We start from the raw sequence: 112984 nt of genomic DNA on the forward strand, positions 1-112984 counted from the left end.
TCGCCGCCGGCCTGTTCGCCAAGATCCCGGCGGCCGGCCGGGTCGGCGCGCTGGTGCGCGGTATGGGCGACCGAATGGTGAGCTGGGTCGGCCAGTGGCTGACCGACAAGGTCAACGGTGGTGACACCGGCGGCATCGGCAACCGGCCGATCCTCGGCGGCTGGCAGGGCATGCAGCGGCTCATCGCGGGCCGCTTCCCCAACCTCGGCCTGATCTCCGGATTCCGGCCGGGCTCGCGCACCCTGTACGGCGACCTGGACATGCACTCCCAGGGCCGGGCCGTCGACTACCCGCCGAACCGCGCACTGGCACAGTGGATCAAGGCGAACTACGGCGCCCGCACCCGCGAGCTGATCACCCCGTGGAACGACCTCAACCTGTGGAACGGCAAGCCGTACCACTACACCGGCGACATCTTCGCCCAGCACGCCGGCACCGGCCGGTTCGCTGGCAACGCCCACGTGCACTGGGCCGCGGCGCTCGGCGGACTCATCGGCCGCAAGTCCGGCCTGCCGTTCGGCTCGTACGACGCTGGCGGCTACCTGCCGACCGGGCTGTCCATCGCCCACAACGGCACCGGACGGCCCGAGCCGGTGGGCCATGACCTGGCCGGCGCCAGGACATACAACATCACCGTCAACGTGGCGCCCGGCGCGCACCCGGCCGAGGTCGGCCGCCAGATCGTGGAGTCGATCAAGGCGTACGAGTCGGCGTCCGGATCGAGGTGGAGGAAGCCGTGAGGGTGCTCGTCGACGTCGGGCTCCAGCACGGCGCCGAGATCGACCCGACCTACCTGCTGATCGGCCACCCGGTCTACGGCCGCATCGGCGTCGGCCGGATCGGCACGGTCGACGTGCTCGCGGACTACTCCGGCCGCGTCATGTCGCTATCGGTCGAGCGGACCTCGACACGGCGGATCGGGCCGATCGTGGAGTACAACGCGGGCACGTGCACGCTCACGCTCCTCAACGACGATGGGGCGCTGGATCCGTACGCGATCGAGCAGGCCGGCCTGACCGCGCCGGGCGTCGTGCTGCGGGTCCGGCTGGAGCACGACGGCGTCACCTACCCGGTCTGGCGCGGCTTCGTCGACAGCTGGATCCCGTCTCACGATGCGCCCGACCACGCCACCGTCACGGTCACCGGCACCGACGGCCTCGGCCGGCTCGCAGGAGTCCCGCGCTTGGCCGCCGCGGCGCCGGTCGGCGAGGGAGAGCTCAGCGGCGCGCGCATCCACCGGATCCTCGACACCGCGGGCTGGCCGGCCGAGGCACGCAAGATCGCGGCGGGGGATACCGCGCTGCAGGCCACCGAGCTGTCGGGTAACCCGCTCGACGAGGCCCAGGACGTGGCCACCGCCGAGATCGGCGAGCTGTACGTCGATGCCCAGGGCGACATCGTCTTCCGCAACCGCCACGCGATCATGACCGACCCGCGCTCGGCGACCAGCTGGGCGACGTTCGGGTCCGACAGCACGGCCGGCGAGATCCCCTACGTCGGCCGGCCCGGCGTCAGCTACGACCGCATGCAGATGGTCAACCGTGTCACCGTCACCCGCGACGGCGAGGACACCGCACTGCCGGCCGTCGAGGACGCCGCCTCGATCAGCCGCCACGGCCTGCACGCCATCGGGGAGACCCTGCCGGTCACGACCGACGAGGCTGCGCTTGGCTGGGCGCGCTGGATCCTCTGGCAGGAATCCGAGCCCGAGTTCCGCTTCACCTCGATCGCACTGGACGCCCGGCTCGATGTCGACCTCGTGCTGCCGCACGCGGCGGGCCGCGAGATCGGCGACCGGATCACCGTCGTTCGCCGCCCGCCCGGCGGCATCGTCGACAGCCGCGAGTGCTTCATCCGCAGCATCTCCCACACCTGGTCTTCGCCGGATCGCTGGCAGACCACCTGGGGCCTCCAAGGCGCCGACCGCTACCGGTTCTTCGTCATCGGCCACCCGAGCCAAGGCGTCATCGGCGCCAACGTCATCGCGTACTGAGCAGGGGACTCATCGTGCCGTTCAAAACCTTCAGCAACGGGTCGGTACTGGATGAGACCGACCTCAACACATACCTGATGCAGCAGTCGATCATCCGCTGCACCTCGGGCACACGGCCAGCGTTACCGGTCGTCGGCATGACCATCTACGAGACCGACACCGACCTCTACCGCCGGTGGGACGGTGCCGCCACCTGGGACTTCGTCGCGGTCGGCCGGCCGACCCTCGCCGCCGGCCAGATCACCGCGAACTCGCCGACGTCCAACAGCACCACCCCCGTCGGCGTGTACCGCTTCGATGACATCCCGGTCCGTGCCGGCCGTCTCATCCACATCGTGATGACCGGCGTCAGGTTCGGCGCCTCGGGCGACAACAACGACGCGCAACTGCGCTGGCATTACACCGAGGACGGATCGACGCCGACGGGCGCGTCCCCCGTCGCCGACGGGCTGACCCACCGCATCGTCTCCTCGGCCGCGATCGCGAGCCCGAAGATCTCCTGGACCGCGCGCTACCGGGCGCCGGCCACCGCCGTCACCCTCTCGCTGCTGCTGTCGGTCGCGCGCGCCGGCGGCTCGAACACCGTCCTGATCTCCCCCGACACGCTGCCCGTCGAGATCCTCATCGAGGACAAGGGCCCGGCACCGTCGTTCACCGGCACCACCCTCTGACCAGGAGGAGCCACCACCATGCCCTATCCCGACACCGGCTACCAGGCCACCTCTGCCAGGTACACCGTGCAGATCAGCGATCTACCGGGCGGCAACTCCGCCGGCGCGGTCATCACCTCCACCTCCGGCAGCGACACGGCCTGGGAGGACCAGATCGAGATCGCGGTCGGTGCTTTCCGCGCCGCCCTACTGGGTCTCGGTGCCCAGGTCACGATCTACCGCGCCCTGGAGGGCATCAAGGAGGACGTGATCTGATGGCGCGCAATCCTGATCCGGCGCGGATCACCGACGAGATCTGGGCGCTGTGGGAGCGATTCGACCGCCTGGAGCCCAGCGTGCTCCTCGGCGGCATCTACGCGGCCAAGCCCGGCTACCACAACTACCGGGACGCCCTCTGGACCGGCGACTACTCCCGCGCCGAGGTCGCCGCCGACCGGCAGGGCCCAGGCGACAAGGCCGCGGCCATCGACCTCACGATGTCCGACGCCGCGATGCGGACGTACACGACCCGGCTCGACGTAGCCGCCCGCGCCCGGGACCCGCGGCTCTATATCGCCGGCATGCCGATCATCCGCGAGTTCATCGGCACCAAGGACAACCAGACCGTCTACTGCTACGTCCTCACCGGCGGCCGGCCACTCGGCGTCGGCGCCGACGCCGGCCCCGACCCGGGCCGCGACAACACGCACCTGTGGCACCTGCACATCTCGTTCATCCGCCGCTTCGTCGCCAACCAGGACGCGATGGACCGGCTCTACTCCGTGCTCGCCGGCGAATCCCTCGCCACCTGGCGGGCCACCGACCCGAAGGAGATCGACATGGCCGATGTCGAGAACATCTGGCGCCTGCTGTTCAACGGCGGCTACCCGCCGGGGGTCGCACCGACCCACAGCGGCGGCACCGACCGCGCCGAGCTCTACCGTCGGCTCCAGGCCATCCAGCGCGACCTGTCGCTGCTGCTCGCCACCCGCGACGACCTCGACGAGGAGCAGATCATCACCGGCGTGGTCGCCGGCCTGACCCCGGAACGCCTCGCCGCCGCGATCACCACTGCGGGCCTCACCCCTGCTGGGCTCGCCGCCGCGATCCCGGACGACCTCGCCGGAGACGTCGTCGACGAACTCGTCGCGCGAATCTCCGCCCGCGCCATCGAGCCGGCCGACGCCGCGGCGGAGGCGTGATGGGCGGCCGGCCGCTGACCGTGGCGACCGGCCGCGCTCCGTTCGAGGTCTGCACACTGCTCGCCGCGCTCGCCGTCGGCACCGCGCTGCACCTGGGCGCGGTCGTACCCCGGTCCGTGTCGACCGCGATGCCGCCCACCATCCAGGCGGTCTGGGCGACCGGGCTGATCGTCGCCGGCCTCGTCGGGCTCGCCGGCGTGGCGGTGCCGCGCCGGCGGCTGCTCGTCGGGCTCGGACTGGAGCTGGCCGGGATCGGGGTGCTCGGCACCACCGCGACGATGTACGCGATCTCGCTCTACGCCGTCTCGGCCGCGCAGGCGCTCGTCGCCGGCGGGTTCGTCACCGCGCTGGCCGTGGCGTCCTGGTGGCGGTGGGGGCAGATCGTCTACGACCTGCGCCGTCTCGGCCGCGCCGCGCAGGCCGGCACCACCGTGGAGGTGCCGCTGCTGGTGGACGGTGACCGATGAGCGGCGGCATCATCGGCCAGATCCTGACAGCGATCGCCGCGCTCGGCGGCCTGCTCGGCGCGGCCGGCGGCATCGCGGTGCTGGCCCAGCGGCGCAAGCTGCGCGCGGACGCGGCCGACGTCATCACCGACACCGCGCTCACGCTCGTCCAGCCCCTACGCGAGCGCGTCGCCGAGCTGGAGGAACGCGCCCGCGCGGCCACCCGCCAGGTCGACGAGCTGTCCGCGTCGGTGGCCACCCTCACCGGCACGCTACGCGGCTGGCGGCTGGCGATCCTCAGCCCGCACGTCAGCCGAGAGGAACTGCGCGCGATGGTCACCCTGCCCGTCGAGGCGCCGAACGGGCACGTGGACGTCAGCGGCTGATCGGCCGCCATCGTGACCGCGGCCCCGGCGCCCACCCGATCAGGTAATCCACCCCTCGGCGCGCACGCTCCTCGGGCAGCCCGCGCCACTGCACCCGCGCCTCGCGCGGCTGGCCCCAACGCGTTACACCGACCACGGCCCAGGTGCCGTCCGGGTCACGCTCCAACAGCACGTCCCGGCGAGCCATGCCCCATTGGCCGTTGAACCAGTGCTCCACCCGCTCCGCGTCCCCGTGCACCAGCGCAGAGTACGCCCCTTAGCACACACGTACGACAATCTTGGAGTGATCATGAAGATCTTCGGCCGCGAGCCCGCGCTGGTCATCGGCGCGATCGGCTCGCTCCTTACCGTCCTCGCCGCCCTCGGCACGCCCGGCATCGACGCCGGCGCGGCCGCGGCCATCACCTCGCTGGCTGCGGCGGTCATCATGGCGATCACCACCCGCCCGGTCGCCCCAGCGCTGTTCACCGGCGCGGTGGCCGCCGGCGCCGCACTGCTCGCGGAGTATGGCTTCGCCGTCTCGGAGGGCACGGTGGGCGCAATCTCCGGCGCGGTGATCGCCGCGTTTGCCCTCTTCGGCGTACGGCCTCAGGTCGAGCCGGCGGGCGAGGGAGTTTCCGTCAGCGCCAACTGAGAACTCGAGAGTCAAACGGCCCGCCCCCGGGGGCGGGCCGTTTTCTGCGTCTATCGCCGGAACAGAAAGTAACCCTCCGGTCGCCCCTTCGGGTCCTGAGCAAAGCTCATCTCACCGAGCCGCCAGCCGAGGTCCTCGACCGCTTCGATCTGCTCAGCGAAGCCCGGAAGGCTTCCGGAAAGCTGGTGGTGCGTCATCGGCGTGTTGATCCTCAGGACGAACACGCGCCGCCCCTCCTCGATAGCCCTCGCCGCCTCCTTCGCGACGTTTTCCGCCTTCGCATCCTTGATCCATCCCATGCGCGGACGGTAGCAGCGTGCTTACGGAGTCCACATCGGCCAAACGTCCGGGCACCGCGGGCGGCAGCGGCGACTCGCAACCATCCGCGCCCAGCCAGCCCAGCGCGCTCACCGCCGCTCCTACCCGGCTGTCCGGCCCGCAGCACGACCCAACATAGTCGATTATGTGGTCGATGGGAAGCGCGCAGGCGGCCCCGGGACCCGAACGAATCCCAGGGCCGCCCTGTCCGTCGCGGGTGCCACGAGTCGACGCGATGGTCGGTCGCCGGGGCGGCCCTGTGCCGCCTCGGGCCCGGACGGACGCCTCCGCCGCGGCCCGCACCCCAACCGGGGTGCGGGCCGCTCTTTCCGTGTCGCGGCCCCGGCCACCATCAACCCGGGACCGCTTCTCAACCCGCCTTGCCGCGCCTGGGATGCGGATTGGCCCAAGGCGGGAGAGTTTCGCGCGGCCCGGGCCCTGGTCAGCGAGGGCCCGGGCCGCTCCCTCGGGGCCGGCTGGCGGGGCCGGCGCCGAGGGTGAGGGGTGCGGTCTGGAGCTATCGGCGGAAGATGTAGTAGCGGTCGAATTCGCCGCTCTTCGCGCCCTCGACGAAGGCCTCCATCTCGCCCACGGTCAGCACCAAGGCCGGTCCGGTCGGCTCGCGGCTGTTGCGCAGCGCGATGGTGTCGCCGAGATCGGCGACCTCCAGGCACTGCCCGTGGGAGGCGCTGCGGCTGCTCTTGTGCCACTCCACGGCGATCGTGCTGGCGTCGGGGATGTGCGTGATCATGTCGGCTCCTCTCATCCGGCCGCCACCATGGCGACCTGGTTCCGATCCGCGGCAAGGACGACTCGCGCCCATGCCAGCAGCCCGCATCCGCTGTCCTCGCACCGCGCGCACCGGCCGGTAGCGCGCGCGTCGTTGGGCGGCTCCTCGTGCTGGCGTACGGTCTGTTCCGCCGCCCACAGCACGGCGGCGGGTGACACGCCCGTCATCGCGACTCCCCGAGACGGCTGTTCACACGCCCGGCCAGTTTCTGCCACTCGCTGAGCTTGATCCAGGCCGTCGCGTGCACGCCCGGCCTGCTGATCGCCGACACCGCCACCAGCACCTCGCCATTCGGCAGGCGCAGCAGCCGGACACCGACCTGCCCAGCGTCGGCCGGCTCGCCGAAAGGATCGACCGGGCGGCGGCCCTCCAGCATCTGCCGGCCGATCCACTCCCCGACCGGCACCCGAGGACCCGCGTCCCGACCTCGGCGCGCGGTCATCGCCCCGAGGCCGCGAGCACGACGCCCAGCACGGTGGCGCCGAAGACGAGTAGGGCCCAGACAGCCGCGTATCCGCGCCGACGGTATCGGTCAGCGCTACCAGCAGACGAGCTTTCGACTGGCACCGTGTCGCCGTCGCCGAGACGGCCGACGCCCCAGTACATCCGATTGGTTGACATCCCGCGCACCTCCGTATCGAGGGCGCGGCGGGCAATCCTTTCCGGGGGACAGTCCGGCGAGGAAGGAGCCCGCCGCGCCGGCCTATTCGACGGTCCCGCTACGCAGATAGGCGAGGACCCGGTCAGCCGTCTCCTGCGCCTGCTCTACGAGCGTCCGGAGCGGGGAGTACGCGACACGGGTCGTCCGCTGCCGGGCGCTGTCCGCCTGGTCAAGCCCGGCCAGGAAAGTCTGCGCCCCGGCTAGCGCTTGGCAGACGCGCTCCATCTCTTGCGCCATCTCCTCCGGCGTCTCGCGACCAAACATCAGACCCCCAGGTGATCGAGGCGGCGCTTTCAGTAACGTTGGATTGGTACCAACCATTACAGTGGCCTGGACCACAGTCAAGCACCCGGCCTAAATTGGGTGGTACCAAAAGGAGGAGAGCTGCTCGTGCCACCGAAATATCGCCAGATCGCGGCCGAACTGCGCGACCGGATCATCAGTGGCCACTTCGCCACAGGCGACCGCCTGCCGACCGAGCAGCGCCTCATGGACGACTACGGCGTCTCGCGGAACACGGTCAGACTGGCCACCGCGCTGCTGGTCAACGAAGGCCTGATCGAGCGCGTGCCCGGTCGGTTGGGCGGCATGCTGGTCCGCGCGCAACTGATGCTGACCTACCACGCGTCGCGCGCCGAGATGCCGCACGGCCTGTGGCCAGAGAGCGATGCGTGGTTCGGCGAGGTCCAGGCGCAGGGCTACCAGCCGAGCCAGCGCTTTGAGATGCGCATCGCCGAGTTGCCGGCCGAACTCGCGGAGCGCCTCGGCGTCGAGGCGGACTCTCCCGCCGGGCTGCGACGCTGCATCCGCATGGTCAACGGGCAGCCGAGCTCGCTCCAAGACACCTGGTACCCGATGGACCTGTGCGAGCAGGTGCCCGAACTTCTCTCGCCGCGGGACATCCCGCAGGGTACGACCCGGCTCCTCGCCGAGCGCGGATTTCCACAACCGGCGGTTGAGGACGACCTGGTTGCGATGATGCCTGCACCAGAGCACGTGCAGCTACTCAACCTCGCGGCCGGCACGCCGGTGCTGGCGTTCACCCGAACCGGCTTCGCGCCCAGCCGCCCAGTGCGGGTTTCCGTGACCATCTTCGCCGGCCACCTCAACCGCGTGGTCTACACGCTCGGCGATGCCGACGTGATCGCCCGGCATCGGGACGGCCAATGATCATTGCTCGTGCCGGGCTCTCCGACATCGACACGATCATGTCGTGGCGCCGGGAGCGCACCGCGTGGCTCGCCGCACGGGGCGAGGACCAATGGTCGGTGCCGCTACCCCGCCGGGCGGTGGCCGCCACCGTGTCCGCGGGTCAAACCTGGATGGTGTGGGACGGCCACACGCCCGCAGCCACCATCACGCTCGCGGCGGCCACCGACGCCGAAGGCCTCTGGAAGCCGGCGCACGACGCGCCCGACCCGCTGTGGTACCCGGAAGACGACCCGGCCGACGCGCTGTACGCCGCGAAGATGATGGTGCCGCGCGACCGGTCTGGTTCAGGCCTTGGCCAAGAACTGCTTGACTGGGCCGGAGGTCGGGCGTTTGCGGCCGGCCTCACCTGGCTCCGCCTCGACGCTTGGACCTCCAACACCCGCCTGCACGACTACTACCGGCGCCAGGGTTTCCAGCATGTCCGAACCGTGGAGTCACGGCTCAGCGGTGCCTGCTTCCAGCGCGCAGCTCAGCCGTACGACGGCCTTCTCAAGACGGAAGGCGGCTAACCACAGGACGTCGAAGGGCCGTACCCCGTGGCAGGGTACAGCCCTTCGACGTGTTAGGCAGTTAGAAGACGGCGAGGGTCGCGGCGCCGTTGCGTGTCAGGGATACGAGCAGGTGAGAGCTGTGCCGAACGGTCAGGGCGTCCGGGGTTGCTGGGATCATCGAATCGATGTGGACCATCTGGATCAGGCCGTGGGTCAGCAGCATCGCGTATGGTTCCATCTCGCGCCGGCCGAGTCCGATTGCGGCCTGGGCCCGGCGCAGTGGCCGCCAGCGAGTCTCGGTGGCGCCGGCGGCGGTGATGGACCGGAGGGCCTGGTTGTATGGGTTCTCGGCCAGCCAGCGATCGCCTTTGGCGGTCGGCTGTGCCGTCCAGTGTTCGAGGTCGTAGCCGCGCGCGCTCTGGATCTGGGCGATGGCCAGCTCGACCGGGATCGCCTTGCCGTCGGCGTGGCATTCCACCATCTCGGAGTTCACGAGCGCGCCGAGCGTCTGGCGGCACATCGCGCCGACGCCGAGGGGCTGGTGCCGGGCGATGCAGTTGAGGATGGACCACTCGGCCGTGCGCTTCGGCCAGCGGGTCAGATGCAGGACCATGATCTACTCTCCGTAGCTTTCCCACGGTTCGCACGGTCCGGACGGATCGCACGATCGGCCGTATGCACGGCCCTTTACTAGGACCCGGCCGCGCCCGAGCGCACCGTGCGCACCGTGTGCACGGCCGGGGTGGTGATCACTGTTGGTTACGCCCGCTGCGGGACGAGGATGCGGTAGTGGCCGCGGTCGCGGGCCGGGGCGAGCAGTGCGTCGGGTCCGTCGCTCATCTCGCGGAGTGCCTTGTAGAGCCAACTGCCGGACATGCCGGTCGCGGCGAGGACCGGCGACATCTGCTCCGGCTTCACCGTGGTCATCCCGCGTTCGGCGGCCAGCAGGATCGCCCGGCGCAGCTCGTCGCGTGCGTCGGCCGGCGACATCTGCTGGGCCGGCGCGAAGTCGAACCGTGGCCGGTTCCGGTCGATCTTGATGGGTTCGGCCGGGTCGACGTCGTCCGGCGGGTCGTCGCGAGTGAGGGCGTCCAGCTCGGCCCGTTCGTCGTTCGGCTCGTCGCTGGCCGGCGCCGGGGGCACCGGCGTGGTCGCGGCGGGCTGGGTGGTGTGCCCGCGGTAGCTGTCCACCGCGTGCTCGCGTTCCTCCTCGCTGGCCGCGAAGCCTCGCGCGGGCATCGCCGCGCGCTCCGGCTCGATGCCGGGCCCGGACGCGTAGCAGTAGCCCGGTTTCAGGGCCTTCCACTTCCACGGGGCGGCGCCGGCGTCGGCCTGCTCGTCGGTGAGCGCGGCCTCTGCGTCGGCCTCGTCCTTGACGCCGAGGCAGATCCAGGCCGGGATGTTCGACCGGGCGCTGGTCGGCAGCCGGTCGTGGGTGGCGCGCTGGAGTTCCAGCACGATGGTCATGCCGACCGAGCGCACGGCCTCGGACAGGTCGACCAGGTCGCCGTTGCCGGCCACGACCGCGGCGGCCTCGAAGATGAGCACGGTGACGTGCGGGATGCCGCAGCCTTCCTGCCACTGCTTGATCCCGCGCTCGCCGAGCTGCTTCGCCCGGCGCGGGATCTCGTCGCGCAGAGCCTCGATGACGTCCTCAGCGGCGTTACGGCCGGTCGTCACCTGGGCGGCGTGCCGGTGCAGCCAGGACGGCAACTGGTCGCCCTTGCGGGCGTCGATGATCCGCAGCTCCTCGTCGTGGCGGGTGAGCACCTCGGCGCAGAAGGTCAGCAGCAGCTCGGTCTTGCCGCTGCCGGACATTCCGACCACACCGAGGATGCCGATCGCGTTGCGCTGCACGGCGTGGTCGCCGACCAGGTGCAGTTGCAGCGGCTCGCCGTCCTCGCTCTTGCCGAGGACGACCGGCAGCGCGATCGAGCCGCCGGGCGCGGACGGGCCCGGCCACGGCACCGGGTCGCGCAACTGGTCGACCGGCACCACGTCGAGCCGGCCGCGGCGCTCGGAGTCCGGATCGGGGTGGGTCCGCACCGCCGTGCCGCCGACATCCAGGGCCGAGGCGATCTGGGAGCGGGCGCCCTGCACCTCGGCGAAGGTCTGCCCGGGTGGCAGGACCACCTGAGCGCTCACCTTCGCTCCGGCGACCTGCGGACGGCCGATGGCCGCGTCCTTGAGCTGCTTCACCGCGGCGCCCAGCTCGCCCATCTCGCCGCGGATCGCGCTGCGGTCGCCATCGGCGTCGCCGCGGGCCTGCCGCATGATCCGGTAGACGGCCACGATGATCGACATCAGCAGGCCGCCGACGAACCAGACGCCGAGCATCCCCTTCGAGATCGGGCCGGACAGTACCGCGGGGATGACCCACGCCGCGCTCAGCACGGTGACGCCGGTGGCCATCACCTGCATCACGACGCCCCGCGGCCGCGAGGACCACGCGACGAACGCGATCAGCACGCCGGCGCAGATCGTGAGCAGCACGCCGGTCCACCCGGCGGTGTCCGCGTCGGTGCCGTAGAGGATGTGCGCACCCCAGGTCAGCGGCAGCGCGGCGAACGCGCATAGCGGTGTGATCAGGTACGGCCACAGGGGCAGCCGCACGGTGTGGACGGAGCCGATCCCGTCGTTGGCCGGTCGGAGTTTCGTCTTCATGATCAGGCCTTGAACGTGAACTCGTCGGCACGCGGCTTGTAGCCGGCCTGCTCCAGCTCCGGCATGAACACCGCCTCGAACCGGTTCGTGGCGGTGATGATGTACCGGCTCGCCACGGTCAGCGCCTCCGCCGCCTGGGCGACCGGCTTGGAGATCTGCCGCGCCCGGTAACGCGCGTCCAGGCCGGCCACAAGCAGGTGCGGGTTGACCTTGCGCAGCTTGGCGTCCAACTCGGCCGCGGTGATACCCAACTCCAGCGAGCCCATATGCAGAAGCTTTCGGCTCTGCTCGGCCCACTCCAGCAGGGCGACGTTATCGGTCAGCGGCGCGTTCGGGGTGAGGAACCCGTGCCTGTGCCGCGTCTGATCCGCCACGTTGATCTCTCCTTACTTCTTGCCGCCGTAGCGGGTGCTGGTCTTGCCACGCACGCCCCAGGCCGCGAAGCCCGCGAGCGCGCCGAGCGCGAACCCGAGAACCGGGTCGGCCCCGGTCCGCGAACAGATGACGCCACCGATCAGGCCCACGACCAGCGCGGCTCCGATGGCCTCGATGAGGCGCACGGCCTCTCCCTTCTCGACCCGCCGTCTGGCGGCCGCCGCGCACGCCCGGGTGATGAGCCGGGCACCACGGGAGCCGTCAGATGTGCCAGGTCACGAGGCCGACCGCTACCGCAACGGCCGGTGAGGCGATCAGCAGGTCGATGGCGAGGCGCACCCTCGTGTGTTTGCGGACGGCGACGCGGGAGAGCCAACGGACGGTGCGGGCCTCGGTGTCACGGATCGGGTCCGCAGCGTCGAGATCGCCGCGGATCTCGACGTGCGTCATCCGCGCCCAGCGGACGACACCGTGGTCACCGGCGAGGTTCGGCCGTAGCACCAGCAGGAGCAGGCCGACGGCCACGAGCCACATCGCGACCAGCGCCCAGCCGCCGGCGCGCACCGGCGCGGGCAGCGCGGCCAGCGACAGCACGGCGGCGAGGATGGTCAGCATCGTGCCCGCGAACCCCGCGACGGCCTGTGCTTTTGCGTCGGCTCGTGCGATCTGCGCCTCGCCCTGCTGCACAGGCTCCGATGTGTTCATCGAGCCGCCTCCGCCAGCTCCGGCGCCGACCAATACGTGCGTACCGTGCGCACGCCGAGGCCGAGCGCGTCAGCGACCGCCTGCTGCGTCGCGTCCGGGTGGTCCACGCGATATGCCGCGACCCGGGCCGCGGTCTCCTCCGCGCTGGTCCGCCGCGCCGGCCGGGTCCGAGCCTCAACCAGCTCCGCGGTGAGCTGGTCGACCTGCGCGCCCCGGGCCGCAGCCTCACGGCGCGCGTCCTCCAGCAGCCGCCGCATCTCGGCTACCTGCCGCTCGGCCTGCCGCCCCGCCTCGGCTACTGCCTCGCGCCGGTCGGCGGCTGCCGCGTCGGCTGCCTGCCGCAGCTCGGCAACGAGCCGCTGTGCCGCCGCCGCGTCCTGCCGACGTGCCGCCTCGGCCGCCTCTACCGCGCGCCGTTGCTCGGCCGCTGCCGCCGCCGCGTCCTGCCGCTGCTGCTCGATCTGCCGCTGCAGGGCGGCAACCTCCGCGGCGGCTTGCCGGGCGTCCGCCTGCCGCTGCCGCTGCGCCTCCTCGGCAGCGGCAACCGCAGCTGCGATCGCCTGCTGCTGCCGCTCGATGGCGGCGAGCGCTTCGCGGTGCTGCCGGTCCGTGTCGCGTGCCGCAGCGGCTGCGGCGGCTGCGGACTGCTCGGCGACGGCGAGCTGGTCGACCTGCTCCGCGGTCAGCGGCCGGGTGCGCGCCTCGGCGACGAGGGTCCGCTGTACGCGCGCGGTGACCTCGGCGAGCATCGCGTCGTCCGCATCGAGGGTGAGCCGGTGCCAGCGTGCGGTGAGACGCGTGACCAGCGTGGTGTTGCCGTCGCGCTCGGCCTTCCAGAGCCGGAATCGCAGGCGGGTCAGCCGGTCGATGAGCTGCGCGCGGTCGATGGTCTCCAGGTCGGCCTTGCCCGGCTTGGCCAGCCTGAGCGCGATCACGCGCTGCCGCAGCCAGGGGCCGATCATCCACGTCAGCGCGTTCTCGTCGCGCTCGATCACCTCGTTCTCGCCCAGCTCCTGGAGCCCGAGCTTCCACACCCAGACCGCGAGCAGCGGCAGGACGAAGCGCAGCGGGATCTCGACCGGCGTATCCGCCGAGCAGGCCACGATCGCGCCGAGGATCGTGGCGATCGTCCAGACCGCGCGCAGGTGTTTGCGCTGCTTGATGCTGCCGAGACGGCTCTTCTCGGCCGTGATCATCTCGCCGATGATCGCGACGTCCCCGATCGCGAAGAAGATCAGCGCCAGCCCGCGGCCGAGCGTCAAATCCTCGGTGGCGACCTCCCACATGCCCTCGGCGGAGAAGCCCAGGATGGCCAGACCCAACCAACGGCGCAGCACCCGATCGGGCCGGCCGGTCTTACGGTCCGCGCGCTTCATCGCGACCAGCGCACACAGCACCAACACGACGCCGGCCGCGACCATCACCGCGTCCTCGTGCGCTCGGGCGAACCGCCAGGCGGCCGCGAGCCCACCGAGCAAGGTCTCTATGTCCATAGTCGCTAGTGTGTCGCGAAAGTCGCGACTAGCGCAAGGGGCGTGTTAGTCGCGAGAATGAGGGCATGTCGCTGGAATGCACGTCAGTCGTGGGAAAATCCTCGCCAGATGCCGAGGCTGAGGAGGCCTGCATGGGCGAGTGGATCAGCGTCGCCGAGGCCGCCAGACTGCTGGAAATTACGCCTCGCACGATCCAGCGTTCACTCGCCGACGAAGAGCGCCGGCTTCGAGAGTGGGGCGAGGAGGGCGCGGGCTGGCGATTCAAGCCGGTGACCGAGCGCCCGATTTATCAGCTACGTCGGTCCGTCGTGGAGCGAAAGGCCGGCCCGGCGCCCGGCCCCGAAGCTCCCGACGACTAGCTGTCACGCGCTGACGCGCCGCTGAGAATTCCCTCAGCGGCGCGTCGACTTCTGGCGTGCCCCCTTCAGCGGGCGGAGTGCAGCCAACGGATCGCCGCGGTCTCCTCCGCCGACCGCGATCGCGTCCGGCGAGAGATGCCGTCCACATACCCCTTGCTGTAGTACACCCGGCGCCCATGAGCCAGCCCGACCACCGCCCCGGCTGCCGCCGCGGTGGTGGCGATAAAGCCGGCCAGAACGAGCGTCTGGGAGTGCACCTGGATCACGATCTACCTCCTTGACTGACCGGCGTCTGTCCCACCACCAGCCAAGTGATCACTAGGGCACCGACAGTAGCCGCCCCTTGATCGGGTAACACTCGGTCGAACGGCTACAGGAATCCCACTGTTGGTGCTTCCATTCGTACAAACGTTCGACAGCTTGAGTCGGGCCCAGACAGGTCCCCTTCGGCTCAGCAGGGGCACGAAGGTGATCTCCCCTATATGTCCCCTAAAAACGATCAGGGCCGGTCCGAAGACCGGCCCTGATCTGCTGATACATCGACCAGCATGTGGGGTGACTGAGGGGATTTGAACCCCCGACACCCGGGACCACAACCCGGTGCTCTGCCAACTGAGCTACAGCCACCATGCCTTTCCCACCCGGACTTCAGGCCCGCGCGGGGTGCGGAACAATGATAGCCACACCCCAAGGGCGGCCGTCGAGCGGGTTGCCCTACAGCTGCGCGGCGATGGCCTTGGCGGTCTCGACGTCGGGGCCGGGCGGCGGGACGAAGATGGCGCGGCGGTAGTACTCCAGCTCGCGGATGCTCTCCCTGATGTCGGCGAGCGCGCGGTGGGAGAGGCCCTTGGCGGGCTGCCCGAAGTACGTACGGGGGAACCAGCGGCGGGCCAGTTCCTTGATCGAGGAGACGTCGATCATGCGGTAGTGCAGGTGGGCGTCGAGGCGGCGCATGTCGCGGGCGAGGAAGCCGCGGTCGGTCGCGATCGAGTTGCCGCACAGCGGTGCGCTGCGCGGGTCCGGCACGAACTGCGTGACGTAATCCATGATCAGGTCCTCGGCCTCGGCCAGCGTGACCGTCGAGGCGCGGACCTCCTCGGTGAGGCCTGACTTCGCGTGCATGTCGCGGACCACGTCCGGCATGTTCGCCAGCGCGGCGTCATCGGCGTGGATCACCACGTCCACGCCCTCGCCGAGCACCTGAAGGTTGGGGTCGGTCACCAGGGCCGCCACCTCGATCAGGGCATCCTTGCCCAGATCCAGCCCGGTCATCTCGCAGTCCACCCACACCAGAAGATCAGCCACGCCGACAGCCTACGCGCTGCGCCGACGGGTCGGCGGAGCGTGAGGGAGAGATTCCGGCGCCCCGCTCGGCATGCGCGTTGGAGCAGATCACCGCCAAGATGGACAGATCTGGTCGGATACCGCCTAAATCCCTAAAATGGTCGTTAAGGCCTCAAGGCCCTCACCATCCCCCGGTGAAGCGGCCCTCCACCCCCGTGGAGGGCCGCTCAACGCGCCGTTCTCACCGCCCCGCGCCGCGCACCTCACCATCGGCCGCCCTCCGCCGGCGACCGGCCCGCGGCACCGGCGCCGCAGCACCCTCCACCGGTACGACCGTCGCCTCTGCGGGGCCGCCCGGCGCCGTCCTCGCCTCCCCACGGGCCTCCGCACCCTCCCGGGCGGCCGGCGTCCCGCCACTCCCGGGCCGCCCCGCGGTCCCGGCCGCCTCCGCGCCCGGCACCAGCTCCACATCCGGCCGCATCGCGGCTTCCGGCGTCTCCGGCTGCGCCTTCCGTCGTGGCTGACGCTTGCCCGGCACCACACCCCCCGGCGCCGCGTGCTTCCCCGCCCCGGCACCGGTGTCCGCTCCCGCGGCCCGCTTCACCGGCGCCTTCGCGACCCCCTCGGCCTGCGCCTTCACCCGCCTCCGCGGCACGGCCCGCGGCTCGGGCGATCCCGCCTCGGCGGAGCCCGGCTCCGCCATCCCGGCGACGGCCACGCCGGTGACCTCGGTGGAGCCGGTCCCCGCGACGCCGGTCTCGGCCTCGCCGTCGACAGCGGCGGCGCCCGGGGACCGGGCGGCGCCCGAGGCTACGGGTGCGCCGGTGACGTCCGCGGGAATGGGCGGTTTGGTGTCCTCGGCGGGGTCGCGGGTCAGCGGCGGCCAGGTGAGCTGCGGCGCGACCGGCGGCATCGGTGCGGACCAGCCTCTCGGCCGCGCCGCCGGATCGCCGCCGGCCGGCCGCTCCCGTCGCGCGGCATCTCCCGTGGCGTCGCCCTCGCCCGGTTCCGGCGGCGCCGCATCGGCCAGCGTCGCGGGTCGCGCGGCGGCAGCCGCGGCCTTGGCCACACCGTCCGCGCTCACCTCGCCCGCCTCGGCCTCCGGCGACGTGTTCGCGGCCCCCGCCGGCGTCGCGGCGACCAGCTCGTCCGCGGCCACGACCTGATCGCCGGCCATTCCGGACCCCACGGCACCGGCGGAAGCGGCAGACACAGCCGGTTCTGCGGGATCGGCGGGACCAGCCGGACGTGCCGGAGGGACAGGCACGTCCCGGCCCGCGGAATCGCCCGGCGCCGCCCGGTCGACCGGCACCACGTCCCCGGCGACCTCGGCGGCCGGCGCCGGCTCCGCCTCCACCGCTGCCGCGCCCGACGGGGCGGGCCTGGACCACAGGTCGGCGGTCTTGCCGGGGTTTCGGCGGTGGCCGACGGGGGTGATGACCATGCCGTTCTCGCCGGGGTGGATCACGGAGGCGCGGGAACCGAGGCTGGCCGCCACGTCGGGCAACTGGGTGGAGTCGACCACGTAGACCAGTTCGCGCGGCCGGCTGGGCCGGGCGAGCACGGCCATGCCAGCGATGATCAGCAGGAGGCCGCCGCCGAGGCCGCCCCAGGTGGTGGCCGTCAGCCAGGTCGGCCGCAGTTCCGCGGTCACGGACATCGTGCCGGCCGGGCGGCCGTCCGGGGTCATGATGACCAGGGCCAGGTCGCGGTCGCGGATCTCGTCGGCCGTCCAGGCGAGGGTGCCGTCGCCGGAGCGGGTCCAGAAGTCCTGGCGGGCGGGTTCCTCGGCGGGTGTGCGGGCGCCGGCGACCGTGCTGACCCGTACCGGCAGCGGGCCCGTCGTCAAGGCGAGCTGCTCGAAACGGGTGTGGCGGGCGGGCCGGAGGTAGGCGGCGGCCTCGCCGGCGGGCGCCAGTCCGACGAAGGCGGGTCCCGCGTCGGTGCCGGCGGTGATCCGGAACTCGGTACGCCCGGCGCGGGCGAACGCGGCGTCGCGGGCGAGCAGGCCGTCCAGGTCCTCGACGATCAGCGCCTGGCCGGGTACGTCCAGTTCCTCCAGGTGCGCCCGGAACGCACCTCCGGGATCGCGGTGCTGGCCCACGGTCCACAGCGCGCCCGCGGCGAGCAGGACCGGCAGGCCGACGGTGAGCAACAGCATTCCGACGATCAAGCGGATAATGCGCATCGGTTTCCCCCTTTGCCCGTTATCGGACCATACCGAGCGAAACGTCCGCCTACCGCACATCGACACGGCCTGAACGACGGCGATGGACACGGAAACGGCCCGGCCCCACGCGGGAGCCGGGCCGTTGCGTACCGTCCGATCAGGCGTCCGCGGAAGGAGCGGCGGCGGCCGGGGCCGGCCGCGCACCGGTCCGGGTGAACGCCAGGCCGCCCAGGACCAGCCCGATCAGGCCGGCGACCAGCGCCGCGATCGCGATGCCCAGCGCCGGCCCGGAGCTGGAACCGGTGGACTCGGTGGCCGCGACCGGCGCGGCCGACGGGGCCTCCTCCGCGGCGGCGGCCGTCAGCGTGAGCACGGGCGCCGGGCTCTCCGGCTCCTCACCGCCCGCGACCGGCTCGTCGATCCAGCGCACGACCTCGCCGTCCGAGTACGTCTGCAGCGCCTTGAAGACCAGTTGGTCGGCCTCCGGCAGCGGCCCGAGCGAGACCCCGAACTCCTGGAACGTGCCGGGCGTGATCTCCGAGCCCTTCGCGGCGGTCCAGGTGATCTTCTTGACCACCTCGGTGATCTCGGCGCCGTGCGCGGTGACCGGCGTGGCCGGCGCGCCCTTCTCCAGCGCGACGGTCCAGCCGGGAACCGGCTGGGTGGAGACGGAGGCGATCGGCGCGTTCTCCGGGAGGAAGACCTCCAGCTTGGTGGTGGAGGCGGTGTCGCTCTCGTTCGGCACCCGGAAGTCCACCTTGGCGTACCCGCCCTGGGTGGCCTCCCTGGGGTTGACCGTGACGTGCGCGGAGGCCGGGCCGGCGAAGGTGAGCACGCCGACCACGGTGGCGCCGAGGCTGAGCAGTGCCGCGCGGGCTGCGGTACGGGGAGACATGGTTGACCCTTCAGTCAGGAGGCGACGTCCACCGTGACGGTGACGGTGGCTTGATCGATCTCGGTGGTGCGCAGTGTGAACTTGAACTCCCAGGTCCCGGCCGCCGGCAGCTGGAACTCGCTGATCGCGTGGTTGTCGGCGACGCGGAGCATGGGTACGTCGATCGGCTCGATCCCGGCGGCCGGGAGCGCGGCCGTGGTGGTCCACTCCTCCGTGGTGAGCAGGTTCGTGGTCCCCGGCTCGTACGCGTACAGGTGCAGCGAGTTGCCCCCGACCTTCGCCGGGTCCAGCTCGACCTGGAGCGTGTAGAGCGGGCTGTCCACCAGCACGGAGAAGTAGCCCTGGTCGGCGAGCACCGCGTTCTCCGCCTCGGTGCGGGCCGGCGTCTGCTGGACCAGCACGGACGTCACGCCGAGCACCACCACGGTGATGGCCAGTTCGGCCCGGACCGCGGTCCGGATCCGGCCCGGGCGCTCGGCCGTGACGCGCTTGCGGACCAGCGACCGCGAGTACGCCGCGATGCCCACCACGGCCGCGAACAGCGCGGTCTTGACCAGGATGAACCGGCCGTAGGTGGTGCCGGTGAGCGCGTCCAGCGTGCCGATCTCGATGAGCGCGTTCACCACCCCGGCCAGCAGCAGCGCGCCGACCGCGAGCGCGGCCCAGCGGGACCAGATCGGCAGGATCGCGCCGAGTTCCCGCTCGCTGGCCTGCCGCAGCAGGAAGCCGATCAGCATGACCAGGCCGCCGAGCCAGACCGCCATGCTGACCAGGTGGACCGCGTCGGCCACCACGGAGACGGCCGCGACCGGCGAGGCGGACGGGTGGCCGGTGAGCGGCCAGGTGAAGATCGCGGCGGCGCCGAGCGCGGCCAGCACGATCAGGTCGATCGGGCCCTCGCCGGTGCGGCCGCCGTCGCCGCGGACCGCGAGGATCGGGCGGAGCATGATGGCGATCGCGACCAGCAGGCCGAGCCGGACCAGCAGCGCGGTGCCGAACGCGCTGGCCACCACGTCGCCGAGGCCACCGGCGTCCAGGATCGTGCCGCCGCTGGTGTACGGCGCCTGCAGGTAGAGCGCGGCGAGCGTGCTGGCCGCGACGAGTCCGAGGCCGGTGCGCACCAGCCGGGCGGGGCCGCGGCGGCTGAGCCGGGACGGCCACAGGAACAGCAGCACCAGGACCGGGCCGACCACCAGCACCAGGCCCGCGTACCCGAGGAACTTCGCGACCGGGATGACGCCCGCCACCACCGGGTCGGTCTCGTCGCCGTCCTCGGTGAGCGCGGGCACCGCGGACGTGGCGCCGACCGAGAACGTGAACGCGCCGCTGACCGGGTGGCTGTCCGCCGAGATCACCCGGTAGCTGACCAGGTAGGTGCCGCGCTGGTCCGCGCGGACCGGGATGATCAGCGTGGAGCCCTCGGCGCGCGGGTCACCGCCGACCCGGTCACCGTTCGGCGCGATCACCTGGATCTTGCCGGCGACCGGGTTCACCCCCTCGCTGAACGTGAGCTTCACGTCGGCCGGCGCGGCCTGGACCACGGACTGGGTGGCGGGCGTGGTGCGCTGGAGGACGGCGTGCGCGCTGGCCGGGCTCGCCGGTCCGACGAACACCGTGAGCGCGCCCAGGACGAGGGCGGCGAGCACGGCCCAGCGGCGTCTCTTCTCGGCAGTCATGCCGGACATGCTCTCCCACGGATGTGGCGGTGATCGCCCGTGGTCGGCGTGGCGTGTTCCGCACCTACCGATCCGACCCCAAATATGGGACCAAATCGGACTAATCGCGAGGTACGTGGGGGCATGCCGGGTTGGTCGGCCGGGTGGCCCGGAAAGTTCCCGGCGATCGCGGGACCTTCGTCCGTACCCGCCGGGGCCGGCTCCGGACACCGTGGGGACGGAACCGGGCGACGGTCCCGGACGACCAATGGAGGTGGACTTCTCAGTGTGGGATCGCGCCGGACCGTGGGGCGGGCTGGCCGCCCGGCTCGGGCTCGCCGCCGTCTGGCTCTACGCCGGCGGCGCCAAGGTCGGTGATCTGGCCGGCTCGGTGCGCGCGGTCAACGCCTACCGGGTGATGCCCTTCGACGTGGCCCAGGTGATCGGCGCGATGCTGCCGTTCGTCGAGGTCGCGGTCGGGTTGCTGCTGCTCGCCGGGCTCGCGACCCGGGTCAGCGCCGGGTTCTCCGCGCTGCTGCTGGCGGTGTTCATCGCCGGCATCGCCAGCGCGTGGGCGCGCGGCCTGCGGATCGACTGCGGCTGCTTCGGCAGCGGCGGGCAGCTCGCCGCCGGGGAGAGCCCGGCCTACGGCTGGGAGATCGCCCGGGACATCGGGTTCCTGATCCTGGCCGGCTACCTGATCGTCCGCCCTCAGTCCCGTTTCTCCGTCGACCGCTACCTGACGAGGTACAACGCATGAGTTCGCGCAAGGATCAAAAACAGGCAAACCGCATGGTACGCGAGCAACTCGCCAAGGAGCGGCGGCGCAAGGCCACGGTGTGGACGTCCGTGGTCGCCGCCGCCGTGCTGCTCGTGGCCGGCATCGCCGGGTACGGCATCTTCTCCGCCCAGCGCTCCGGCGAGGTGTTCACGCCGGCCTCCGCGGTCGCGGACGGCAGCGGGTTCGCGGTCGGCACCGGCTCGGTCACCGTCGACGTCTACGAGGACTTCATGTGCCCGGCCTGCGGCCAGTTCGAGAGCGCGGCCGGCGCCACGCTCGCGCAACTGGTCAGCGAGAACAAGATCACGGTGGTCTACCACCCGATCTCGATCCTGGACCGCTACTCGCAGGGCACGAACTACTCGACGCGCGCGTCCGGCGCCGCCGCCTGCGCCGCCGACGGGGGCAAGTTCGCCGAGTACCACCAGACGCTCTTCGACAACCGGCCCGAGGAGAACACGCCCGGCCTCGACGACGCCACGTTGATCTCGCTCGGCACGGCGCTCGGTCTGGGGGACTCCTTCACCCAGTGCGTCGAGGACGGAAGATACAAGACGTGGAGCGCACAGATCACGGACCAGGCGAGCGAGCGCGGGGTCACCGGCACCCCGACCATCTACGTCGCCGGGACAGTGCTCGACGACCGTTCCCCGGCCGGCCTGACCAGCGCGGTGGACGCGGCCGTCAAGTAGCCCGGCTGGCCGCCGCGGCCGTGGCCGGTGTGCTCCTCGCACCGGCCCCGGCCGCGCCCGCGCTGGCCCACGGCGGCGACGCGCCGGCCGGCACGAACTACCGGGCCACGCTCACCGGCGTCAGCCCCGCCGTGCCGGGCGTCCGGCTGCGGGTGATCGAGGCGGGCGCGCGGCTGGAGCTGACCAACGGCTCGGACCGGGAGATCGAGGTGCTCGGCTACGAGCGGGAGCCGTACCTGCGGATCGGGCCGGACGGCGTGTGGGAGAACGTGAACTCCGCGGCCACGTACCTCAACGCGACCATCGCCAGGTCCACGACCGTGCCGGCCACCGCCGGCCCGACCGTGCCGCCGTCGTGGCGCCGGATCTCCGACCGTCCGACCGCCCGCTGGCACGACCACCGTACGTACTGGATGAGCGAGGACCTGCCGCCCGCCGTGGCCGCCGACCCCGACCGCGTCCAGCGGGTACGGGACTGGACCGTCGACCTGCGCGACGGCGTCACGCCGATCACCGCGACCGGCACGCTCGACTGGGTGCCGCCGCCCTACGCCGGCGGCTGGTGGGCCGCGGTGCTGCTGGTCGCGGTCGCGGTGGCGGCGCTCGGGTTCCTCCGCGGCCGGGCCGCGCTCCGGCCGCTGGCCGCCGTCTCCGCGCTCGCCGGCGCCGCCGCGCTCGCCTCCTCCATCGGGCGGGAGATCGACGCGGGCAACGACACCGTGGGTACGGCGCTGTCCGCGCTGGTCGCCACGCAGCTGTGGCCGGCGCTCACCGGCGTCGGCGCGCTCGCCGCCGCGGTCGTCGCGGTCACCCGCCGCCCGTCCGCCGACTTCGCGCTCGCGCTGGCGGGCGTCTGCACCGGCGTGTTCGTCGGCGTGGCCAACGCGGGCGCGCTGGTCAACTCCGTGGTGCCGGCGCCGTGGCCACCGGTCGCGGCCCGGGTCGTGACCGTGCTCGCGCTCTCGCTCGGGTTCGGCCTCACCGCGGCGGCGGTCCTGCGCATGCGCGCGGCCGCGCTGGCGGCCCCCGCCATCCCCGACGGCTCCCCACCGTCCGGCGGCTCCCAGGAGTCCGGCGGTTCCCGAGAGTCCGGCGGTTCCCGAGAGTCCGGCGGCTCCCCGGAGTCCGGTGACGGGCGGAGTGCGGAGCAGGACCCGGCCGCCGCGCGACCGCGCCGCCGGGCACCGCTGACGCTTCGGGCCGCGCTCGACGACCAGCCCGAGAGGGAGTGAGCCGGTCCGCGCCCGCGCCGCCGCCCGTCGCGCACCGCGTTTCCACCCACGGCACCGGCAGGGAGGCCGGCCACGGCCGACCGGTGCCCGCGGGAGCATGCGGACCGCGCCCCGCCGGAAGCGGGAATATCAAGATCTTGATCTAGATCGCGGGTACCGAGAAGCCGTAGGGCAGTTCGAGGCGGTGGGCGGCGAGGAGCTCGGGGTCGGCGAGCAGCGTGCGCGTGGGGCCGTCCGCGGTGATCCGGCCGGCGTCGAGGATGACCGCGCGGTCGCAGAGTTCCAGCGCGTACGGCAGGTCGTGCGTCACCATCAGGACCGTGACCGGCAGGCCGCGGAGGATGTCCGCGAGCTCGCGGCGGGAGGCCGGGTCGAGGTTGGAGCTGGGCTCGTCGAGCACCAGGATCTCCGGGCGCATGGCCAGGACGGTGGCGACCGCGACGCGGCGGCGCTGGCCGAAGCTGAGGTGGTGCGGGATGCGGTCGCGGTGCTCGCGCATGCCGACCGCGTCCAGCGCCTCGTCGACGCGCGCGTCCAGTTCGGCGCCGCGCAGGCCGAGGTTGGCCGGGCCGAACGCGACGTCCTCCGCGACCGTCGGCAGGAACAGCTGGTCGTCCGGGTCCTGGAAGACGACGCCGACGCGGCGGCGGATCTCGGTGAGCGTGGCGCGATCGCGGCTGACCGTGAGTCCGGCGACCGTGACCGTGCCGGTGCCGCCGCCGAGGATGCCGTTGAGGTGCAGCACCAGCGTGGTCTTGCCGGCGCCGTTCGGGCCGAGCAGCGCGACGCGCTCGCCGCGTGCGACGGTCAGCGTGACCCCGTCGAGCGCGCGGTGGCCGTCCGGGTAGGCGTAGGTGACGTCGCGGACGTCGAGGCTCGGGGCGTCGCTCATGTGACGATGGTGGCGGTGACCGCGATCGCGGCCGTCACCAGGGGTACGGTCGCCACCGTCGCCCACTGCGCGACGCCCGCGCCGGCGTCCGGCCGGTGCGGCAGCGCGCCGGTGTACCCGCGGGACAGCATGGCCAGGTAGACCCGCTCGCCGCGCTCGAACGCGCGCAGGAACAGCGCGCCGACACCGGTCGCGAAGCCGCGCAGCTGCCAGAGGAACCGCGGGTCGTCGCCGCGGGCCAGCCGGGCGATCCGCATGCGCCGGGCCTCGTCGATCAGCACGTCCAGGTAGCGCAGCATGAACGTGGCGATCTGGGTGAGCACGGCCGGGCAGCGCAGCCGGTCCAGGCCGGCGATGATGTCGCGGGTGCTCGTGGTCCCGGCCAGGATCAGCGCGACCAGCACGCCGAGCGTGCCCTTGACCAGCAGGTTGAAGCCGCCGTAGAGACCGTCGACGGACAGGTGCAGGCCCCACCACTCGATCCGCTCGCCCGCGCCGGCGAACGGCAGCAGCACCGCCAGCAGCACGAACGGCACCTCCACCAGGCTGCGCCGGGCCAGCCAGCCGGCCGGGATCCGCGCGATCCCGGCGAGCACCGCGACGATCAGCGCGTAGACGCCGAACGCCCAGAACGCCTCGCGCGGCGTCGCCACGATCGCGATCGTGACCGCCACGGTGGCGGCGATCTTCACCTCGGGCGCGAGGCGGTGGACCGGGGAGTCGTGGTCGAGGTTCACGCCCGGGTCTTCCGCCGCATGAGCCAGAAGACGCCGCCGGAGACCGCGAAGACCAGCAGCACGCCGGCGACGCCGGAGAGGCCGGTCGAGAGGTACGCGTTGTCGATGCCGCGGATGCCGTAGTCGGCGAGCGGGCTGTCCGCCAGCTCGTGCTCCTCGGCACCCTGCGCCATGCAGGTGCCGCCGGTGATCTCGCCGTCCGCGTTCAGCGTGCAGCCCTTGGTCGACGCGGAGTCGAGGCCGTCCGGCGCCGACGACGCGACGTTGCTCACCACGCCGGCCAGCAGCAGCGCCGCCAGCAGGCCGGCCAGGATGAACTTCCTCATGCCGGCACTCCCGTCCTCGTCCGCAGTCCGCGCAGCGCGTAGACCAGGTCCGGGCGGACCCGGGCGACCGTCGCCACGGTCGCGGCGCTGATCAGGCCCTCACCGATGCCGATCAGCAGATGCGTGCCGGCCATCGTCGCCGCCACGCCGGCCAGCCCGGCGCCGGGCAGCTCGGTCGCGCCGCCCAGCGCGTACTGCAGCACGAAGCTCTGCGACGCCGCGACCACGCTCACCACGGAGGCGGCGAAGACCGAGATCGAGAGCCCGGCCGGGGTACGCGGAAGCACGCGCAGCAGCACCACCGTGACGCCGAACGCGACCGCGGTGGACACCAGCCCCATGTTCGTGATGTTCGGCCCCAGCGCCGTGATGCCGCCGTCCGCGAAGAACAGCGCCTGTGCCGTGATCACGATCGTCACGCACAGCGCGCCGACCCACGGCCCGACCAGGATGGCGGCGAGCGCGCCGCCGAGCAGGTGCCCGCTCACGCCCGGCAGCACCGGGAAGTTGAGCATCTGCACCGCGAAGATGAACGCCGCGACCAGCCCGGCCATCGGGACCAGCCGGTCCTCCAGGTCCCGGCGGCCGTTGACGAGACAGACCGCGATCGCCACGGCGGCGAGGACGGCGTAGGCGATGGAGACGGGTCCGTTGAGGACCCCGTTGGATATGTGCAGTGCCTGGAAGTCCATCGGCGCCGCTCCTCAGCTCAGGTACGGCTCAGCCTATTGACTCACCCCCCTTGTTGCCAAGATCTTGCAATTGGCGGATTCCGGCGGGCGGTAATCTGACACCCATGACCGAGCCGATCCGCCTCACCGCCGGCGACCCCGCGCCGCCGTTCACGCTGCCGACCGACGCCGGCGACCAGCTGTCCCTGTCGGACCTGCGCGGACGCAAGGTCATCCTGTACGTCTACCCCAGCGCCATGACCCCCGGCTGTACCAAGCAGGCCTGTGACTTCCGCGACTCGCTGGCCTCGCTGACCGCCGCCGGCTACCAGGTGGTCGGCATCTCCCCCGACGCCCCCGCCAAGCTGGCGAAGTTCCGTGAGCGCGACGCGCTCACCTTCCCGCTCGTCTCCGACCAGGAGAAGTCGGTGCTGGAGTCGTACGGCGCCTTCGGCGAGAAGAAGCTCTACGGCAAGACCGTCGTCGGCGTGATCCGCTCCACGTTCGTCATCGACGAGGACGGCCGCATCGAGCGCGCCCTCTACAACGTCAAGGCCACCGGCCACGTCGCCAAACTCCGCAAGGACCTGGGCCTCGACTGATCCCGGACACCCCTTTCCCGCGCGGAACCCGTAGACTCGCTGCAGCCAGCGGGAGTGGCGGAATCGGCAGACGCGCGGGATTTAGGTTCCCGTGCCTTCGGGCGTAGGGGTTCAAGTCCCCTCTTCCGCACCATGCATCATCCGCGGGGTTTCCGCGCACCCTCTCCTTCGGATTCATGAATCCGCACAGCGACGTTGATGTCGCGGCGCGACATCAGTGGTACCGTGATGTCTCGGCGCGACATCACGGTCGCGTGCGTGACGTGGATTCCGCTCAGGGAGGCTTCCCATGGCTCGAGTCACGATCGTCCGGCCCGGCGAAGGCGAGCTCATCGCCAACAACGGGCCGTCGCAGATCCGAATCCTGGAGGACGGCGGCAACACCGGCCATCGGCTGGGGGTCGGTGAGATCACGCTGCGGCCGCACACGCCCGGGCCGATCCAGCACCGGCACGCCCAGCACGACGAGGGCTTCTACGTGCTCTCCGGCGAGGTGCGGTTCACGGTGGGGCAGGACGACTACGACGCCGGGCCCGGGACCTGGGTCATCGTGCCGCCAGGGGCGCCGCACACCTTCGCCAACGTCGGCGACGACACGGCGGTCATGCTCTCCACCTTCACGCCGGACCTGTACGTGCAGTACTTCCGCGACCTCAAGACGATGGTCGAGTCCGGCCAGCCGATGACGGCCGAGACCATGACCCCGCTGTGGGCGCGGTACGCCACCGAGATCTCCTCCGAATACCGATCCTGATCACGGGAGCCGCGCGGCCCCGGGCACGATCGCGGCCAGGAGGGACAGCACCGCCTCGGTCCCGGCCATCAGGTCGGCGTCGCCGCCGTCGTTCAGCCACCGCCGGTACGCCGTGCGGAAGACCTGGATCCCCACGCTCGCGGCCAGCTCGGCGACGTCGGGGGCGACGCCGCGCCGCCGGAGCGCGTCGCCGAACCCGTCGGCCGCCCGCTGCTGTTTGATCAGCTCCCGTTCCAGCAACCCGGGGTTCGCCGCGATCATCGCGTCCCGCCGACGCTGGGTCTCGCGCGATCCGAGCTTCTCCCAGTCGAACCCGGCCAGCGTCCCGACCACCGCCCGGAGCGGCTCCGAGACGTCGGCCGTATCGCGGATTTCCCGGACGAGCTCCCGGTAGAGCGCGTCCGCGTCGGCGAAGAGCACCTCCTCCTTGTCGGGGAAGTACCGGAAGAAGGTCCGGGAGGTGACCCCGGCGCGCTGCGCGATCTGGACCGCGCTGGTGGCGTCGAACCCCTGCTCCGCGAACAGCTCCATGGCGGCCTGCTTCAGCCGCTCCGCACTGCCGTGCTCCCACCGAGGCATGGCGCCAAGTTAATCAGCCGCCCCTAGAAGAACCGGCCGCGGTACGGATGGGGACGGCCCCACTTCTCCTCCCAGCGCACCAGCCCGGCCTGCCACTCCGGCAGGTCGGGCCGGTATTGGCGGGTCACATTGCGCTCGGGCTGCTCGACCAGGAATCGCCAGTAGTCCTCGACCACCGAGCGCACCACGTCGATCGGATAGCTCTGCGACCTGCCGGGGATCCAGTTGTTCGAGACCGCGAACGTGGAGGAGGTGAAAGTGACCTCGTAATTGTCGCTGCTCCACTCCTCGAACGGTGCGCGCCCATGGGTGACGTCGTCGATCATCGCGAGTGCGTCCAGGCAGGCGAGGAAATAGCGGGAGATGTCCATCATCGCCCACTGACCGAGCAACTCGTATCGCTCGTCCGTCGCGTGATAGATCGGCGCGTTGTACTGGTCCATCGAGAAGGTGACGGGGCCCACGATGTGCCTCTCGATCAGGGGAGCAGCAGCGGCCAGCCGTGCGTGAAACCGCCGCTGCCATTGTAGAAACCTTCGATCGTCATTCCCTTGTACGTGCCACGCCAGGTGTCGGCGTCCACCCTGGTCGCGTTCTTGAAGGCGCCCGCCACGGCGTTGTCCACCTGAGCCGGAGTCCAATGGTCGGGGAAGAACGAACTGACGCCACCGTTACCGGCTTTCGGCTTCCAGCGCCCGTGCGGCGGATCGAGCGTCGAGTCGAAGAACTCCGGCTCAGCCTGATATACGCCGCTCGGGTGGTCGACCCTGGTACCGGGAATGAGCCGGCGCCCCTCGTAGTCCCGCCCGCCCGGCCGGTAGTGGTAGCCGGAGCCCTTGGGCTTGCCGGGGCGTACGTGGCCTCCGCCGATGGTGTGCTCGGTGAAGTGCGGGTTCATGCGATGTGGACTGTCGCGCCGCCTCGTCTTCCGGAGGAAGCGAAGAGCGGCGCGCATGAGCCGGCCGCTCGATGCGGCTCGCCCGCCGGCCATCCGGCATCACCATCCACCAGGTTGCCCGACCCCGGGAACAACGCACCTTAGCAAAGAAAAACGTCGATGCGATGTCCCGGCTGCCGGTCCGGACCGCGCCCGGTCCTGGCCGAAGGGCGCAGACGGCGGGATTCCACCGCCGAAGCCGCGGCGCGAGATCCGCCGCCGGCCACGGCGGGGCCCGGCGTGGTGTGGTCCTGGCCACGCCGGGACCGGCTCCGCCGCGGCGTCCGGAGCGGAGCGCCAGCGGAGTCGGAGGCCGCCGCGCGGTGTGCCCGCGGGAGCATGCGGAACCCGGGCACGCCGGAAGCGGGACTATCGGGTTCCGGGTTTTGAGAACGCCGGCGGAGCATGCGGGCTCGGCAGCGCCAGGGGGCGGGATGGCGAAGGAGCTAGGCCAGGACGCGGTCGATGTCCGGGGTGAGGATCGGGGTGTCCGGGCGGGGTGGGAGGACGAGCTTGTAGCCGACCTGACGGACCGTGCCGATCATGGACTCGTATTCGGAGCCGAGCTTGGCGCGGAGGCGGCGGACGTGGACGTCGACCGTGCGGTGGCCGCCGAAGTAGTCGTAGCCCCACACCTCGCGCAGCAGCTGGTCGCGGGTGAAGACCCGGCCGGGGTGCTGGGCGAGGAACTTGAGCAGCTCGAACTCCTTGTACGTGAGGTCGAGCGGCGCGCCCTTGAGCTTGGCGGCGTAGGTGGTGGGGTCGATGGCCAGCTCGCCCGCGGTGATCATGCCGTTGGTGCCGGCGGCCTGCGCGTCGCGGCGGGCGGTGACCAGTCGCAGGCGGGCCTCGATCTCGGCGGGGCCGGCGGAGACGAGCATCACGTCGTCGAGTGCCCATTCGGCGGAGACGGCGGCGAGGCCGGCCTCGTCGACGATCGCGACCAGCGGTGTGGAGAGGCCGGTGGCGCGCAGCAGGCGGCAGGTGTCGCGGGCCTCGGCGAGGCCGGAGCGGCTGCCGAAGCCGTGCGCGCCGTCGACCAGGACTACGTCCGGGTTGGGGCCGGTGATCAGCGCGGACACGTCGCGCGGCGCGATGCGCAGCGTGTGCGGGAGCAGGTCGAGCGCGGGGAGGACGCGGCGGGCGCGCTCGCCGGCGATGGCGGTCATGAGAAGGATCTCCACGGTGCCCCTAACCCCCGAAGGTGTGCTCGGAAAGGCCAGAGTCCAGCAGTTTTGTTTCCATTCAGTGATCGTCGGATTCCGGGTGTCGAACACCACGTTTACCAGCGGAGATCATGTCCGAGCTGGGAAGAAGTCGTAACCGAACCGATCAAGATCAACATATTCGGCATGGCCGCGACCTGCGGTACGGTCCGAGAGTGAGAGTCGAATGCCACTGGTGGAACGGGAACCGCACCCCGAAGGGTCGTCGCGACGTCTACATCCGGACGGATGGTTCCCGTTGGGAGGTCGAGGCGCAGATCGGCGGCGCTTCCGGCAAATCCAAGGTCCAGGAGTGCCCCAGCCACGCATCGGCCGTGATCCTCGCCAACGCCTGGCGGGGCTCCAACCCGAACTGGTTGGAGGTGCCTCAGCCGCGCACCCCCGCGCACAGCTGAGACACCGGCGCCGTGGCAGCGGCGCCCGCAAGATCCCACAACCCCTCAACCGGCGATGAGGATTATTCAGCGCGGTGGAGACCATCGCGGTGACCCCGCTATAGCGAGTCGGTCCGGTTCGGCGCTGAATAATCCTCACTAATCGGACGTCATCGACCGCGCCGCCGCGGCGCGGTCGATGGCCTCCTCCACGGCCGCCACCCGGTCGGCCAGCAGCCCGACCGCGCCGACCGCCCGGCTCATCGGGTCGTCCCCGGCCCCGCCCAGCGCGGCCTGCCGGAGGAACGCGGCCTTGACCTCGTCCCACCGGGCGCGCTGCGCCGGGGTGAGCCGGCCGCGCAGCTCCGCGAGCTTCAGCAGGTTCGCCTCCGCGCCGCCGGTGAGCGTCTGCGCCTCGCCGAGATAGTGGTCGTCGAGCACGGTCTCCAACTCGGCGTCGTTCATCACCGGCACGATGCGCTCCGCGAGCTTGTTCATGTTGCGGTACGAGCCCTGCAGCTTGAACGGCGGCTCCGTGCGCGACTCCTCCGCCTGTGCCGCGGACGCGATGTACGCGCGGTTCACGGTGAGCACGACCTCCTGGACCCGCAGCAGCTTGCGCAGCACCGCGAGGATGCCGTCCAGCTCGACCGCGGAGTACGGATGCGCCAGCCGGTCCGCGCGCGCGGTCCCGTCGCCGCGGGCCAGCCGGACCAGCAGCTCGATGTCGCCGCGCTCCCGGGTGGAGAGCGGCGCCAGCACCGGGTTCGAGGTGAGCGCGTTCTCGATGTAGGAGAGCGCGAACAGGTCCTCCCGGCCGGAGAGCACGTCGCCGAGGTTCCACACGTCGGCCCGGTTGGCGAGCATGTCCGGGATGCGGAAGCGCTGGCCGCTCTCGGTGTACGGGTTGCCGGCCATGCACACCGCGAACCGCTTGCCGCGCAGGTCGTACGTGCGGGTGGCGCCGTCCCAGACGCCTTCCATCCGCCGCTGCGCGTCACACAGCGAGATGAACTTCTGCAGCAGCTCCGGGTTGGTGTGCTGGATGTCGTCCAGGTAGAGCAGCACGTTGTTGCCCAGCTCCAGGGCGAACGAGATCTTCTCCACCTCCTGCCGCGCGGTCGCGTTCGGCGCCTCGGCCGGGTCGAGCGAGGTCACGCCGTGCCCGAGCGCCGGGCCGTTGACCTTGACGAACACCAGGCCGAGCCGACTGGCCACGTACTCCATGAGCGTGGTCTTGCCGTAGCCGGGCGGCGAGATGAGCAGCAGCAGGCCCATCTGGTCGGTGCGCTTGGCGTCGCCGGCCGCGCCGAGCTGGCGGGCCAGGTTGTCGCCGATCAGCGGCAGGTAGATCTCGTCGAGCAGCCGGTTGCGGACGAACGCGCTCATCACCCGCGGCGTGTACTCGTCCAGCCGCAGCCGGGCGCGTTCCGCGCTGGCGAGCGCGGTCCGCTGCCGCTGGTAGTCGCGGTACGCGGGCATCCGCTGCTCGCGGAACCGGCGGGTGCGCGGCAGGAACTCGTCAAGCCGCACGGTGAGCGCGCGGTCGGCGATCCGCGGGTGCGCGCCGAGCAGGCCGGTGACCCGCTCGCTGAGCGCGGCGGACGAGTCGTGCCGGGCCAGGTCCGGCGCGAGCAGCAGCGCGACCGCCTCGGGGAGTTCGGCCGGGGCGTCCGCGCCGGTGGAGGCGAGGTAGGCGCCGAGCCACGCGCCGGCCAGCTGGTGCCGGGCGGCGAGGTCGCCGTCGAGCGCGCGCAGGTCCTCGTCGAAGTCGCGTCCGGAGGGCGCCACGGTGCCGCCCAGCGCACGCCGGAAACGATCGAGGAGGGTACGGGCGTCCGCGCTGGTCACGAACCCGAACGGCTGCCCGGCCAGCTCCTCGACCAGGTACTCCCCCACCTGGTCCGGCTCGTCGACCGGCAGCCCGGCCTCACCCAGGAACACGGCGGCGTCCGCGCCCAGCTCCGCGGCGAGGGCGGCGAGCGCGGGCCCGGCCGTGCCGAAGACCGCCCGCGCGCGGATCAGCGAGGAGGCGCGGCGCGTCCAGACCGCGCGGTCCTCCTCGGCGACGCCGTACGCCCAGAAGAGCTGCGCCGCCGCGCGCACCGCCGGCGGGTAGCGCAGCAGTCCCGCGCCCGCGTGCAGGCGCAGCAGCGCGTCCAGGATCAGCGCAGCGTCGACGTCGTGGACGCCGCGCTCGTACCCCTCGTCGTACCGGGTCTCGGCCTCGCGGCGGACGATGTCGCGCAGGTCCGGGCCGATGGGCAGGTCGCGCGAGGTGGCGAGCACGGTGGCGGCCAGGTGTTCGGCCCGGTAGACCTCCGGCGACTCGGAGACGAGTAGCTGCTCCCAGAACGGCCGGGTGGCCGCGAACGCCGGGTCGCGGACCGGGGCCCGGAAGTCGGTGGCGGTGATCGCGAACGTCATCCCGCCGTCGTGCGGCACCATGGTCAGGTCCACGGCCTGCGTGTTCACCGCGAACCGGTGCTTGCCGAGCCGGATCGTGCCGCCGCCGTCCGCGAACAGGTCGAGGCGGTCGCGCAGGGACCGGCCGGCCTCCTGGCGCGCGGCCTTCACGCGACCGGCCAGTTCCTCCGCGCGCACGCTGTCGCCGAGCGCGCGCAGCTCGTCCGCGACCGAGTGCAGCTTCGCGACCATCGGGTCGGTGGCGAAGTAGGTGTTGACCTCGTCGAGCGTGCCGAGCGATGCGACCCGGCGGGCGACGCTGCCGAGGATCCGCTCCGCGGAGTCGACCAGCCGGTCCGCGCGCCGCGAGCGGTCGTCCAGCAGCGCCTGCTTCCGGGAGGAGAACGCCTCGTAGACGTCGGTGCGCTTGGTGGACAGCTGCGCCAGGAAGTCGTCGAATTCGGCGAACCGGGACTCCAGGTTCTCCAACTGCAGCATCAGCCGGCCGAGCTGCTCGTCGCACCGCTCGGGCGTGTCCGCGGCCGCGAGCGCGCCGGTGATCGCCTGCCCGAGCAGGGCGAACTCGGCGGCGAACTCGGCCCGCCCCTCCCGGTCGAGCAACTGCCGGCGGCGGCCGTCCAGGACGGCGCGGGCCCGGTTGAGGCCGCCGAGCACCTCGCCGACCCGCTCCAGGATGCCGACCCGGACCGTGGCGTCCGCGATGTCCAGCGAGCCGACCACCTCGGTGACCGTCTGCAGGCCGGTGGCCTGGGCGTCGAGCCGCTCCGCCACCTCGGCCGAGGACGCCACCGTCTCGATCGCGCCCGCCGTGGTCTCCAGGTCGGCGACGACCGCGTGGTACCCGTCGAAGGCGTCGGCGCCGCTCAGATACGTCACCGCGCGCTGGGCGAACGCGGACGTCTCGGCCTCGAGCTCGGCCAGCAGCGTGTCCAGCGCACCGAGGTCGAGATAGCGCAGCTCGCGCAGCGAGACCAGCCGGCCCTGCGCGGCACGCAGCACGGCCAGCCGGGTGATCCAGTCCTCCGTGGACGTCGGCGTCTCACCGCGGGACCGCCGGATCATGGCGGTGACCTCGGAGGACGCGGTGCCGAGCGCGGTCGCGGCCTGGGCGGTGAGTGCCTGCACCTTCTCGAACTCGTCCAGCACCTGGCCGGCCGTGGTCCGTACCTCGGTCAGCGGCGCCGCCAGGTCTCCCAGCTCCGGGTCGCCGAGCCAGTGGTAGTGGTCGAACGCGCGCGTGCACGCCGCGATCAGGCCCTCGTAGACCGCCTGGGACGGGCTCATCTCGCCGACCATGCGCGCGATCGAGACCGCCTCGGAGATGCCCCGGACCAGCTCCGCGTTGCCGATCCGGGCCAGCGTGCCCGCGCCGGCCGGCTGCGTGGCCGCGTACGTGTCGGACAGGAACGGCGTCTGCCACACCTGCACCGGGTGCACGCGGGTCGGCTCGTCCGTGGCGGACCGGAACACGATCAGCGTGCCGTCGTCGAAGAGCGAGTACCCGTGGCAGGTGAACGGGTTCGCGACCTCCTTGCGGATCAGGTTGTACGGCAGCAGCAGGTAGCGGCCGTCGGTGCGGGCGTGGAAGACGTAGAGCACGTCCTCGCCGTTCGGCGACCGGATGGCCTTCTCGAACTCCAGCCCCTGCACGTCCGTGTCGAACGTCTTGGTGACGCCGGTGTCGAGGTAGTAGCCGCCCGGGAAGATGATTCCCTGGTCCTCGGGCAGCCGCTGGCAGGCCTGGCCGATGCCGTCGAGCCGGGCGACCGTACGCGTGCGGGTGTTGAAGACCAGGTACCGGTGCACGGTCTCCTTGTACGGCAGCACCTTGAGCAGGATCAGCGTGCCGACCCGGGCGTAGCCGACCTCCGCGTCGGCCAGGCTCTGCAGCGGCTCGTCGACCGGCTCGCCGTAGATGCCCTCGCCGTCCTCGGTGTTGTTCTCCACCTTGATGGTGAGCGTGCCGCCGACCGTCTCGACGAAGACCTCGTCCTCGATCGAGATGTGCGGGTGCCGGCCGAGGACGTGCTGGTCGCGGGTGGTCTCGGTCCACTCGAAGTCGTGCGCGGGCGGGAACACGTGCTCGCGCTCGCCCCGGTTGTCGAGGTAGGACACCGTACCGTCGGGTGCGGTCCGCCAGCGCAGCACGCGCAGGTCGTCGCCGCGCGCGCCGGTCTGGAAGACGGCCAGCAGCCGCCCCTCCATCCGGCGCAGCTGCAGCAGCCGCGTCTGCCGGTAGTACCGGTACAGCTCCGCGAAGTCGCGCTGGAAGCGCTCGTCGTCGAGCAGCCCCGGCACCGGCCCGGGCTCGCTGAATGCAAAACCGTCGCCGCCGGTACGCCCGAAGCCGTGCAGCGAGAACACGTCCGCGACCGACGTCTCCGACTTGAGCCCGATGAAGACGTTGTAGCCGAACAGCATCCGCCCGCCCACGGACACGATGTCGCGCGGCACGCAGTTGTTCTCGGTCCGGATTCGCTCCGTGCCGAGCAGGCGCAGTTCGGCGCCGCCGAACGTCTCCGCGCGCTGGGCGTTCAGCCGTTCGGCGCGCCGGGCGAGCTCCGCGGCCTGCTCGGCGAGCCGGCCGCGGAGCACCTCGTAGGTGCCGGCGTCCACGTCGGTCACTTGGCGGCCGGGGCCAGCTCGGCGACGGTCTTGTCGGCCACGCCGTGCCGGCGCGCGGTCTCCAGCAGGTCACGCAGCCGCGCCTCGTCCTGCCCGGAGGCGGCCTTCATCTGCTGGATCAGGAACGCGGAGAGCGTCAGGTGGGACACGTCGGACGTGGAGACCGAGCCGAGCAGCTTCGCCAGATCGGCCGGGAGGTTACCGTTGCCGTTCACGTACGGCGCGACCAGCGACCGCGCCACGTCCGAGTTGGCCAGGAACCCGTCCACGCTCTTGCCGAGCGTGATCGAGCCGAGCAGCTTGTCGAAGAAGACGCTGTCGCCGCCGACGATGTCGATGTTGGCCTTCTCCAGGCCGGCCGCGACCACCATCGCCTGCGACTCCGCGACCTGCCGGTGCACGTCGATGCCGGCCAGCCGGATCTCCTTCTCCGCCTCCAGGCGCAGCCGGTACTCCTCGTGCTCGCGGGACGCGTCGGACAGCGCGGCCATCGCGGCCGCCTTCTCGGTGAGACCCTCGGCCTCGCCCTTCAGCTTCTCGCGCAGCGCGTCCGCACCGGCCAGGGCCTTCTCCCGCTCGACGATCGCCTCGGCGCGGCCGACCTTCTCGATCGCCTCCGCGTTGCGCTCCTGCACCTGGACCTCGGCCAGACCCTCGGCGGCCGCGGTGGCCTGCTTGGCCTCGGCCAGCCGGATCTGCGCGCGGGTTTCCAGCTCGGCTGCCTGCTGGCGCGCCTCGGCGAGGGTGAGCTGCTCGCGGGCCTTGAACTTCGCGGCCTGCTCCGCGGCCTCGGCGGCCTTGATGTTCTTGACCAGGACCTCCTGGGCCTCGGCCTCGGCGTTGATGATCACGGCCTGGCGGGTGCGCTCGGCCTCCTCGACCACGCGCAGGCGCTTGATGTTCTCCTCCTGCTCGGCCACGGTCTTCTCGACCGCGATCCGCTCCCGGACCACCTCGGCGATGGAGCGCTTCTCGGCCTCCACCTCCTTGTCCTTGGAGATGGTGGAGAGCTCGGTCTCCCGCTGGCGGGCGATGACCTCCAGCATGCGGTCCTTCTCGATCCGCTCGGTCTCGATCGCGATCACGCGCTCCCGGTTCTTCGCCGCGACCGCGATCTCCCGGGCCTGGTTCTCGGCCTGGATGCCCAGTTGCTCATCGGTGCGCAGGTCGGCCGTGCGGGAACGAAGGCGCTCCTCCGCGTACACCTTGGAGGTCTCGGCCTCCTCGCGGGCGCGCATGGTCTCGATCTCGCGCTTCTGCCGGATCTCCGCCTCGGCCTGGCGGCGCTGCAGCTCGAGGATCGCCTCGCGGGCGTCCACGTTCTGCCGGGTGATCTCCTTCTCCTCGGAGCGCTGGAACTCGTTGGTGCGCACGTTCTCGGCCGCGGTCAGCTCGGTGATCTTCCGGATGCCCTGCGCGTCCAGGATGTTCTTCGGGTCCAGCCGGCCGACCGGCGTCTGCTCCAGGAAGTCGATCGCCGCGTCCTCCAGGCTGTAGCCGTTGAGGTCGGTGCCGATCACCGCGATGATCTGGTCGCGGAACTCGTCGCGCTTGGTGTAGAGGTCGACGAAGTCGAGCTGCTTGCCGACCGTCTTCAGCGCCTCGGAGAACTTCGCGTTGAACAGCTCCTGCAGCGTGTCCTGGTCACTGGCGCGCGCGGTGCCGATCGCCTGCGCCACCTTGATGACGTCCTCGATCGTCTTGTTCACCCGCACGAAGAACGTGATCCGGATGTCCGCGCGGATGTTGTCGCGGCAGATCAACCCCTCGTTGCCGGTACGTTCGATCTCGATGGTCTTCACCGAGATGTCCATCACCTCGGCCTTGTGCAGCACCGGCATCACCACGGCACCGGTGAACGTGACGTCCACCTTCTTCACCTTGGAGATGATCAGTGCCTTGCCCTGCTCCACCTTCTTGAAGAGCCGGCTGACCAGGAAGGCCAGGCCGAGCAGAACGAGCAGGACGACGGCGAGCAGCACGCCGAGACCCGTGGTCAGCACATCCATCGAGAATCCCTTTTCTGGGAGGGGTGGGGGTGAGAAGAGGGCGCGAGCCGATTACGCGGAACGGTCGGAGAGCCCGGCGCTCTCGGCCGGCATGACCCAGAAGAACTCGCCGTCGGCGTCGAAGTCGTAAATGATCGCCTTGCTGCCGGCGCGGAGCTTCTCGTCGCCCGGCTGGCGAACCTGAATGATCGAGGAGGAGCCGTCCACCGCGTGCACCTCGGCCTGGCCGAACGTGGCGGTCACCGAGCCGGTGCGGATCACGCAGGTGGCGCCCATGAAGTCGCCGCGCGACGGCTGCGGGCCGACCGGCATGATCCGCGACAGCAGCCCGGCCAGCACGCGCGTGATGCCGAACGCCAGGATCAGCGCGACCACGACCACCAGCAGCGACAGCACGACCATCAGGCCACCGTTCAGATCCGTGGTGCCGAGCGCCACGGTCCCGGCCAGGCTCGCGAACCAGGCGAACGCCACCAGCAGCGAGACGATGACCGTGACGGGCACGCCACCGAACCCGAGCCAGGCGAAGAACCCGCCGAGCCCGCCGGCCTCACCCGCGTCGCCCGCGTCCCCGTCCAGCCCGTCAGCATCGACCCCACCACCGAGCAGATCCAGGTCGGCTCCGCCGACGAGCACCAGCCCCCAGTACCCGACCACGACGACGAGCAGGAAGCTGAACAACACCGCCGGAAACCCCAGCGCGGCATCGATGAACCCGCCCATCCCGGCAGCAGCCTCCCCCGTGACCTGCGCTTTCAACAGTCACGATGATCGCACAGCGGGTCAAGGCCGAAGATCGGCTCTTCAGCCGAGATGATCGAGACAGGGATGCTGGCGCCCGAACTCCGCACTCCACGCCTCGATTTGCGCTGCCCGGTCCTCCGCCGCGGGCGTCAGCCACTTCCAGTACTCGATGATCACCGAGTGCGCCTCGTCAAAGGTGTAGTCCTCGCCCGACTCCACGAACATGTTCTGCACCCGCACGTCGGACGGGGTGACGAACGCCTGATACGCGTTTCCCTCGATCACCTCGGCGTCCCGCACGCCCACGCGGACGTCCTCCAGGATCGCGAGGAACTCCAGGCACTCCGGCGCGTACGACTGGATGTCGCTGGTCATCCACGAGCCGAGATCCTTGAAGAAGCCCGTGTCGGACCGGAACGTCATGAAGCCGTCCGCCGTGCGGTAGAACGAGATCGAATCGCGCATCTGCACACCACTCACGTAATGACCGGGAACGCCGTCTTCCAGCGGTCCGAGCCTGGGTCAACAAAACCGGAGATCGTCATGCCGTTGGGGCCGGGGCCGTACCAGCGCTGAGAGTTGTTGGGGTCCATCGTGCGATTCCGGAACGCATGCGAGATCGCGTCATCGACCTGTTGTGGCGTCCACCGGTCCGGGAAGAACGTGGACTGCGCGTTCTTCGGAATCCAGGTCCCGTTCGGCGCCTGCACGTCGACCCTCGCGCGATAGACGCCGTCCGGCCCATGCTGAGTGATCATCTCATTGCCGTTGGCATCCCGGCGCACCCGTGCACCCGGCGGGTTCTGGCCCTGATAGCGGTGATGGAATCCGGACGCGCCGGGCGTGTTGTTCGGCGGGTAGAACTTGACTTGCCCCTGGAAGACGTGTTGGTAGCGGTGCTGCTTCATCCGGCTTCGCAGCCACGCCTCAACCTTCTTGAACAGGCCCGACTCACGCTTGGCGGACCGGCGGCTCTGGCCCGGGCGGCGCCGTGCGTTGCTAGCCATTGAGCACCGCGTCGATCGCGAGGCCGAGGAGTTGGTCCAGGACCAGCTTGGTCAGCATGCGGAAGATCGGGATCTCCAGCAGCGACGCGCCGAACGTGACGACCGCGGTGGCGATGGCCTGTGCGATCTGGATCGCCAGGATCGTTACCTGGATGATCACGTTGATCTTCAGGGCCAGCACCAGGCCCGCGACCACGAACAGGCCCGCGCCGACCATGGTCGCGGCCGTCGCGGCGTCGCCGAGGTTCGCGGTGGGGCTCTCCGCACCGGTCCACGCGGTCTTGAACGCGTCCACGCTCATCCCGGAGCCCTGGGTCCACACCTCCGCGGCGGTGGCATCGGCCTGCCCGACGCCACCGGAGAGCGTCTGGCCGAAGCCGATCCAGGCGTTGCCCATCTCGAACAGCTTGGTCTCGTCGGCCTCCGGCCATGAGAAGCCGAGCGCGCCCAGCACGCTGACCAGTTCTCCCGGCAGTTGCAGTCCCATGCTCTAGCTGTGCTGTCCCGGGACGTTGGTGACGGGTACGGGATCTTGAACGGGTGAGGACCTTCCGGATAGGTGTGGAGCTACCAGACAGCCGCACCTACTCCAGGAAGGTCCTCATGACGCACGCTAATGCATCCCTGACACCGACCGGGCGGCTGCGCCTGGCCCGCTGCGTCGTCGATGACGGATGGCCGTTACGGGCCGCCGCGGCACGGTTCCAGGTCTCGCCGACCACCGCACAGCGGTGGGCCCGCCGCTACCGCGAACAAGGACCAGCCGGGATGACCGACCGTTCCAGCCGACCGCACCACAGCCCCGCACGCACCCCCGCCCCGGTCGAGGCACACGTCCTCGCGATGCGCCGTGCGCACCGCATCGGCCCTGCCCGGTTGGCCACCCGCGCTGGTATCGCACCGTCGACCGCGCACCGCATCCTCGTCCGGCACGGCGAACCAGTCCTGGCCTGCCTGGACCGGGCCACCGGCGAACCCGTACGCCGCTACGAACGCGACCAGCCCGGTGAACTCGTCCACATCGACGTCAAGAAACTCGCCCGTATCCCCGACGGCGGCGGACACAAAACCCTCGGCCGGCCCGCCGGCCGCGCCAACCGCAACGGCGCGGGCTACGCCTACATCCACACCGCCCTCGACGACCACAGCCGCCTGGCCTACTCCGAAATCCTTCCCGACGAAACCGCCGCCACCTGCGCCGGATTCCTACGCCGCGCCACCGCATGGTTCACCGCACACGGCGTGCGCGTCCACCGCGTCCTGACCGACAACGCCTGGGCCTACACCAAAAACACCTGGCACACCACCTGCGCAGACCTCGGCATCCAACCCCGCCACACCCGGCCCTGGCGACCCCAGACCAACGGCAAAGTCGAACGCTTCCACCGCACCCTCACCGAAGAATGGGCCTACCACCAGCCCTACACCACCGACACCGCCCGCAACAACGCCTACCCACACTGGCTCGACTGGTACAACTACCACCGACCCCACACCGCCCTCGGCGGCCACCCACCCGCCCACCGCGTCACCAACCTCCCGGAACAGCACATCTAGCCCAACTCCTGCTGGATGCCCTGGAAGCCGGCCGCGTTCCCGTCCTCGGCGGCGGCGAAGTTGTCGGCCATCACCGTGACGTTGCCGCCGTACAGGTGCATGTCCTCGAGGTTGGCGTCCAGGCACTCGAACGCGATGTCCCGGATCGCGGTGTAGACCAGACCGATCATGCTGCCGAGATCGTCCGCGCCCCACGGCTCGCCGTAGCCGGCCAGCTCGTTCTCGAACGCGGTCAGCGCGTCGTCGATCTCCCCGACGGAACGCTGGATGCCCTCGCCGGAGCTGCGCATCCCGTCCGGATCAACGTGGAACGTCTGCATGAGTCTCCCCTACGGCTCACCGATGCGGTTCATGATCGAGCGCAGCGCCGTCGAATAGGCGGTCATCTGCGCCAGGCTGGCCTCGCGCAGCTCCTCCATCCGGCGGGACAGGCCGGCCAGGTCCGCGGCGGGCGCGCCGATCTCCGGCGCCGGCGACGGCTCGCTCAGCGCCGCGTTCACCGCGCGCACCACGTGCGCGGCCACCTCGTGCGACTGCGCGCGGGCCAGCTCCGGGCCCAGCTCCAGCCGGACCTCGCCGCCGAACGCGATGACCGCGGCCACCGGGCCGTCGACGGCGCGGCGCTGCGGCTCGGACCGGTCGCGGGTGGCGGCGCCGGCCTCGCGCAGGCCCTGAGCGGTCGCGCTGAGCAGGTTGTCCAGGCCGGTCGCGCGCGGGTCGCCGGCCATGCCGGTGCGCGGGCCGAGGTCCGCGATCACGGCGCCGAGTGCCTGCTCGATGCGGGCCATCGCGCGGGCGCCCTCGGCCTGCACGCCCTGCAGCATGTCGCCGAGCGCGGCCAGGTCCGGCGGCGCCCCGGCCAGCAGGCCGGCGTCGCGCTGCCCGCGCAGCGCCGCGGTGACCGCGGCCGCGCAGAACCCGCCCAGTTCGTCCAGGTCACGACGCATCAGCACGGCTTCGATCTCCAGCCGGTCGAGGCGGCCCGCGCGCGCCACGGCGCGCACCTGGCCGTCCGCGGCCTCGCCGGTCGTCGCCTCGGGCGTCTCGCCGGGCACGTCCTCCGGCCGGACGCGGCCGGCGCGGAGGTCGTCCAGCGCGTTCCGCAGCTGTCGCTTGCGCTCCTCGGCCGGTTCGTCGTCGCTGAATGCACGCGTCACGCCGGCCACGCTAGGACGCGCGCGCAAACGGAGACGCGGGTCGCAGTTCGGCGTCGCGCGCGGGCCGGGAGCGCGGGACGCGGCGAGAATGGTGGGATGAGCGTGGTCTGGCGGGTGGATCCGGAGCTGACCGAACGGCTGCGGGAGGAGATCGTCGACCTGTGGCACGCGGCGTCCGAGGCCGGGGGTGCGGTGGGGTTCGTGCCGCCGGTGGAGCGGGATGCGGTGGCGGCGGTGGCGCGGGCGACGTTCGAGAGTGTGGCGGACGGGGAGGATCGGCTGCTGGTCGGGCATGACGACGGGCGGCTGGTCGGCTTGCTGTTCTTCACCGGGAACCGGTCGGGGCTGCGGATGCACTGGCGCACCCTGAAGCGGGTGATGATCCACCCCGAGCGGCAGGGCCGGGGGTACGGGCGGGCGTTGCTGGCCGAGGCCGAGCGGGTGGCGCGTGAGTCGGGGCTGGAGGCGCTGCACCTGACGGTCCGGGCCGGGAACGACACCGAGCGCTTCTACCAGCGCGCCGGCTACAAGGAGGTCGGCCGGATGCCGGGCGCGATCCGGGTCGGGCCCGGCGACGACCGGGACGAGATCCATATGTGGCTCCCGCTCCGCTGACCGGGCCCGATCGCGGTCAGCCGCAGGCGGTCTTCTGGACCTGCAGCGTGGCGGCGGCCAGCGGCCGCACGTCGATCTCGTCGCCGGCCGTGGCGGACGGGGACGCGGAGGCCGACGGGGACGCCGACGCGGACGCGGAGGGCGACGGAGGCGTGGGCTTCGGTGCGGCCTTGGCCGGGGCCGGCGCGGTCGCCGGGCCGGGGTCGCCGCCGGAGGCCGAGCCGGTGTTCGCACCGGCGCCGTACATCTTCACGCCGCTGGCCTGCGTGCTGCCCGGCGACAGCGTGACGCCGTCCACGGTCGCGGTGTTGCCCCGCACGTCGGTGGCCTTGATCGTGAACGGGCCGGGGCCGAGCCCGCTGTCCGCCTGCCAGTAGTTGTAGTCGTACTTCTTCAGCGTGACGAACCCGCCGCCGGCGGACTTCGCCTGTACGGACCGCAGCGCGTTGCCGGTGTTGTCGATCCGGACCGAGAACCAGTACTGCGAGGCCCCCTCCTTGATCCGGAAGGTGAGCGGGCCGGGCAGCGGTGGGTTGACGGCCGTGCGGTACGTGACCGGGATGATGCCGTCGACCGGGTTACCGATTCTGGCGAACGCCTCCGTGCTGAGGTCGATATGGCCCTGCGCGCACTCCGGGCACTGGTCCACCACCTTGACCCGGACCGTGCCCTTCGGGCCGGTGACGTCGAGGTATCCGCCGCAGGCGGCCGCGTCCGCGTATTCGCCGGGGCCCATCGCCACGTGCAGCGAGTCCGCGGGCGGGCCGTCGTAGGAGCAGTTGCCCCCGCCGCCGGCGATGTCGTAGAACGTGGCCTTGCCGCTCAGCGCGGCCGCGCACGCCGCGGACGAGCCGGACTGCAGCATCAGCGCCAGCCCGACCACGCCGGCGAGCCCGGCGACCCCGGCGGCGGCCAGCCAGGTGACCATGGACTTCGGCCGGCGGCGCTTGCCGGGGAGCGTGGACAGCACAGTCGTCTCGTCATGCACGCCGGGGATGCTTCCGCACGTCGCGTGGCGGGGGCCAGGTTTCTAATCAGAACCTAAGAGAACGTCACCCGGTCGTTGCCCGCTGAATGACTTCATGCATACGATCTTTTCGTGAATCAAAAAGGCGCAGAACGCGTGCTGGCGCTCTTCGCCGACGTCCGCCTCACGCCCACCCAGCGGCGGATCGCGCACACGCTGGTCCAGCACGCCGGCGCGGCCGCGTGGCTGTCCGCCGCCGAGGTGGCGGACCTGGCCGGCGTCAGCCAGCCGTCGGTGACCCGGTTCGCGATGGCGCTCGGCCACGACGGCTACCCGGCGCTGCGGCAGCGGCTGCGCGAGGCCGCCACCGGTGGTCCGGCCGAGGCCCCGGGCCGGCAGTCCACCGAGGTGCAGCACGCGGTGCGGCAGGAGATGGCGAACCTGGAGCGGCTCGCCGACGACCTGGACGACGCGGACCGGCTGACCGCCGTGGGCGCGCTGCTCGCCGGGTCGCGCCCGCTGCCGGTGGTCGGACTGCGGGCCGCCGCGCCGCTCGCGGCGTACTTCGGGTTCTTCGCCGCGAAGGTGCTGCCCGACGTGCGGGTGCTGGACTCCGGTGGCACGCTGCTGACCGATCGGCTGGAGCAGGCCCGCGCGGCCGGCGCGACCGCCATGCTGGCGATCGTGCTGCCCCGATATCCGCGCGAGGCGCTGGACGCGCTGGCCGAGGCGCGCGCGCTCGGCCTGCGCACCGTCGTGATCACGGATTCGCCGGTCAGCCCGGCCGCGGAGCCGGCCGAGGTCGCGCTCACCGCGCGGGTCGGGGCCGGACTGGTCTTCGACCTGCACACCGCGCCGATGACGCTGGCCATGGTGCTGCTGCAGGCGATCTGCGACGCGGTGCCGGACCAGGCACAGCGGCGCCTGGAGGAGTTCGAGTCGTCGGCCGCGCGCCGCCAGGTCTTCGTTCCCTGACTGAGGAGTCGAGCATGCCGGAGCCGATCAGGGCGCCCCGCGGCGCCACCCGTACCGCGAAGGGCTGGCCGCAGGAGGCCGCGCTGCGCATGCTGATGAACAATCTCGATCCGGACGTGGCGGAGCGGCCGGAGGACCTGGTCGTCTACGGCGGGACCGGGCGGGCCGCGCGGGACTGGCCGTCGTACCACGCGATCGTGCGGGAGCTGGGCGAGCTGGCCGACGACGAGACGCTGCTGGTGCAGTCCGGGCGGCCGGTCGGCGTGTTCCGCACGCACGAGTGGGCGCCGCGCGTGCTGCTGGCGAACTCGAACCTGGTCGGCGACTGGGCCACCTGGCCGGAGTTCCGCCGGCTGGAGAAGCTGGGGCTGACCATGTACGGCCAGATGACGGCCGGATCGTGGATCTACATCGGCACCCAGGGCATCCTCCAGGGTACGTACGAGACGTTCGCGGCCGTGGCGGCGAAGCGGTTCGGCGGCTCGCTCGCCGGCACGCTCACGCTGACCGCCGGCTGCGGCGGCATGGGCGGCGCGCAACCGCTGGCCGTGACCATGAACGGCGGCGTCTGCCTGATCGTCGACGTGGACCCGGCCCGGCTGGAGCGCCGGGTGCGGACGCGCTACCTCGACCGGGTCGCGTCGTCGCTGGAGGAGGCGGTGACGCTCGCGCTGGCCGCGAAGCGAGAGCGGCGGGCCGTGTCGATCGGCGTCGTGGGGAACGCCGCGGCCGTCTTCCCGGAACTGCTGCGGCGCGGCGTCGAGATCGACATCGTGACGGATCAGACCTCGGCGCACGATCCGCTCTCCTACGTGCCGCTCGGCTCGCCCACCGGACTGAGCCCGGAGGAGCACACCGAGCGGGCGCGCGCGTCGATGGCCGCGCACGTGGAGGCGATGGTCGGGTTCCTGGACGCGGGCGCGGAGGTGTTCGACTACGGCAACTCGATCCGCGGCGAGGCGCGGCTCGGCGGCTTCACGCGCGCGTTCGACTTCCCCGGGTTCGTGCCCGCGTACATCCGGCCGCTGTTCTGCGAGGGGAAGGGGCCGTTCCGGTGGGCGGCGCTGTCCGGTGACCCGGCGGACATCGCGGCCACCGACCGCGCGGTGCTGGAGCTGTTCCCGGAGAACGAGTCGCTCGCCCGGTGGATCAGGCTGGCCGGCGAGCGGGTGGCGTTCCAGGGGTTGCCGGCGCGCATCTGCTGGCTGGGGTACGGCGAGCGGGACGTCGCCGGCGTCCGCTTCAACGAGATGGTGGCGTCCGGCGAGCTGAGCGCGCCCGTGGTGATCGGCCGCGACCATCTGGACTGCGGGTCGGTGGCCTCGCCGTACCGGGAGACCGAGGCGATGCGCGACGGCTCGGACGCGATCGCGGACTGGCCGCTGCTGAACGCGCTGCTCAATACCGCGAGCGGCGCGAGCTGGGTGTCGCTGCACCACGGCGGCGGCGTGGGGATCGGGCGGTCGCTGCACGCCGGGCAGGTGTGCGTGGCGGACGGGTCCGCGCTGGCCGGCGAGAAGATCCGCCGGGTACTGACCAACGATCCGGGGATGGGCGTGATCCGGCACGTGGACGCGGGCTATCCGGAGGCGGCCGAGGTCGCGTCGGCGCACGGCGTGACGATCCCGATGGCCGCGTCGTGAGCGCGTTCACCGACCTCTGGCGGGAGCTGGCGGACGTCGGCGGGTCGCCGGAGCAGGGCTACGTCCGGTTCGCCTGGACGCCGGCCGAGTGGGAGCTGCGGAGCTGGTTCCGGGCCCAGGCGCGGTACCGGGACCTGGCGTTCGAGGTGGACGGCAACACCACGATGTGGGCCACCTGGAACCCGGGCGGCGCGGCCGGCCCCGCGGTCGTCACCGGCAGCCACCTGGACTCGGTGCCGCACGGCGGCGGCTACGACGGGCCGCTCGGCGTGGTGTCCGCGTTCCTCGCGGTGGACCTGCTGCGGCGACGCGGCGTGACGCCGGCCCGGCCGATCCGGATCGCCGCGTTCGCGGAGGAGGAGGGCTCCCGGTTCGGCGTCGCCTGCCTCGGCTCGCGGCTGATGACCGGCGCCTTCGACCCGGGGCGGGCCCGCGCGCTGACCGACCGCGACGGGGTCACGCTGGCGGAGGCGCTGTCCCGGTACGACTTCGACCCGGCGCGGCTCGGGCCGGTGCCGCTGGACGGCGTGCACGCGTTCGTGGAGCTGCACGTCGAGCAGGGGCGGGCGCTGACCGTACCGGTGGGGATCGGCTCCTCGGTCTGGCCGCACGGACGCTGGCGGATGGACTTCACCGGCGAGGGCAACCACGCGGGCACCACGCTGATGGGTGACCGGCGCGACCCGATGCTCACCTACGCGTTCTCGGTGCTGGCCGCGAACAAGGAGGCACGGGTGCACGGCGCGCACGCCACGGTCGGCCGCGTCGCGGTGCACCCGAACGCGACGAACGCGATCCCGTCCCGGGTGACCGGGTGGCTGGACGCGCGCGCCGCCTCGACCGAGACGCTGGACGCGCTGCTGGCGAGCCTGGGCTCGAAGATCGCCACCCGCGCGGCCCGGGACGGCACCGGGTTCACCATCACGGCGGAGTCCACCACCGGGGAGATCGGTTTCTCGGACGCGCTGATCCGCCGGTGCGTCACCGTGCTGGGCGAGGACACGCCGGTGCTGCCGACCGGTGCCGGCCACGACGCGGGCGTGCTGTCCGGGTCCGTACCCACGGTGATGCTGTTCGTGCGGAACCCGACCGGCGTCTCGCACGCGCCGGCGGAGCGCGCGGAGGACGAGGACTGCGAGGCCGGCGTGACCGCGCTCGCCGCGGTGCTGGAGGAGCTGGCATGCCGGTGACCTGGCACGCCGACCTCGCCTGGCTGGGCGACGCGCCGGCCGCTAACGTGCTGATCACGGCGGACCGCGGGCGGTTCACCGCGGTGACGCCGGGCGTGCCCCGGCCGCCGGGCGCGGAACGGCTGCGCGGGCTGACGCTGCCCGGGCTGGCGAACGCGCACTCGCACGCGTTCCACCGGGCGCTGCGCGGGCGCACGCACGCGGAGCGCGGCACGTTCTGGACCTGGCGGGAGCGGATGTACGCGGTCGCGGACCGGCTCACGCCCGAGTCGTACCTGGCGCTGGCCCGCGCCGTGTTCGCGGAGATGGCGCTGGCCGGGGTGACCTGCGTGGGCGAGTTCCACTACCTGCACCACGCGCCGGGCGGGCAGCGCTACGACGACCCGAACGAGATGGGCGCGGCGCTGATCGAGGCGGCCTCCCAGGCGGGCATCCGGATCACGCTGCTGGACACCTGCTACCTGACCGCGTCCGTGAGCGGGGAGCCGCTGCGCGGGCCGGCGCAGCGGTTCGGCGACGGCTCCGCGGCGGCGTGGGCCGCACGGGCCGGCGAACTGCGGGCCCGGCCACACGCCAGGATCGGCGCCGCGATCCACTCGGTCCGCGCGGTGCCGGCCGATCAGCTCCCGGAGGTCGTGGCGTGGGCGCGGCAGCGGCGGGCCCCGCTGCACGCCCACCTCTCCGAGCAGCGCGCGGAGAACGAGGCCGCCCGGGCGGTGCACGGCCGCACCCCGGCGGAGCTGCTGCACGACGCCGGCGCGCTCGGGCCGTCGACCACGGTCGTGCACGCCACCCACCTCACGGACGCGGACGTGGCGGCGCTGGGCGGCAGCCGTACCCGCGTCTGCCTGTGTCCCACCACGGAACGCGACCTCGGCGACGGGATCGGGCCGGCCGCGGCGCTCGCCGCCGCCGGATCGCCGCTGTCCGCCGGCAGCGACAGTCACGCCGTCATCGACCTGCTGGAGGAGGCACGCGCGGTGGAACTGCACGAACGCCTGCGCACGGAGCGGCGCGGGCACTTCCCGGCCGCGGCGCTGCTGCGCGCCGTGACCGCCGGCGGGCACGCGTCGCTCGGCTGGGACGACGCCGGCACGATCGCCGCGGGCGCCCGCGCGGACCTGGTCACGGTCACGCTGGACAGCCCGCGCACGGCCGGGACCGACCCGGCCGGCATCGTGTTCGCCGCGACCGCCGCGGACGTCACCGACGTGACCGTGGACGGCGAGCGGATCGTCCGGGACGGCCGGCACGCCCGGCTGGACGTCGCCGCCGCGCTGCGCGGGGCGATCGCATGAACCTCCTGGTCGATCGGATCGGCGAACTGGTCACCAACGATCCCGCGCGCGGCCGCGGGCCGCTCGGGCTGCTCCGCGACGCCGCCGTGCTGGTCGAGGACGGCCGCGTCGCCTGGATCGGCCGCGCCGCGGACGCGCCCGCCGCGGACCGGCGCCTGGACGCGGACGGCCGCGCGGTGCTGCCCGGCTTCGTCGACAGCCACTCGCACCTGGTCTTCGCGGGGGACCGGGCGGCCGAGTTCGCGGCGCGGATGGCCGGCGAGCCGTACACCGGCGGCGGCATCCGGACCACGGTCGCGGCCACCCGGGCCGCCTCCGACGACGAGCTGCGGTTCGCGGCCGGCCGGCTGCGCGAGGAGGCGCTGCGGCAGGGCACCACCACGATCGAGATCAAGAGTGGGTACGGCCTGTCCGTCGCGGACGAGGCCCGCGCGCTACGGATCGCGCGCGAGCTGACCGACGAGACCACGTTCCTCGGCGCGCACGTGGTGCCCGCGGAGTACGCCGGCCGGGCCGACGATTACGTGTCGCTGATCTGCGGCCCGATGCTGCGCGCCGCCGCGCCGCACGCGCGCTGGATCGACGTGTTCTGCGAGCGCGGCGCGTTCGACGCGGACCACGCCCGGGCCATCCTCACCGTCGGGCAGGCGGCCGGCCTGGGCGCGCGGATCCACGCGAACCAGCTCGGGCCCGGCGACGGCGTCCGGCTGGCGGTGGAGCTGGACGCGGCCAGCGCGGACCACTGCACGCACCTGAGCGACGCGGACGTGGACGCGCTCGCCTCGTCCGCGACCGTGGCGACACTGCTGCCCGGCGCGGAGTTCTCCACCCGGTCGCGGTATCCGGACGCGCGCCGGCTGCTGGACGCGGGCGCCACGGTCGCGCTGGCCACGGACTGCAACCCGGGCTCGTCGTACACGTCGTCGATGCCGTTCTGCGTCGCGCTGGCGGTCCGGGAGATGCGCATGACGCCGGCCGAGGCGGTCTGGGCCGCGACCGCCGGCGGCGCCCGCGCGCTGCGCCGCGACGACGTCGGCGTGCTCCGCCCGGGCGCGCGCGCCGACCTGGTCGTCCTCGACGCCCCGTCCCACCTGCACCTGGCCTACCGGCCGGGAGTGCCGCTGATCAGCGATGTCGTGCACAACGGAGTGAAGCTATGACCGTCCTCATCACCCCGCTCGGCGTCTCCGCCGAGGACGTGGTCGCGGTGGCCCGCGAGCGCCGTTCCGTGACGATCTCGCCGGAGGCGCGCGACAGCATGGCCCGCAGCCGGGACATCGTCGACCGCATCGAGGCCGGTGGCCGCCCGGTCTACGGCGTCTCCACCGGCTTCGGCGCGCTGGCGAACACGTTCATCAGCCCGTCCCGTCGCGCCGAACTGCAGCACGCGCTGATCCGCTCGCACGCGGCCGGGGTCGGCGCGCCGATGCCGCCGGAGGTGGTGCGGGCGATGATGCTGCTGCGCGCGCGGTCGCTGGCGCTCGGCCACTCCGGCGTCCGCCCGCTGCTCGCCCAAGCGCTGGTCGACCTGCTCAACCACGACATCACGCCCTGGGTGCCGGAGCACGGCTCGCTCGGCGCGTCCGGCGACCTGGCCCCGCTGGCGCACTGCGCGCTGGTGCTGCTCGGCGAGGGCTGGGTGCTCGGCAAGGACGGCGCCCGGCTGGACGCGGCCGTCGTCCTGGCCCGGGCCGGACTCTCCCCGATCAGCCTGGACTCCAAGGAGGGGCTGGCGCTGATCAACGGCACCGACGGCATGCTCGGCATGCTGCTGCTGGCGATCGAGGACGCGCGCCACCTGTTCACCATGGCGGACGTGACCGCGGCGCTCGCGGTCGAGGCGATGCTCGGCTCGGAGCGGCCGTTCCTGCCCGAGCTGCACGCCATCCGGCCGCACCCGGGTCAGGCCACGTCCGCGGCGAACATCCACCGGCTGCTCCAGCACTCGGCGATCATGGATTCGCACCGCGACGACCTGGCGCACGCGGTGCAGGACGCCTACTCGATGCGGTGCGCGCCGCAGGTGGCCGGCGCGGCCCGGGACACGCTCGCGTTCGTGACCACCACCGCGGCCCGCGAGCTGGTCTCCGTGGTCGACAACCCGGTGGTGCTGCCGGACGGCCGCGTCGAGTCCACCGGAAACTTCCACGGCGCGCCGCTGGGGTTCGCCGCGGACTTCCTGGCGATCGCCGCGGCCGAGGTCGGCGCGATCGCGGAGCGCCGGGTCGACCGGCTGCTCGACGTCTGCCGGTCCCGCGACCTGCCGCCGTTCCTGTCGCCGGACGCGGGCGTGAACTCCGGCCTGATGATCGCGCAGTACACGGCCGCCGGGATCGTCGCGGAGAACCGCCGGCTCGCGGCGCCGGCCTCGGTCGACTCGCTGCCGACCAGCGGCATGCAGGAGGACCACGTGTCGATGGGCTGGGCCGCGACCAAGAAGCTGCGCACCGTGCTGGACAACCTGACCAGCATCCTCGCGGTGGAGCTGCTCAGCGCGGTCCGCGGCATCCAGCTCCGCGCGCCGCTCACGCCGTCGCCGGCCGGGCGGCTCGCGGTCGAGGCGGTGGCCGCGTTCGCGGGCGCGCCCGGACCGGACATCTTCCTGGCGCCCGCGATGGAGGCGGCGCGCGAGGTGATCGCCGGGCGGTCGCTGCGGGCGGCGATCGAGCAGACCGTGGGAGAACTGGCGTAGGCCCCGTGCAACCCCTGTGCCGTACGAGTGGGTCAGGGTGAACGTGAGACAGGACAGAGGCTCGGGACGATCCGAGCGCGACGAGCAGTTCCACGATTTCGTGGCCGACCGGCGCGGACATCTGCTCCACACCGCCCGGCTACTGACCGCCGGTGACGGTCACCTCGCCGAGGACCTCGTGCAGACGGCGCTGACCAAGCTCTACGTCTCCTGGACGGCGTACCGCCGGGCAGCCAACCCGGACGGCTACGTCCGCAGAGTGCTGGTCAACGCGCTCATCACGGAACGCCGCCGAGCCTGGTGGCGCTTCGAGCGACCGTCCGAGCGCCTGCCGGAGCGCGCCGACGCGGAATCCGTGACGGCCGACACGGATCCGGAGCTGGCCCATGCTCTGGGCGAGCTCCCGCCGCGGATGCGCGCCGCGGTCGTCTTCCGCTTCTTCTACGAGCTGGACGTCGCGGAGACGGCGGAGGCGCTCGGCTGCTCGACCGGCACGGTCAAGAGCCAGACGTCCCGGGCCCTGGAAAAGCTGCGCGTCGCGCTGGAGCGATCCGCGGCACCGCGTTCCACACGTTCCCAGCACACCACCATGCCTCAGAAAGAGGAGTTGATCCGATAATGGATCTGCACAGCCGCATGGAGCGTCTCGGTGGCGCGATCGAGCGGCCGTCCGCCGCCGCCGTCGAGACCGACCTCATCCGCGGTCGCCAGGCCCTTCGGCGCCAGCGGTTCGCCCAGGTCGCCACCGGATCCGCGTTCAGCGTCGTGGCCGTCGCGACCGCGGTCGCGCTGACCGTGGGCGGGCCGGGTGGCAGCTCCACGCCGGTCGCCGCGCCGCCGCCGGCCACCGCCTCGGCGGCCTCCGCCGCGCCCGAGGCCGCGGCCGGCGGGGTCAAGCTGGTCGCGTTCACCGAGGAGCAGCCGCAGAACTTCACCATCGACGTCGTGCCGGAGGGCTTCTTCATCCAGGAGCAGAGCGAGTACGGGCTGATGCTGGCCCCGACCTCCGTGCAGAGCCCGGGCCCGGGCGTCAACCCGTCCACGGACCCGATGCACGACCCGAATTCCTTCGACCGCAAGATCGGCGTATACGTCCAGCAACACGGATACACCCCCGACGACGGCAAGGCGATCAAGGTCGGTGCCAAGGACGCCAAACTGCGGAACGCGGGGGGTGAGACCCGGCAGGTCGTCATCCCGGAGCGGCCCAACGTCGACCTCGTCATCCAGTTCGACGGCGAGTACGGCCTCACCGAGCAGCAGATGATCGAGATCGCCGCGGGCGTGCACGCCGGCGAAACCGCCCTGGACGCCCACGACAAGTAACCCCCTGATCCGTCTGACCGGGCCGGCGATTCGCCGTTCCGGTCAGACGCCGTTGCGCCGGGCGCCGCCGGCATGCAGGGTGAGCCGCATGACGATGCACCCATTGATCTGGTACACCGCGTACGGCTCGAACATGCACGCGACCCGGCTCGGCTACTACCTCGGCGGCGGGCGGCCACCGGGCGGGCGCCGGACCTACCCCGGGTGCCGCGACCCGTCACCGCCACGCCGCACGGTCGGCTCCACGCTGCCCGGCGGCATCTTCTTCGCCGGCGAGTCCCCCGCCTGGACCGGCGGTGCCGCCTTCTACGACCGGCACCTGCCCGGCACCGCCGCCGCCCGCAGCTATCTGGTAACGGTGTCGCAGTTCTCCGACCTCGCGGCGCAGGAGATGTACCGGCCGCCCGGCACGGACCTCGACCTGGGCCCGGTGCTGGAGCGCGGGCACGTGAGGCTGGGCGACGGCCGCTACGAGACGATGGTGCACGCGGGCGACCTGGACGGGCATCCGATGATCACGTTCACCGCGCCGTGGTCCGCCCGCGAGGCCGCGCTGAACGCGCCCGCCGCCCGCTACCTCGAAATGATCTCCAGCGGGCTGCACGAGGCACACTCCTGGAGCCCGCCGCAGATCGCCGCCTACCTGGCCGGCCGGCCCGGCGCGGCCGGCGCCTGGACGATCCCCCGGCTCACCGCGCTGGCTCGGCGCGGCATCGAGCTGGGCATGCTGGTCGCGGCCCCGGACCCGGACGGCGCCTGACCCGCCGGCCCGCGGGCCCGATCACTCGAGCGCCGCGCGCGCCGCGTCGAGGAACCGCAGGCGCGGCTCCTCCAGGGCGTCGCGCACGCTGTCCCGGCCCGGATCGCCCTCCCACACCGAACCGTTGAGCACCAGGAAATACGCCCGCGCCGCCTCGTGCACCGGCAGCGGGAACAGCATCCTGATCATGCGCTCCTCGATCCAGAAGCGGTTCATCACCTCATGGGTACGAACCGCCCAGTCGTCGGTGCCGTCCCAGTCGTCCGGCCGGTTCAGCGCCGACCGTTCCGCCTCGGCCGCCACGCTGATGAACCGCTCCAGGTACGCCAGCCGCTCGTCCCGCCGCCGCTGGGCCAGCTCGACGTTCCGCCGCCGCTCCTCCATCCGCGCCGCCGCCCGTTGCGTGCTGCTCTGCACCAGGTAGGACAGTCCGCCACCGATCGCCACGCCGCCCAGCGACGTGATCGCCGCCCACACCTCCACCGCCGCCATGCCGGACATCGTGGCAACTCCGTGCCGCGCGGGCCAATCCGTCCGGGGCCGCGAGTCGCGGCGGCGACTCGCGGACCGCGTCGATCGCGTGATCTCCCCGGCCCCCACGGCACCGGCTCCGACGCGGCGGCGGAGCGGCGGCGGAGCCGCCGCGAGGTTGGCCCGCGGGAGCATGCGGGCCGCACCACGCCGGGGGCGGGAAAATCTCTTGAAGATCACCGCGTGACGGTGGAAGGACGGCCGATGAGGATCGACCGCCCTGAACAGACCCGAGTGACTTCTCAGGTGGCGATGCGGTGGATGTGGCGCATCTTGTTCATCGCGTCGAGCGCCGCGACCTTGTAGCTCTCCGCCAGCGTCGGGTAGTTGAAGACCGCGTCCACCAGGTAGTCCACCGTGCCGTCGCAACCCATCACGGTCTGGCCGATGTGGACCAGCTCGGTCGCGCCGGTGCCGAAGACGTGCACGCCGAGCAGCTTGCCGTCGTCCGGCGAGACCAGGAGCTTGAGCATGCCGTACGAGTCGCCGATGATCTGCCCGCGGGCCAGCTCGCGGTAGCGGGCGATGCCCACCTCGAACGGGATGCGCGCCTCGGTCAGCTCGTCCTCGGTGCGCCCGACGAAGCTGATCTCCGGGATCGTGTAGATGCCGATCGGCTGGAGCTGGTGCATGTCGCGCGCGGGCTCGCCGCAGGCGTGGTGCGCGGCGAGCCGGCCCTGCTCCATCGAGGTGGACGCGAGCGCCGGGAAGCCGATGATGTCGCCGACCGCGTAGATGTGGTCGACCGTGGTCTGGTAATGCTCGTTCACCGAGATCCGGCCGCGGTTGTCCGCCTCCAGCCCGGCGTTCTCCAGGTTGAGGTCGCTGCCGAGGCCCTGGCGACCGGCCGAGTACATCACCGTGTCGGCGCCGATCCGCTTGCCGCTCTCCAGCAGCGCGATCGCGCCGCGCGGATGCCGCTCGACCGAGGCCACGGTCTCGCCGAACCGGAACGTGACGGCCAGGTCGCGCAGGTGGTACTTCAGGCTTTCGATGATCTCCAGGTCGCAGAACTCGAGCATCCGGTCGCGGCGCTCGACCACGGTGACCTTGGTGCCGAGCGCGGCGAACATCGACGCGTACTCGATGCCGATCACGCCGGCGCCGACCACGATCATCGAGTTCGGCACGTGCTCGAGGTTGATGATCCCGTCCGAATCTATGATCGTCCGGTCGTCGAAGTCGACCGTGGACGGGCGGGCCGGCCTGGTGCCCACGGCCAGGATGATCTTCTCGGCGGTCACCTTGGTCTCGCGGCCGCCGTCGTCGTTGACGGAGACCGTGTGCTCGTCGAAGAACCGGCCGGTGCCGGTGAGCAGCCGGACGCGGTTGCGCTGCAGCTGGCTGCGGATCACCTCGATCTCGCGGCCGATCACGTGCGACGTGCGCGCGCTCAGGTCGCCGACCGTGATGTCGTCCTTGACCCGGTAGTCGCGACCGTACATCTCCCGCTGGTTGAGGCCGGTCAGGTAGACCACGGCCTCACGCAGCGTCTTGGACGGAATGGTGCCCGTGTTGATGCACACGCCACCGATCATGTTGCGCCGCTCGACGATGGCGACCCGTCGATCCAGCTTCGCCGCGGCGATCGCGGCCTTCTGCCCGCTCGGGCCCGATCCCAGCACCAGCACGTCGAAGTCGTACACGACACTCATCATGCCCTGAATGGGTTACGGATTAGGCCAGTTCCTTGGCGATAACTTTGGCGAGTGCCCGGAACGCCTTGCCGCGGTGGCTGATCGCGTTCTTCTCCTCCGGGGTCAGCTCCGCGTTGGTCCGCTGCTGCCCCTCGGCGATGAAGATCGGGTCGTAGCCGAATCCGCCCTCGCCGCGCGGCGCGCGCAGCAGCCGCCCGGTCATCCGCCCGTCCACCAGGTGCTCCTTGCCGCCCGGCAGCACCAGCGCGGCCGCGCAGACGAACGCGGCGCCGCGGTGCTGCTCCGGCACGTCCGCGGTCTGGGCGAGCACCAGGTCGAGGTTGGCCCGGTCGTCGCCGTGCCGGCCGGACCAGCGCGCGCTGAACACGCCCGGCATGCCGGAGAGCGCATCCACGGCCAGGCCGGAGTCGTCCGCGACCGTGGGCAGCCCGGTGTGCCGGACGCCCTCGCGCGCCTTGATCAGCGCGTTCTCGCCGAACGTGAGCCCGGTCTCCGGCACCTCGAGGTACTCCGCCACCGCGTCCAGGCCGACCAGCTGGATGCGGCTGGCGCCGAGCGCCGCGTCCAGGATCTGCTGCAGCTCGGTGAGCTTCTTCGCGTTCCGCGTGGCCAGGAGCAGTTTCGTCGTCATGCCGAGAGCGCCTTCCGCTGAGCCTCCGCCAGGTCGGCGCAGCCGGCCACGCCGAGGTCGAGCAGGGCGTCGAGCTGGGCGCGCCCGAAGACGGTCGCCTCGCCGGTGCCCTGGACCTCGACGAAGTCGCCCTCGCCGGTGCAGACGATGTTCATGTCCACATCGGCCGCCACGTCCTCGGTGTAGCACAGATCGAGCCGGGGCTCACCACCGATCAGGCCGACGCTGACCGCGGACACCGACCGGTTCACGACCCGCTCCACGGTACGGCCGCCGAGCATCTTCCGCTCGGACATCCAGGTGACCGCGTCGTGCAGCGCCACGTAGGCACCGGTGATGGCGGCGGTGCGGGTGCCGCCGTCCGCGTTCAGCACGTCGCAGTCGAGCACGATCGAGTTCTCCCCCAGCGCCTTGAGGTCGACGCACGCGCGGAGGCTGCGCCCGATCAGGCGGGAGATCTCGTGGGTGCGGCCGCCGATGCGCCCCTTCACGCTCTCCCGGTCGGAGCGGGAGTTGGTGGCGCGCGGCAGCATCGCGTACTCCGCGGTCACCCAGCCGAGGCCGGAACCCTTCCGCCAGCGCGGCACCCCCTCGGTGACGCTGGCGGTGCAGAGCACCCGGGTGGCGCCGAACTCGACCAGCACCGACCCTTCCGGATTCGCGCTCCAGTGACGGGCCAGGGTCACCGGTCGGAGTTGCTCGGTCGTTCTGCCATCGGGACGCGCCATGGCGGAAAGCCTATGCGCTGAGCTTCGCGCTCCGCTCGCGGGTGGCGACCGCGTGTCCCACCCCGGCCGTCACGCGCCCGGCGTCGCGCTCGCCCGCGGGGTGGACGTCGCGCCGTGCGCCTTCAGGAAGCCCTCGATCGCCGCGGGCCAGCCGAACTGCTCGGCGCGCGCCCGCGCGGCGGTCCGGCGCTCCTCCTCCGGGCGCTCCAGCAGCGTCTTCACGCCCTCGGCGAACGCCTCGCCGGTGCCCGGCACGGCCATGCCGGCGTCGCCGACCACCTCGGGCAGCGCGCTGGCCGCGTTGACCACCACGGGCGTGCCGCAGGCCAGCGCCTCCAGCGCGGCCAGGCCGAACGTCTCCACCGGGCCGGGCGCGATCGCCACGTCCGCGCTGGCCAGCAGCCCGGCGACGGTGGTGCGGTCGTTGATGAACCCGGCGAACCGGACCGGCAGGCGGGCCGCCTTGTACGCCAGCGCGGCACGGCGCGGGCCGTCGCCCACCACCACCAGCGAGGCCTTGACGCCGGACGCCAGCAGCGCGGCCAGCGCGTCGATGGCCAGTTCCGGCCGCTTCTCCGGGGAGAGGCGGCTGCAGTGCACCAGCAGCGCCTCGTCCTCGCGGGCGAACCGGGCGCGGATGGCCGGGTCGTGGTGCTTCGGCGTGAACGCGTCCAGGTCCACGCCGAGCGGGACCTCCACCAGGTTCGGCGTGTTGATCCGCTTGAACTCGGCGGCGGCCCAGGCGGTGGTGCACAGGATCGTGTCGAACTGGCGGGCGGTGCGCGCGTTCAGCACGTCTGCCGCGCTCCCGCCGACGCCGGCCGGCACGCCCCACACGGTCAGCAGGCCGGCCAGGCTCTCGTGCGACACCATCATCGACGGCACGCCGTGCGCCTTCGCCCACTCGCCGGTCCAGCGCAGCGTGCTGCGGTCGGAGACCTCCAGCCGGTCCGGCCGCAGATCCTCCAGCACGCGGGAGAGCCGGCGGCGGCCGAGCATCAGCCGGTAGCCGCCGGTCCGCGGGACCATGGTGCCGGGCAGCGTGATGACCCGCCCGTAGGAGGTCATCTCGTCGCCGGCCTTCTTACCGGGGACGACCAGGATCGACTCGTGCCCGGCGTCCTGGTAGCCCTCACCCAGATTGCGCAGGGCGGTGCGCAGGCCGCCGGAACGGGACATGACGAAGTTCGCCAGCCGGACGATGCGCAGGCCGCTCTGCGGCGTCATGGGCTCCGACGACGCACGCTGGCCGGGGATCGGCACCGGGGGAACCTCCTGGTCGGGGCGGACGTGCAGGATCGACACGGCCGTCAGGCCGCCATCTGCACGGACGCCGGCACACCGGGACCGGCGACCACGGCAGCGTAATGCCCGATGAGTTCGTCGCCAACGGCCGCCCAGCTTCGCCGGGCCACGGCGGCCCGTGCGGCACGCCCGAACTCGATCCGCCGCTCGTCGTCCGCGACCAGGTCGGCGACCGCGTCGGCGAGCGCGCCGGCGTCCTCCGGCGGCACCAGCACGCCGGTCGTGTCCGGCTTGACCAGGTCGACCGGGCCACCGACCGCGGGCGCGACGACCGGCAGTCCGGAGGCCATGGCCTCCTGCACGGTCTGGCCGAACGTCTCGTACGGCCCGGTGTGGGCGAAGATGTCCATGCTGGCGTACGTCCGGGCCAGCTCGTCGCCGTGCAGCGCGCCGAGGAACAGCGCGTCCGGCACCGCCTTCTCCAGGTCCTTGCGCGCCGGGCCGTCGCCGACGATGACGACCTTCACGCCGGGCAGGCGGCTGGTCCGGGCCAGCAGGTCGACGCGCTTCTCCACGGCCAGGCGGCCGACGTAGCCGACGATCAGCTCACCGTTCGGCGCGAGCGAGCGGCGCACCGCCTCGGACCGGTGGTCGGGGCGGAACCGCTCCACGTCCACGCCGCGGCGCCACAGCCAGACCCGGGACACGCCGTGCGCGATGAGCGCCTCGGCCGCCGCGGTGGAGGGCGCCAGCGTACGGTCGGCGGCGTTGTGGATCGTGCGGATCCACTTCCACGCCGTGGCCTCGCCCCAGCCGAGCTTGTACAGACGCGCGTAGGCGGCCACGTCGGTCTGGTAGACCGCCACGGTCGGCAGGCCGCGCTGAGCGGCCAGCACGGAGCCGCGCCCGCCCAGGAAGAACGGGCTGGCCAGATGGACGACGTCGGGCTGGTGCCCGTCGAGCGCCTCGGCGATCTTGGGCACCGGCAGGCCGAGGCGGAAGTCCTTGTACCCGAGCATCGGGAAGCTCGCCACCCGCACCACCGGGTAGTCGGTGACCGGCAGCGCACGGCGGGTCATCATCGCCGGATTCGGCGCGATGACCAGCGGCTCGTGCCCCTTGCTGACGAGGTGCTCCGCGACGCGCACGACGGAGTGCGCGACGCCGTTGACGTCCGGCAGGAACGACTCCGTAATGATCGCTACACGCATGGGCTCACCGTGCGGCTACGGCCGGTGCGGCAGATAAAAGGCGGTTGTCCATACGGCGAACTCTGGCACAAAAAACGCCACCATGGTCAATGGATGATGTCAGATGTCATACCGCGCCCCCGGACGGACGATCTCCACCGGACCGTCGAAGGCGGCCTGCGCCGCGTCCTGGGTCAGCGCCTCGCTGCCCCACGCCGCCACGAGATGCGTCAGCAGCAGCCGGCCGACCGCCGCCTTGTCCGCGATCTCGCCCGCCTCGCGGCCGGTCAGGTGCAGGTCAGGCGGGTTGTCCACGCCGTCGAGGTAACTCGCCTCGCAGAGGAACACGTCCGCGCCCTGGGCCAGCCGCAGCAGCGAGTCGCAGACCGCGGTGTCCGACGAGTATGCCAGCACGCGACCCTCGTGCTCGACCCGCACGCCGTAGGTCTCTATCGGGTGATTGACACGGTCCACGGTGACGGAGAACGGGCCGATCGGGAACGTGCCGGGCTGGAGACTGTAGAACGTGTAGACGTCGTCGACCGGGCCCTCGTCCAGGCTGTACGCCGCCGCGATCCGGTCCGGGGCACCGTCCGGCGCGTAGACCGGCAGCGGCGGCAGCGGGCCGTCCGGCGCGTACCGCCGGGCCACCACGTAGGTGCAGGCGTCCAGCACGTGGTCGCAGTGCAGGTGGCTGATCAGGATGGCGTTCACCGAGTGCAGGCCGGCGTAGCGCTGCAGCGCGCTCATCGAGCCGGAGCCGAAGTCGATCAGAAGGTTGAAACCGTCGACCGAGAGCAGGTACGCGGAACAGGCCGACTCGGGTCCGGGAAAACTGCCGGCACAGCCAAGCACGGTCAATCGCATTCTGCTACCCCGTTGTCACGCTGCGCTGTCGACGAACACCCGCTCGGACTCCCGCCGGAGATCGTCCGCCGAGAATCCACCACGCTGCGCAGCCTACGCCGTGACCAGTGCGGCGCAGAAAGGTCTGATCGAACTTGTCACGAAGGTGACAACGGATTGCGATAAGCGTTCCGATCGTTCTCACGCCCCGGAATCGTTACGCGGCGTGCGCATGCGGCGTTGCACAGGGTAAGGAGTCTCCCCCCGGCGCGGCAACAGCTCCATTCCGAGAACGGAGAACGACGTGCCCGACGCCCCGACCACCGGATGGCTCCCGATGTTCACGGAGACCACCGATCTGCCTGATCAGCGACGTGCCCCGGTCACCGGGCCGGCGTTTCGCATGCCCGCCGAGACCGATCCCGCGCCGACCACCCGGCGGCTGCTGGCCATGTGCGCGTGGTCCGGCGCGCTCGCGCTGCTCGGCCTGACCGTCGCGGTCCGCAGTGTCGCCGCGATGTTCGCCGGCACCGCGCCGCACTGGCTGGACTCCGCACTCCTGGGCGCGGGTGTGACCGGGATCGCACTCACGGTCGGCGCCTTCACCTCGATCCACCGCCGCCGGCTGCCGTGGGCCATGCTGGCGCTGGCCACGGCCGCGCTGATCGCGGCCGCGATCACGACGGTGCTCACGGCCTGACCGCCGCCCGCGTGCGGACCGCCGATCACCAGCCCGATCTTCCCGCTTCCGGCGTGGTCGCGGTCCGCACGCTCCGCGGCACCGGTCGGCCGCAGGGGACGAAGCGTCCACCCCGGTCGGGGGTGGGCGGTCGGGCTCCCTGTCAGCGCCGTCGTGGGTCGCCATCAACGGGCCGTCAGGCCCAGAGCTGGCCTTCGAGCTTCTCCTCCGCCTCGGCGAGCGTGCCGCCGTAGGCGCCGGTGGAGAGGTACTTCCAGCCGCCGTCGGCGACCAGGAACGCGACGTCCGCCCGCTTGCCCGCCTTCACCGCCTCGTGCGCCACATTGAGCGCCGCGTGCAGCACGGCACCGGTGGAGAAGCCCGCGAACAGGCCCTCCACCTCGACCAGTTGCCGGGTGCGCAGCACCGAATCGCGGGTGCCGACGGAGAACCGGCGGGTCAGCACCGTGGCGTCGTAGAGCTCCGGCACGTACCCCTCGTCGAGGTTGCGCAGGCCGTAGACCAGCTCGCCGTAGCGCGGCTCGGCCGCCACGATCTCGATGCCCTCGACCTTCTCACGCAGGTAGCGGCCGGTGCCCATGAGCGTGCCGGTGGTGCCGAGCCCGGCCACGAAGTGCGTGATCGTCGGCAGGTCGCGCAGCAGCTCGGGCCCGGTGGTCTCGTAGTGGGCGCGCGCGTTCGCCTCGTTGCCGTACTGGAAGAGCATCACCCAGTCCGGATGCTCCGCCGCGATCTGCTTCGCGGTGGCGACGGCCTGATTGGAGCCGCCGGCCGCGGGCGAGAAGATGATCTCGGCGCCGTACATCCGGAGCAGCTGGGTGCGCTCGGCCGACACGTTCTCCGGCATCACGCAGACCAGCCGGTAGCCGCGCAGCTTCGCCACCATGGCCAGCGAGATGCCGGTGTTGCCGCTGGTCGGCTCCAGGATCGTGTCGCCCGGCCGGATCCGGCCGGCCTCCTCGGCCGCCCGGATCATGAAGAGGGCGGCGCGGTCCTTCACGCTGCCGGTGGGGTTGCGATCCTCCAGCTTCGCCCACAGGCGGACCGGTGGCGCCCCCTCGGGCACCACCGGTGACAGGCGAGGCAGTCCGATCAGCGGCGTGTCACCGCCGAGGTCCAGCAGGCTGTCGTACCGCGCCATGGCGTCGTCAGCGGCCGTTGTGGCCGAGCAGCGCGGCCGCGGCGGCGAACCCGAACGCGCCACCGGCCACGGCCGGGAGCACGGTCACGGACGCGCCGTCGGAGAGCTTGGCGTCGAGGCCGCCGAGGAAACGCACGTCCTCGTCGTTGACGTAGATGTTCACGAACCGGTGCAGCGTGCCCTCCGGCGTGACCAGGCGGCCACGGATGCCGGAGTGGCGCGAGTCCAGGTCGGTGAGCAGGTCGGCGAGCGTGTCGCCGGAGCCCTCGACGACCTTGGCACCGCCGGTGTAGCTGCGCAGGATGGTGGGGATGCGAACTTCGATGGCCATGGTGGCGTACTCCTGGAGAAAGAATCGACAGACGACGATTTGTGGGGAACGACTAGTGCTGGGAAGCGCGAGTGATCAGCGCTGACACTCGTAGTCGACCGTCGTCGGACTCTGACCAAACATGTACGACTGGACCGCGTGCGGGTCCAGACCAAACGTTTCAGGCACCATGGGGCATCAGCTCCATGGACTCAATGGTGCCATCCCGCACCTCGACCGGCTCCTCGGTGACCTCACCGTCCACGATGCGGAACGAGCGGATCTCCTCGGAGTCCGGCTCGCGCGTGGAGACCAGCAGGTAGTGCGCGCCGGGCTCGCCGGCGAAGGAGATGTCGGTGCGGGACGGGAACGCCTCCGTGGCGGTGTGCGAGTGGTAGATGACCACCGGCTCCTCGTCACGGTCGTCCATCTCGCGCCAGACCCGCAACTGCTCCATCGAGTCGAACTCGTAGAACGTCATCGACCGGGCCGCGTTGTCCATCGGGATGTGCCGCACCGGCCGGTCGCTGCCGATCGGGCCGGCGACCACGCCGCACGCCTCGTCCGGGTGGTCCCGGCGGGCGTGGGCGACGATCGCGTCGAGGATCGCCCGGTCAATGGTCAGCACGTCGGCCACTTTACCCCGGCCCGCCGCCGCCCGGCCGTCCCCGTGGCGGCCGTCACCACCCGGTCACCCGTCGATCAGCGCGTGCAGCAGTGACTCCTGCAGGTACCCCAGGTACTGGTAGACCGAGAGCTGGAACAGGCGGGTGGACGTGGGGTCGTGCAGCACCGCGTCGTCGATCTCGTCGGCCAGATCGGTCTCCGGCTTGATCTCCAGCCGGACGCCCATCGCCAACCGCGCGTCGTTGATCGCGCGCAGCCAGGCCTCGGCCTCCTCCGCGTCCAGCGAGACCTCGCCGCCGCCGTCGGACGGCAGCCCGGCGAGGATCGCGCCGGCCTGGTCGATCTTCGCGGTCTTCAGGTCGCCCTCGGTGTACCGCCGGACCTCCTCGCTCTCCGCGGGCTGGTCCGGGTAGATCGCCGGGAAGAGCCGGTCGACCACCGGGTCGTCATGGTCGAAGCCGTCCGTGAGCAGGCCCACGACCTCGCTCGCGACCTTGCGCAGCACGCGCGCTTCCTCCTGGGCGAAGACGGCCACGCACTGCGTGCCCTGGCGCCGGAACATGCTCACCGTCCTCCCGTCACTGGCGGTCCACCGTCGCCCACAAACCATAGGCATGCAGCTGGGAGGCGTCGTGCTCCATGCGCTCCCGGGCGCCGGTCGAGACCACCGCCCGGCCCTTGTGGTGGACCGCCAGCATCAGCTCCTCGGCCTTCTCCCGGCTGTATCCGAACAGCTTCTGGAAAACCCAGGTCACATACGTCATGAGATTGACCGGATCATCCCAGACGATCGTCACCCACGGACGGTCCTCGACCGGGAGCTCTTCGATGTCTGGCGTCTCAACCGGTGCGATCTGCGGCGCCGCCATGTCCCCATCGTGCCACCGAGTCCGCTGTGGTGAGGAACCGACCGAACGACGAGTCGCTCAACTCAGCAGAATGCCGTGGTCGACGGCGTCCGTGAGCACCGCGCCGAGCGAGCGCTGCACCGCCTCGAACCGGCGGCTGATCTCCCGGAGCAGCTCCAGCTCGACGCCGCGGATGGCCAGTTGGAGCCACGAGCGGGCGCGGTTGTTGTCCCGGTTCGCCGGATGCCGCCAGTACGTGTAGCAGGCGCCGGACAGCCCGATGCCGAGCGCCGGCAGCGGGCGCGGCAGCCCGGGCGTCTGGTACGCCGCCAGCGCCGCCACCGCACCCTCGCCGGCCACCGCCGCCACGCCACCGGTGTTCGTGACCAGGAGCACGCGCTCCAGGTCGCGGGCGGACCGATCGTCGGCGAACCCGTCCCGGACCGCCGCGATCACCCGGCGGCGCGCCGCCTCCGTGGCCGGCTCGTCCAGCACCAGCTCCAGCAGGTCGTCGATGATCTTCTCGGCCGCGGCGTCGCACTCCGCCACCGCGGACAGCGACAGCGCGTGCATCTCCCGGTCGAGTGAGCCGGGCAGCCCGGCGCAGCCCTCACCGAAGACGATCTCCTGCACGCAGCGCAGGTGGATGTTGGCGATCTCGATGGCCAGCCGCTGCCGGATCACCTGCGTGTTCGTCCGGATGAGGTCCTCCAGCCGGTCGGTCCAGCCGGAGCGCTCCGCGTCGGGCGCCACGTGCACGGTGCGGCCGGAGCCGGGCGGGACCGGCGGGTTGAAGCTGGCCCGCTCCAGCCCTTCCAGCCCGGACCACTCGATCAGCGCGCGGCGCAGGAACGCGGTGTCCGCCACGGCCGGGTCCACCGTGTGCCAGCCCGCGTCCACCGCGGCGGGCACGGCCGCGATCACGGCGTCGCGCGCGTCGCCGATCGCGGTCTCGACCGCGCCGTCGCCCCAGGTGCCGTCCGCGGCCGGGGTGAGCGCGAAGAACAGCTCGACGCCGGACCGGTACAGCTCGGTGAGCAGCGTGGCCTCGGCCGGCAGCAGCCGGTGACCGGCGGAGACGACGTAGAGCACGGCGCCGCCGCGGGTGGCCGCGTCGAGCAGGATCCGGGTGCCGGCCGCGGAGAGCCGCTCCGCGTCCGGCGTGTCGACCAGCGCGAAGTGGCGCAGCACCGGGTTCGGCAGGGTCAGCTCGATGCGGCGCGGCGGCCGGGCGCCGGACTCCTCGCCCGGCGGCGGAGGCGTGAACGGCTGCGGCTGGCGGTTGCCGGGCACGTAGGCGCAGACGTCGCGGCTGTGCCCGTACGTGACGACCAGGTAGCTGTCGTCCGGCCGGTCGAGCAGCGGGCCGGCCGCGTCCAGCAGCGCGCCGAGCACCCCGGCGCGCCCGCTGCCCCGGGCACCGACGATGATCAGGGCGATCGGCTCGTCCGGGACCGGCTCGGGCTGCACGGCGCGCGGGCGTGACGCCTTCCGCTGCCTCGGCGCCGGTGGCACGGTGTTCGGCGCCTGGATCGGCCCGCTCTGCTGCATGGTGCGGCTCCTCAACGGATGTTCGCCAGAATCAGGCCGCGGCACGGTGAGCCTCGCGGCTGGAGAAGACGGTACGTGAAGGCGCGCTTACGCCACAGCTCCCGCGGTACTCAATGGACTCGTGGATCATTACTCAATTCCGCCATTACGGTAACTGTGCGGAGCCGTATCCCGTCGATATGCTGCTCGGGTGCGTCCGTGGAGCTTCGTCGGCCGGACCCAGGAGTTGCAGCGCCTCGTCGCCGCCGCCACCAGCGGAGGCGAACGCGGCCTCATTTTCAGCGGTGTCGCCGGTATTGGCAAGAGTCGACTCCTGCGTGAGGGAGTCGACGTCCTTCCCCGCGACGGTTACGCCACGTGGTACGCGTCCGCGAACATCGCCACCGCGGGCCTGCCGTTCGGCGGCCTGACCCAGGTGCTCCCCCCCGACCAGCCGGTCGGCCTCTCCCCCGCCGGACTGCTCCGCTGGGCGATGGATTCCCTGGTGGAGCGCGCGGCCGGCCGCCGGATCGTGCTGGCGATCGACGACGCGCACCTGCTCGACCCCACGTCCGCCGCGCTGGTCTACCTGATCGTCCGCTCCGGCCACGCCACCGTGCTGGGCACGCTGCGCAGCGGCGAGCCGGTGCCGCTGCCGATCCGCGCACTGTGGACGGACGACCTGGTGGACCACGCGGAGCTGTCGCCGCTGACCATCGCGGACACCACGCACATGCTGGGCGAGATCCTCGGCGGCGAGATCGAGTCCGCGTCCGCGGAGCGGCTCTGGCGGATGTCGCTGGGCAACGCGCTGTTCCTGCGCGAGCTGGTGATCGCGGCGCAGGCCGGCGACGAGATGACCGAGCACTTCGGCGTGTGGCGGTGGACCGGACGGCTGGAGCTGGCGCCGGACCTGACCGACCTGATCGACACCCGGATCGGGCGCCTCAGCCCGGACGTGCGCACCGCGGTGGAACTGGTCGCGCTCGGCGAGCCGCTCGGTCTGGACCTGCTGACCACGATAGTGCGGCCCGCCGAGGTGGAGATCGCGGAGGAGCGCGGCCTGATCCGGGTCACCACGGACGACCGGCGGCACAACGTCCGGCTGGCCCATCCGCTGTACGGCGAGGTGGTGCGCCGCCGCTGCCCGGTCAGCCGCAGCCGCCGGCTCACCGCACTGCTCGCGGACGCGGTCGAGGGGGTGGGCGCGCGCCGCCGCGACGACCTGCTGCGGGTCGCGGTGTGGCGGCTCGACTCCGGCACCGCGAAGGATCCGGCGCTGCTGCTCGGCGCCGGCCTGCAGGCCTACAGCCGGTTCGACGTGCCGTTGGCGCTGCGCCTGGCCAAGGCCGCGGTGGACGCGGGCGGCGGCTTCTCGTCCGCGGAGTTGCTGGCCACGCTGCTGATGTTCGCCGACCAGCCGGACGACGCGCTCCAGGTGATCGACTCGGTCTGGGACGAGGCGGACACCGACGAGCGGCGGACCCGGTGGTACTCGGCCCGCGCGCTGATCTGCTTCTGGGGCCTGAGCCGGGAGAAGACGGTCACCGAGATCTCCGAGGCGGTCGGCGGGCTGCGCGACGCCAACCACCGCTCCCGGCTGCGCGCGTTCGAGTCGATGATGCGCTTCCACCAGCTGGAGCACGAGGACGCGCTGAACATCGGCCGCGCCGTGCTGGACCGCCCGGCCACGGACGGGATCAGCCGGGCGCTGGTCTACAGCATGCTGACCCACCTGCGGGCCGCGCGCGGCGAGCTGACCGACAGCGACCGGGCCGCGTCCCGCGTGGTCGCCGACCTGGCGTCCTGGCAGACCGAGATGCCGTACATCAAGGTCGCCATGGAGCTGGGCCGCGGCACCCGGCTGATCCTCGGCGGCGACCTGCGCAGCATCGACGAGATCGTGGCGGACGAGTTCGCGGACCTGGCCGACGCCGGCGAGTTCCGGCTCGGTTCCGGGTACGTCTCGGTGCTGCGCGCCCAGGCGGCCCGGCTGCGCGGGCAGACCGGCGACGCGCTGCGGCACAGCCTCCAGGCCTGCGCGATGCTGGCGGCCAGCCGGGTGTTCGCCGGCCTCGCGCACGCGGAGCGCGCGATGGCCGCGGCGCTGCGCGGCGAGGCGGCGCTGGCGGCCGAGGCGATGGCGGACTCCGACCGTACCCACGGCACCAACCTGCTCGTGCTGTATCCCTGGCGTGAGCAGGCGCGCGCCTGGACGCGCGCGGCCGCGGGCGACCTGGCCGGCGCCGTGGAGACGCTGCGGCAGCTGGCCGAGCGGCTGCGCCGGGACCGGATGGCCGGGCACGAGTTGTACGCGCTGCACGATCTGGTCCGGCTCGGCTTCCCGGCGCTGCCGCTGTCGCTGCCGGAGGGCGGGCTGACCACGGTCACCGAGCGGCTGGCGGAGCTGGCCCGGCAGGTCGACGGCCCGATGCCGTCGCTGATCTCCCGGCACGCCCGGGCCGCGGCCGGTGGGTCGGAGGCGGAACTGCTCTGGGTGGCCGACCAGTTCGCCCGGCAGGACTTCCTGCTGTTCGCGGCGGAGGCGACCGCTACCGCGGTGCGACTGCTGCGCGACCAGCGCTCGCCGCAGACCCAGCTGATCGGCGCGCGGCTGGCCGAGCTGAAGCAGCGCTGCCAGCTGATCGACACGCCCGCGCTGCGCGTCGACCGGGTCCGGCTGACCGAGCGGGAACGGCAGGTCGCGGAGCTGGCCGCGATGGGCACGCCGAGCAAGGAGATCGCGGAGCAGTTGTTCCTCTCCGCCCGCACGGTGGAGAACCATCTGCAGCGGGTGTACGTGAAGTTGGGCATCAGCGGCCGTACCGAGCTGCCGGCCGCACTCCAATCGATCTCAGATTGAGTTAGACTCCTCACAGCGCTAACCCTCGGTTCATCGCATACGCTGATCTCGTGACTGCTACCACCTCGCTGCTGACCGATCACTACGAGCTGACGATGATCAGCGCGGCGCTCCGCGACGGCACCGCCCATCGCCCGTGCGTGTTCGAGGTCTTCGCGAGGCGGTTACCGTCCGGCCGGCGCTACGGCGTGGTGGCCGGCACCACCCGCCTGATCAAGCTGATCCGCGACTTCCGGTTCGACGCCGAGGAGATCGCGTTCCTGCGCCGCACGCGCGTGGTCGACGACGAGACCGCGGAGTGGCTGTCGGCCTACCGGTTCACCGGCGACATCGACGGGTACGCGGAGGGTGAGCTGTTCTTCCCCGGCTCGCCGATCCTGACGGTGAGCGGCACGTTCGCCGAGTGCGTGGTGCTGGAGACGCTGATCCTCTCGGTGCTCAACCACGACTGCGCGATCGCGGCCGCGGCGGCCCGCATGGTCACCGCCGCGCGCGGCCGGAGCGTGATCGAGATGGGCTCGCGGCGCACGCACGAGGAGGCGGCCACCGCGGCGGCGCGCGCGGCGTACCTGGCCGGCTTCACCGCCACCTCGAACCTGGCGGCCGGGCTGCGCTACGGCGTGCCGACCGCGGGCACGTCCGCGCACGCGTTCACGCTGCTGCACGACGACGAGCCGGCCGCGTTCGCGTCGCAGGTCAAGGCGCTCGGCACCGGCACCACGCTGCTGGTCGACACGTACGACATCAGTCAGGGCATCCGCAACGCCATCCAGGCCGCCGGCACCGAGCTGCGCGCGGTCCGGATCGACTCCGGCGACCTGTCCGTGCTCGCCCAGCAGTCCCGCGAGCTGCTCGACTCGCTCGGCGCCACCGAAACCAAGATCGTGGTCTCCGGCGACCTGGACGAGTACGCGATCGCCGCGCTCGCGGCCGAGCCGGTCGACATCTACGGCGCCGGCACCAGCGTGGTCACCGGGTCCGGCGCGCCCACCGCCGGGCTGGTCTACAAGCTGGTCGAGGTGGAGGGCCGCCCGGTCGTCAAGCGCTCGGAGAACAAGCGCACGGTCGGCGGTCGCAAGACCGCGGTGCGCCGGCACAAGCCCACCGGCACCGCGATCGAGGAGGTCGTCGTCTCCCAGGGCGTGCCCGACCACCAGCCCAACGACCGGTTGTTGCAGCACTCCTACGTGGCGAACGGCGAGTTCCTGGACACGCCGGGCCTGGACGAGGCGCGCGAGCACCTGCGACAGTGCCTGATCTCCATCCCGTGGGAGGGTCTCAAGCTCTCGGCCGGCGATCCCGCGATCCCGGTCGTCATGGTCTCCGCGTCCTGAAAGGGTTGCTCAGGTGTCCCGTGCTCTGATCATCGTCGACGTGCAGAACGACTTCTGCGAGGGTGGCTCGCTGGCCGTGAACGGCGGCGCCGGCGTGGCCGCGGCCATCTCCGGCGCGCTCGCCACCGGAAGCTGGGACCACGTGGTGGCGACCAAGGACTACCACATAGACCCGGGCGCGCACTTCTCCGCGCACCCGGACTACGTCGACTCCTGGCCGGCCCACTGCGTGGTCGGCACCGCCGGCTCCGAGTTCCACCCGGCACTGGACACCTCGCGCGTGGAGGCGGTCTTCCACAAGGGCGAGCGCGCGGCGGCGTACTCCGGCTTCGAGGGGCACTCCGTCACCGGCGAGCGGCTCGCCGACTGGCTGCGCTCGCGCGAGGTGACCGCGGTCGACGTGGTCGGCATCGCCACCGATCACTGCGTGCGCGCCACCGCACTGGACGCCGCCGCGGCCGGCTTCGCCACCACCGTGCTGCTCGACCTGACCGCGGGCGTAGCACCGGCCACCACCGAATCCGCGCTGACCCAGCTCACCGAGGCGTCCGTCACGCTGACCGGCAAACCAGTAGTAATTCCCTCGTAACATGTCGGACCCGTGCGGCAGCATGGCCGCATGGGACTTCGGGCGTACGGCAGCGTGTTGCGGGTGCGGGGCGTCGCGGCGCTGCTGCTGATCGGTTTTCTCGCCCGGATCCCGATCACCGCGACCTCGATCGCCCTCACCCTGCACGTCGTCGACGAGCAGGGTGAGGGTTACGCCGCGGCCGGTCTGGTCGGCGCCGCGATGACCGTGGGCAGCGCGATCGGCGCGCCCTGGCTCGGCCGCTGGGCCGACCGCGTCGGCATGCGACCGGTCATCGTGCTCACCGGCGTGGCCGGCAGCGCGTTCTGGCTGCTCTCCCCGCGCCTGCCGTTCGGCTGGCTGCTGGCCGCCGCCGGCCTCGGCGGCCTGCTCACGCTGCCCGCGTTCTCGATCGTCCGGCAGGCGCTGACCGCGCTCGTCCCGGAGGACCAGCGGCGCCAGGCGTTCTCACTGGACGCGATGACGGTCGAGCTGTCATACATGGCGGGCCCCGCCGGCGCGGTGCTGCTCGCCAGCACGGTCTCCGCGACCGCCTCCATGATCGCGATCGGTGCCGGCCTGGCCCTCTCCGCCGCGCTGCTCACCGTGCTCAACCCGCCGGTCCGCGCCGCCCACGAGAAGCCCGCCGACGCCGCTCCGGCCGTCCCGCGGCGCGTCTGGCTACGCCCGCCGATGCTGATGGCGTACGCGATCGCCGCCGCCTCCACGCTCGTGCTGGCCGGCACCGACGTCGCCACCGTGGCCGTGCTCCGCGACGGCGGCGAGGTCGGCTGGACCGGCCTGGTCCTCGGCGTCTGGGCCGCCGCGTCGCTGGCCGGCGGCTTCGTCTACGGCACGCTCCCCCGCCCGCTCGGCGCCGTGGGCCTGCTCGCCGGCCTCAGCCTGCTGACCATCCCGGTAGGGTTGGCCGGCGACCTGTGGTGGCTGCTCGCCCTCGCCCTCATCCCGGCCGGCGCGCTCTGCGCCCCCACGCTCACCGCCACCACCGAACAGGTCAGCGCCCTCGCCCCCGCCTCCGCCCGCGGCGAGGCCCTCGGCCTGCACGGCTCCGCCCTCACCGTCGGCATGGCCATCGGCGCCCCCCTCACCGGCGCCGTCATCGACGCCTTCGGCGGCGCCTGGGGCTTCGCCGCCGCCGGCGCCGCCGGCCTGCTCATCGCCCTGGCCGCCCTGCCGGTCGTCCGCCGCGCCCGCACCCGCGCGCTCCCCCCGGACGAGAGCACGGAACTCGCGCCGGACCCGGTCCCCAGCAAGGCCTGAGCCGCCGACTCACCTCGCCATCGTCATCCACGCCACGCCCGGCACGATGCGAGCCACCACCTCGCCGACTCGCGCCGGGCGGCTGCCAGCGTTTCGTCCGGACAGGTAAGCAGAGCGAAGTCCGCTCGGCGCGAGCTACCACACTGCCGACCCGCGCCACGCGGACCCGATTTCGGCCTTTCTTCCACGTAAGCAGAGCGATCCGGGCTGCGAACCAGCGGCATCATCCAGGTAAGCAGAGCAAAGCCGGTCTGCGCACCAGCGCGCCGCCGGCTGGTCCAGGTAAGCAGAGCAAAGCCGGCTGGCGAGGGTCCCGCGGCTCACCGCTGAGGGGCGATTCGGCTCGGGCGCCATGCGCCCGAAATATCGGCTTTTAGCTGACTACAGTGGCGCGACATCCCGGGCACTGCGTGCCGGCATCGGGACGCCTCGCTGGTGCGGAATCACGGCCTCCCCGTCGCGCAACCGCGTCACCAGGGACTCCACGCCTTCCTGCCGCGATGCCGCCCCGTTCGGCCGGGTCGCGTGCGGGGCGGCGGCCTGGCCGGTCACGGCGCGCCGGAGGAATCGGCGGAGCAGCACCGCGGCGAGGGCGAGGACCACGGCGGCGATGAGGTAGCCCGTGATCATCGCGGGTACGGAACCGGTCATCGGCGGGAGGGCGAGCGCGACCACCGTGCTCACCGCCGCGATGCGCCGCTGCTGGCGGGGGGTGCGGACGGCGGCGGCCAGGGGTAGGACGGCCCAGAGCACGTACCAGGGCTGCACCACGGCGCCGCAGAGGAGGGCGGCCGTGAAGATCAGGCCGAGGCCGCGCACCGGGTCCAGGCGGCGCCGGGAGACGGCGATCAAAAGCATGATCACCACGGGTACGCCCACCGTCAGCCCGATCGTGTTGGCGATCGCGACCGCCGTCGGAGTGACGTCCGGGCCGGCGATGGCGCCGATCAGCAGGCCGGTCGCGGTGGTCGGCGACATCCAGCTGTAGACGGTGAGCGACCCGAGCGGCCCGGTGATCCAGCCGAAGCCGGCAACCATGGAGAGCGCGGCCGTGCCGGCGAGCGCGCCGGCCACCACCGCGATCATCGGCCGGGCGGGGCGGGGCAGGCGGTGCGCCATCGCGATGAGCAGCATGCAGAACGCGGCACCCGCCACGAACTTGATGTTCGCCGCGGCCGTGAGCAGCGCGACGCCGGCCACCAGCGGCAGCGGCCGATCGAGGCCGGTCAGCGCCAGTTCCAGGCCGGCCAGCATCAGGCCGAGCATCAGCGCGTCGTTGTGCACGCCGGCCACCAGGTGCCACAGCACCAGCGGGTTGAGCAGGCCGAGCCGCACGGCGACGCCCGGGTCCGCGCCGGCGCGTGCGGCGAGGCGCGGCAGCGCCCAGGCGATCAGCACGATGCCGGCCAGCGCGATCGTCCGGTAGGCCAGCACGCCGGCGGTCAGCTGCTCACCGGTCAGCAGCGCCACGCCGCGGGACACCAGCAGCCAGGCCGGACCGTACGGCGCGGGCGTGTCCGCCCAGTAGTGGCTCACCTGCTGGGCGAAGACCGAATCGGCGCCGAGCGCCGAGGCGGGACCCAGTCGGTACGGATCGAGCCCGCGCGCGGCCGTGGCCCCCTGCGCCAGGTAGCTCCACACGTCGCCGCTGAACAGCGGCCGGGCGAGCAGCAGCGGCGCGGCCCAGGCGGCGGCCACCGCGTACAGCCGGCGGGTGCTCACGCCGGCGGAGAGGAACCAGGCGCCGATCACGACGCCCATCGCGATCAGCCCGGCCGCCATGGTGGCCACGCCCGGCCGGAGAACACCGGCTGTGACGACCGTCAGCGTGGCGGTGGCGACCGCTCCGACCGCCGCCAGCGCACGCGCCGACACCCGCCGGCCTCGCGGCGGCGCCTCCGGCAGCGTCCGCTCCAGAATCGCGTTCGGGCTGCTCATCGCGTTACACCCTCCATGTATACACGCAGTGTATTCCTAGGTCCAAGGCTGCCCGATGGCGCATCGAAAAGCCTCTGTCCGAAGGAGGGAAAACCGGCCGCGCTACCTCGGCCGAAAGTTAGAGATGACTACGCAGCGCAAGCGATGATGGCGGATTCCAGGATGTCCAGGCCGGCGTGCAGTTCGTCCTCGGTGATCGTCAGCGGCGGTGCGATCCGGAAGATCCCGCCCATGCCGGGCAGCTGCACGATGTTCAGGTGCAGCCCGCGCTCCAGGCACGCGGAGGTGACGGCCGCGCCCAGCGCCTCGGCCGGCTCCCTGCTCGCCTTGTCCCGGACCAGCTCGATGCCCTGCAACAGCCCGCGGCCGCGCACGTCGCCCACCACCTCGTGGGTGTCCCGCAACGCGGTCAGCCGCGCACCGAGCTGCGCGCCGAGCTCGGCCGCGCGGGCCACCAGGCCGTCGCGCTCGACCACGTCGAGTACGGTCAGCGCCACCGAGGCGGCCAGCGGGTCGGACACGTGCGTGGTGTAGAAGAGGAAGCCCCGCTCGTGGCAGACCTCCTCGATCGCCGCGCCGGCCACCACCGCGGCCACCGGCAGTCCCGCGCCGAGCGTCTTGGACAGCGTCACGATGTCCGGTGTGACGCCGTCCCGCTCGAAGGCGTACATGGTGCCGGTACGCCCGATGCCGGTCTGCGCCTCGTCCAGGACGAGCAGCATGCCCCGCGCGTCGCACAGCTCGCGCAGCCGGCCCAGGTAGCCCGTCGGCAGCTCCAGGATGCCGCCCGAGGACAGGATCGGCTCCACCAGGCAGGCCGCCAGGCTGCCGGCCGACTGCTGGTCGACGAGCGCGAAACCGTACTCCAGTTCCGCCCGCCAGTCGTGCGTGCCGTCCGGGTGCCGGAACGGCGACCGGTAGGCGTTCGGCGCGGGCAGCGCCAGGTTCCCCGGCGCGGCCGGTCCGTATCCGCGCCGCCCGGCCGAGAACGTCGCGGACGCCGCGCCGTGCGTCATCCCGTGCCAGGACCGGTCGAAGGAGACGATCTCGTACCGGCCGGTCGCGAGCTTGGCCATCTTGATCGCCGCCTCGTTCGCCTCCGCGCCGGTGCTGAGCAGCATCATCCGGTCCAGCCCGGCCGGCAGGGTGCCCACCAGCCGCGCCGCGAGGTCCACCACCGGCCGGCTGAGCATCCCGCTGTAGAGGTGATCCAGCGAGGCGACCGCGGCCGAGACGGTCGCCACCACGTCCGGGTGCGCGTGCCCGAGGATGGCGCTCATCTGGCCGGAGGTGAAGTCCAGGATCGCGCGTCCGTCGCTGTCGAAGACGTACGCCCCTTCCGCGCGCTCGATGATCCGCGGCGTGAACACCGCGCCGTAGCGGATCAGCAGCCGGTCCGCGTCAGCCCAGAACGTCTCCATCCCTCATTGTTGATCACCACCGCACCGGTCACAACCCACCCACCACGCAACCGGCAGGGAGCCCGGCTCCCGCCCCCGACCGTGGTGAACGCCCCGCCGCTGCGGCCGGCCGGTGCCCTCGGGAGCTTGCGGGGAGGAAAGAAAACCGGCCCCCGCTCGCGGAAGGCGAGTGGGGGCCGGTCGCGGGCTTCGCGGCGCTACTTGTCCCTGTCCAGCGTGTGGTCCTTGTCCTCCTGGTAGGAGGCACCGCCGTCCGACTCGGCGCTGAGCGGCTTGGCGCCGCCCTCCGGCGGCCCGGCGACCGACTGGTGGCCGGCGGCCAGCTCCGGGAACTTGGCGTCGAAGGCCGGCCGCTCCGAGCGGATGCGCGGCATCCGGTCGAAGTTGCGCAGCGGGGGCGGGCTGCTCGTCGCCCACTCGAGGCTGTTGCCGTGACCCCACGGGTCGTCCACCGTGACCAGCTGACCGGCCTTGTACGACTTCCAGCAGTTGTAGAGGAACGGCAGCGTGGACAGGCCGGTGATGAACGCGCCGACCGTCGAGATCATGTTGAGCTCGGTCCAGCCGTCGTTGACCTGGTAGTCGGCGTAGCGGCGGGGCATGCCCTCGTTGCCGAGCCAGTGCTGCACCAGGAACGTGGTGTGGAAGCCGATGAACGTCAGCCAGAAGTGCAGCTTGCCGAGGCGCTCGTCCAGCATCCGGCCGAACATCTTCGGGAACCAGAAGTAGATGCCGCCGTAGACGGCGAACACGATGGTGCCGAAGAGCACGTAGTGGAAGTGGGCGATCACGAAGTACGAGTCGGAGACGTGGAAGTCGATCGGCGGGCTGGCGAGCAGCACGCCGGACAGGCCGCCGAAGAGGAACGTCGTGAGGAAGCCGATCGAGAACAGCATCGGGGTCTCGAAGCTGATCTGGCCCCGCCACATGGTGCCGATCCAGTTGAAGAACTTCATGCCGGTCGGGACCGCGATCAGGAAGCTCAGGAAGCTGAAGAACGGCAGCAGCACCTGGCCGGTGGCGAACATGTGGTGCGCCCACACGGACATCGACAGCGCGGCGATCAGCAGCGTGGCGGCGACCAGGCCCTTGTAGCCGAAGATCGGCTTGCGGCTGAAGACCGGGATGATCTCCGAGATGATGCCGAAGAACGGCAGCGCGATGATGTACACCTCGGGGTGGCCGAAGAACCAGAAGAGGTGCTGCCAGAGCATCGGCCCGCCGGTCTCCGGGTCGAAGACGTGCGCGCCGAGGATGCGGTCCGCGGCCAGCGCGAACAGCGCGGCGGCCAGGAACGGGAAGACCATCACCACGAGCAGGCTGGTGACCAGCATGTTCCACGTGAAGATCGGCATCCGGAACATCGTCATGCCGGGCGCGCGCAGCGTCAGGATCGTGGTGATCAGGTTGACCGCGCCGAGGATGGTGCCGAGGCCGGAGAGCGCGAGGCCGACGACCCACATGTTCGCGCCGACGCCCGGGCTGTGGATGCCGTCGGACAGCGGCGTGTAGGCGAACCAGCCGAAGTCGGCGGCGCCGCCGGGCGTGAAGAAGCCGCCCATGGTGATCGTGCCACCGAACAGGTACAGCCAGTACGCGAACGAGTTGAGCCGCGGGAACGACACGTCCGGAGCACCGATCTGGATCGGGACGATGTAGTTACCGAAGGCGAACACGATCGGCGTCGCGAAGAACAGCAGCATGATCGTGCCGTGCATCGTGAACATCTGGTTGTACTGCTCGGGCGAGAGGATCTGCAGGCCCGGCGCGGCGAGCTCGGCGCGGATGAGCAGCGCCATCAGGCCGCCGAGGAGGAAGAACACGAAGGACGTGATCATGTACATGATCCCGATCTGCTTCGCGTCCGTCGTGCGCAGGATGCGCGCCAGCGCCGATCCCCGGACGGGTTTGTGCACCGGCCATGGCCGGGTGACGATCGGCTTCGGTGCGACGGTGGTCACGAGCAGCCTCCGGTCTTCGAGCTCACCACGTGGGCACGACGCACAGTTGATCTGCAGACGTACCTCTCGGGCAGAATAATCCTTCCTGATGCCCCTGTAGGCACGGGGTGACCAAACGCGCCGTCAGCGACGTGTGCTTGCTCTACGCTGGATCACGCAACGGCGCGTAGTAGTCGCGGAAGATGCGATCGCCGCGCTTGCGCAGCAACGGGTCTCGCGTGTCCGGCGCGACGTCGCCGGTGCGGTCCCGGTCGCGGGTGCGGTCGAGCACCCATCGGGTGCGCGGGCGGCGGCGCTTCTCGTACGCGGCGAGCGCGGCGGGCAGGTCACCGGCGTGCGCGCGCAGCACCTCGGCCAGCACTATCGCGTCCTCCAGCGCCATCGCGGCACCCTGCGAGAGCGTGGGCGAGGTGGAGTGCGCGGCGTCGCCGACGAGCAGCACGCGACCGCGTGACCAGCCGGCGACCTCGACCTCCTCGGGCGCGGCGAGTTGCACCTTCTCCAGCGCGTCGAGCACCGCGGGGACGGGTCCACCGTAGCCGCCGAAGACCTCGCGGACCCGGGCGAGCCCGTCGGACGGCAGCGCGGCGTCCTCCGGGACCGTCTCGTGCGCGTAGCAGTACAGCCGGCGGTCGCCCATCGGCATCACGACGAAGCTGGAGTGCGCGCCGAGCAGCCCGATCCACTCGGTGACCGCGGGACCGCCGTGCACGACGCTGCGGTAGACGAACTGGCCGGTGCGGCGGGCGGCGCCACCGAGCCCGGCCAGCGCGCGCACCGTGGAGCGGCGGCCGTCGGCCCCGATCACCAGGTCGTAGTCGGTGCGGCTGCCGTCCGCGAAGTCCACCTTGACCGGGCCGGCCTCGTCCAGCTCCAGCCCGGTGACCGCGGTGTTGTGACGAACGACTCCGCCGACCGCGGAGACGAGCACGCGTTGCAGGTCGGTGCGGGGCAGGGCGCGGCACTCGCCGACGCCGTCCCAGAGCTCGCCGAGGTCCAGTTCGCAGAGCGGGTCGCCGGCCGCGTCCCGGATGGACTGGCGGGTGATCACGGCGCCGAGCGGGCGCAGCGGCCCGGCGAGGCCGAGACCGCCGAGTGCGCGGGTGGCGTTGCCGGGGAGGAAGATGGCGGCGCCGGGGCCGGCCGAGGGTGGTTCCCGATCGACGACGTCGGGCCGGAGACCGGCCATACGCAGGGCCCGAGCGACGCCGAGACCGGCGATGCCGGCGCCGACGATCAGGATCCGCAGGGTGGTACCGGCCATGTGAGCGACGCCTCCGAGGGGTGGGCACGCGTTGAAGCCAAGAGATTACTCGCCGCGAACGGCACCATGGTAGAGGCGTGTGACCGGCATTGCCGACCGTCCCGCCGCCGGGTGACCACGCCCCGGCACGTTTGCGCAGCTCAGGGCGTGGCCATCACGCATGGAAGTTCTATCGCTGCACGCGCGCGCCCTTGCCGCCGACGAGCGCCTCCACCTCACGCAGCGATGCCATCGACGTGTCACCCGGCGTGGTCATGGCCAGCGCGCCGTGCGCGGCTCCATATTCGACCGCCCTCCCGATCGGAAAGCCGGAGAGCAGGCCGTAGATGAGACCGGAGGCGAAGCTGTCGCCGCCGCCGACGCGGTCCATGATCTCCAGTCCCGGACGGTGCGTGGCCTCGGCGAACGTGCCGTCCTGCCAGGCGATCGCGCCCCAGTCGTTGACCGTGGCGCTCTTCACGGTCCGCAGCGTGGTGGCGACGACCTGGAAGTTCGGGTAGTCCTTCACGGCCGCCTCGATCATCCCCCGGAACGCCGCGGTCTCCAGGTTGTCCAGGTTCTCCGAGACGCCGTGCACCTCGAAGCCGAGCGACGCGGTGAAGTCCTCCTCGTTGCCGATCATCACGTCGACGTACCGCGCAAGCCGGCGGTTGACCTCCTGCGCGCGCTGCTTGCCGCCGATCGCCTGCCAGAGGCTGGGCCGGTAGTTGAGGTCGTAGGAGACGATCGTGCCGTGCCGGTGCGCGGCCTCCATCGCCGCCTCGATCACGTCCGGCGTGGTCTCGGAGAGCGCCGCGTAGATGCCACCGGTGTGCAGCCACCGGACGCCGAGCGTGCCGAACAGGTGCTCCCAGTCCACGTCGGACGGACGGAGCTGGGACGCGGCGGTGAGGCCCCGGTCGGAGACGCCGACCGCGCCGCGCACGCCGAAGCCGCGCTCGGTGAAGTTCAGCCCGTTGCGCACGGTGCGGCCGATGCCGTCGTACGTCGCCCAGTGGATGAAGGACGTGTCCACGCCGCCCTGCAGCACCAGGTCCTCCAGCAGCCGGCCCACCTCGTTGTCCGCGAACGCGGTGACCACCGCGGTGCGCAGGCCGAACGCGCGGCGCAGCCCGCGGGCCACGTTGTACTCCCCGCCGCCCTCCCAGGCCCGGAACGAGCGCGCCGTCTTGATCCGGCCCTCGCCCGGGTCGAGCCGGAGCATGATCTCGCCGAGCGAGACCGCGTCGAACGCGGCGTTCTCCCTGATCGTCAGCATGCGGCGGCCTCCTTGAGCGCGGCGGCGGTGCGGGCGGTGACCTCGGCCCAGTCCTGGGCGGCCAGCAGGTCGGGCGCGACCATCCAGGTGCCGCCGACCGCGAGCACGGACTTCAGCCCGAGGTATCCGGCGAGGTTCGCGGTGGTGACGCCGCCGGTCGGGATGAACCGAACGTTCGCGTACGGCGCGGAGAGCGCCTTGACCATCGCCGCGCCGCCGAGCTGTTCGGCCGGGAAGAACTTGACCGTGGTCAGGCCCGCGTCCAGCGCCATCTGGATCTCCGTGCCGGTGGCGATGCCCGGGAAGATCGGCACGCCCAGGGTCTTACAGCGCTCAACGACCCGTGCGGAAAAGCCCGGGCTGACCACGAACCGCGCGCCCGCCTCCACGGCCTGGTCGACCTGTTCCACCCGGGTCACGGTGCCGGCACCGACCAGCAGCTCCTCGCGGCGGGCCATGGCCCGGATCGCGTCGGCCGCGGCGTCGGTGCGAAACGTCACCTCGACGCTGCGCAGCCCGCCGGCGAGCAGGGCGTCGGCCAGCCCGTCCGCGGCGGAGGCGGCGTGGAGCACGACCACCGGCAGAATCCGCCCGGCCTCGATCGTCTGTTCAAGATGGCGAACATCAGTCACGTATGTGACCATAGCCCTCCGGCCGGATCCCCTGTCAAGACGGACCAGAATGAGGGGGTACGCAGTAAGGAGCGCATTTCCGTGACCGACGACTGGCAGCCCGTGAAGTCAGCGGACCGCACGCTGGAAATCCTGGAGCGGCTCGCCGCCCACCCCGGCCGGTCGCTGGTCGAGCTGGCCCGCGAGCTGGACATCCCGAAGAGTTCGCTGCACGGCATCCTGCGCACCATGGCCCGGCGCGGCTGGGTGGAGACCGATCCGACCGGCACCCGCTTCGGCCTGGGCATGCGCGCGCTCCAGGTCGGCGCCGCCTACCTCGAGGCGGACGACGCGGTCGGCATGCTCTCCGCCGTGCTGGACCGGCTCGCCGAGGAACTGGGTGAGACCGTGCACCTGGGCCGGCTGGACGGGCCGAACGTGGTCTACATGGCCAAGCGCGAGTCGATCCACCCGCTGCGGCTCTACAGTGCGATCGGCCGGCACCTCCCGGCGCACGCGACCGCGCTGGGGAAGGCGCTGCTCGCCGGCCTGCCGGCCGCCACGGTGGACGCGCTGCTGCCCCGGCCGCTGCCGGCGCTGACGGCGCGCACGATCACGGAGCCGGCAGCACTGCGCGCGGAACTGGACGAGACCGCGGCGCGCGGCTGGTCGATCGACCGGCAGGAGAACACGGACGGCATCGTCTGCTTCGCGATGGCGGTGCCGCTGCGCTCACCGGCCACGGACGCGATCAGCATCTCCATCCCGGCCGCGCGGGTCACCGAGTCCACGCAGGAACGGGTGCTGGACGCGCTGCGGCGGGGTCTCGCCGGGGTACGCGCGGCGCGGGTACTTCTTTCTTAAGAAGAAGAAAAGGCTGCTGTGGGTTGCCTGTCGTTTTCGGGCGTGTAAATCTGTCAGAGCCCCTTGGGAGCGCTCCCGGAGCAGGTCGCCCAGCCTGCGATGGATTCAACGGCGCCTGCGCCGATGTCAACGGCGCCTGCGCCGATGTCAACGGCGCCTGCGCCGATGTCAACGGCGCCTGCGCCGATGTCAACAGCGTCCATGGGGTGTTAACGGACCCCACCATCCGGCTCCACGGACACCTCGTGAGGACTCTACCCATGAAACGACCGATCCGTGCCATCGCGGCGGCCGCGCTGCTCATCGCGGGCACCGCCACCGCCTTCGCGGTCAACGGCGTCGCCAACGCCGACGCGGAGATCTGCGAGCAGTACGGCTCCACCACGATCCAGAACCGGTACGTCGTGCAGAACAACCGCTGGGGAACCTCGGCGCAGCAGTGCATCAACGTCACCGGCAGCGGCTTCTCGATCACGCGGCAGGAGGGCGTCGGCAACACCAGCGGTGCCCCGGTGTCGTACCCGTCGGTCTTCCTCGGCTGCCACTACACGAACTGCTCGCCGGGCACGAACCTGCCGATCCAGGTGAGCGCGATCAACAGCGCCACCAGCTCGATCGACTACACGTTCGTCAGCGGCGCCACGTACAACGCCTCGTACGACATCTGGCTCGACCCGACGCCCAAGCGGGACGGCGTCAACCAGATGGAGATCATGATCTGGTTCAACCGGCAGGGCAACATCCAGCCGATCGGCTCGCCGGTCGGCAGCGCCACGGTCGGCGGCCGGACCTGGGAGGTCTGGCAGGGCAGCAACGGCTCCAACAACGTCATCTCGTACGTGGCGCCGTCCGCGATCACGTCCTGGAACTTCAGCGTGCTGGACTTCATCAACGACGTCCGGAGCCGTGGCGCGATCACCAACTCGTGGTACCTGACCAGCATCCAGGCCGGCTTCGAGCCGTGGATCGGCGGCGCGGGCCTGGCGGTCAACTCGTTCTCCGCCGCGGTCAACGGCCCGGGCACGACGCCGACCACCGCGCCCACCACGTCGTCGCCGACGCCGCCCGCCACCGTCGGCGGCTGCGCCGTCACCTACGACACCAACGCCTGGAACGGCGGCTTCACGGCGAACGTGACCGTGCGGAACACCGGCACCGCGGCGATCAACGGGTGGGACCTCGGGTTCACCCTCCCGTCCGGCCAGCGCATCGGAAATTCTTGGAATGCCACCGTTACCCAGAGCGGGCAGACTGTCTCTGCGAAGAACATCGGGTGGAACGGTGTGATCGCCGCCGGAGCCTCCGCGTCGTTCGGGTTCCAGGCGAACTCCACGGGCGCGTTCGCCGAGCCGGGCGCGTTCACTGTGAACGGCACAGCCTGCGCGGTCGCCTAACCCCCGCGCAGTTCCCACAGAAGAGGGGCCGGCCCGCACCGGCCCCTCTTCGCTAGCTCCGGGGGCGGCCCCCGGACACCCCACGGTCCGGTGGGGGCGTCGCACGGCCGGGTGCGGGGTCGTCGTGGGCCGCTTCGCGGGACAAACCCGATCCGGTGCGCCGGGTGGCTCGCTGACGGGCGGTGCGGGGGGCCGTGTCGCATATCCGGGGAAATCTCGGGTAATTCGGCGCGGTGGATGACGTGACGGTGGTGGTGGCCAGTCGCAATCGGCGTGATCAGTTGCTGCGGTATCTGCCGCGGCACGAGGCGCCGGTGATCCTGGTCGACAACGCCTCGGAGGACGGGACGCCGGAGGCGGTCGAGGAGGCGCTGCCGCACGTGCACGTGGTACGCGCCGGCGCGAACCTGGGCGCGGCCGGGCGCAACGTCGGCGTGGAGCTGGCCGGGACACCGTACGTGGCCTTCGCGGACGACGACTCCTACTGGGAGCCCGGCTCGCTCGGCAAGGCCGCCGCGCTGCTCGACGCGCACCCGCGCGCCGCGCTGCTGACCGGCCAGGTGCTGGTGGGTGAGCGGGGACGCGTCGACCCGATCTCCGCCGCGATGGAGGCGGCGCCGCTCGGCACGCCCGCGGACCTGCCCGGACCGGCGGTGCTCGGCTTCCTCGCCTGCGCGGCCGTGGTACGGCGGGACGCGTTCCTCGGCGTCGGCGGTTTCAACCCCACGCTGCACGTGTACGGCGAGGAGGCGCTGCTCGCCATGGACCTCGCGGCCGCGGGCCACGGCCTGGCCTACGTGCCCGCGCTCACGGTCCGGCACCTGCCGCTGCCCGCCGGCCGCGACGTGGCCGGCCGCCGGCGCCGCCAGGCGCGCAACGACCTGCTCACCGCGTGGCTGCGCCGTCCACTGCCGGTCGCGGTCGCCGCGGCCGGCTCCGCCTGGCGCGCGGGCGACGCGGCACGGGCCGGGCTGGCCGACGCGGCGCGGCTGCTGCCGTGGGTGCTCCGGCACCGCCGGCCGCTCCCGGCGCACGTCGAGGCCGCGGTCCGCACGCTCGCGGCCTGACGGCCCGGATGGGCCGCACCGCACTCCGTACCCTGGCCGAACGCGTTCTTGATCTGAACTGGACCGGTGATCACACGGTTCCGTCCCGGTCGCTCTACCCGCACCAGTGGAGCTGGGACTCGGCGTTCGTCGCGATCGGTCTCGCCCACGCCGCACCGGACCGCGCGTGGCGGGAGCTGGAGTCGCTGTTCCGCGCGCAGTGGGCCGACGGCCGCGTCCCGCACATCGTGTTCAACCCGGCCGTGCCCGAGGGCGACTACTTTCCCGGGCCCGCGTTCTGGGACGGGCCGACCACCGGGCTGGTGCAGCCGCCGGTGCACGCCGTGGCGGTCCGCGAGATCTTCCGCCGCACCGCCGACCGGGAGCGGCTGGCCTGGTTCTATCCGCGGCTGTGCGCGCAGCAGGCCTATCTGACGACGCGCCGGGACGCGGCCGGCGACGGCCTGGTGTCGATCGTGCACCCGTGGGAGTCCGGATTGGACAACAGCCCGAGCTGGGACGAGGCGCTGGCGCGGTTGCCGGCCGACCCGGAGCTGCTGCGCGTCCACCGGCGGCGGGACATCCGGGTGGCGGCGCCCGCGCACCGGCCCACCGACGCGGACTACGCCCGGTACCTGGCGATCGCGGGCGCGTACCGGGACCGCGGTTACCACGACGATGACCTGGCCGGGCGGCACGGCTTCGTGATGGAGTGCCCGTCGTTCAACGCGCTGCGCGCGGCCGCGGACATCGCGCTGGCCGAGATCGCGGAGGAACTCGGCCTGCCCGCCGCGCACCACCGCGAGCGCGCGCGGGCCATCGTGAGCGCGATGGTCGAGCACCTCTTCGATCCACGGACCGGCATGTTCCACGCGCGCGCCGTGCCGTCCGGCGAGCGCGCGGCGGCCCGGTGCGTCAACGGCCTGGTGCCGCTGGTGCTGCCCGGGCTGCCGGAGGAGATCGCGGCGTCGCTGGTCGAGGCGGCGACGTCGCCCCGGTTCGGGCTGGGCGGCGCGCTGCCGGTCACCAGCTACGACCGGACCGCGGCCGACTTCGACCCGGTGCGGTACTGGCGCGGCCCGATCTGGATCAACATGAACTGGCTGCTCCATCGCGGCCTGCTCGGACATAACCACCCGGCGCCGGCCGCGCTGCTGCGCGACCGGATGCTCGACCTGGTCGGCACCGGGGGTTGCTACGAGTACTACCACCCGGTCACCGGGGCCGGGCTCGGCGCGGCGGAGTTCAGCTGGACCGCCGCGCTCACGCTCGACCTGCTGGAGAACCCGTGACCGGGACACCCACCCGCGGCGCAACCGGGACAGCACACCTGGGGGCGCGTCTGGCGGCCCTTCTCCGGCCCGCGGCGTGCGCCAGACACCCCCTAGCCGTGTGAGCAGATCAGCGCGACCGTGGCGCCGGTGGCGACCATCAGCGCGAGCGTGATGGCGACGTACCGCAGGCGGTGGAGGAACTGGACGCGCCGGTCGTGGCGGCGCTGGTCGGGACAGGGCTCCGACGGTGGAGCGGCGGAGGACGACGCGGCGGCCGGGGAGGGTGAGGGGCGCGGGCTCGGGGTGACGTTGCGACCGGGGCCGCCCCGGTAACGGCGGGATGCCTGGTTGATCGAGGGACGTGCGGGTGGATCGGTCGGCGGCTGGGTCGTCACCGAAGCATTTTCGAGTGCGGGAAGCGGCATTGACAACATAAAATGCCGTTTCGCACGTGTCCCGTTTCGGACGCCTTGGAAGAAGCGTTTCACGCAATTCCCATGCTGTTCAGCTTCCGGCGACTGAGCGACACTAGCCAATGACTACGGGTATTTACTATGGTCGGCGGCGGGCCTTGGGAGGTGCTGGTGGCGGAAGAGATGGTGCCATTCACCGGCGACCCCGACACGACCGTGCACGCCGCCGAGCGCGCGCGTGCCGGCCCGCACCCGCTGGTCCTGATCGGACCCACCGACGTGACCGACGGCCACGCGCGGCGCCTCCGGGAGCTGTTCGCGGCCGTCGAGTCGATCGCCGTCCGGCCGGTCCGGCTCCGCCACGACGCGATACGCACGGACGCGGCCCCCGCGCACGTGCTGCGGGCGCTGCGGCTGCCGCCGGGCATGGAGCCGCCACCGGAGGGCGCGCTCAACCCGTACCTCCTGGTCACCGCGGGTGAGGTCTTTCGGCGAGGGCTGCGGGCCGGCCTGCCGGCGCCGGTGCTCACCCGGACCATCAGCTGCACGCGGGCGCCCTGCCCGGCCGCCGCGCACTGCGGGCACTGCCCGGCCTGCCTGACCCGCCGGGCCGGACTGCTGGCGGCGCTCGGCCGCGACAACACACCGTACGTGAGCGATGCATGGAACGTTGCCGATCACGACGCCACGCTCCGTGATCACGAGGCGGTCCGGCGCTGGCTCCGCCACGATCTCACCGGCGTTGAGCTGGCCCTTCCGCCGACCGCGCCGCCGGACACCTCGCCCGACGCGCTACGCGCCGCGCTGGAGCGGGGGCGGACCGAGCTAAGGCGAATGTTCGACACCGGGGGTGACCGAAGGTCGGAACCGTCGGCCGCATAGCCGATGGTTGCTCGCCGAGCCGGTGGGCATGCGAACCGCTCAGCGGAGTCCGGTCGCGGCGAAGACGAGCAGAATTAGCCTTGCGCGGCCGACCGGCAAGATCGGGGGCCGTCACCATCGACCGGCAAGGACCTGTCCGGCGACGCGGCCCGACCGGCCGGTCCCGGAGACAAGGGGGCGCTTCGATGCCCGGCAACCACTCCGACCCGCTGACCGAGCTGCGCGCAGCCGGCGCGGCCACCGTGGAGCGGCCGACGCTCGGTGCCGCCTACCGCGGGTACGACACGCCGAGGCCCAAGGGCGGGACCGTGGATCTGCGCATCGTCATGCACTGGCGGCACTCCGGGAAGATCACTGTGGACAGCCTGGGACGGCTCGCCTTCCCGGTGCTGCCGGACCGGCCCGGCCTCTACCGCTTCACCTGGACCGACTCCATCTGCGGGCACCGCACCTTCGTGGGCGAGACCGGCAACCTGTGGCGGCGGCTGATCGCCTACCGCCATCCCGGCCCGGGGAAGATCAGTGATCAGTACATCAGCGATCTGCTGCTGACCCACCTCAACGCGGGCGGCACCGCCGACGTGGCGATCGCCATGTTCGGCGCAATCCACGTCAGCGGTGCCGAACGGGAGCTCGATCTGGCTTCCGTGGCGTCCCGGGAACTCGCCGCCAACGCCGCGCTCATGCAGTGCGCGGTCGCCGGCGACACCGACATCGTCGGATAGGCGCGTCTGGTGGATCTCGCCGCAGGCCGGCGAAGATCCGCCGGACACGCCCCGAGTGCTCAGGAGGTCGGCGGCTCGTCCTTGCCGGCCTCCTCCAGCGCGTCCGCCTCCTCCTTGGTGGCGTGCACCGCGCCGTCCGCGTGCTCCGGCGGGCCGTAGACCGTGTAGAGCACGAGCGGGTTCGGCCCCTCGTTGGTGAAGTTGTGCTTCGCACCGGCCGGGACGATGACCATGTCGCCCTGGCTGACCTTGCGCGTCTGGCCGCTGACCTTGGCCTGGCCGACACCGCTGACGAAGGTGAGGATCTGGTCCACCTCGTGGACCTCCTCACCGATCTCGCCGCCGGCCGGGATCGTCATGATCACGACCTGGGTGTGCTTGCCGGTCCAGAGGACGCGACGGAAATCCGAGTACTGTTCCGCGACGGTGGCGATCGTGTAGTGCTCCATGGTGTCAGTTCTACCCCCACCGCCGCCTCGCCACTCAGGTCTTTCTACGTGCTCTTCAACGCCCAGCGGCCCGGCCGCGCGTGGCCGTCGACCGGCGGCGTGACCCGGTCGTGGCGGCGGGTGCGGAACAGCGACAGCGACAGCACGGCCGCGCCGATCGCCAGCGCGCCGGCCACGTACCAGGCCAGGTCGTACTCGCCGAGCCGGTCGCGGACCAGGCCCGCCGCGGTCGCCGCGAACGCGGCACCGACCTGGTGCGACGCGAACACCCAGCCGAACACGACCGCGCCGTCCGCGCCGAAGTAGGTGCGGCACAGCGCCACGGTCGGCGGCACCGTGGCCACCCAGTCCAGGCCGTAGAACAGGATGAAGACCAGCATGCTCGGCCCGCTGTCGGCCGCGAACAGCGCCGGCAGCACCAGCAGCGACACGCCGCGCAACCCGTAGTAGGCGCCGAGCAGGATCCGGCTGTCGAACCGGTCGGTCAGCCAGCCGGACGCGATCGTGCCGACGATGTCGAACACGCCGATCAGCGCCAGCAGGCTCGCGGCCGCGGTCGCCGCCATGCCGTGGTCGTGCGCGGCCGGGATGAAGTGCGTGCCGACCAGGCCGTTCGTGGTGGCGCCGCAGATCGCGAAGCCGCCGGCCAGCAGCCAGAACGCGCGGGTACGGGCGGCGGTCCGCAGCGCGCGGACCGCCCGTACCGCCGCGCTGCCCTGAGGTTGTGGTTGCACTTGATCTTCCGCGGCGGCTCCGTAGGCGGTGGTGCCCAGGTCGCGCGGGTGATCGCGGAGGAAGAACCAGATCAGCGGTACGACCAGCAGCGCGGCCACGGTGACGGTGAGCGACGCGGAGCGCCAGCCGCTCTCCTGCACCAGCACGGCCAGGATCGGCAGGAAGATGAGCTGTCCGGCCGCGCCGCCCGCGGTCAGCACGCCGGTGACCAGGCCGCGCCGCGCGACGAACCAGCGCCCGGTCACGGTGGCCACGAACGACAACGCCATCGAGCCGGTGCCGAGGCCGACCAGCACGCCCCAGCAGAGCAGCAACTGCCAGCTCTCGGTCATGAACACGGTCAGCCCGCTGCCGGACGCGACCAGCAGCAGCGCGACCGCGGCGACCCGGCGGATGCCGAACCGGTCCATCAGCGCGGCCGCGAACGGCGCGGTCAGGCCGTAGAGCAGCAGGTTGACGCTGACGGCCGCGGAGATCACGGCGACCGGCCAGCCGAACTCGGCGTGCAGCGGGTGCAGCATCACGCCCGGCGTGGCGCGGAAGCCGGCGGCCCCGACCAGCGCCACGAACGCGACGGCCGCGACCAGCCAGGCGGGGTGGAATCGAAGAGAGCGCACGAGTAACGAGTCTCGGCAACCGAGGCGGTTACCACTAGTGGCCCGTAGGCCATCATGCGCAAGAATCGGGCCATGCCTTCCGATGACTCCCGGCACGCGGTCGCGGTGCTCGCCCTCGACGGCGTGGTGACGTTCGACCTGGGTACGGCCGTGCAGCTGTTCCGCGCCGCGCGGGACGCGTCCGATCGCCGCCTCTACCGCACGCGCGTCTGCACGCCGCACGGCCGGGCGGTGCGGGCCGCCGCCGGCATCCTGACCGCGCCGGAGGACGGCGCCGGCCTGGAGCTGCTCGCCACCGCCGACACGATCGTGGTGCCGGGCGTGGACTCCGGCCCGCCGGTGACGGACGGCACGCTGGCGCCGGACGTGGTGGACGCGCTGCGCACCGCGCACGCGCGCGGCGCCCGGATCGTCTCGATCTGCACCGCCTCGATGGTGCTGGCCGCGGCCGGACTGCTCGACGGCCGGCCGGCCACCACGCACTGGGGCTGGGTGGACACGTTCCGGCGGCTCTACCCGCGGGTGCGGCTGGACCCGGACGTGCTCTTCGTCGACGACGGGTCCGTGCTGACCTCCGCCGGGGTGGCCGCCGGCATCGACCTGTGCCTGCACATCATCCGCACCGACCACGGCAGCCAGGTGGCGAACCGGGCGGCCCGGCGATGCGTGGTGCCGTCCTGGCGGGAGGGCGGGCAGGCGCAGTACATCGAGCGCCCGGTGCCGGTCTCCCCGGCCGGCGCGGACACGGCCGCCACCCGGGCCTGGGCGCTGGAGCGGCTGGAGACGCCGCTGTCGCTGCCGGAGCTGGCCGGGCACGCGCGGATGAGCGTGCGCACGTTCACCCGCCGCTTCCGCGAGGAGACCGGCGTCAGCCCGAACCGCTGGCTGTTGCAGCGCCGGCTCGACCTGGCCCGCCAGCTGCTGGAGAGCACGTCGCTGACCGTGGACCAGGTGGCGCGGCGCTGCGGCCTCGGCACGGCCACCTCGCTGCGTCAGCACCTGCACGCGGCGATCGGCGTGGCGCCGAGCGCGTACCGGCGCGCCTTCCGCCGCGCGGAGGCGGCCTGAGCGGAACGCGCGCGGCCGTCGTAGCCTGTAGCGCGTGGTGGAGCGGGCGGAAGCGCGGCAGGTGCTGGCCGCGGGCCGCCGGCTGCGGGACGCCGCCGCGCGGGTCGCGGACGGCGATCGGCACATCCGGGGCGAGGCGCGCGACGCCTACCTGCGCGAGCGCGAGCAGTTGCTGGCGCGGCACCTGGAGACGCTGCCGGTCTCCGCCCTGCGCGACGCCGGCGGTTCCAAGATCCGAATCGCGCCGCTGGAGAAGGCGGGCCTGACCACGGTCGGCGCGGTCCGGGCGCGCTCCGAGGCCGAGCTGGCGCAGGTCCCGGGCCTCGGCGCGGCGAGCGCACGGCAGCTCAAGGCCACGGCCGACCAGGTGGCGGAGGCGGCGGAACGGTCGCTGGCCGTCCGGGTCAACTTCGACCCGAAGGACCGGGCCGCGACCGCGCTGCTCACCGCCACCCACCGGGTGCTGCGCGCGGAGCCGGCGGTGGGACCGGCGCGCGGCCCCGCCCGGCGCCTCGTCGACGAGTTGGAGTCCGCGCTGCGCTCCGCGTCGGTGGCGGGCAGCCTGCTGCGGATGCTGTTCGCCGGCCGGTCGCGCAAGGAGCGCGCCGGCGCCGCGGTCGAACAGTTGCGCCGGCTGGTGCAGGACGCGGAGCGGGAGAAGCTGCCGACCCGGCTGGCCCGGGCCGAACGCGCGATCCGGGAGCGGCCGGCGTCGCCGCGCACGGTGTGGAAGGACTTCGAGAAGCGCGCCGCCGAGTACTACACGGCCTTCGGCGAGCTGGGGGCCGAGCAGCCGGACGTGGACTCGTCGCAGGGCTTCCTGCCGACGGACATCACCGGGCGGGTACGCCGCCAGGAGCTGGACGACACGTTCCGGACCGTGTCGCTGCGCGGCTACCAGTCGTTCGGCGCCCGGTTCGCGCTGGCCCAGGGCCGGGTGATCATCGGGGACGAGATGGGGCTGGGCAAGACGGTCCAGTCGATCGCCGCCATGGCCCACCTGCGGGCGCGCGGCGAGACGCACTTCCTGGTGGTCTGCCCGGCCAGCGTGATGGTCAACTGGACGCGCGAGGTCGGCGAGCGCAGCAAGCTCACCGCGTACCTGCTGCACGGCGGCCAGCGCGCGGCCAACCTCCGCACCTGGCTGGAGGACGGCGGCGTCGGCGTGGCCACCGTGGACTCGCTGCACACGCTGGAGGTGCCGCCGCGCGCGCCGATCGCGCTGATGGTGGTGGACGAGGCGCACTACGTGAAGAACCCGGACACCCGCCGGTCCAAGGCGGTCCGGGAGTGGACCGACCGGGTGCCGCGGGTGATCTTCCTGTCCGGCACGCCGATGGAGAATCGGCTGGACGAGTTCCGCAACCTGATCGGCTACCTCCAGCCGCGCGTCGCGGACGGGCTGGACCTGGCCGAGACCGCGGCCGGGCCGGTCGCGTTCCGCCGCGCCGTGGCCCCGGTCTACCTGCGGCGCAACCAGGAGGACGTGCTCAAGGAACTGCCCGAGCTGGTGCGCGCGGAGGACTGGTCGGAGTTCACCCGGGCGGAGTTCTCCGCGTACCGGGAGGCGGTCGCGGCCGGCAACTTCATGGCGATGCGGCAGGTCGCGTTCACCGCGGACCCGGGCGGCTCCGGCAAGCTCAACCGGCTGAGGGAACTGGTCGCGGAGGCGCGCGAGAACGGCCGCAAGGTGGTGGTGTTCTCCAACTTCCGCTCCGTGCTGACCGAGGTGACCGAGCGGCTGGGCCCGTCCGCGTTCGGCCCGCTGACCGGCTCCACGCCGGTCGAGGAGCGGCAGAAGCTGGTCGACGCGTTCAGCGCGGTGCCGGGCCACTCCGTGCTGCTCAGCCAGATCCAGGCCGGCGGCGTGGGCCTGAACATCCAGGCCGCGTCCGTGGTCATCATCTGCGAGCCGCAGATCAAGCCGACCATCGAGGACCAGGCCGTGGCCCGCGCGCACCGGATGGGCCAGGTGCGCTCCGTGCAGGTCCACCGCCTACTCACCCAGGACGGCCCGGACCAGCGCATCCTCGAGATCCTCCAGCAGAAGCGCCGGCTGTTCGACGAGTACGCCCGGCACAGCGAGGTGGCCCGCTCCAGCCCGGACGCGGTCGACGTCGACCTGGCCAAGGCCGTGATCGCGGAGGAACAGCGCCGCCTCGCGGTCTAGGCCGCCACCATCAAGACCACCCATAGTCCCGCTTCCGGCGTGGTCGCGGTCCGCACGCTCCCGCGGGCACCGGTCGTCGCAGAGCTCCTCCCTGCGCGTCCCGCAGGCGGCCGGCGGCGGTCAGACGGAGACGCGGCGGAGCGCGAGCGCGCGCAGCCGGTGGGACATGCGGGCCAGCGGCGGGCGGGCGCGCGGGTCCGGGTCGAGCGCCGGGAGCAGGACGTCGTCGAGGTCGGTGGCGTCCGGGCGGAGCAGGCCGGGCGGGATCGCGGGCGTGCCCGGCGGCGTGCCGGTGACCGCCTCGTAGAGCAGCGCGGCCAGGTCACGCACGTCCGCCGCCGGCCCGGGCTCGTCGTCCGGCACGGTCTGGAACGCGGCGTGGCCCAGGTCGCGCGGCACGATCCGGCCGTCCACGGTGCACAGCAGCGCGTCCGCGCGCAGCGCGCGATGCGCGAAACCGCGGGCGTGCAACGCGTCCAGCGCGGCGCAGAGCGCGGGCAGGCCGCGCCAGAACAGGTCCAGGACATGCCGCGGGTACGGCACCGGGCCGAGCGCCTCCGGCAGCGGCGAGGCCTCCGGCAGCGCGACCACCAGCGTCACGCGGCCCGGGCCCGGCACCGCGTCGATCAGCCGGGGCAGGCCGGGCAGCATCCGCAGGCCGTCCATCAGCAGGCCCTGCGCGGTGAGATCGTCGCGCGCGCGGCGCCCGCCCGGCGTCGGCCGGAACGAGTGCGCCTGCACCAGCCACACGTCGCGCGCGGCCGGCGTGAGCTGCCGGGCGCGGGCGCGGCGCACCTCGTGCCCGCGATCGGCCGCGGTCTCCACCGTGACCGCGTCGCACAGCAGGAACGCGGCCTCCCCGAGCAGCACCTTGGCACCGGGCCGCCAGCCACCGCCCGCGGCGAAGGCGGCGCGGATCGGGGAGGCGTCCATGGCAGCCGACCCTAGCGGCGCCCCGGGTCCCGTTGGGGGGACCGGGCCGGGGACCTCCCGTTCGTACCCATTGGTCAGTTCTTCAGGCCAGGTCGGTGCGGGCCGGCTCGGCGCCGGTGAGGAAGTGCTGCGCGACCTCGCGGCGGCGCTTGTCCAGCGGAATCCCGGCGGTGTACGCGCGCGCGTCCCGCCAGAACCGGTCGAAGCCCTGCTGGGACGGCCAGTCGCTGGTGGTCTCGTACAGCCCGAACGTGACCTCGGTGGCCAGGTCCGCCGCGAGGATCGGCAGCCGGGAGACGCGCGCGGCCAACTCGGCGCGCTCGGGCCAGGTGAGCGTGGGCCGCGCGGCGGCGTCGGCGAGCTGCTCGGCGACCCGCTTCGCCAGCTCGCCGGCCGCGTCCAGGGCGGCCAGCCAGGTGCCGTAACCGGCGAGCGCGCGGGCGCCGGGCGGGGTCCCGCCGGGCGCGCCACTGCGGCAGTACCGCATGGCGCCCTCCGCGATGCCGAGGCAGAGGTGGCCGGAGACCGCCTGGATCGCGAGGCCGAGCAGCGAGGCGCGCGGCGTGGCGGTGTCCGGGTCGAGCGAACAGACGACGTGCTCGGACGGGATCCAGACCCGGTCGTACCGCACGGTGACACCGTCCGGGCGCGGCACCGTGCTCTCCGGCTCGGGCGTGAACGTCACGCCCTTGCTCTCCCGGGGCACGCCGACCAGCAGCGGCTCGGCGCTGTCGGTGTGCGCGGCCGCGACCACGGTCATGTCCGCGGCCGCGACGCCGATCGGGGCGAGCCGGGTGCCGGAGAGCCGGTATCCGTCGCCGTCCGCGGTGAGCGTGAGCGGCGCGGCACCGGGCACCACCACGTCGCTCCACAGCCACTGGCGCTCCGCGGACGGGCGGCCGAGCAGCGCCTGCACGCGCGGGCCGCCGGCCAGCCAGAGCGAGGCGTTGCTGACGTAGTGGTCGCCGAGCAGGTATCCGATCCGGCCGTCCGCGCCGGCCAGCACGCGGACGGCCGCGAGGGCGGTGCGCCAGGTCAGCCCGGCGCCGCCGTGCGCGGCCGGGGTGAGCAGCGTCAGCAGCCCGTGCTGGCGGAGCAGCTCGGCCTCGGCGACCGGCGGTGCCGGACCGCGGTCGGCGGTGCGGCGGGTGTGCCCGTCGATCAGCTCGGCGACCCGCTCCGCGCGGGTGACCCAGCGATGGTGCTCGGCCTCCCGCTGCTCCGGGGTCGGCGGACGTCCAGCTTTCACCGCGCCAAATTAGACGATTGAGGCCGCTTTCGGGGGGACACGGCGTGGTTTTTCCCGCCGGCACCGGGTCCGCCGACGATGCGTGGAGGGGCGCCCGCGGTCGTCGCGGGCGCCCCTCTCCCCCTTGGCGCTGTGTGACAGGTCTGGAGTCAGCCGGCCGCGTAGAAGCGGTACTCGGCGCGGTAGGCGACGCCGAGGCGGGTGCCGTCGGTGCAGGCGCCGGCCGGGGCGACGCCGCCGGTGGTGGCGAGCCGGTGGATGAAGGTCACCTTGCCGAAGACGCCGGTGGAGCCGGTCGCGGGCGTGGCCTTCAGCAGCAGCTGCGCGATCGAGCCGGTGACCGGCGAGGTGGCCTGGGAGGTGGCGGTGACGAGCGAGCCGTCGTCGATCGACTCCCAGCTCGGGCCCTTGAAGTGGATGGCGGTGACCGGACGGTTGTTGACCCGGCCGGTGAGCGTGGCGACCGGCTCGGTGAAGACCCAGGCGCCGGCGGTGCAGGTGTAGACCTGCTGGCCGCGGGCCTGCATGGTGCCGATCAGCCGGTTGCCGGCCGGAACCGCGATCTCCTGCGGGATGCGCGGGCCGCCGCCGCGCGCCTCGGCGGCGACCTCGGAGGTGCCGGCGGCGGTGTCGGTGGTCTGCTCGGCGGCGTTGGCCGTGGCGAGGGTGGCGCCGATCAGCGCGCCGGCGACGGCGACCGCGCCACCGACCTTGATCATCCGAGACGTCGTCTTGTTCACGTGTCCTCCAAGGACCGGTTCCGGGTCAGTGCGGCGGGGTCCGGTGTCGCCCCCGTGGAGCCTCGCCGCCCCCGAACACGGAACGGGGGGCTTCCGCGGTTCAACATGGAGCGAGATTCATCAAAGAATTTTTGAGCCGCGAAGCATATTCACGTCCTCTTCCGGATTCCATTGACGCCATTGCCGCCACCTTCAGGGAAACCATTCATCGGTACGCCGACACACCTCGGCGCCGATTACACGCAGCGTGTACGACGAGGCACATCCTGGTCACCGTGTCCGAAAAATGGCGAAAATCTGTCCGCACGGCCGGGAAAAAGGGTCTCCTATGTGTAACGGACATCGCGGCACCCAGGCGAGAAACCAAAGGCTGCGGCGTGGGCTTTGCGGCCCATTCGTCGGCCGTGGCACCGCACTGCCTGATGAACAGGTGCGAGCGAAACACCGACCGAGAGGTGACACACTCTTGCGCACAATCGTTCGCCGAAGCGCACTCGCCGTTCTCACTCCCGCCGCCGCCCTCGGCCTGACGCTCGCCGCGCCCGCGGACGCCGCGTCCGCCGCGCCCCGGACGTCCACGCTCGAGGCACAGGTCGTGTCGCTGACGAACAAGGCCCGGGTCCGGGCCGGCTGCCGGAAGCTGAGCGTGAGCCACGCGCTGATCCGGGCCGCGGAGGCGCACAGCGCCGACATGGTGCGCCACGACTACTTCGGCCACACCGGCGCGAACGGCAGCCGGTTCACCCAGCGCACCCGCCGGGCGGGTTTCACCGAACGCGCGATGGGCGAGAACATCGCCTGGGGATACCGCGACGCCAAGGGCGTGGTGCGCGGCTGGCTGAACAGCCCCGGCCACCGGCGCATCATGCTGAACTGCAACTCCACGATGATCGGCGTGGGCGCGGTCCGCGACGCCGACGGCGTCCTCTACTGGACGCAGGAGTTCGGCACGGCGACCGGCTGAGCGGAGGCGCTCACGCGGGGACGGCGCCGACCGCGGCGTCGACCCCGGGCAGCCGCAGCACGAAGCTGGCGCCGGACGGCTGGTGCGGCCGGTACGTCACGTTCCCGCTGTTGGCGACCGCGAGCTGCGCGACGATGTAGAGCCCGAGCCCGGTCCCCTTCTTGGTCGGCGCCACGCCGCTGCTGGCCCGCGCGAACCGGTCGAACAGGTGCGGCACGAAGTCCTCCGGCACGCCCTCGCCCGAGTCGCTGACCTCGATCTCCACGCCGCCGCCGGTGGCCAGCGCGCGGACCAGGATCGGCGGCTCGCCGTACTTCAGGCCGTTGCCGATCAGGTTGACCAGCATCTGGTGCAGCTGGCGCGGGTCGGCGAAGACGCGCAGCCGCTCGTCCGCGGTCACCGTGATGCCGGCCCGCTGCTGCACCGGCAGGTGGGTGAGCGCCTCCGCGATCGCGTCCGTCACGCGCAGCGGCGCCGGGTGCGCGAACAGCGTGTCCGCGTCGACCTGGGTGAGCGTGAGGATCTCCTCGACGTACCCGCTCATGCTGGCCGCGGTGGCCGCGATCCGGTCGACGTCGCGCCGCTTGGCCCGGTCGTCGGTGTCGTCCCACATCTCGGTGAGCAGTTCGCAGTACCCGGTGATGGTGGCGATCGGCTGGCGCACGTCGTGGGTGAGCATCGCGACCATGTCGGCGACCCGCTGGTTCGCCGCCTGCAGCTCCGCGTTCGCCGACTGGAGGTCGCGGGCGCGCGCGGCCAGTTCCTCCCGGTACGCCCGCTGCTCCTCCTGCCGTCGCGCCCGCTCGGAGACGTCCAGCAGCTGCGTGCTGTAGTGCAGCGGCTCGCCCAGCTCGTCGCGGATGATCGTGCTGGTCACCTCCACCGGCACGGTGCGCCCGGAGGTGTGCCGCAGTCGCACCGTGGCGGTGAAGCCGGGGATCTCGCCGGCCAGCGCGCGGGCCGCGAGCGCGGCGAGGCTCGCGGTGTCCTCCGGGTGCAGGACCTCCGGCCAGCCGCCCGCCGGCAGCGTGTCCGGCGGATATCCGAGCAGCGTGCCGAACGCGTGGTTGACGCGCTCGATCTCGCCGTCCGGCCGGGTCACCACCATGCCGAGCATGGAGTTGTCGAACAGCCCGCGGAACTCCGCCTCGCTGGCCCGCAGCGCGGCGCGGTTGCGCGCGGCGCGCGCCGCGGTGAACACCGCGAGCAGCCCGAGCGCGGCGACGCCGGCGGCGGTGGACTGCACCGCGACGTTCGCGTCCGAGACCGGGCCGTAGAGCCCGTCCGCCGGCACGCTGGCGATCAGCCGCCAGCCGGTCTGCGGCACCGGCTCCGCGACGAAGTAGCGCCGGTGGTCCTCCGCGCCGTAGTGCCCGGCGTCGCCGCGGGTCAGGGCCTCGGCCAGCACCGGGTCGCGGCTGGCCAGCGGCAGCGCCCAGGCGGGGAGGTCGTCGCCGCTGGCGATCAGCCGGTCGTCCGCGTCGAGCAGGTAGACCTCCGCGTTGGCGATCGAGATCGCGTGCCGCAGGTAACCGCCGATCGGATTGGCCGGGCCGTCACCGTTGGTCAGCTCCGCGACCGTGCGCGCGGTGATCTGCGCCCGGGCGCCGAAGCGCTCACGCAGCTCCTGTTCGCCGCGCTCCTGCACCCAGAGCACGCCCCAGGTGCCGATCGCGCAGAGCACCACCCACACGGCCAGCGGCAGCGCGAGGTACCGCCAGTCGACTCGCACCATTCGGCCCAGCACGCGTGCCCGCACCTCCTCAGGTGGTCAGAACGCCAGCTCCGCCGCCGCGATGCGGTGCAGATCGATGTGCGGCATCATCCGGCCCTGATCCTCCGTGCCGATCTTGACAAGTGGGCTGTTGCTCAGCGACAGGCCGCTGTACTCGTTCTCGCCACCGGACTCCTCCCAGACCGAGTCCTCGATCGCGTGCAGCGCCGGGACCACGAACCCGACCGCGCTGCTGGTGCCGTCGTCCCGCTCCACGGCGACGAGCAGCACGCGGGAGGCGACCGGGTCGATGTCCTGATAGTGGCCGAGCAGCGTGGGCAGGCACAGCAGCGGCACGGAGGTGCGGCGATGCGTGAAGACGCCCTTGATCGCGCCGCCGGAGTCCAACGGGATGATCTCGTTCGGGTACGGCAGGATCTCCCCGATCTGCGACAGCAGCGTCCCGACCTCCACGCCCACGTGGTAGGTCAGGAACTTCCGCACGCTCTGCACCACGCGCCGCCCCTCGCGGGTGCGCTGCGCACCGACCCGCGGCGGCTCCGCGGCCGGGCCGCCGGTGGCCTGTGCGGTGGCGGCCGAGGCCTTGCGCGGGTCGAGCGGCAGGCCGAGCGCGGCGAGCGCGTCCAGCTCCGCGTCCCGGCGCATGGCGGCGCCGTCCACCATCACGTACTGCCGGCCGCTCTCGTACTGGAGCACGCCGGTGAGGAACTCCGACTTGGGCATGCCGAGCGGCGGCAGCGGGAGCACGTCCGTGTTCGGCACGGAGGCGATGTGCGCCACGTCGTTGACGGTCAGCACGATCAGGCCGCGGGGCAGCGCGAGCACCACGCCGCGCAGCGGGCCGCTGTCCGGCAGGCCGCCGAGGCCGAGCAGCCCGAGCGGGTCCACCGCGGGCACCGCGTGGCCGTGCAGGTGGACCACGCCGCGGCAGGCCGGGCCGTCCAGCGGCGAGGGGCGCACGGTCAGCGTCGGGATGACCGAGTGGACGTCGTTGACCTCCATGGCCAGGCCGATGGCGCCGCAGGTGATCAACATGACGGTACGGCGGGACGCGTCCGCGACCACGCCCTCCGCCTCGACCGGCACGCCGCGCGGGCCGGTGTCCCGGACCACCGGCATGCCGGGCAGCGCCGCGATCGCCTCCGCGTCCAGCAGCGACACCACCGCGTCGTCGTCCGGCCGCTCGAAGCTGTGCGAGAACAGCGAGGGCAGGTCACCGCCGACGGTCATCCGCATCAGCGCGTCCCCGGAGACCCGGCTGACACCCTCGATCTCGTCGGCTATCAGGCCGAAGACGCGGCCCTCCTGCGCGACGATCACGATCACCTGGTCGTCCGCGGTCTCCTCGATCCCCTGCAGCTTGCGCAGGTCCAGCACGGGGATGACCAGGTGCCGCAGGTTGACGGCGCCGACCAGGCCGGGCGCGCGGGCCGGCAGCGGGCTGAACGTGGGCGGGCACGGGATGACCTCGCGCAGCTCGGTGAGCGGCAGCGCGACCCGGATCCGCTCGATCCGGAAGACGCCGAACAGCGTGTCCGCACTGGCGTGCAGGCCGACGAACTCGGACTGCTGCGGGTCGAACGTCGTGGCGGTCATGCCGACCCGGCCGTTTCCAGCTGCTGCTCCGGCGCGCCGTCCTGGGCGCCGGTACCGGTGAGCTCGTTGATCAGCTTGCTGACCTGGACCGACGCGGTCTGCTGCTTCTGCGTGGAGTCCACGATGCGGCGGATCGACTCGCCGGTGGAGGCGACGCTCTTGAGGATGTCCGCGAACGCGGCCTGCGCGCGGTGCGAGACCTGCGAGCCCTGGCCGACCCGGGCCGCCGACTCGTGGATCAGGTTGCTGATCTCCCGGGCCGCGTCCGAGGAGCGTTCGGCGAGCTTGCGCACCTCGCCGGCGACGACGGAGAAGCCGACGCCGTGCTCACCGGCGCGGGCGGCCTCGATCGAGGCGTTGAACGCCAGCAGGTTGGTCTGGCTGGCGATCTCGCTGATCACCTTCACGATGGCGGCGATCTGGTCGGACGACTTCTCGATCAGGTCGATCGCCTCGATCGACTTACGCAGTTCCTCGAAGCCCTGCTCGGCGTTGCTCTGCGTCTCGCCGGCGAGCCCGCTGGCCTGCTGGGCGTTGGCGACGATCTCGTCGATCGAGCGGGCCAGCGCCTTGATCGAGGACGCCATGTCGCGGGTCTTGGTGGTCAGCCGCTGCTCCAGCTCGACCTGCTCGGTGACGTCGTGGGCGTACTTGACCACCTTCACCGGGTCGCCGCGCATGTCGAAGATCGGGTTGTAGCTGGCTTGGATCCAGACGTTCCGGCCGTACTTGCCGACGCGGTGGAAGCGGCCGGCCAGGTACTCGCCCTTGCGCAGCCGCAGCCAGAAGTCACGGTACTCGGCGGAGGTGATGTAGTCGCTGTCGCAGAGCATGCTGTGGTGCTGGCCGACCAGCTCGCGCAGCGAGTAGCCGACCGCGCGCTGGAAGTTCTCGTTCGCGGAGAGGATGTTGCCCTCCAGGTCGAACTCGATCACGGCCTGGGCGCGGTGGATGGCGCGGTCCTTGCTGACGAACTCCGCGTTGCGGACCTTGGCCTCGGTGACGTCCACCGCGTACTTGACGATCTTGTACGGGCGGCCGTCCAGGTCGAAGATCGGGTTGTACGTGGCCTGGATGTAGACGTCCCGGCCGCCCTTGGTGCGGCGGCGGTACTCGCCGGCGTCGAAGTCGCCGCGGGACAGCTTCTCCCAGAACGCGGCGTACTCGCTGGACTTCCCCTCGCTCTCGTCCACGAACATCCGGTGGTGCTTGCCGCGCACCTCGTCCAGCGAGTAACCGAGCAGGTCCAGGAAGTTCTGGTTGGCGTTCAGCACCCGGCCCTGGAGATCGAACTCGATCACGGCCTGCGCGCGGGAGATGGCGTTGACCTTGCCCTCGAACTCGGTGTTCCGGGTCCTCTGGTCGGTGATGTCGGTGGCGTACTTGACCACCTTGAACGGGTGCCCGGAGAGGTCGTAGATCGGGTTGTAGCTGGCCTGCAGCCACACCTCCCGACCGCCCTTGGCGACCCGCTTGTACTCGCCGGTCTCGAACTCGCCGCGGCCGAGCCGCTGCCAGAACTCGCGGTACTCGCCGCTGGTCGAGGTGGACGAGTCCACGAACATCCGGTGGTGCTTACCGACGATCTCCGACTCGGCGTAGCCCATCGTCTCCTGGAAGAGCTGGTTGGCGCGCAGGATGTTGCCCTTGAGGTCGAACTCGATGACGGCCTGGGAGCGGTCGATCGCGTTGACCTTGCCCTCGAACTCCGCGTTGTGGATCTTCTCGGCGGTGACGTCGATCGCGTACTTGACGACCTTGAACGGGCGCCCGTTCAGATCGAAGATCGGGTTGTAGGTGGCCCGGAGCCAGACCTCCTTGCCGCCCTTGCCCACCCGTCTGAACTCGCCGGATTCGAACTCGCCGCGGGCCAGCGCCTGCCAGAAGTTGCGGTACGCGGCGCTGCGCGCCTCCTCGTCCTCGACGAACATCCGGTGATGCTGGCCGACGACCTCGGACAGCTCGTAGCCGACCGTGTTCAGGAAGTTCGCGTTCGCGTCCAGGATCGCGCCGGAGAGGTCGAACTCGATCGTGGCTTGGGCCCGGGAGATCGCGTTGACCTTGCCCTCGAACTCCGCGGTGCGCAGCTTCTGGTCGGTCACGTCCAGCGCGTACTTGACCACCTTGAACGGGCGGCCGTCCAGATCGAAGATCGGGTTGTAGGTGGCCCGGATCCAGATCTCCCGGCCGCCCTTGCCGACGCGCTTGTACTCGCCGGACTCGAACTCGCCGGCGCGCAGCCGGTCCCAGAACTTGTCGTACTCCGGGCCCTCCGCGAACGACGGCTCGCAGAGCACCCGGTGCTGCTTGCCGACCAGCTCACCGAGCGAGTATCCGGTGAGCGAGAGGAAGTTGTCGTTGGCGTGCAGGACGGTGCCGGTCAGATCGAACTCGATCACCGCCTGCGCGCGGTCGATCGCGGCGTACTTGCCCTTCAGCTCGCCGATCTGACGCCGGTCCTCGGTGATGTCGTACGCGGTGACCAGCACCGTGTCCGAGGTCTTCGCCTCGGCCGGTACGGCGGCGGGCGCGGCGCCGGCCGCGGAGGCGCTGCTCGCGGTGGCCGCCTCCTTCGCGGCGGCCGCGGCGGCGGCGGCCGAGGTGGCGGCCTTCGCGGGCGCCTTCGCCGGTACGGCGGCCCGGACCGTCGGCTGCACCGGGCCGCAGTTGAGCCGCAGCCAGCGCTGCCGGCCGTTGCCGTCGCTGATCGAGGTGACCTGCTCGATGAACTCGCCGTGCGCGGCCGCCTCCAGCAGCCGGTCGACCAGCGGCCCGGGCATCTTCCAGAGGTGTTCGAGCTTGATCCCGACCACCTTGTTGATCGGCATGCCGGCGATCTCCAGCACCCGTTGATTGACCGCCAGAATCGAACCCGACTTGGCGTGCAGCGTCAGCACGAGACGCTCCTGGAGCAGCAGGCGTAGCGCCGCGCCCTCGAGCATCTCCCCGCTCTCGGCATTGATCAGCGAACCGGCATCAGCCACTGTGTTGCTTCCCTTCGGCGCGGACCCCGCCCTGCTTCCAGCCGCCTAATCGGCACCCGAAACACAACCTTGAGACAACCGGGCCGCAACCGTTCGGAAGTTCGCCCCCGGATTCCCGCAGGGTAGATCGGCGCACGCCGGCACCGCGCCGAATCACAGAAATCGCCGAATGTCCGGTGAATCGCTAGCAATCGCGGTGTCCACCGGGTGCCGTTCAGTGCCGTCCTCAGGGCCGCACCGGCACCCCCCGATATGGCTCCCCGTCGCCCCCCGTGCGACGCCCCCTCGAAGTCCAGCCACTATCGAAGGTCACCCATACAACATGCGCCTCATCCCCGGGCGTGGTTCGCGACGCACCTCCGTGATCGTCGCGCTCGCCGCGTTCACTCTCGCCCTGCCCGCCTCCGTCGCGTCGATCGCGGCGACGAGCCCCACCGCCAAGCCGTACGATGCCCGTGCGATCACGGTCACCTCCGGCGCGCCGGACGCCTCCAGCGCCGAGGGGGTCGTCGACGGCTCGGGCGCCACCACGAACCCCGGCTGGACCGCCGCCTCCAGCGCGGGCCCGATCGCGGTGCGCCGCGTCACCGGCGTCTCCGGCCCGTTCACCGCGAAGACCGCGATGGAGCTGAGCCGCACCGCGACCGGCAGCGGCACCGGCGGCTGGGCGCTCGGGCTCGCGCCGCTGCGCAGCCCGCAGACGTTCTTCGCGGCCGGCAAGGTCTACCGGATGGAGGCGTGGGTGCGGGACACCCGTGCGTCCGGCGCCTCGATCGGCATGCTGCTGGCCAACGGCAACTACGGTCACCGGCCCGCCGACGCCGCGGTCTACGGCAAGTACACCGACGCGGCCTGGCACCTGATCACCCGTACCTTCGTGGCGACCGCGCCCGGCTGGGCGGACACCTCGGTCTACCTGGCGCTGCCCGCGTCCGGCGCGTTCTCGTTCCAGGTGACCGGCCTCAGCGTCAAGCAGTACGCGGCCGCGCTGCCCGCGAAGATCGACACCACCCCGGAGCGGCTGATCTCGTTCGCCGGCAAGGCCGGCACCGCGCCGTCCGCCGCGCAGTGGAACCACGAGACCGGCGGCAACGGCTGGGGCAACGAGGAGCTCCAGACCTACACCAAGAGCACCGACAACGCGGCGCTGACCGGCGCCGGCAAGCTGGCTCTCACGGCCCGCCGGCAGACGGTCCGCGGCACCGACGGCATCACCCGCGACTTCACCAGCGCCCGCCTGACCACGGAGGGCAAGGTGACGGTCCGGGCCGGCTCGTACGTCGAGGCGGAGATCGTCGCCCCGGTCGGCGCCGGGGTGTGGCCCGCGTTCTGGACCGTCGGCGTGAACAGCCGCACCGTGGGCTGGCCGGCCGGCGGTGAGCTGGACATCTTCGAGGGCTGGGGTGCCACGCCCACGCTCGCGCACAGCGCCATGCACCTGGCCAAGGCCGGCGCGCCCAAGGTCGACATGCCCTACGGCTGGGGCGAGGCCGGCGGCACCACGAACCTCGGCGAGTCGCTGGACGCCCGCCCGCACCGGTACGGCGTGTACTTCGACCGCAACGTGGTCCGCTTCTACATCGACCGCAAGCCCACCATGACGGTCTGGGCCGCGGACGCGATCTCCGCCGGCCGCACCTGGCCGTTCGGCGGCGACCAGTTCCTGGTGCTGAACGTGGCGGTCGCGAAGGGCACGAACCCGGCCACGGTCTCGCTGCCGAAGACCATGACGGTCGGCGACATCGCGGTCCACGAGGGCGGCACGCCCTTCTAGGCACGACCCGGTGAGGGCCCTCGGGCCCTCACCGGTCGTCGTCGCGCCGACCATCAGCGGCGCAACTCGGCGTCGATCCGGTCCAGCACCGCCGGGTCCGACGACCGGAACTTCCGGGCGAACAGCCGCCGCGTCCCGGCCGGGTCCGGCGCCGCGGCCGGCGTCGGCGGCGGCGCCCAGCGCGCCGCCTTCAGCCGGTCCAGGTCGGTGCCGGTCAGCCACGGCGGGTGATGCCCGTCCGCGCTGCCGGCCCAGTCGATGTACCAGGCGCCCGCCTCGCACGGCGCGAGCGCGTCCGCGCCGGCCAGCGCCCGGCTGGCCAGCATGGTCGGCACGAACGTCTCCTCCGGGACGAGCGTGGTGCGCCAGAACCGCAGCAGGTCCGGCCGGCGCTCGACCACGTCCAGCAGCAGCCGCGCGTGCACGTCCGAGTAGATCTTCCAGTGCCCGCCGGCCCGCAGCTCCAGCTCCGCCGGGATCGCGCGCGGCCACGGCCAGCGCAGCGGCACGCCGCGCAGGTGCAGCACCGCGTCCCGGCGGGTCAGGTAGCGCCGGTTGAGCCGCCACAGCCCGCCGTCCGGGTGCCGGGGCGTGCTCCACCGCGGCACCGGCAGCGGCGTGTTCGCCATCCACGACCGCCCCTGCCACACCGCCAGCTCGCGGACCAGATCCGCCACGCCGGCCAGCGGGTAGCAGGCGCCGGAGAGCACCGCGACGTGCCGCGCGGGCACGGCGCGGACCGCGGCGCGCAGCGCCACCAGTTCCGCGTGCACCAGCGACCAGCTGGCCAGCGCGGTCCGTACCCGATCGACGACCGTGACGTGGCCGGGCAGGCCCGCGGTCATCGCGTGGTGGACCGGCGGCCGGGTGCGCGCGTCGCAGTGCAGGAACACCGGCACCCCGTCCAGCGCCCGGACCAGGCGGCGGACCTGCGCCGGGTCCGCGTGCGCGAGCACGATCACGGCCAGCGGCTCGGTCACGCCGACGTCCTCTCCAGGCGGCGCACGCCGGTCAGCACCCGGAAGAACCACACCACCGTGCCGAGTACCAGCGCACCGCGTACCGCCAGCAGAATCGGGGTGTCCGGCGCGGCCGCGGCCGCGAGACCGACCGCGACCGCCGCGGCGATCAGCGCCCGCAGCCGCACCGGCGGCGCCGGCACCGGCGCGGTGACCGCGGCACCCCGGCGCAGCCCCAGATAGAGCAGTGCGTAGGCGGCGACCGTGGCGAGCGCGGCGCCGGCCAGCCCGAGCGGCGGGATCAGCACCCAGGTGAGCAGCAGGTTCGCCACCGCGGCGAGGCAGACCGCGACCGCGACCACGCCGGTGTGGCCGGCCGCGACCAGCGCGCGGTGCAGCGCGAGCTGGGCGGCGAACGGCACGGCCGCCACCACGATCAGCGAGAAGACCCAATACAGCTCCTCCGGCCGGTACGACGGGGGCGCCCACACCCGCAGCACGAACGGCGCGCCGATCGCGACGCCGGCCACCAGCGGCACCAGCAGCCGGTAGAGCAGGTCGCGGCTGGCCGCCAGCACGGCCGTGCGCTCGCCCTCCTCCGCCAGCGCGAAGAACCGCGGCATCCAGGCCGTGTTCAGCACGCCGAGCAGCAGGATCGGCCCGGACGCCACGTTGTACGCCACCTGGTAGCGCGCCACCGCGTCCGCACCGAGCGCGGCCTGGATCAGCAGCCGGTCCCCGGTGGAGAGCACGAGCATGCCGAGCACGGCCGGGACCAGCGGCAGCGCGTAGGCGAGTGCGCCGCGCAGCATCGGCCGGTCCACCAGGCGCAGCGCGTACGGCCGCACCAGCGCCAGCCCGGTCGCCGCGGCCACCAGTTGCAGCAGCGCCTGGCCGAGCAGGAAGCTCTCCGCGGCCGGGCGGGTGAGCGCGACCAGCCCCAGGCTGGCGGCCTCGGCCACGGCCGACTGCACCAGGCTGACCGTCGCGAACGCGGCCAGCCGGTCCTGGCTGCGGAGCAGGCCGAGCGACGCGTTCGTGATCGCGGAGAGCCCGGCCCAGGCGACCGCGAGCCGCAGCGCGGGCAGCTCGCCGGTCAGGTCCAGCGGGCGGGCCCAGCCGCCGGCCGTGACCAGCGCGAGCCCGGTGACCGCGACGGCCAGCACGATCGCCAGCGTGACCAGCCGGCGCGCGTCGGCCGGGCCGCCGGGCCGCGCATAGGCGCGCTGGATCGCGGTCTGCAACCCGAACCCGCCCACCACGAACAGCACCTGCATGACCGTGTTGGCCGCGGCGACCGTGCCGAACTCGCCGGTGCCGAGGAAGCGGGTGAGCACCGGGGTGAGCAGCGCGGCGCAGCCCAGCTGCACCGCCCACAGGATCATGTACAGCGAGTCGCGGCCGAACAGCCGGGACAGGTGCATATCGACGGTCACGAAGCCCCCCGGTACGCGAACACCACCGTCTCGCCGGACCGGAAGGCGACGGACCAGCCGGGCGCGGTGGCGAACGCGTCCCGCAGCGCGGCGAATTCGTCGCGGGTGTGCAGCCCGTACTCCCAGCCGTAGTACGACGTGACCGGCGACCACAGCGCGTAGAGGTGGTCGGTTCGCCAGTTCGCCTCGCGGTCCGCGTAGAGCCGCAGCCGTTCGGTCAGCCGCGGCACCGCCCGCTCCGGCGTCTCACCGGCCGGCCGCTCCGCCACCGGGTCGAGGATCGGCCGGTAGACGGAGACGTGCGTGCGCTCCCGGTTCGGCGGCACGCTGGGCAGGTCACCGGGGCCGAGGATGAGCATCCAACTGCCGCGCGGCCGGTCCAGGAAGTACTGGAACGCGGCCCGGTCGCCGGGCCGGCTGACGTTGGTGGCGTCCATGCTGAACGCGGCCGTCACGAACGTCGCGGTGAGCGCGGCGCACAGCGCCAGCAGCGCGGGCCGCCGCCGCTCGGTGAACGCGCCGGCCGCGAGCAGCGCCAGCCACGGGATGCCGAACAGCGCGGCCCGGAAGATGCCCTCGTTGCCGTACGCGTTCCCGGCGATCACGACCAGCCCGACCGCCGGGCAGGCCGCCAGCGCCCACGCCCGCTCATCGCGCAGCCGGGTGACGAGCACGCCGGCCGCGACCAGCCCGAGCAGCACGATCCCGGCGGCGAGCGCGACCACGCTGACCGTCACGATCGGCAGCCGTTCCAGGTCGTCCACCGCGGCGGTGCGCGGCGGCCGGAAGTTCGCCGCGTCACCGATCTCACTCAGGCTCAGGAACCCGGCCACCGCGGAGAAGTGCGCGAGCGTCCAGAGCACCGCGGGCAGCAGCACGGTCGCGGGCACCCACCACGGCCGGATCTGCCGGAACGCGGCGAGCACGACCAGGATGCCGCCGACCAGGTACGGGCTGAGCTGGTGCGTGACCGCGAGGACGCACCCGGTCGCGGTCAGCAGCGGCAGCCGGTGCGCCACGGACGACAGCGCCAGGCCGAACGCCAGCAGCCCGAGCACGAACCCCACCGACTGCGGCGAGAAGTAGTCCGCACCGATCGGGTCCGCCAGCACGGCCAGCGCCACCGCGATCCACGCCTGGTACGGCGAGGCCAGCACCCGCCCGGCCAGGTGCCGCAGCGCGACCACCCGGAACACCGCCAGCACCGGCGGCCAGGCGATCGCGAGCCGCATCGGATCGCGCAGCCCGGTCGCGTCGCACAGCCAGGCGACGCCCGCGAAGAAGCCGGGCCACGCGTTGTACGCCTGCACGGACGAGTCGAGCGCGCCCAGCGCCCGGATTCGCTGCACCAGCTCGACGTGCTTGTTCGCGGACTGCGAACGCGGGCCGTCGTAGACCAGCGCGGGCGTGACGGTGAGTGCCAGCGCCAGCACCAGCACGGCGATCGCCAGCCCGGTCTGGCCGCCGCCGCGCGCGGTGGCCAGCCCGATCAGGATGAGCGCGAGCCCGGCGTACCAGACCGGCCCGATCTGCACCAGGAACCCCCACAGGTCCGGCTCCAGGTGCCGGTGGGTGAGCGCGGCGATCAGGCAGAGGCCGCCGCCGAGCACCGCGATCAGCCCGGAGCCGAGGCCGTCCACGGCCGGCCTGAGGACCGGCTCGCGCAGCAGCGACAGCCCGTGCGCCACCACGGCCGCCACGGTGAGCGGCACGAACACGGCGACCGGGTACCACAGCCCGGTGAACAGCATGACCGTGCCGACCAGCACCGGCAGCGCCAGCGCGGTCAGCGCGGTCAGCGCCAGCCGGGTGCCGGCCGGCAGCCGCAGCAGCGGCGCCCACGGCGCGGACCCGAGGCCGAGCAGCGCGAACGCGAGCAGTGCCGCGCTGCGCGGCCCGGAGGCGCCGCCGAGCTGGCACAGGCCCGCGATCGGCAGCAGCGCCAGGCTGCCGGCGGAGAGGGCGAGCCGGGCGGTGACGTCCGGGTCCGCGGCGCGCGCGGTCCGCAGCTGGGTCACGGCGTGCCCCCGGCGCGCCGGGCGCGCAGGTAGAGCAGTGGCCCGGCCAGATATCCGGCGAACTCGCGGCGCATCGCGCCACGGGGCGCGGCCACGCCGGCCAGCTTCCGGCCGGTGTCCCGGCGGATGCGGGCCACCCGGACCAGCCCGGCCGGGACGCGGCGCAACAGGTCACGGCGGGTGTCCCGGGTCAGCGCCAGCTTGGTCAGGTACGCGGTGAGCCCGGTGCCGTACCCGTAGAGCTGGCGCAGCAGCGAGTCGTGGTCCGCGCGGTGGTGGTGCCAGACGACCGCGGCCGGCTGGTAGGCGATCGCGTACCCGGCCCGGAGCACGCGCACGAACGCGTCCAGGTCCTCACCGCCGCGGGTGGGCGAGCCGGCGCCGAGCGCCTCGTCGAAGCCGCCGAGCGCGAGCGTGCGCTCCCGGTGGAAGGCGACGTTGGCGCCGGTGCCGAAGATCCCGGCAGAGTACGGGTAGAGCGGCCCGCCGTCGGTGTCCAGATCGAAGAGGCGCGCGGCGATCCGGCCGGACCAGCCGGAGTTGCGCGCGTCGAAGTACGCCTCGGCCGCGTTGCCGATCGACGCGGTGCAGACCAGCCCGGTCACGCACGCCACGTCCTCGCGCGCGGCGAAGCCGCGGAGCAGTCCGTGCACCCAGCCGGGGTCCACGGACACGTCGTCGTCGGTGTAGGCCACGTAGGTGCCGCGCGCGACCGCGAGCCCCCGGTTGCGGGCCGGCGACAGCCCGGGGCGCGGCTCGCGCACGTACCGGAACCGCGCGTCGTCCCGCGCCCGCGCCGTGACCAGCCGTTCGGTCGAGTCGTCGGACGGCGCGTTGTCCACGATCACGATCTCCAGCCGGGGGTACGTCAGGCGCGCCAGCCGGTCGAGCGCGGCGCCGAGCTGCCCGGCCCGGTCGCGCGTGCACACCACCACGGACACCAGCTCGTCCTCGGCCGCCCGGTTCGGGCACGCCGGCCCGGCCGGCGCGGGCCGCTCCCCCACCGCCGGTGCCGCGCCCTCGGCCGTCAGGTGCGCGAGCGCGGCCGGGCCGAACTCCCGCCACGCGTCCGCGACCAGGTCGTCCACCGTGGTGCCGGCCGGCCGGGTGAGGTAGCCGAGCGGCTCGCCGTGCAGCCGGACCAGCACGCGTACGACGGGTTCGCCGCGCGCCGGCACCACCGAGACGACGCCGTCCACGCCGGACAGCTCCAGTTCGCCGCACCGGACCCCGTCGCCGGCGGTCGCGGGCGCGGCCGGCAGGACCGCGGTCACAGCGCCTTCTCCAGCGCCTCGGACGCCTCGGCCACGCCGCCGGCGAAGGTGAGCCCGGGCAGCGCGTGCAGGTAGGCGTCGTACGCGGCGGAGATCTTCCCGGAGCAGTTGTCCAGCGCGATCACCGGGATGCCCATCAGCGCGGCGAGCACGGCCGCGTGCAGGCGGTCGGTGACCACCACGCGCCCGCGGGACAGCACCGCGCGGGCGGTGTCCACGTTGTGCGCCGCGATCGCGGCGAACGAGCGCTCCACCAGGCCCTGCATCGGCCCGCGCAGGACCGGGACGTGCCGGGCGATCGCGGAGGGGGCGCGGAGCAGGTCCCAGCGCACCCGGTCCGCGCCCCGGAACCCCCAGTCGGTGCGCAGCGCGGTGGCGCCGGGCGGGATCGCGACGCGGTGGTCACCGGTCTGCTCGCCGTCCGTGCGCAGCAGCAGCAGCACATCGTGCGTGGCCGGCCCGGTGCGCGGCTGCGGCCCGGCGCCGGGCGCCAGGTCGGGGCAGAACTCGACCCGGACGCCGGGGAACGCGTCGCGGGCGCGCTGGAGGCTGCGCTCGTCGCGGAGCAGCAGCGTGAGGTCCGGATGGGCGTGGAACGCGGCGCTGGCCCGGGCGAGCCGGGCCGGGTCGCGGAAGTCCATGGACTGTGGCAACTGGACGATCGCCCGGTCCGGGTGCTCCCGGAGCAGCCGTTCCCGGAAGTCCTGGCGCAGCGGCCAGAGATCGCCGAGATTTCCCCCGCCCTGAATGAAGATCGGACCGTCCGGATGCCGTTTGCGCAGTACCGTGGGGCTGTAGGTCCGGTCGTCGGCAAGATACCGCACCACGAGGCCGAGTCGCCGCAGATGGGCCATCTGTCCAAGATGGATCAGCGAGTCGCCGGCGTTGTCGTGTGCCGGGAAGTCGAGCAGCGCCACGTGCGGGCCGTCGGGCAGCAGATCCTGCAGGATCGCTCCCGTCCGCGCGGTCAGGGCGCGGACGGGATCGTCGATGCGAGCGGTCACGTGTGGTTCCTTCGCTTTCCGGTGCGGGCCGGCGCACCGGTGAGGTATCCGAGCACGGTGGCGGTCAGCCCGGCGAGGATCGCGCCCGCCTGGAGCAGCCCGTGCGGCCGCCGGACCGCGCCGGCGAGCCCGCGGGCCACGCCGAGCGGCAGCACCACGCGGACGTACCGGCGCTCGGCCGCGAGCGCGTCACCGGCCCCGGCGAGCGCGGCGACCGCGCGTTTGGACCGTCCCTCGTGGTAGCAGCGGCTCAGGAAGTAGCGCAGCCGCTGCCGGTCCGCGGGCACCAGGTGGTCCACCCTGGCCCGTGGATCGAAGACGACGGCGGCGCGGGTGTGCCGTCGCGTCAGGCGGATGCAGAACTCGGTCTCCTCGCAGCCGACCGGGAGCGTGCCGACCCGGCCGACGACCTCGGAGAAGCCGCCGACCTCGGCGAAGCAGGCCCGCCGGATGGCCATCGAGGCGCCGATCGGGTTGCGGACCGGCGCCGGCGCGGTGGGCAGACCGCGGTATCCGCAGCCGACCACCCAGCCGAACTCCGGCGGGAACCAGCGCGGTGGTGACCCGCCGGCCCAGCGCGGCGCCACCTCGGTGCCGACCACCTGCACGGCCGGGTCGGCGAACGCGGCGCGCACCCGGTCCAGCCAGCCGTCCGCGGCGGTGGCGTCGTCGTCCAGGAACGCCACCACCGGACAGTGGCTGAGCCGGACGCCGGTGTTGCGGGCGCCGGAGAGCCCGCGCGGCCCGGCGCTGGCGACCGCGTGCACGCCCGGGATCTCCCGGTCCACCCGGGACAGCAGTTCCGGGTTGTGGTCGACCACGACGATCAGCTCGTCGTGCGGTGCGAGCTGCGCGCTCACCGACGCACAGGCGGCGGTCAGCTCGCCGAAGCGGCGTTCGTGATAGGTGCAGACGACCACGCTGATCGCGGGCGTGCCCGTACCGCCGCGCAGGTGTGCCTGTTCCTCCGGTGCGAGCAGGGTCACGAGATCCCTCTCGCGCCCGCGCGGGCGTGCTTGCGGCCGGTCGCGGCGGTGCGGTGGATGCGGGTCGACGTGGACACCCGGTGCCGCCGGCCGGCCACGGTGGCGGCCGCGACCGCCATCTCGATCTCCAGGCGCGGGATCGGCTTGCGCGGCCACTCGCGCATGATGGTGCGCAGCACGCGGAACCCGTCGGTGATGGCGTTGAGGTTGCTCACGCCGTGGATGCGCCGGTGCTCGTAGCTGGCCACCTCCTCGACGCGCAGCCCGGCCCGGGCCACGCGCAGGTTGAGCAGCGTCTCGATCTCGAAGCCGTCGCCCCACAGCCACTGGCCGTTCGCGGGCCGGGGCGTGGTGTGGTCCAGCCCGAAGACCGGCAGGTGCGCGGCCCAGAACGCGTTGTAGCCGTAGCACAGGTCGCTGTACCGGGTCCGGAACAGCACGTTGACGAAGAGGCTCAGCGCCTTGTTGCCGAGTCGCCGGATGCCCGTGATGTCCGCGCTGCCCCCGCTGGCTACGAACCGGGTTCCCTTGGCGAAGTCGGCGCCGCGGCGCAGCGCCTCGACGAACCGTGGGATCTCACCGGGATCGGTGGATCCGTCCGCATCGATCATGACGATGATGTCGCCCGTCGCCGCCGCGAACCCGCAGGCCAGGGCGTTTCCCTTGCCTTTGCGGTTCTGCTGGACGACGCGGATGCCGGGTCTGAGGCGCCGCGCCGTCTCGACCGTGTCGTCCACGGAGCCGCCGTCGACGAGGATGACCTCGTCCACGTCCGGCATCGCGCCGAGCACGTGCGGCAGGTTCCGGGCCTCGTTCAGTGCCGGAACGATCACGCTCACCGAAGGAGGCGGCGCGTGCTGGTGATATTGCATGGCATCTCCAAACCACCGGTTATGTGGGTGCATGCCGTCACGCTCTGTGCAGTGACCGTTACAGAGTAGGCGGGGCACATCGGTGGAGTGCACACGAATCACAGGTAATGCCCGCAAGGTAGTGCGGTCCAGGCGAAGTGGACCCTTGCGATAAACCGCCCCAGTTACCCGTACCCGGGCGTTTCACACGTGACGCGGGGAGAAATCGCGGTTCGGCCGTACCGACCGGACAGACCGCCCGCCAACAACGCAAACACCTCGTCGGCCGCGGCGGTGGCCCCGGCGTGACGCGCGTCCGCGCTGTCCCCACCGGCCAGGCGACGCCAGTTCTCCCGGGCCAGGATGCGGTGAACCGCCACGAGTCGGCCGGCCGCGACGAGATCGGCCGGCCCGGGCGTGTCGGACCCGGCGGCGCCGCGGCCGGCGACTCCCCGTCCGCGGCTGACCGCGCCGCCCGCCGCACTCGCCAAGGGCCTGGAGTTCGACCACGTCATCGTGGTGGAGCCGGCGGACATCGTGGCGGCCGAGCCGCGCGGGCCGAACCGGCTCTACGTGGTGCTCACCCGCGCGGCCGCCAGGCTCGACGTGGTCCACTCCGGTCCGCTGCCGGACGCGCCGCGCAGTCGCCAGGCGCCGCAGTGACATCGCTCGTACCGGACCGGCCCGGTGCTGGTGCGGTGGCTGGAGATCGTGCGCCAGCTGTGCTGTTCCGTCATGTCCTCGACGATGATGTAATGCCCTTGTGCACATCAACCCTTACGGGGAGGACGCGGTCCTGCTCGCCATAGACCTGCTGCGCCACCCGCCCGCCACCGCGGCCGAGCTGGAGGCCCGCTGCCGCGCCGCCGACCTGATGATCGAGCAGCCGGTCACCGCCGCCGACCTGGACGCCACCCGCGACTTCCTGCGAACCTGGCTCGGCGTGGTGGACGCCCCCGACTTCACCACCCGCGCCGACCGCCTCAACGCCCTGCTGGCCGGCTCCTCCGCCCACCCCCGCCTGACCAACCACGCCGGCGACGGCTGGCACGTCCACTACCGCGGGTCCGACCTCCCGCTCGGCTGGCTGCTGCGCGCCCTGATCAGCGTCGGCACCGCGCTCCACCTGGCCGGGCGCGGCATGCACCGCCTCGGCCGCTGCGCCGAGCCCACCTGCGCCGC

At 72.4% G+C, this 112984-nt stretch carries 111 protein-coding genes, 2 tRNA genes and 2 pseudogenes (2 of these 115 running past the window's edge); 46 read left to right on the plus strand and 69 right to left on the minus strand.

Annotation, left to right across the window (positions count from 1 at the left end; genetic code table 11):
* The 7 genes from J2S41_RS28505 to J2S41_RS28535 all read left to right on the plus strand — a co-directional run.
* Positions 1-740 carry the 3' end of a phage tail protein gene (locus J2S41_RS28505; protein ID WP_310372160.1) on the plus strand. Its footprint begins 2518 nt before the window's first position, so only the last 740 of its 3258 coding nucleotides appear in the window; its start codon lies beyond the left edge, outside the window; the stop codon is at positions 738-740.
* A complete protein-coding gene (locus J2S41_RS28510; RefSeq protein WP_310372161.1) occupies positions 737-1993 on the plus strand; it encodes a hypothetical protein in 1257 nt (418 codons plus the stop codon). The genes J2S41_RS28505 and J2S41_RS28510 overlap by 4 nt, the downstream gene beginning before the upstream one ends.
* A 137-nt stretch (positions 1994-2130) precedes the next feature.
* Positions 2131-2664, plus strand: a complete 534-nt coding sequence (locus J2S41_RS28515; RefSeq protein ID WP_310372163.1) for a hypothetical protein — start codon at positions 2131-2133, stop codon at positions 2662-2664.
* A gap of 18 nt (positions 2665-2682) precedes the next feature.
* Positions 2683-2919, plus strand: a complete 237-nt coding sequence (locus tag J2S41_RS28520; RefSeq protein WP_310372165.1) for a hypothetical protein — start codon at positions 2683-2685, stop codon at positions 2917-2919.
* Positions 2919-3845: a hypothetical protein gene (locus J2S41_RS28525; protein ID WP_310372167.1), complete on the plus strand. Its 927-nt coding sequence runs from the start codon at positions 2919-2921 to the stop codon at positions 3843-3845. The genes J2S41_RS28520 and J2S41_RS28525 overlap by 1 nt, the downstream gene beginning before the upstream one ends.
* Positions 3845-4312 carry a hypothetical protein gene (locus tag J2S41_RS28530; RefSeq protein ID WP_310372169.1) on the plus strand — a complete coding sequence of 156 codons (468 nt, stop codon included), beginning with the start codon at positions 3845-3847 and terminating at the stop codon, positions 4310-4312. Before J2S41_RS28525 ends, J2S41_RS28530 begins: the two co-directional genes overlap by 1 nt.
* The gene (locus tag J2S41_RS28535; protein ID WP_310372171.1) at positions 4309-4677 is read left to right on the plus strand and encodes a hypothetical protein; all 369 of its coding nucleotides are present in this window, start codon (positions 4309-4311) and stop codon (positions 4675-4677) included. The genes J2S41_RS28530 and J2S41_RS28535 overlap by 4 nt, the downstream gene beginning before the upstream one ends.
* Here J2S41_RS28535 and J2S41_RS28540 read toward each other — a convergent pair.
* A complete protein-coding gene (locus J2S41_RS28540) occupies positions 4667-4915 on the minus strand; it encodes a hypothetical protein (RefSeq protein WP_310372173.1) in 249 nt (82 codons plus the stop codon). The two genes, J2S41_RS28535 and J2S41_RS28540, sit on opposite strands and share 11 nt — an antisense overlap.
* Positions 4916-4966: 51 nt before the next feature.
* Here J2S41_RS28540 and J2S41_RS28545 point away from each other — a divergent pair, with 51 nt between their 5' ends.
* Entirely contained in the window at positions 4967-5311 is a 345-nt protein-coding gene (locus J2S41_RS28545) for a hypothetical protein (RefSeq protein ID WP_310372174.1), read from the plus strand.
* Positions 5312-5361: 50 nt separating this feature from the next.
* Here J2S41_RS28545 and J2S41_RS28550 read toward each other — a convergent pair whose 3' ends face one another.
* The 4 genes from J2S41_RS28550 to J2S41_RS28565 form a co-directional block, all read right to left on the minus strand.
* Complete coding sequence (locus tag J2S41_RS28550; protein ID WP_310372176.1) at positions 5362-5610, minus strand: hypothetical protein; 249 nt, start codon at positions 5608-5610, stop codon at positions 5362-5364.
* 536 nt (positions 5611-6146) lie between these two features.
* Complete coding sequence (locus J2S41_RS28555; RefSeq protein ID WP_310372178.1) at positions 6147-6380, minus strand: DUF397 domain-containing protein; 234 nt, start codon at positions 6378-6380, stop codon at positions 6147-6149.
* A gap of 11 nt (positions 6381-6391) precedes the next feature.
* Positions 6392-6586 carry a hypothetical protein gene (locus tag J2S41_RS28560; protein WP_310372180.1) on the minus strand — a complete coding sequence of 65 codons (195 nt, stop codon included), beginning with the start codon at positions 6584-6586 and terminating at the stop codon, positions 6392-6394.
* The gene (locus tag J2S41_RS28565; protein ID WP_310372181.1) at positions 6583-6825 is read right to left on the minus strand and encodes a hypothetical protein; all 243 of its coding nucleotides are present in this window, start codon (positions 6823-6825) and stop codon (positions 6583-6585) included. Before J2S41_RS28565 ends, J2S41_RS28560 begins: the two co-directional genes overlap by 4 nt.
* Positions 6826-7470: 645 nt before the next feature.
* Here J2S41_RS28565 and J2S41_RS28570 point away from each other — a divergent pair.
* Together J2S41_RS28570 and J2S41_RS28575 are read left to right on the plus strand one after the other, a co-directional pair.
* On the plus strand, positions 7471-8250 hold the full coding sequence (locus J2S41_RS28570) for a GntR family transcriptional regulator (RefSeq protein WP_310372183.1): 780 nt from the start codon (positions 7471-7473) through the stop codon (positions 8248-8250).
* Positions 8247-8801 carry a GNAT family N-acetyltransferase gene (locus J2S41_RS28575; protein ID WP_310372185.1) on the plus strand — a complete coding sequence of 185 codons (555 nt, stop codon included), beginning with the start codon at positions 8247-8249 and terminating at the stop codon, positions 8799-8801. Before J2S41_RS28570 ends, J2S41_RS28575 begins: the two co-directional genes overlap by 4 nt.
* Before the next feature lie 61 nt (positions 8802-8862).
* Here J2S41_RS28575 and J2S41_RS28580 read toward each other — a convergent pair whose 3' ends face one another.
* From J2S41_RS28580 to J2S41_RS28605, 6 genes are all read right to left on the minus strand, one after another.
* Positions 8863-9396, minus strand: coding sequence for a hypothetical protein (locus J2S41_RS28580; protein ID WP_310372187.1), 534 nt, complete (start codon positions 9394-9396; stop codon positions 8863-8865).
* Positions 9397-9542: 146 nt separating this feature from the next.
* A complete protein-coding gene (locus J2S41_RS28585; protein ID WP_310372189.1) occupies positions 9543-11447 on the minus strand; it encodes a hypothetical protein in 1905 nt (634 codons plus the stop codon).
* A gap of 2 nt (positions 11448-11449) precedes the next feature.
* On the minus strand, positions 11450-11821 hold the full coding sequence (locus J2S41_RS28590; RefSeq protein WP_310372191.1) for a TraA-like protein: 372 nt from the start codon (positions 11819-11821) through the stop codon (positions 11450-11452).
* 12 nt (positions 11822-11833) lie between these two features.
* Positions 11834-12007 (minus strand): hypothetical protein, encoded by a 174-nt coding sequence (locus J2S41_RS28595; protein ID WP_310372192.1) that lies wholly within the window; start codon positions 12005-12007, stop codon positions 11834-11836.
* A gap of 76 nt (positions 12008-12083) precedes the next feature.
* The gene (locus J2S41_RS28600) at positions 12084-12527 is read right to left on the minus strand and encodes a Pycsar system effector family protein (protein ID WP_310372195.1); all 444 of its coding nucleotides are present in this window, start codon (positions 12525-12527) and stop codon (positions 12084-12086) included.
* Positions 12524-14020, minus strand: a complete 1497-nt coding sequence (locus tag J2S41_RS28605; RefSeq protein ID WP_310372197.1) for a hypothetical protein — start codon at positions 14018-14020, stop codon at positions 12524-12526. Before J2S41_RS28605 ends, J2S41_RS28600 begins: the two co-directional genes overlap by 4 nt.
* A gap of 65 nt (positions 14021-14085) precedes the next feature.
* Here J2S41_RS28605 and J2S41_RS28610 point away from each other — a divergent pair, with 65 nt between their 5' ends.
* Complete coding sequence (locus J2S41_RS28610) at positions 14086-14379, plus strand: hypothetical protein (protein WP_310372200.1); 294 nt, start codon at positions 14086-14088, stop codon at positions 14377-14379.
* Between the two features lie 65 nt (positions 14380-14444).
* Here J2S41_RS28610 and J2S41_RS28615 read toward each other — a convergent pair whose 3' ends face one another.
* The 6 genes from J2S41_RS28615 to J2S41_RS28640 all read right to left on the minus strand — a co-directional run bounded on the left by J2S41_RS28615 (position 14445) and on the right by J2S41_RS28640 (position 20413).
* Positions 14445-14645: a hypothetical protein gene (locus J2S41_RS28615; RefSeq protein WP_310372202.1), complete on the minus strand. Its 201-nt coding sequence runs from the start codon at positions 14643-14645 to the stop codon at positions 14445-14447.
* 285 nt (positions 14646-14930) lie between these two features.
* Positions 14931-15006, minus strand: a tRNA-His gene (locus J2S41_RS28620).
* An 87-nt stretch (positions 15007-15093) separates the two neighbouring features.
* Positions 15094-15684 carry an oligoribonuclease gene (gene orn, locus J2S41_RS28625; protein WP_310372204.1) on the minus strand — a complete coding sequence of 197 codons (591 nt, stop codon included), beginning with the start codon at positions 15682-15684 and terminating at the stop codon, positions 15094-15096.
* A 220-nt stretch (positions 15685-15904) separates the two neighbouring features.
* Positions 15905-17824: a hypothetical protein gene (locus tag J2S41_RS28630; RefSeq protein WP_310372206.1), complete on the minus strand. Its 1920-nt coding sequence runs from the start codon at positions 17822-17824 to the stop codon at positions 15905-15907.
* A 166-nt stretch (positions 17825-17990) separates the two neighbouring features.
* The gene (locus tag J2S41_RS28635) at positions 17991-18728 is read right to left on the minus strand and encodes a YcnI family copper-binding membrane protein (protein ID WP_310372208.1); all 738 of its coding nucleotides are present in this window, start codon (positions 18726-18728) and stop codon (positions 17991-17993) included.
* A 14-nt stretch (positions 18729-18742) separates the two neighbouring features.
* The gene (locus J2S41_RS28640; protein WP_310372210.1) at positions 18743-20413 is read right to left on the minus strand and encodes a copper resistance CopC/CopD family protein; all 1671 of its coding nucleotides are present in this window, start codon (positions 20411-20413) and stop codon (positions 18743-18745) included.
* Positions 20414-20651: 238 nt separating this feature from the next.
* Between J2S41_RS28640 and J2S41_RS28645 the strand changes: the two genes are divergently transcribed.
* Genes J2S41_RS28645 through J2S41_RS28655 form a run of 3 tightly spaced genes read left to right on the plus strand, consistent with a single transcriptional unit; the run spans position 20652 to position 23088 of the window.
* Positions 20652-21143, plus strand: coding sequence for a MauE/DoxX family redox-associated membrane protein (locus J2S41_RS28645; protein ID WP_374728177.1), 492 nt, complete (start codon positions 20652-20654; stop codon positions 21141-21143).
* Entirely contained in the window at positions 21140-21856 is a 717-nt protein-coding gene (locus J2S41_RS28650; RefSeq protein ID WP_310372212.1) for a DsbA family protein, read from the plus strand. Before J2S41_RS28645 ends, J2S41_RS28650 begins: the two co-directional genes overlap by 4 nt.
* A 29-nt stretch (positions 21857-21885) precedes the next feature.
* Complete coding sequence (locus J2S41_RS28655) at positions 21886-23088, plus strand: hypothetical protein (RefSeq protein WP_310372213.1); 1203 nt, start codon at positions 21886-21888, stop codon at positions 23086-23088.
* A gap of 142 nt (positions 23089-23230) precedes the next feature.
* Here the strand turns inward: J2S41_RS28655 and J2S41_RS28660 are convergent, their stop codons facing one another.
* Genes J2S41_RS28660 through J2S41_RS28675 form a run of 4 tightly spaced genes read right to left on the minus strand, consistent with a single transcriptional unit; the run spans position 23231 to position 25735 of the window.
* On the minus strand, positions 23231-23980 hold the full coding sequence (locus tag J2S41_RS28660; RefSeq protein ID WP_310372214.1) for an energy-coupling factor ABC transporter ATP-binding protein: 750 nt from the start codon (positions 23978-23980) through the stop codon (positions 23231-23233).
* On the minus strand, positions 23977-24717 hold the full coding sequence (gene cbiQ / locus J2S41_RS28665) for a cobalt ECF transporter T component CbiQ (RefSeq protein ID WP_310372216.1): 741 nt from the start codon (positions 24715-24717) through the stop codon (positions 23977-23979). Before cbiQ ends, J2S41_RS28660 begins: the two co-directional genes overlap by 4 nt.
* A complete protein-coding gene (locus J2S41_RS28670; protein WP_310372217.1) occupies positions 24714-25043 on the minus strand; it encodes a PDGLE domain-containing protein in 330 nt (109 codons plus the stop codon). Before J2S41_RS28670 ends, cbiQ begins: the two co-directional genes overlap by 4 nt.
* Positions 25040-25735 carry an energy-coupling factor ABC transporter permease gene (locus J2S41_RS28675; RefSeq protein ID WP_310372220.1) on the minus strand — a complete coding sequence of 232 codons (696 nt, stop codon included), beginning with the start codon at positions 25733-25735 and terminating at the stop codon, positions 25040-25042. The genes J2S41_RS28670 and J2S41_RS28675 overlap by 4 nt, the downstream gene beginning before the upstream one ends.
* 104 nt (positions 25736-25839) lie before the next feature.
* Between J2S41_RS28675 and bcp the strand changes: the two genes are divergently transcribed.
* From bcp to J2S41_RS28690, 3 genes are all read left to right on the plus strand, one after another.
* Complete coding sequence (gene bcp, locus J2S41_RS28680) at positions 25840-26316, plus strand: thioredoxin-dependent thiol peroxidase (RefSeq protein WP_310372222.1); 477 nt, start codon at positions 25840-25842, stop codon at positions 26314-26316.
* A 48-nt stretch (positions 26317-26364) separates the two neighbouring features.
* Positions 26365-26449: transfer RNA gene (locus J2S41_RS28685), tRNA-Leu, on the plus strand.
* A 156-nt stretch (positions 26450-26605) separates the two neighbouring features.
* The gene (locus J2S41_RS28690; protein ID WP_310372224.1) at positions 26606-27070 is read left to right on the plus strand and encodes a cupin domain-containing protein; all 465 of its coding nucleotides are present in this window, start codon (positions 26606-26608) and stop codon (positions 27068-27070) included.
* On the opposite strand, the gene J2S41_RS28695 is transcribed toward J2S41_RS28690, so the two are convergent.
* The 4 genes from J2S41_RS28695 to J2S41_RS28710 all read right to left on the minus strand — a co-directional run bounded on the left by J2S41_RS28695 (position 27071) and on the right by J2S41_RS28710 (position 29755).
* Positions 27071-27649: a TetR family transcriptional regulator gene (locus tag J2S41_RS28695; RefSeq protein ID WP_310372226.1), complete on the minus strand. Its 579-nt coding sequence runs from the start codon at positions 27647-27649 to the stop codon at positions 27071-27073.
* Positions 27650-27672: 23 nt separating this feature from the next.
* Complete coding sequence (locus J2S41_RS28700; protein ID WP_310372227.1) at positions 27673-28113, minus strand: hypothetical protein; 441 nt, start codon at positions 28111-28113, stop codon at positions 27673-27675.
* A gap of 14 nt (positions 28114-28127) precedes the next feature.
* Positions 28128-28547, minus strand: a complete 420-nt coding sequence (locus J2S41_RS28705; RefSeq protein WP_310372229.1) for an EndoU domain-containing protein — start codon at positions 28545-28547, stop codon at positions 28128-28130.
* Positions 28548-29032: 485 nt separating this feature from the next.
* Positions 29033-29755, minus strand: a complete 723-nt coding sequence (locus J2S41_RS28710) for a winged helix-turn-helix transcriptional regulator (protein WP_310372231.1) — start codon at positions 29753-29755, stop codon at positions 29033-29035.
* Positions 29756-29967: 212 nt separating this feature from the next.
* Between J2S41_RS28710 and J2S41_RS28715 the strand changes: the two genes are divergently transcribed.
* Complete coding sequence (locus tag J2S41_RS28715) at positions 29968-30207, plus strand: hypothetical protein (RefSeq protein WP_310372233.1); 240 nt, start codon at positions 29968-29970, stop codon at positions 30205-30207.
* Between the two features lie 138 nt (positions 30208-30345).
* Here the strand turns inward: J2S41_RS28715 and J2S41_RS28720 are convergent, their stop codons facing one another.
* The 6 genes from J2S41_RS28720 to J2S41_RS28745 all read right to left on the minus strand — a co-directional run bounded on the left by J2S41_RS28720 (position 30346) and on the right by J2S41_RS28745 (position 39485).
* Positions 30346-35238 (minus strand): DNA repair ATPase, encoded by a 4893-nt coding sequence (locus J2S41_RS28720; RefSeq protein WP_310372234.1) that lies wholly within the window; start codon positions 35236-35238, stop codon positions 30346-30348.
* Entirely contained in the window at positions 35235-37247 is a 2013-nt protein-coding gene (locus J2S41_RS28725) for an SPFH domain-containing protein (RefSeq protein WP_310372235.1), read from the minus strand. The genes J2S41_RS28720 and J2S41_RS28725 overlap by 4 nt, the downstream gene beginning before the upstream one ends.
* 51 nt (positions 37248-37298) lie before the next feature.
* Positions 37299-37970 (minus strand): OB-fold-containig protein, encoded by a 672-nt coding sequence (locus tag J2S41_RS28730; RefSeq protein ID WP_310372236.1) that lies wholly within the window; start codon positions 37968-37970, stop codon positions 37299-37301.
* An 81-nt stretch (positions 37971-38051) separates the two neighbouring features.
* Complete coding sequence (locus J2S41_RS28735) at positions 38052-38456, minus strand: hypothetical protein (RefSeq protein WP_310372237.1); 405 nt, start codon at positions 38454-38456, stop codon at positions 38052-38054.
* An 11-nt stretch (positions 38457-38467) separates the two neighbouring features.
* The gene (locus J2S41_RS28740; RefSeq protein WP_310372238.1) at positions 38468-38998 is read right to left on the minus strand and encodes an EndoU domain-containing protein; all 531 of its coding nucleotides are present in this window, start codon (positions 38996-38998) and stop codon (positions 38468-38470) included.
* On the minus strand, positions 38991-39485 hold the full coding sequence (locus tag J2S41_RS28745) for a WXG100-like domain-containing protein (RefSeq protein WP_310372240.1): 495 nt from the start codon (positions 39483-39485) through the stop codon (positions 38991-38993). The genes J2S41_RS28740 and J2S41_RS28745 overlap by 8 nt, the downstream gene beginning before the upstream one ends.
* Positions 39486-39601: 116 nt before the next feature.
* Here J2S41_RS28745 and J2S41_RS28750 point away from each other — a divergent pair, with 116 nt between their 5' ends.
* The gene (locus J2S41_RS28750) at positions 39602-40555 is read left to right on the plus strand and encodes an IS481 family transposase (protein WP_310372241.1); all 954 of its coding nucleotides are present in this window, start codon (positions 39602-39604) and stop codon (positions 40553-40555) included.
* Here the strand turns inward: J2S41_RS28750 and J2S41_RS28755 are convergent.
* Positions 40552-40875: a WXG100 family type VII secretion target gene (locus J2S41_RS28755; protein ID WP_310372243.1), complete on the minus strand. Its 324-nt coding sequence runs from the start codon at positions 40873-40875 to the stop codon at positions 40552-40554. The two genes, J2S41_RS28750 and J2S41_RS28755, sit on opposite strands and share 4 nt — an antisense overlap.
* A gap of 9 nt (positions 40876-40884) precedes the next feature.
* A complete protein-coding gene (locus J2S41_RS28760; RefSeq protein WP_310372245.1) occupies positions 40885-41712 on the minus strand; it encodes a hypothetical protein in 828 nt (275 codons plus the stop codon).
* A gap of 96 nt (positions 41713-41808) precedes the next feature.
* Here J2S41_RS28760 and J2S41_RS28765 point away from each other — a divergent pair, with 96 nt between their 5' ends.
* A complete protein-coding gene (locus tag J2S41_RS28765) occupies positions 41809-42327 on the plus strand; it encodes a GNAT family N-acetyltransferase (protein ID WP_310372247.1) in 519 nt (172 codons plus the stop codon).
* Between the two features lie 16 nt (positions 42328-42343).
* Here J2S41_RS28765 and J2S41_RS28770 read toward each other — a convergent pair whose 3' ends face one another.
* Positions 42344-43315 carry an expansin EXLX1 family cellulose-binding protein gene (locus tag J2S41_RS28770; RefSeq protein WP_310372249.1) on the minus strand — a complete coding sequence of 324 codons (972 nt, stop codon included), beginning with the start codon at positions 43313-43315 and terminating at the stop codon, positions 42344-42346.
* 111 nt (positions 43316-43426) lie between these two features.
* Between J2S41_RS28770 and J2S41_RS28775 the strand changes: the two genes are divergently transcribed.
* The 9 genes from J2S41_RS28775 (at position 43427) to J2S41_RS28815 (ending at position 53178) form a co-directional block, all read left to right on the plus strand.
* A complete protein-coding gene (locus J2S41_RS28775; protein ID WP_310372251.1) occupies positions 43427-44269 on the plus strand; it encodes a MurR/RpiR family transcriptional regulator in 843 nt (280 codons plus the stop codon).
* 14 nt (positions 44270-44283) lie between these two features.
* Positions 44284-45912: a urocanate hydratase gene (gene hutU / locus J2S41_RS28780; RefSeq protein ID WP_310372253.1), complete on the plus strand. Its 1629-nt coding sequence runs from the start codon at positions 44284-44286 to the stop codon at positions 45910-45912.
* The gene (locus J2S41_RS28785; protein ID WP_310372256.1) at positions 45909-47102 is read left to right on the plus strand and encodes an allantoate amidohydrolase; all 1194 of its coding nucleotides are present in this window, start codon (positions 45909-45911) and stop codon (positions 47100-47102) included. The genes hutU and J2S41_RS28785 overlap by 4 nt, the downstream gene beginning before the upstream one ends.
* On the plus strand, positions 47093-48400 hold the full coding sequence (locus tag J2S41_RS28790; RefSeq protein WP_310372258.1) for a formimidoylglutamate deiminase: 1308 nt from the start codon (positions 47093-47095) through the stop codon (positions 48398-48400). Before J2S41_RS28785 ends, J2S41_RS28790 begins: the two co-directional genes overlap by 10 nt.
* Positions 48397-49560, plus strand: a complete 1164-nt coding sequence (gene hutI, locus J2S41_RS28795) for an imidazolonepropionase (protein ID WP_310372260.1) — start codon at positions 48397-48399, stop codon at positions 49558-49560. The genes J2S41_RS28790 and hutI overlap by 4 nt, the downstream gene beginning before the upstream one ends.
* Complete coding sequence (gene hutH, locus J2S41_RS28800; protein ID WP_310372262.1) at positions 49557-51092, plus strand: histidine ammonia-lyase; 1536 nt, start codon at positions 49557-49559, stop codon at positions 51090-51092. The genes hutI and hutH overlap by 4 nt, the downstream gene beginning before the upstream one ends.
* A 43-nt stretch (positions 51093-51135) precedes the next feature.
* Complete coding sequence (locus tag J2S41_RS28805) at positions 51136-51711, plus strand: SigE family RNA polymerase sigma factor (RefSeq protein ID WP_310372264.1); 576 nt, start codon at positions 51136-51138, stop codon at positions 51709-51711.
* Positions 51711-52418, plus strand: a complete 708-nt coding sequence (locus J2S41_RS28810) for a hypothetical protein (protein WP_310372266.1) — start codon at positions 51711-51713, stop codon at positions 52416-52418. The genes J2S41_RS28805 and J2S41_RS28810 overlap by 1 nt, the downstream gene beginning before the upstream one ends.
* Before the next feature lie 88 nt (positions 52419-52506).
* Positions 52507-53178 carry a histone deacetylase gene (locus tag J2S41_RS28815; RefSeq protein ID WP_310372268.1) on the plus strand — a complete coding sequence of 224 codons (672 nt, stop codon included), beginning with the start codon at positions 52507-52509 and terminating at the stop codon, positions 53176-53178.
* A 21-nt stretch (positions 53179-53199) separates the two neighbouring features.
* On the opposite strand, the gene J2S41_RS28820 is transcribed toward J2S41_RS28815, so the two are convergent.
* The 7 genes from J2S41_RS28820 to J2S41_RS28850 form a co-directional block, all read right to left on the minus strand.
* Positions 53200-53670, minus strand: a complete 471-nt coding sequence (locus tag J2S41_RS28820) for a hypothetical protein (protein WP_310372269.1) — start codon at positions 53668-53670, stop codon at positions 53200-53202.
* Positions 53671-53951: 281 nt separating this feature from the next.
* Positions 53952-55367 (minus strand): Si-specific NAD(P)(+) transhydrogenase, encoded by a 1416-nt coding sequence (gene sthA, locus J2S41_RS28825; protein ID WP_310372270.1) that lies wholly within the window; start codon positions 55365-55367, stop codon positions 53952-53954.
* Positions 55368-55386: 19 nt separating this feature from the next.
* On the minus strand, positions 55387-55998 hold the full coding sequence (gene rdgB / locus J2S41_RS28830; protein WP_310372271.1) for an RdgB/HAM1 family non-canonical purine NTP pyrophosphatase: 612 nt from the start codon (positions 55996-55998) through the stop codon (positions 55387-55389).
* Positions 55995-56726: a ribonuclease PH gene (gene rph / locus J2S41_RS28835; RefSeq protein WP_310372272.1), complete on the minus strand. Its 732-nt coding sequence runs from the start codon at positions 56724-56726 to the stop codon at positions 55995-55997. The genes rdgB and rph overlap by 4 nt, the downstream gene beginning before the upstream one ends.
* 69 nt (positions 56727-56795) lie before the next feature.
* On the minus strand, positions 56796-58031 hold the full coding sequence (locus J2S41_RS28840; RefSeq protein ID WP_510183740.1) for a glycosyltransferase: 1236 nt from the start codon (positions 58029-58031) through the stop codon (positions 56796-56798).
* 5 nt (positions 58032-58036) lie between these two features.
* Positions 58037-59182 (minus strand): glycosyltransferase family 4 protein, encoded by a 1146-nt coding sequence (locus J2S41_RS28845; RefSeq protein WP_310372274.1) that lies wholly within the window; start codon positions 59180-59182, stop codon positions 58037-58039.
* A gap of 99 nt (positions 59183-59281) precedes the next feature.
* Positions 59282-60028, minus strand: a complete 747-nt coding sequence (locus J2S41_RS28850) for an MBL fold metallo-hydrolase (protein ID WP_310372276.1) — start codon at positions 60026-60028, stop codon at positions 59282-59284.
* Positions 60029-60311: 283 nt separating this feature from the next.
* Between J2S41_RS28850 and J2S41_RS28855 the strand changes: the two genes are divergently transcribed.
* The gene (locus J2S41_RS28855; protein ID WP_310372278.1) at positions 60312-60707 is read left to right on the plus strand and encodes a hypothetical protein; all 396 of its coding nucleotides are present in this window, start codon (positions 60312-60314) and stop codon (positions 60705-60707) included.
* A 175-nt stretch (positions 60708-60882) separates the two neighbouring features.
* On the opposite strand, the gene J2S41_RS28860 is transcribed toward J2S41_RS28855, so the two are convergent.
* The 6 genes and pseudogenes from J2S41_RS28860 to J2S41_RS28885 all read right to left on the minus strand — a co-directional run bounded on the left by J2S41_RS28860 (position 60883) and on the right by J2S41_RS28885 (position 65184).
* The gene (locus J2S41_RS28860) at positions 60883-61848 is read right to left on the minus strand and encodes a PLP-dependent cysteine synthase family protein (protein WP_310372280.1); all 966 of its coding nucleotides are present in this window, start codon (positions 61846-61848) and stop codon (positions 60883-60885) included.
* Positions 61849-61855: 7 nt separating this feature from the next.
* Positions 61856-62179 (minus strand): MoaD/ThiS family protein, encoded by a 324-nt coding sequence (locus J2S41_RS28865; protein ID WP_310372283.1) that lies wholly within the window; start codon positions 62177-62179, stop codon positions 61856-61858.
* A 75-nt stretch (positions 62180-62254) separates the two neighbouring features.
* Positions 62255-62786 (minus strand): annotated as a pseudogene (locus J2S41_RS28870) (M67 family metallopeptidase).
* 63 nt (positions 62787-62849) lie between these two features.
* Positions 62850-63347 carry a DUF2017 domain-containing protein gene (locus J2S41_RS28875; protein WP_310372285.1) on the minus strand — a complete coding sequence of 166 codons (498 nt, stop codon included), beginning with the start codon at positions 63345-63347 and terminating at the stop codon, positions 62850-62852.
* A gap of 16 nt (positions 63348-63363) precedes the next feature.
* Positions 63364-63654, minus strand: coding sequence for an ATP-dependent Clp protease adapter ClpS (gene clpS, locus J2S41_RS28880; protein ID WP_306838681.1), 291 nt, complete (start codon positions 63652-63654; stop codon positions 63364-63366).
* A gap of 57 nt (positions 63655-63711) precedes the next feature.
* Positions 63712-65184 carry a hypothetical protein gene (locus tag J2S41_RS28885; RefSeq protein ID WP_310372290.1) on the minus strand — a complete coding sequence of 491 codons (1473 nt, stop codon included), beginning with the start codon at positions 65182-65184 and terminating at the stop codon, positions 63712-63714.
* A gap of 190 nt (positions 65185-65374) precedes the next feature.
* Between J2S41_RS28885 and J2S41_RS28890 the strand changes: the two genes are divergently transcribed.
* From J2S41_RS28890 to J2S41_RS28905, 4 genes are read left to right on the plus strand one after another with little or no spacing between them, the layout of a single operon-like run.
* Positions 65375-68026, plus strand: coding sequence for a LuxR C-terminal-related transcriptional regulator (locus J2S41_RS28890; RefSeq protein WP_310372292.1), 2652 nt, complete (start codon positions 65375-65377; stop codon positions 68024-68026).
* 50 nt (positions 68027-68076) lie between these two features.
* Positions 68077-69360 (plus strand): nicotinate phosphoribosyltransferase, encoded by a 1284-nt coding sequence (locus tag J2S41_RS28895; RefSeq protein WP_310372294.1) that lies wholly within the window; start codon positions 68077-68079, stop codon positions 69358-69360.
* A 13-nt stretch (positions 69361-69373) separates the two neighbouring features.
* Entirely contained in the window at positions 69374-69949 is a 576-nt protein-coding gene (locus J2S41_RS28900) for an isochorismatase family protein (RefSeq protein WP_310372296.1), read from the plus strand.
* Between the two features lie 30 nt (positions 69950-69979).
* A complete protein-coding gene (locus J2S41_RS28905; protein ID WP_310372298.1) occupies positions 69980-71209 on the plus strand; it encodes an MFS transporter in 1230 nt (409 codons plus the stop codon).
* 381 nt (positions 71210-71590) lie between these two features.
* Here the strand turns inward: J2S41_RS28905 and mptB are convergent, their stop codons facing one another.
* The 6 genes from mptB to eda all read right to left on the minus strand — a co-directional run bounded on the left by mptB (position 71591) and on the right by eda (position 79683).
* Positions 71591-73147 (minus strand): polyprenol phosphomannose-dependent alpha 1,6 mannosyltransferase MptB, encoded by a 1557-nt coding sequence (gene mptB / locus J2S41_RS28910; protein ID WP_310372300.1) that lies wholly within the window; start codon positions 73145-73147, stop codon positions 71591-71593.
* 128 nt (positions 73148-73275) lie between these two features.
* On the minus strand, positions 73276-74568 hold the full coding sequence (locus tag J2S41_RS28915; RefSeq protein ID WP_310372302.1) for an aspartate aminotransferase family protein: 1293 nt from the start codon (positions 74566-74568) through the stop codon (positions 73276-73278).
* 197 nt (positions 74569-74765) lie between these two features.
* On the minus strand, positions 74766-76529 hold the full coding sequence (ctaD, locus tag J2S41_RS28920; RefSeq protein WP_310372304.1) for an aa3-type cytochrome oxidase subunit I: 1764 nt from the start codon (positions 76527-76529) through the stop codon (positions 74766-74768).
* A gap of 142 nt (positions 76530-76671) precedes the next feature.
* A complete protein-coding gene (locus tag J2S41_RS28925) occupies positions 76672-77793 on the minus strand; it encodes an FAD-dependent monooxygenase (RefSeq protein ID WP_310372306.1) in 1122 nt (373 codons plus the stop codon).
* A 169-nt stretch (positions 77794-77962) separates the two neighbouring features.
* Positions 77963-79051, minus strand: coding sequence for a sugar kinase (locus J2S41_RS28930; RefSeq protein WP_310372308.1), 1089 nt, complete (start codon positions 79049-79051; stop codon positions 77963-77965).
* Entirely contained in the window at positions 79045-79683 is a 639-nt protein-coding gene (gene eda, locus J2S41_RS28935; protein WP_310372310.1) for a bifunctional 4-hydroxy-2-oxoglutarate aldolase/2-dehydro-3-deoxy-phosphogluconate aldolase, read from the minus strand. Before eda ends, J2S41_RS28930 begins: the two co-directional genes overlap by 7 nt.
* Before the next feature lie 81 nt (positions 79684-79764).
* Here eda and J2S41_RS28940 point away from each other — a divergent pair, with 81 nt between their 5' ends.
* From J2S41_RS28940 to J2S41_RS28955, 4 genes are all read left to right on the plus strand, one after another.
* Positions 79765-80526 carry an IclR family transcriptional regulator gene (locus J2S41_RS28940; RefSeq protein ID WP_310372314.1) on the plus strand — a complete coding sequence of 254 codons (762 nt, stop codon included), beginning with the start codon at positions 79765-79767 and terminating at the stop codon, positions 80524-80526.
* 260 nt (positions 80527-80786) lie between these two features.
* Positions 80787-81920, plus strand: coding sequence for a glycoside hydrolase family 12 protein (locus tag J2S41_RS28945; protein ID WP_310372315.1), 1134 nt, complete (start codon positions 80787-80789; stop codon positions 81918-81920).
* 233 nt (positions 81921-82153) lie between these two features.
* Positions 82154-82987, plus strand: a complete 834-nt coding sequence (locus J2S41_RS28950) for a glycosyltransferase family 2 protein (protein WP_310372317.1) — start codon at positions 82154-82156, stop codon at positions 82985-82987.
* An 8-nt stretch (positions 82988-82995) separates the two neighbouring features.
* Positions 82996-84258, plus strand: a complete 1263-nt coding sequence (locus J2S41_RS28955; protein WP_310372319.1) for an amylo-alpha-1,6-glucosidase — start codon at positions 82996-82998, stop codon at positions 84256-84258.
* Between the two features lie 92 nt (positions 84259-84350).
* Here the strand turns inward: J2S41_RS28955 and J2S41_RS28960 are convergent, their stop codons facing one another.
* Entirely contained in the window at positions 84351-84635 is a 285-nt protein-coding gene (locus J2S41_RS28960; protein ID WP_310372320.1) for a hypothetical protein, read from the minus strand.
* A 189-nt stretch (positions 84636-84824) separates the two neighbouring features.
* Between J2S41_RS28960 and J2S41_RS28965 the strand changes: the two genes are divergently transcribed.
* Positions 84825-85535, plus strand: a complete 711-nt coding sequence (locus J2S41_RS28965) for a hypothetical protein (protein ID WP_310372322.1) — start codon at positions 84825-84827, stop codon at positions 85533-85535.
* A 185-nt stretch (positions 85536-85720) separates the two neighbouring features.
* On the plus strand, positions 85721-86260 hold the full coding sequence (locus tag J2S41_RS28970) for a hypothetical protein (protein ID WP_310372324.1): 540 nt from the start codon (positions 85721-85723) through the stop codon (positions 86258-86260).
* 59 nt (positions 86261-86319) lie between these two features.
* Here the strand turns inward: J2S41_RS28970 and J2S41_RS28975 are convergent, their stop codons facing one another.
* Positions 86320-86709: a cupin domain-containing protein gene (locus J2S41_RS28975; RefSeq protein ID WP_310372325.1), complete on the minus strand. Its 390-nt coding sequence runs from the start codon at positions 86707-86709 to the stop codon at positions 86320-86322.
* A gap of 44 nt (positions 86710-86753) precedes the next feature.
* Complete coding sequence (locus tag J2S41_RS28980; protein WP_310372327.1) at positions 86754-88061, minus strand: MFS transporter; 1308 nt, start codon at positions 88059-88061, stop codon at positions 86754-86756.
* 54 nt (positions 88062-88115) lie between these two features.
* Between J2S41_RS28980 and J2S41_RS28985 the strand changes: the two genes are divergently transcribed.
* Together J2S41_RS28985 and J2S41_RS28990 are read left to right on the plus strand one after the other, a co-directional pair.
* Positions 88116-89129, plus strand: a complete 1014-nt coding sequence (locus J2S41_RS28985) for a GlxA family transcriptional regulator (RefSeq protein ID WP_310372329.1) — start codon at positions 88116-88118, stop codon at positions 89127-89129.
* 34 nt (positions 89130-89163) lie between these two features.
* Positions 89164-91299, plus strand: a complete 2136-nt coding sequence (locus J2S41_RS28990; protein WP_310372331.1) for a DEAD/DEAH box helicase — start codon at positions 89164-89166, stop codon at positions 91297-91299.
* A 120-nt stretch (positions 91300-91419) separates the two neighbouring features.
* On the opposite strand, the gene J2S41_RS28995 is transcribed toward J2S41_RS28990, so the two are convergent.
* The 3 genes from J2S41_RS28995 to J2S41_RS29005 form a co-directional block, all read right to left on the minus strand.
* Positions 91420-92232, minus strand: a complete 813-nt coding sequence (locus tag J2S41_RS28995; protein ID WP_310372333.1) for a protein kinase family protein — start codon at positions 92230-92232, stop codon at positions 91420-91422.
* 82 nt (positions 92233-92314) lie between these two features.
* A complete protein-coding gene (locus tag J2S41_RS29000) occupies positions 92315-93481 on the minus strand; it encodes an acyl-CoA dehydrogenase family protein (protein WP_310372334.1) in 1167 nt (388 codons plus the stop codon).
* A gap of 149 nt (positions 93482-93630) precedes the next feature.
* On the minus strand, positions 93631-94221 hold the full coding sequence (locus J2S41_RS29005) for a DUF3455 domain-containing protein (protein WP_310372335.1): 591 nt from the start codon (positions 94219-94221) through the stop codon (positions 93631-93633).
* Between the two features lie 466 nt (positions 94222-94687).
* On the opposite strand from J2S41_RS29005, the gene J2S41_RS29010 reads away from it, so the two are divergent.
* Positions 94688-95185 carry a CAP domain-containing protein gene (locus J2S41_RS29010; protein WP_310372336.1) on the plus strand — a complete coding sequence of 166 codons (498 nt, stop codon included), beginning with the start codon at positions 94688-94690 and terminating at the stop codon, positions 95183-95185.
* A 10-nt stretch (positions 95186-95195) separates the two neighbouring features.
* On the opposite strand, the gene J2S41_RS29015 is transcribed toward J2S41_RS29010, so the two are convergent.
* From J2S41_RS29015 to J2S41_RS29025, 3 genes are read right to left on the minus strand one after another with little or no spacing between them, the layout of a single operon-like run.
* Positions 95196-96920: a sensor histidine kinase gene (locus J2S41_RS29015; protein ID WP_310372337.1), complete on the minus strand. Its 1725-nt coding sequence runs from the start codon at positions 96918-96920 to the stop codon at positions 95196-95198.
* 36 nt (positions 96921-96956) lie between these two features.
* Positions 96957-98516, minus strand: a complete 1560-nt coding sequence (locus tag J2S41_RS29020) for a chemotaxis protein CheW (protein ID WP_310372339.1) — start codon at positions 98514-98516, stop codon at positions 96957-96959.
* Positions 98513-101500 carry a PAS domain S-box protein gene (locus J2S41_RS29025; RefSeq protein WP_310372340.1) on the minus strand — a complete coding sequence of 996 codons (2988 nt, stop codon included), beginning with the start codon at positions 101498-101500 and terminating at the stop codon, positions 98513-98515. Before J2S41_RS29025 ends, J2S41_RS29020 begins: the two co-directional genes overlap by 4 nt.
* Before the next feature lie 322 nt (positions 101501-101822).
* Here J2S41_RS29025 and J2S41_RS29030 point away from each other — a divergent pair, with 322 nt between their 5' ends.
* A complete protein-coding gene (locus tag J2S41_RS29030; RefSeq protein WP_310372342.1) occupies positions 101823-103274 on the plus strand; it encodes a glycoside hydrolase family 16 protein in 1452 nt (483 codons plus the stop codon).
* Positions 103275-103327: 53 nt separating this feature from the next.
* Here the strand turns inward: J2S41_RS29030 and J2S41_RS29035 are convergent, their stop codons facing one another.
* The 7 genes from J2S41_RS29035 to J2S41_RS29065 are packed head-to-tail and all read right to left on the minus strand — an operon-like array spanning position 103328 to position 111790.
* Positions 103328-104254: a beta-1,6-N-acetylglucosaminyltransferase gene (locus J2S41_RS29035; protein ID WP_310372343.1), complete on the minus strand. Its 927-nt coding sequence runs from the start codon at positions 104252-104254 to the stop codon at positions 103328-103330.
* Complete coding sequence (locus J2S41_RS29040; RefSeq protein ID WP_310372344.1) at positions 104251-105669, minus strand: lipopolysaccharide biosynthesis protein; 1419 nt, start codon at positions 105667-105669, stop codon at positions 104251-104253. Before J2S41_RS29040 ends, J2S41_RS29035 begins: the two co-directional genes overlap by 4 nt.
* The gene (locus tag J2S41_RS29045; protein WP_310372346.1) at positions 105666-107687 is read right to left on the minus strand and encodes a hypothetical protein; all 2022 of its coding nucleotides are present in this window, start codon (positions 107685-107687) and stop codon (positions 105666-105668) included. Before J2S41_RS29045 ends, J2S41_RS29040 begins: the two co-directional genes overlap by 4 nt.
* Positions 107684-108961, minus strand: a complete 1278-nt coding sequence (locus J2S41_RS29050; protein ID WP_310372348.1) for a glycosyltransferase family 2 protein — start codon at positions 108959-108961, stop codon at positions 107684-107686. Before J2S41_RS29050 ends, J2S41_RS29045 begins: the two co-directional genes overlap by 4 nt.
* Positions 108958-109965 carry a polysaccharide pyruvyl transferase family protein gene (locus J2S41_RS29055; protein ID WP_310372350.1) on the minus strand — a complete coding sequence of 336 codons (1008 nt, stop codon included), beginning with the start codon at positions 109963-109965 and terminating at the stop codon, positions 108958-108960. The genes J2S41_RS29050 and J2S41_RS29055 overlap by 4 nt, the downstream gene beginning before the upstream one ends.
* Positions 109962-110951, minus strand: a complete 990-nt coding sequence (locus J2S41_RS29060) for a glycosyltransferase family 2 protein (RefSeq protein WP_310372352.1) — start codon at positions 110949-110951, stop codon at positions 109962-109964. The genes J2S41_RS29055 and J2S41_RS29060 overlap by 4 nt, the downstream gene beginning before the upstream one ends.
* Positions 110948-111790, minus strand: coding sequence for a glycosyltransferase family 2 protein (locus tag J2S41_RS29065; RefSeq protein ID WP_310372354.1), 843 nt, complete (start codon positions 111788-111790; stop codon positions 110948-110950). Before J2S41_RS29065 ends, J2S41_RS29060 begins: the two co-directional genes overlap by 4 nt.
* A 477-nt stretch (positions 111791-112267) precedes the next feature.
* Between J2S41_RS29065 and J2S41_RS29070 the strand changes: the two are divergent.
* Both J2S41_RS29070 and J2S41_RS29075 read left to right on the plus strand, forming a co-directional pair.
* Positions 112268-112465, plus strand: a pseudogene (locus J2S41_RS29070) (ATP-binding domain-containing protein); the annotation flags it as partial.
* Between the two features lie 100 nt (positions 112466-112565).
* Positions 112566-112984, plus strand: the 5' portion of a protein-coding gene (locus J2S41_RS29075; RefSeq protein WP_310372356.1) for a CGNR zinc finger domain-containing protein. 106 nt of this gene lie beyond the right edge of the window; the window shows 419 of its 525 coding nt (coding positions 1-419); it begins with the start codon at positions 112566-112568; its stop codon lies off the right edge, out of view.

This window comes from Catenuloplanes atrovinosus, from assembly GCF_031458235.1.
Lineage (GTDB): Bacteria > Actinomycetota > Actinomycetes > Mycobacteriales > Micromonosporaceae > Catenuloplanes > Catenuloplanes atrovinosus.

Coding starts and splice junctions, on each gene's coding strand:
- J2S41_RS28675 (WP_310372220.1), bottom strand. CDS start 25,735: ATGGACTTCCAGGCACTGCACATATCCAACGGGGTCCTCAACGGACCC.
- J2S41_RS28845 (WP_310372274.1), bottom strand. CDS start 59,182: ATGCGTGTAGCGATCATTACGGAGTCGTTCCTGCCGGACGTCAACGGC.
- J2S41_RS28865 (WP_310372283.1), bottom strand. CDS start 62,179: ATGGCCATCGAAGTTCGCATCCCCACCATCCTGCGCAGCTACACCGGC.
- J2S41_RS28755 (WP_310372243.1), bottom strand. CDS start 40,875: ATGCAGACGTTCCACGTTGATCCGGACGGGATGCGCAGCTCCGGCGAG.
- hutH (WP_310372262.1), top strand. CDS start 49,557: ATGACCGTCCTCATCACCCCGCTCGGCGTCTCCGCCGAGGACGTGGTC.
- J2S41_RS28635 (WP_310372208.1), bottom strand. CDS start 18,728: ATGTCTCCCCGTACCGCAGCCCGCGCGGCACTGCTCAGCCTCGGCGCC.
- J2S41_RS29015 (WP_310372337.1), bottom strand. CDS start 96,920: ATGGTGCGAGTCGACTGGCGGTACCTCGCGCTGCCGCTGGCCGTGTGG.
- mptB (WP_310372300.1), bottom strand. CDS start 73,147: ATGAGCAGCCCGAACGCGATTCTGGAGCGGACGCTGCCGGAGGCGCCG.
- J2S41_RS28970 (WP_310372324.1), top strand. CDS start 85,721: ATGCCCGGCAACCACTCCGACCCGCTGACCGAGCTGCGCGCAGCCGGC.
- J2S41_RS28610 (WP_310372200.1), top strand. CDS start 14,086: ATGTCGCTGGAATGCACGTCAGTCGTGGGAAAATCCTCGCCAGATGCC.
- J2S41_RS28735 (WP_310372237.1), bottom strand. CDS start 38,456: ATGCGCGATTCGATCTCGTTCTACCGCACGGCGGACGGCTTCATGACG.
- J2S41_RS28915 (WP_310372302.1), bottom strand. CDS start 74,568: ATGGAGACGTTCTGGGCTGACGCGGACCGGCTGCTGATCCGCTACGGC.
- J2S41_RS28630 (WP_310372206.1), bottom strand. CDS start 17,824: ATGCTGTTGCTCACCGTCGGCCTGCCGGTCCTGCTCGCCGCGGGCGCG.
- J2S41_RS28525 (WP_310372167.1), top strand. CDS start 2,919: ATGGCGCGCAATCCTGATCCGGCGCGGATCACCGACGAGATCTGGGCG.
- J2S41_RS28530 (WP_310372169.1), top strand. CDS start 3,845: ATGGGCGGCCGGCCGCTGACCGTGGCGACCGGCCGCGCTCCGTTCGAG.
- J2S41_RS28550 (WP_310372176.1), bottom strand. CDS start 5,610: ATGGGATGGATCAAGGATGCGAAGGCGGAAAACGTCGCGAAGGAGGCG.
- J2S41_RS28605 (WP_310372197.1), bottom strand. CDS start 14,020: ATGGACATAGAGACCTTGCTCGGTGGGCTCGCGGCCGCCTGGCGGTTC.
- rph (WP_310372272.1), bottom strand. CDS start 56,726: ATGGCGCGTCCCGATGGCAGAACGACCGAGCAACTCCGACCGGTGACC.
- J2S41_RS28710 (WP_310372231.1), bottom strand. CDS start 29,755: ATGACCGCCATCGCCGGCGAGCGCGCCCGCCGCGTCCTCCCCGCGCTC.
- J2S41_RS28560 (WP_310372180.1), bottom strand. CDS start 6,586: ATGACGGGCGTGTCACCCGCCGCCGTGCTGTGGGCGGCGGAACAGACC.
- J2S41_RS28555 (WP_310372178.1), bottom strand. CDS start 6,380: ATGATCACGCACATCCCCGACGCCAGCACGATCGCCGTGGAGTGGCAC.
- J2S41_RS28695 (WP_310372226.1), bottom strand. CDS start 27,649: ATGCCTCGGTGGGAGCACGGCAGTGCGGAGCGGCTGAAGCAGGCCGCC.
- J2S41_RS28995 (WP_310372333.1), bottom strand. CDS start 92,232: ATGGACGCCTCCCCGATCCGCGCCGCCTTCGCCGCGGGCGGTGGCTGG.
- J2S41_RS28575 (WP_310372185.1), top strand. CDS start 8,247: ATGATCATTGCTCGTGCCGGGCTCTCCGACATCGACACGATCATGTCG.
- J2S41_RS28875 (WP_310372285.1), bottom strand. CDS start 63,347: ATGTTCCGGCGCCAGGGCACGCAGTGCGTGGCCGTCTTCGCCCAGGAG.
- J2S41_RS28975 (WP_310372325.1), bottom strand. CDS start 86,709: ATGGAGCACTACACGATCGCCACCGTCGCGGAACAGTACTCGGATTTC.
- J2S41_RS28640 (WP_310372210.1), bottom strand. CDS start 20,413: ATGTCCGGCATGACTGCCGAGAAGAGACGCCGCTGGGCCGTGCTCGCC.
- J2S41_RS28520 (WP_310372165.1), top strand. CDS start 2,683: ATGCCCTATCCCGACACCGGCTACCAGGCCACCTCTGCCAGGTACACC.
- J2S41_RS28515 (WP_310372163.1), top strand. CDS start 2,131: ATGACCATCTACGAGACCGACACCGACCTCTACCGCCGGTGGGACGGT.
- bcp (WP_310372222.1), top strand. CDS start 25,840: ATGACCGAGCCGATCCGCCTCACCGCCGGCGACCCCGCGCCGCCGTTC.
- J2S41_RS28545 (WP_310372174.1), top strand. CDS start 4,967: ATGAAGATCTTCGGCCGCGAGCCCGCGCTGGTCATCGGCGCGATCGGC.
- J2S41_RS28725 (WP_310372235.1), bottom strand. CDS start 37,247: ATGGATGTGCTGACCACGGGTCTCGGCGTGCTGCTCGCCGTCGTCCTG.
- J2S41_RS28905 (WP_310372298.1), top strand. CDS start 69,980: ATGGGACTTCGGGCGTACGGCAGCGTGTTGCGGGTGCGGGGCGTCGCG.
- rdgB (WP_310372271.1), bottom strand. CDS start 55,998: ATGACGACGAAACTGCTCCTGGCCACGCGGAACGCGAAGAAGCTCACC.
- J2S41_RS28585 (WP_310372189.1), bottom strand. CDS start 11,447: ATGAAGACGAAACTCCGACCGGCCAACGACGGGATCGGCTCCGTCCAC.
- J2S41_RS29020 (WP_310372339.1), bottom strand. CDS start 98,516: ATGACCGCCACGACGTTCGACCCGCAGCAGTCCGAGTTCGTCGGCCTG.
- J2S41_RS28790 (WP_310372258.1), top strand. CDS start 47,093: ATGCCGGTGACCTGGCACGCCGACCTCGCCTGGCTGGGCGACGCGCCG.
- J2S41_RS28930 (WP_310372308.1), bottom strand. CDS start 79,051: ATGCTGACGATCAGGGAGAACGCCGCGTTCGACGCGGTCTCGCTCGGC.
- J2S41_RS28650 (WP_310372212.1), top strand. CDS start 21,140: ATGAGTTCGCGCAAGGATCAAAAACAGGCAAACCGCATGGTACGCGAG.
- J2S41_RS28955 (WP_310372319.1), top strand. CDS start 82,996: ATGGGCCGCACCGCACTCCGTACCCTGGCCGAACGCGTTCTTGATCTG.
- J2S41_RS28885 (WP_310372290.1), bottom strand. CDS start 65,184: ATGCAGCAGAGCGGGCCGATCCAGGCGCCGAACACCGTGCCACCGGCG.
- J2S41_RS28580 (WP_310372187.1), bottom strand. CDS start 9,396: ATGGTCCTGCATCTGACCCGCTGGCCGAAGCGCACGGCCGAGTGGTCC.
- hutU (WP_310372253.1), top strand. CDS start 44,284: ATGCCGGAGCCGATCAGGGCGCCCCGCGGCGCCACCCGTACCGCGAAG.
- J2S41_RS28815 (WP_310372268.1), top strand. CDS start 52,507: ATGACGATGCACCCATTGATCTGGTACACCGCGTACGGCTCGAACATG.
- J2S41_RS28810 (WP_310372266.1), top strand. CDS start 51,711: ATGGATCTGCACAGCCGCATGGAGCGTCTCGGTGGCGCGATCGAGCGG.
- sthA (WP_310372270.1), bottom strand. CDS start 55,367: ATGATGAGTGTCGTGTACGACTTCGACGTGCTGGTGCTGGGATCGGGC.
- J2S41_RS28985 (WP_310372329.1), top strand. CDS start 88,116: ATGCGCAAGAATCGGGCCATGCCTTCCGATGACTCCCGGCACGCGGTC.
- J2S41_RS28670 (WP_310372217.1), bottom strand. CDS start 25,043: ATGAGGAAGTTCATCCTGGCCGGCCTGCTGGCGGCGCTGCTGCTGGCC.
- J2S41_RS28850 (WP_310372276.1), bottom strand. CDS start 60,028: ATGCGATTGACCGTGCTTGGCTGTGCCGGCAGTTTTCCCGGACCCGAG.
- J2S41_RS28860 (WP_310372280.1), bottom strand. CDS start 61,848: ATGGCGCGGTACGACAGCCTGCTGGACCTCGGCGGTGACACGCCGCTG.
- clpS (WP_306838681.1), bottom strand. CDS start 63,654: ATGGCGGCGCCGCAGATCGCACCGGTTGAGACGCCAGACATCGAAGAG.
- J2S41_RS28945 (WP_310372315.1), top strand. CDS start 80,787: ATGAAACGACCGATCCGTGCCATCGCGGCGGCCGCGCTGCTCATCGCG.
- J2S41_RS28535 (WP_310372171.1), top strand. CDS start 4,309: ATGAGCGGCGGCATCATCGGCCAGATCCTGACAGCGATCGCCGCGCTC.
- J2S41_RS28740 (WP_310372238.1), bottom strand. CDS start 38,998: ATGGCTAGCAACGCACGGCGCCGCCCGGGCCAGAGCCGCCGGTCCGCC.
- J2S41_RS28645 (WP_374728177.1), top strand. CDS start 20,652: ATGGAGGTGGACTTCTCAGTGTGGGATCGCGCCGGACCGTGGGGCGGG.
- J2S41_RS28745 (WP_310372240.1), bottom strand. CDS start 39,485: ATGGGACTGCAACTGCCGGGAGAACTGGTCAGCGTGCTGGGCGCGCTC.
- J2S41_RS28730 (WP_310372236.1), bottom strand. CDS start 37,970: ATGGGCGGGTTCATCGATGCCGCGCTGGGGTTTCCGGCGGTGTTGTTC.
- J2S41_RS28925 (WP_310372306.1), bottom strand. CDS start 77,793: ATGGCCGGTACCACCCTGCGGATCCTGATCGTCGGCGCCGGCATCGCC.
- J2S41_RS29030 (WP_310372342.1), top strand. CDS start 101,823: ATGCGCCTCATCCCCGGGCGTGGTTCGCGACGCACCTCCGTGATCGTC.
- hutI (WP_310372260.1), top strand. CDS start 48,397: ATGAACCTCCTGGTCGATCGGATCGGCGAACTGGTCACCAACGATCCC.
- J2S41_RS28600 (WP_310372195.1), bottom strand. CDS start 12,527: ATGAACACATCGGAGCCTGTGCAGCAGGGCGAGGCGCAGATCGCACGA.
- J2S41_RS28750 (WP_310372241.1), top strand. CDS start 39,602: ATGACGCACGCTAATGCATCCCTGACACCGACCGGGCGGCTGCGCCTG.
- J2S41_RS28705 (WP_310372229.1), bottom strand. CDS start 28,547: ATGAACCCGCACTTCACCGAGCACACCATCGGCGGAGGCCACGTACGC.
- J2S41_RS28690 (WP_310372224.1), top strand. CDS start 26,606: ATGGCTCGAGTCACGATCGTCCGGCCCGGCGAAGGCGAGCTCATCGCC.
- J2S41_RS28820 (WP_310372269.1), bottom strand. CDS start 53,670: ATGGCGGCGGTGGAGGTGTGGGCGGCGATCACGTCGCTGGGCGGCGTG.
- J2S41_RS28660 (WP_310372214.1), bottom strand. CDS start 23,980: ATGAGCGACGCCCCGAGCCTCGACGTCCGCGACGTCACCTACGCCTAC.
- J2S41_RS28765 (WP_310372247.1), top strand. CDS start 41,809: ATGAGCGTGGTCTGGCGGGTGGATCCGGAGCTGACCGAACGGCTGCGG.